Origin of the sequence: Cryobacterium sp. TMT1-2-2, from assembly GCF_004403505.1 — a bacterium.
GTDB classification, from domain to species: Bacteria; Actinomycetota; Actinomycetes; order Actinomycetales; family Microbacteriaceae; genus Cryobacterium; species Cryobacterium flavum.
Genome location: NZ_SOGS01000024.1, coordinates 57672 through 169247, shown reverse-complemented (window position 1 = coordinate 169247; position 111576 = coordinate 57672). Strand labels below are relative to the sequence as shown.

The following is a 111576-nucleotide window of genomic DNA, read 5'->3' as shown; positions in this document are numbered from 1 at the left end:
GCGGTAGTACTTGCCGCTCGCGCTGGCTGCGCGCACCGCATAGGTGGGGGTATCGAATTGAACGGGGTAGATCTGGTACTTGAAACCGCGCTCGTCGCCCATCGAGACGTTCAGGTCGAGATGCGGAATCTGCAGTCCGTCGACGATTCCCTGCGACAGGGTGACTTCCGCGCCCTGCTGGAGCAGCTCATCGTGCACCTCCTGCAAGGCGGGCAGTGCCACGCTCGAAACGAAACGTTCCGCCTGGCGCGGGCCGGGGTAACTCATCGCCCGGGTGAGGCGCTGACGCCAGTTGCGGGCGCGGGCCGGGTCGGTGCTGCGGCCCGACAGCAGGCTGGGCAGGCTGGCCCGAAAACTGTCGGTGAGCGATTGTTCTACCCGTAGTGCCTTGTAGAGCCCGAGCATGACGAGCAGCAGTACGGCCGAGAACGGCAGCCCCATGATGATCGTGGCATTCTGCAACGTCGGGATACCGCCGACCAGCAACATCGCCATGGTCAGCACGCCCGTGGTCACCGCCCAGAAGATGCGCAGCCACTTGGGCCCGTCAGACTCAGAGTCCTTGAGGTGTGAGGTGAAATTCGCCATGACGAGGGCGCCGGAGTCGGCGCTCGTGACGTAGAACAGCAGTCCGGTGAAGGTGGCGATCGCAGCGGTGGCCGGGGCGAACGGAAACTCGGCCAGCAGGGAATAAAATGCTCGCTCCGGGGAATTCATTGCGACCTCGCCGAAGCCGGCGTCGCCGCCGATCACGATTGCGAGAGCACTGTTCCCGAAGACTGCGATCCAGATGAGGATGAAAGCAAATGGCACGATCATGGTGCCGGCGACGAACTCGCGAATGGTACGGCCGCGGCTAATGCGGGCCAGGAACAGGCCGACGAACGGAGCCCAGGCGATCCACCAGGCCCAGAAGAACAGGGTCCACCAGTTCAGCCATTCGTCGGGACGGTCGTAGGCGAAGGTGTCGAGCGTCATCGCCGGGAAACGGCTGAGCGTGTCACCGATGTTGAGCACGATGGCGTCGAGGAGAAAGCTCGTGTTGCCGGCGATGAGCACGAACAGCATGAGCCCGACGCTGAGCAATACATTTAGTTCGGACAACCGTCGAATGCCCTTTTCGACCCCGGACACGACGGAAATCGTGGCCATCACCACGCTGAGAGCGATGAGCGAACCCTGCACCAGAAGGGTCTCCGGCGTTCCGAACATGAAGGTTAGGCCGTAGTTGAGCTGGGCGACGCCGATGCCGAGGCTCGTGGCGATGCCGAAGATAGTGCCGAGAATTGCGGCGATGTCGACCACGTCGCCGATCGGTCCGTGAATTCTCTTACCGAAGATGGGATACAACGCCGAACGGATGCTCAGCGGCAGGTTCTGCCGGTAGGCGAAGTAGCCGAGGGCCAGGCCCATGAGTGCGTAGAGCGCCCAGCCGGTGATGCCGTAGTGGAACAGCGTCCAGACCATGGCCTGGCGGGCGGCCTCAACCGAGCTGCCGTCGCCGGTGGGCGGAGCGAGATATTGGGTGACTGGCTCGGAGACCGAGAAGAACATCAGGTCGATTCCGATGCCGGCGGCGAACAACATGGCCGTCCAGGTGAACAGGCTGAACTGCGGACGCGAGTGGTCTGGTCCGAGGCGGGTCTTACCGACGCGGGACAGGGCGACGACGATCACGAACACGAGGACGACCGTGACGATGAGAAAGTAGTACCAGCCGAGGTTGACGGAAACCCAACCAACGACGGCGGCGATGACGTCACTGGCGTTGGTGGGGGCCAGGATCGCCCACAGCGCTATCGCGATGATGCCGGAGGCGGAACCGAAGAAGACTGTTTTATTGACCCGGGTCTTGTTCTCCGGGGGGCCGGCGGCGGGACTCTCCGGGGGAAGAGCGGGAGTGTGGGCAGAGAGAGTCATCTCATCCTTGGTGCTCGGTGTGATGTCTCGATGGCGCCAGTGCCCGATATGCGCACTGGCAATCCGAGTGGCCGCGGTGGCGGCGTGGTGCGCGTCTGTCAGTCTAGCAAGGCAAGATCCGCGTCTTTCCGGGCCTCTTCGGGGTTCAGGGTGTTATCCCGCGCGGGATATCACAGATTCCTGGTTGTGAGTTTCTACCGCCGAGGTGTGAGATTCACGCCGCTTTTCGCGAAAATTGGCCCAAGGCTCACACCTCGGTGCAGCGCACCTACCGTGCGAACAGTCGGGTGTTGGCCTGCTCGGTCTCGGCGTACTGCTGCCCGGCCACGCTCAGCGCCTGGTTGAGCACGGTCAGGCTTTCCTCCAGCTGCTGGTGCATGCCGCGCCACTCGGCGAATGCGCCCTGAAAGGCGGCGGAGGCCTGGCCGGTCCAGAACCCTTCGAGACTGGTCAGCTGAGCGTTGAGATCGCCCACATCGGCCTGCACTCGCGCGATGGTGCCGCGGGCGGTGCTCGCGGTGCTCTGCACCGCATCGCTGTCGACCTGAAAGCTCGTCATGGTGTGCCCTTCTCCTACATAACAGTGGTTGGTGACTGTGAGAGTAGAAGAGGAGCGGCAGCATCCGCTTGTCAGGCGCAGATCTGTGAGCGGATGTCGCCACCCGTACCCTGGGGAGGAGCCCCTACGGGATGACGGGCTGTGCGTGCTGCGGGGCGCTCGGCGTTCCGGCGAGGGGCAGCGAGACACGGAAGGTGGCGCCGCCGCCGGGAGTGTCGACGACGTCGACGGTGCCGTTGTGGCTCGCGACGATCGCGGCGACGATGGCGAGTCCGAGGCCGCTGCCGCCGGTTTCGCGAGCGCGAGACGAGTCGGCGCGCCAGAATCGCTGGAAGATCTTCTCCCGAATCTGCGGCGGAATTCCCTCGCCGTGGTCGATCACGGCGATGGAAGCTCGCTGGGCGTGCGGGTCGACCATCACCTCGAGCTCGATCGGGCTGTCCGAGGCGGTGAAGCGCATCGCATTGCCCATCAGGTTGGTGATGACTTGCCGAATCTTGTTCTCTTCGGCCATGACGATCGGCGGCAGTTGCGGCTCCACCGGCAGTACAGTCAGGTCAGCCTCGGGCAGAACGACGGTTCCTCGACGCGGTTTGCGGGTGCGCAGCCGGGCCAGGGTGGCGCCGGCGAAGGCGATGGCTCCGGTCGGCGTGCCGGTTCCGGACGGCCGGGTGATGGCGCCGGTGGTGACGCTCTCCGACGAGTCGTTTTCGAACGGCACAATTTCGCCGGAGTCGCCGTCAACGTGCCCGTCGAGCGGCCCGACAACAGCCGGGGGAGCGAGTACGGTAACCTGGCGGCCCGGGGAACTCGCCATGGCATCGAGGGCGGCGTCACGGGCCAGGGGAACGAGGTCGACCGGGGTCAGCGCGAGCGGCTTGGTCTCGTCGAGGCGAGCGAGTTCGAGCAGGTCCTCGACCAGGCCGCCCATGCGGATGGCCTCTTTCTCGATGCGTTCCATGGCCTGAGCAACATCTTCGGGGGTTTGCAGCGCGCCCATGCGGTACAGCTCGGCGTAACCGCGCACCGAGACGAGGGGGGTGCGCAGCTCGTGGCTGGCATCGCCGACGAAGCGGCGCATCTGGTCGATGGTGCGGGCTCGGTCTTTGAAGGCGCGGTCGATGCGGCTGAGCATGATGTTGAGCGAGCGGTTGAGGCGACCGACCTCGGTGTTTGGGGTGGCGCCGCCGAGCCGCTGGCTGAAGTCGCCGTCGGCGATGGCCGCGGCGGTCTGTTCCGCCTCACGCAACGGCACGAAGGTGGTCGTGACGAGCACCCGGGTGAGCATGGCACCAATCAACACGACCCCGGCGCCGAAACCCAGAAAGATCGTGAGATAGGTGGCCATGGTGTTCTCGGTCGGCCGCAGCGAAACGGCCATGACGAGGGTGCCGTAGGTGCCGGTGGGGCTGATCACCACGGGCACCATGATGGCGTGAAACTCGGTGTCGTGGGCAGCGTCCCAGAGTGTCTGAATCTGCCCGTCGAGCTGCGATACCCGCTTCAGGTCGAGCGGCATACCCACCACAGGCAGCTCAGCGTGGTCGCGTTCCTGCCAGGTGCGGGTGATCAGGGCGCCGTCCTGGTCATACAGGGCCACGAAGTAGTCCGACGCGACGCCCTTGGTGTCACCCTGCGAGAACACGCTCGACGAGTAGCCGCTGAGCGCGGTCTGCGTGTCGACCTGCAGCTGCGTGTCGACCTGGGTCACCACATACTGCTTGAGCATGGCCATGGTGCCGATGCCCGAAACGAGCAGGCCGAGCGTGAGCATCAGCACCGTGACACCGGTGATCTTGGAACGGAGGGAGATGCTGCTCCACCGCCTGGAGAGGGTTTCGTGCATAAGTGTGGATTTAGTCTACGAAAGCTCGCTGTGCCTAAGCCCCATGGATCATGCCTTGGCAGCCTTGAGCATGTAGCCGAAGCCACGCTTGGTCTGGATGAGCGGTTCGCTCGAGTGCACGTCGACCTTGCGGCGCAGGTAGGAGATGTAGCTCTCCACGATTCCGGCGTCACCGTTAAAGTCGTACTCCCAGACGTGGTCGAGGATCTGCGCCTTTGACAGCACCCGGTTGGGGTTCAGCATGAGGTAGCGCAGCAGCTTGAACTCGGTCGGGCTCAGCTCGATGGCCTCGGTGCCCACGAGAACCTCGTGGGTGTCCTGGTCCATGGTGAGCTCGCCGGCGCGGATCACGGCATCCTCGTCGGCGTGCATGGTGCGGCGCAGAATGGCCTTGATGCGCGCGACGATCTCGTCGAGGCTGAACGGCTTGGTCACGTAGTCATCGCCGCCGACCGTGAGGCCGGTGATCTTGTCCTCGGTGTCGTCTTTTGCCGTGAGGAAGAGGATCGGTGCGGTGTAGCCGGCCGAACGCAGGCGTTTGGTGACCCCGAAGCCGTTCATGTCGGGGAGCATGACGTCGAGAATGATGAGGTCGGGTTCCTCCTCGAGCACGGCGGAGATGGCCTGTGCACCATTGCCAACGGCGCGCACGGCGAAGCCGGCGAAACGGAGGCTGGTGGTGAGGAGATCGCGGATATTGGGTTCGTCATCGACGATAAGGATGCGGGGGCCGTCAGTCATGCCACCAGTATCTGCGCGTTAGCTGGAGCTTTGCTGAGAGTGGGCGGTACGTGGTGGGATCGGCGGGCGGTGATCCGTTGTGCGGCACGAATTACCGACATGATGGGAGGAACGATCGACGTGTTTCAACCTGAGGACCGATATGACCCGCACCAGAATCAGCTCGGCCCCGGCCTTGACGCTGCCACAACTGGATGCCCCGCGCCGGCTGATCGGCGGCCGCACCTTCGACTTCGATCGTGAGGTGGCCGTGATGGCCATCATCAATCGCACGCCGGACTCGTTCTATGACCAGGGCGCAACGTTCGCTCTCGACGCATCCGTTGTGGCGGCCCGTCAGGCTATTGCCGACGGGGCCGACTGGATCGATATCGGCGGTGCGAAGTTCGCGCCCGGGCCGGCCGTGCCGATCGAGCAGGAGATCGACCGGGTGGTTCCGGTGGTCGAGGCCCTGCGCGGTTCCGGGGTCGTCATCTCGGTCGACACCTTTCACCCCGCCGTGGCCGCCGCGAGCATCGCCGCCGGCGCGCACGTGATCAACGACACGACCGGGGTGCATGACCCCGCGATGGCCGATGTCGTTGCAAACAGCGATGCCACCCTGGTGATAACGCACAGCCTCGCGGCGCCGCGCATGCCGTACCCGGCGCCGCACTACGACGATGTCGTGGCCGAGGTGAGCGCGTTTCTGCTCGCCAGGGTCGACCGTGCGGTCGGGCGCGGGGTGCCGCCCGAACGCATCATCATCGACCCTGGCCATGACCTCAACAAGACCACCCGGCACTCGCTCGAACTGACCCGTCGGCTCGGTGAGATCGCCGGCCTCGGCCTGCCCACCCTGGTGGCCGTGTCGAACAAGGATTTCGTGGGGGAGAGCCTTGACCGTGAGCGCGGCGAACGGGTCGAGGGGTCGCTGGCCGCCATGACGGTCTGCATTCTGCAGGGCGCCCGCATCGTGCGCATGCACAACGTGCGGGCCGCCGTCGACGCCGTGCGCATGACCGAGGCCATCCTCGGGTTTCGCGAGCCTGCCTACGAGCGTCACAACGTCGCCTGATGGGTGCCGAAGTGCCCTCGCGGGCTGAGTCGTCGGTGCGGGCCGAACTACCTCCGAGCTCTGAGTCTTCCGTACGCGCCGAACTGCCGCCACGGGCCGAATTGATCAAGTGTTACCGGGTGGCTGACCGCTCGGTGCCGTGGGTGCGCGTGAATTTCATCGCGAGCCTCGATGGCGCCGCCACGGTTGACGGCCTCAGCGGTGGCCTGAATAACGCCGACGACAAGCTGGTCTTCGACACCCTGCGGCTGCTCACCGACGTTATTCTGGTCGGCGCCGGAACCGTGCGGGCCGAGGGCTATGGCGGCATTCTCCTGTCAGAGGATGACGCGGCCTGGCGCGTGCAGGCGGGTCTGGCCGCCCAGCCCCCCGTTGCGATTGTGTCGGGGCGGCTGGATCTTGAGCCGGGGCATCCGGTTTTCGTTGATGCGGCGACCCGGCCGATTGTGCTGACCCATGCGGCCGCACCGGCCGACCGCCGGGCCGCGCTCGCCGCCGTGGCCGACGTCGTCATCTGCGGCGACGAGGCGATCGACCCGCGCCGTCTGGTGGCGGAGCTCGCGGCGCGGGGCCTGCCGCAGATTCTGTGCGAGGGTGGTCCGCACCTGTTCGGTGACCTTCTCGCGGCGGACCGAGTCGACGAGCTCTGCCTGAGCCTCGCCCCGGTCCTCGTCGGAGGCTCCGCCGGGCGCATCGCGGTTGGGGAGGCCGCGGCGACCCGAGCCATGGAACTGCTGCACGTGCTGCGCGCCGGCGACATGCTCTTTTTGCGCTACCTGCGCCCCGCCGGCTGAGCGGGGGCGGCTGAGCGCGCGTGCTGATCGCGTGCTGGTGGGCGGCCTGCGCCGGGCCGCACTGGCTGGGCCCACCTTATAACCCTGGGCCCAGTTTATAAACTGGGCCTGTGGACGGGGCCTGGGCCCCGTCCACAGCCACCGGGGGACGCGGGTGTGTGCGGGGCTGGTGGCGGGTGAGCCGCTCGGCGAGAGGTGAGTTGGGGGCATCCGCTCGCCGAGACGTGAGTTTGGGGGCGGGTCGGCGCAGGAAACTCACGGGTCGGCGAGGTCGCTGGACAAAACTGCCCGCGGGTCAGACAGCGAGGGGGGCCGTGAGGCTCTGGGCGTCGAGGATCGTGTAGCTGTAGCCCTGTTCGGCCAGAAAACGCTGGCGATTCTGCGCAAAATCCTGGTCGACCGTGTCGCGGGCGACCAGCGTGTAGAAGTTCGCCGACAAGCCGGACACCTTGGGCCGCAGCAGCCGGCCGAGGCGCTGGGCTTCCTCCTGGCGGGAGCCGAACGAGCCCGACACCTGGATGGCCACGGTCGCTTCGGGGAGGTCGACCGAGAAATTCGCGACTTTCGAGACGACGAGCACCTTCACCTCGCCCACCCGGAACGCTTGGTACAGCCGCTCGCGTTCGTCGATCGGCGTGGCGCCGGTGAGCTGCGGGGCGTTCAAGACCTCGGCGAGTTCGTCGATCTGGTCGAGGTATTGGCCGATCACGAGGATGCGTTCGCCTTCGTGCTTCGCGATCAGCGCCTGTACCACGCCGAGCTTGGCCGGTGCGGTCGCGGCCAGGCGATAGCGCTCGTCGTCGGCGGCAGCGGCGTAGCTGAGCCGCTCGGACTGCGGCAGGTCGATGCGCACCTCGTAGCAGTTGGCCGGGGAGATGAAGCCCTGGGCCTCGATCTCTTTCCACGGGGCGTCGAAGCGCTTCGGGCCGATCAGGCTGAACACGTCGCCCTCCCGGCCGTCCTCCCGCACGAGCGTGGCGGTGAGGCCGAGGCGGCGGCGCGCCTGCAGCTCAGCGGTGAGCTTGAACACGGGCGCGGGCAGCAGGTGCACCTCGTCGTAGATCACGAGGCCCCAGTCCATCGCGTCGAGCAGTTCAAGGTGCGCGTACTCGCCCTTGCGCTTCGCGGTAAGAATTTGATAGGTCGCAATGGTGACCGGCTTGACCTCTTTCACCTGGCCGGAATACTCGCCGATCTCCTCTGCGGTCAGGGTGGTGCGCTTGAGTAACTCGTCCCGCCACTGGCGCGCGGAAACCGTGTTGGTCACCAAAATGAGCGTGTTCGTCTTCGCGGTCGCCATGGCTCCGGCGCCGACGAGGGTCTTGCCCGCGCCACAGGGCAGCACGACCACGCCGCTACCGCCGTCGAAGAAGCTCGCGACGGCCTTGTTCTGGTAGTCGCGCAGCGCCCAGCCGTCTTCCAACAGGGCGATGTCGTGCGGAGTTCCGGGCGTGTACCCGGCGAGGTCTTCGGCCGGCCAGCCGAGTTTGACCAGCTCCTGCTTGAGCTGTCCGCGTGCCCACGCCTCCACCAGGTATGTCTCCGGTGACGGATGCCCGATCAACAGTGGCGCGATTCGCTTGGCTCCGGCGATTTCGGTGAGCACGGCCTGGTCGCTGCTGTGCAGCACGAGGGCGCCCTCGGAATCGCGCTCGATGACGAGCCGGCCGTAACGCCCGACGGTCTCGGTGATGTCCACGCTGACCGTTTGCGGTATGGCGAATTTGGAATATTTCTCGAGCGTTGCGAGCATATCCGACGCATCGTGCCCGGCCGCACGGGCATTCCACAGGCCGAGCCGCGTGATGCGGTAGGTGTGGATGTGTTCGGGAGCGCGTTCCAGCTCGGCGAAAACGGCGAGGTCGTGACGAGCATCCTCGGCAAGAGGGTGGGCGACTTCGAGCAACACCGTGCGGTCACTTTGGACAATCAGGGGGCCATCAGACATAGCGCCCAATCCTACTCTCGTCAGTGCGCGGTCCTGTCCAGGGGCTGGTCATTGCGCACGCATTCATGACTCTCGTCAGTGCGCGGTCCTGTCCAGGGGCTGGTCATTGCGCTCTCACTCTCGTCCGGTCGTCGGTCGCGTCCAGCGGATGCCCGCGCGCAGGCCGGTCAGGGCGCCGGTGTGATGCTGAGGATGCTCTTGAGCGGTAGGGTGCGCTCGATATCGGCACGGCGGTCCCGGGCCCGAAAGCGTCCGTTGCTGACGCTGGCCGGTTCGAGCAGGTAGTCCACCACAGCGCCGCCGGGCATCGCAATGCTCACCAGGATGGTCTGCTTGGCCTTGATGGCGGTGTCGAGCTGGCGGGTGAGCCAGGCATCCGCTACCGAAATACCACTTTCGGCGCCGAGTCGTAGCTTCTCGACCAGGTTGCGGGCGGTATCAACCGTCGGCGTCAGCGTGACGTGGGCGATCTGGTGGCGGCGCAGGTGCACGATCTCACCGAGGTCGTCCTCGGCGGCGACCGGATAGCGCGCGTCACTGAGTGCCCAGAACACGGCGTCACCGGCGAAGCGGCTGAGCAAGTGTTCGCTGTCGCCGGCGCGCACGAGAGCGAGTGGCGCCAGAGTTTGGTCGACGGCGATCGTGCCGAGCAGCGCGGCATCCGCTGAGCAGACGTAGCTCAGAAAAACGGTCTCATCGCCGACCGGAGCGACCGGGGCGTTCGGTGCGCCGGTGAGACTTCCCACTCGCACCCGACCGTACCGCGAAGCCGACTCCTTGATGAGGTAATCGACCGGCTGCGGAATGCCGGTGAGCGAGATCGACGCGAGAAAAGCGAGCAGCGAGTCGGCGTTCTCGCCCGCGGCCAAGGCGCGATTGACGGATGCCGCGGTGATGCGATAGCTCGACGCCAGCTCGCGGCTCTCCACGTCGGCCATCCCGCGCAGGCGGGAGTCGATGGACGGTGCGAGCGGTCCGGGCGCGACGATCGAGAGGTCGTGCTGCAGATACACCGCGCCGACCTCGGTCGGGAGCGCGATCGCGATGGTGTCCACGGCCGCCTCGAGGTCGCCGCGCAGTACGCTCGCGCCGGCCGTGCTGGTGGTGTCGTGGGCGGTGATGCCGAGCAACTCGGCGTCGCGGGCGAACTCGGTGAGCTGTGCGAGCATCCACTCGCCGCCGGCCGGGTACAGCCAGGCGATGAACGTGGTGAGGCCGTCTCCCCAGAGCAGCCCGGCCTGACGCGGCAGGATATCGGCCACGATCGGCGGGAGCGCCGCCTGCCAGGCCGCGGCCAGAGCCGCCCAGCGCGCGGTCGTGCGTTCGAGCAGCCAGCCTTCGCCCGCCTCGGTCTCCATCCAATAACCGTCGGAGCGGGCGAGCAGGTCGGCCCGCGATGCCAGGGCCAGGATCGGGGCCACCAGATCGACGTCGACGGACATCACGGCGGACAGTCGCTTGGTGTCGGGCAGGCCTAGCCCGCCCCGGCTGAGCTGCCGGGCAGGCTCGCGGCTGAGCTCGTTGACCAGCTCCGCGATCGATGACACGACCGCGAAGGCGCGTTCGGCGGCCAGCTGGTCGATGAAGGCGACCTCGGTGTCGGGGACAGCGGTGAGGGATGCCGGGGGCAGAGCGACCGCGAGGTCGGCGGCACCCGGCAGGCCCTGGGCCGGCCAGCGCGCCAGGTGAGCCGACACGGCGTCGTAAGGAATGCAGCATCCGTCGGCGTGATCGGCGAGGAGCTGGGCGTGCAGGGTGTCGACCCGACTGGTTACCTCGGTCAGCGTGACCTCGGTCGACCCCAATTCCCGCAACCGGTTCGTCACCGCTTGGAGGGTGGGAACGGAATTGTTGCTCGTGAGCTGCCCGGCTACCGCCAGAACGGCGAGCGTCGAACGGTCGAGGTGGCTCAAGGCCAGTTGCACATTGCCCGGGTCAAGCAGGGCCTCGGCCAGATCGAAGAAGTCATGGATGCCGCTCGCAGAAATGCCGCGCACCCCGATAACGCGCCGCAGCTCGGCATCGGGCAGGACCCGAAGTCTCGATGCGAGGCCGAGCATTACTCGCGGTCTCGTCGAGCTTCGCGGCTGCGGCGAACTCCCACAGAGATCATGAGCGCGATGATGAGCACGAAGCCGAAGGGCAGTCCGTAGAGCGGAAGGATGAAGATTGGTGGCCAGATACCACGGCTGAATCCGTCATTGGCGCCGACGCCCATCGCCGTTGCGATGATCACCGCGACGAACGCCAGAATCGACAGCCCCACCACGCTCGCCACCATGTAAGCGAGAACGCGCTCAAGCCGGCTGACGGGGTGTGGAGTTTGATTGGTCACCTGCTAAGGATACGGGCACGCCGGTGCCACAACCGAATATGCTGGGTTCACACCCCGCGCACTTCTGTGCGCCCAAAACTCAGTGAGGTTCAGATGCCCACCGGCAAGGTCAAGTTTTACGACGAGGAGAAAGGCTTTGGCTTCATCACATCCGATGACGGTCAAGAAGTCTTTCTCCACGCTTCCGCCCTGCCCTCCGGCGTAACCGTCAAGGCCGGCGCGAAGCTCGAATTCGGCATCGCCGACGGCAAACGCGGCGCCCAGGCGCTCTCGGTACGAGTGATCGAGGCGCCGCCGAGCCTGAGCAAGTTCAACCGCAAGCCGGCCGACGATATGGCCATCATTGTGGAAGACCTCGTGAAGCTGCTCGACGGTATCGGCACCAACCTCAAGCGTGGACGCTACCCCGAGTCGAGCCACAGCAAGAAGATCGCGGCGATGCTGCGCAAGGTTGCCGAGGAACTGGATGCCTGAGCTGACAGACGCTGAGCCCACCGCGGTCGAGCCCACCGCGGTCGAGCCCACCGCGGCCGAGCTCACCGCGGCCGAGCCCACCCGGCCGACCGACGCCACCCTGCTGGCGGCCGTCGAGCTGGCCCGCGCGGCGCTGCTGGAGATCACGACCGACGACACCATCGGCGAGGTCATCGGCCACATCGACGAGGGCGACCTCGTGGTGTCGCTGCTGTTCGACTGCCTAATGACCGGCTACCCGGGCTGGCGCTGGACCGTCACCCTCGCGCGGGTCGACGAGAACTCCGAGCCGAAGGTGCTCGAAACCGAGCTCACACCCGGCGATGACTCGCTGCTCGCACCCGAGTGGGTGCCGTGGTCGGATCGCCTCGTCGACGACGGTGGCGACGACAGTGAAGCGGATGCTGACGACACCGACGACGACGAGTCAGACGATGACGATGACGATGACGATGACGATGACGACGAGTCGGATGACGATTTAGACGAGGACTCGGATGACGACGCAGAGTCGGGCGACGACGACGCGGATGACTCGCTCGACGCGCTTGACGGCATCGACTTCGACGAGGCGCTAGCGGCGGCGGAACTGCACCCAGGCGAGGCCGAAGAGGCCGAGGCCGACGCCGATCACAGTGCACCACAGCCACCAACCCGCGGTCGTCGCGCTCGCCGCCCCTAAGCCTGACGCTGCCGGCGCCGTGACCTCAACGATGAGGGCGGCGCCGACAGCGACCAGCCAGACGATGGTGCCGACGAACAGGGCTTTGCGGGCATCCGTTCGCGCGGGCAGCGGATCGGGCCGACGCTCGCTGTCTTTCAACCAGAGACGCATGACCCGATCCTTACGTTCGCTAGTTGCCGAGGTGTCCGACGACGTGCTCGATGGACGCCACGAGCTTCTTGACGTCCTCCGGGTCGATCGCCGTGAAAGTCGCGATGCGCAGCTGGTTGCGGCCGAGCTTGCGGTACGGCTCGGTGTCGACGATGCCGTTGGCGCGCAGCGTCTTACTGATGGCTGAGGCGTCGATGGCGTCGTCGAAGTCGATCGTGACGACAACCTGCGAGCGGTGCGTCGGTTCGGCCACGAACGGGGTCGCGTAGTCGACGCCGGCTGCCCAGTCATACAGAACGGATGACGATGCCTGCGTTCGCGCCGACGCCCACGTCAGTCCGCCGCTCTGGTTGATCCAGTCGATCTGGTTTTCCATCAGCAGCAGGGTGCTGAGGGCCGGCGTGTTCAGCGTCTGGTTCAGGCGCGAGTTGTCCACGGCGTTCTTGAGGCTGAGGAACTCGGGAATGTACCGGCCGCTCGCCGCAATGCGTTCGACGCGCTCGAGCGCGGCGGGGGAGAACAGGGCGATCCACAGGCCACCGTCGGAGGCGAGGTTCTTCTGCGGGGCGAAGTAGTAGACATCCGCTTGGCTCGCGTCGAAGTCGATGCCGGCCGCGGCGCTGGTGGCGTCGATGACGGTGAGGGCGCCGGCATCGCCGTCGACCCGGGTGACCGGGGCCATGACGCCGGTCGAGGTTTCGTTCTGGGGCCAGGCGTAGACGTCGATGCCGTCGCGCACCACGAAGTCGCTGCGTGAACCGGTGTCGGCTTTGATCACGTCGGGGGCTTCGAGCCAGGGGGCAGCGGCCGCCTTGGCGAACTTGCCGCCGAATTCGCCGAAGACCAGGTTCTGCGCGCGGGTTTCAATGAGGGAGAAGGCGGCGGCATCCCAGAATGCGGTCGAGCCGCCGTTGCCAAGCACAACTTCGTAGCCGTCGGGAATGCGAAACAGTTCGCCCAGGCCGGCGCGCACGCGACCGACGAGGTCTTTCACGGGGGCCTGGCGGTGCGATGTGCCGAGCACTCCGGTGCCGAATCCCAGCAGGTGGTCGAGCTGTTCACGCCGGATTTTCGATGGGCCGCAGCCGAATCGTCCGTCGAGGGGGAGCAGATCGGTGGGTATCAGTAGGTCGGCCATACGGCGATTCTAGTTGCCCAGCTGCGGGCGGGTAGGCTTGTGACGCTGTGCGGGCCCGGCCGGGGCCGCCAACGGAGCACCATTCACTTACCTATGAACGGTGCACGCACGAGCCGAATGAAAGGCTGCGGATGAGCGATCTGATCGACACCACCGAAATGTATCTCCGCACGATCCTCGACCTGGAGGAAGAGCAGATCGTGCCCCTGCGGGCGCGCATCTCCGAACGCCTCGGTCACTCCGGCCCGACCGTCTCGCAGACCGTCGCGCGCATGGAACGAGACGGCCTCGTCATCGTGTCCGGGGATCGACACCTGGAACTCACCCCGGCCGGCCGCAGCAAGGCGGTGCACGTGATGCGCAAGCATCGCCTGGCCGAACGGCTGCTCAGCGACGTGATCGGACTCGAGTGGGAGTTCGTGCACGACGAAGCCTGCCGCTGGGAACACGTGATGAGCGAGCAGGTCGAACGCAAGATTTTGGAGTTGCTCGGTCACCCGACCGAGTCCCCCTACGGAAACCCGATTCCGGGCCTCGACGAGTTCGGTGAGTCCGCGGCCGTTGCCTTCATGGCGGGGGTGACCAGCGTGCTGTCGGTGGTGGGGAGTTCGACCGTGCCGGTGACCGCGGTCATCCGTCGTCTCGGTGAACCCGTGCAGTTCGACCCGGAGTTGCTGCTGCAGCTCAAGCAGAGCGGTGTGATGCCCGGTGCGACCGGGGCGTTTTCGGCCGCTGGATCGTACGTTCTAGTACAGGTCGAGGGTTTTGGTGCTGGATTAGAGCTGCCCAACGAGGTCGCCGGGCACATTTTCGTGACCACGCCGATCGGCTACGTGCCAGTCGTACACTGACATCTCGCCGGGTTCGCTGCTTGATGAATCGAGCCAGTCGTCACGACCTGGACGGGCGTCCGTTACCAATCCGTTAGAAATGTACCGTTTCAGGGTGACAAATGGGCGAGCTTCTTGTAGCCTCAGGGATGTCCCACAGACCATGAAAGGTCGAAGGACTCTAGCCAAGACGCCTGCTTACCCCGTCTCTTGGTTCGGAACACACCCGCGATTAGCGAAGTGGACGGGACAACGACCTAGTGTTGTCGAGGCGCCGGAGGTTAAAACTTTGGCTGCATTAGGAACAAGAAGGTCCCGACGCGGGCTGAGCCGAACATCTGATTCCCTGGAAAAAGTGGAATCGTCGGCACACTCCCACCGAGCACTGCCGCGCGCGACCCCGAAGAAGCGCCGTGGCGGTTTCGCCAACATTGTCGTCATGACCCTCGCCACCGGACTCGTTGCCACCATGGCTCTCCCGGCGTATGCCTTCGCTCCCGGCTCGAAGGACGCCTCCTTCAAGGCCACCGAGTCCACGGAGATGTCCAAGGCTCAGGCGCAGGCTGTTGAAGTCGATGCGCAGGCCGCCACCGTGAGCGTGGCTCGCGAGGGTTTCACCGCCACCACTCCCGAAGAACTTGCTGCTGCCGTTGCCGCCGCCGCCGCGGAAACCCGCCGTGTCGAGGTTGCCGCGCAGATGACCTCCTACGCCGCAAGCTATTCGGGCCCGAGTGTTGCCGACTTCCTGGCCAACCCGACCTACCCGAATTTTGATCTCGCATCCGTTTTCAATGTTGCCTCGCAGTATCAGGGCACACCGTATGTTTACGGTGGCGCCACCCCGGCCGGCTTCGACTGCTCCGGCTTCATTATGTACGTCTACGCGCAGTTCGGCATCAGCCTGCCGCACTCCTCAGTGGGCCAGGGGGCGGCCGGTACCAAGATCTCGATCGAAGACGCCGTGCCCGGCGACCTCGTGATCATGGACGGCCACGACGGCTTCTACGCGGGCAACGGAAACATTCTGCACGCGCCGTACACCGGCCAGTCCGTGCGGATCCAGCCGATCTGGACCAGCGACTATTACATCGTGCGGATCGGCATCTAGTTCGGCTCCTCGCATGAACACTAGGTAACAGCTCACACAAATGGCGCACACAGGTTCACCTGTTGCACCATTTGTGGGTTAACCTAGTGCCCTGATGTAGTTTGTAGGGCCGTAAGGAGAGCCAATGCATGAGCGACGCACTATCCACACCATGGATGTGCGCGGTCGCGAGTGCTTTCGGCATAGTTGTCAGAGCGAGAAGAGCTGTGTGAGCAGCCAGAAGGCGTTGTCATTGTGACGGCGCCTTTTTTTGTACTCTTTTTCGCTTTGCCACGCTCCTGTTCTTTCCGCATCGGATGTAGTTCGAATGGCTGGAAGCCGTCCAGCCTCCTTCGAAAGGGAGCGCATGCGCACACTGGTACTCAATGCGGGCTATGAGCCCCTCGCCGTCGTCTCGTTCAAACGAGCGCTTATTCTGGTGATGAACCAAAAGGCTACGATCGTGCAGTCGGATCAGAACCACCCTGTTTTCGCGGCCTCGGGCTCGTGGGATCGCCCGAGCGTCATTCTGCTCACCCGGTACGTGCGCATCCCCATGTCACGCCTGGTGCCGGTGAGTCGCCGCGGGGTGTTGCGCCGCGACGAGCACCGTTGCTGCTACTGCGGCAAGTCGGCGGCCACAATCGACCACGTGCTGCCGCGGTCGCGCGGTGGCCGCGACACCTGGGACAACCTCGCGGCCTGCTGTCTGCGCTGCAACAACCTCAAGAGCGACCACACCCCGGCCGAGATGGGCTGGGAGCTGCGCTTCACCCCACGGATGCCGCAGGGCACGACCTGGATCGTGCGCGGAGTCGAGCGGCCCGAGCAGGAATGGGATGCCTACCTGGCGCCCGCCGCGTAGGCTTTTGGTCATGCGAATCAACATTACGAGCGTGTTCGTCGACGAACAGGTGAAGGCGCTGCGGTTCTACACCGAGGTGCTGGGCTTCGTGAAAAAGAACGACGTTCCGCTGGGTGGTGAGGACCGCTGGCTGACCGCTGGCTGACCGTGGTATCCCCGGAGAACCCTGAGGGTACCGAACTGTTGCTGGGGCCGAGCGGCCACCCGGCCGCGAAGCCGTTCAAGGACGCCCTGGTCGCCGACGGTCTTCCGTTCACCCAGTTCGCTGTCGATGACGTTCCGGCGGAGTATGAGCGACTGCGAGGCCTCGGCGTGCGCTTCACCCAGGAGCCCCCGGTCATAGGGCCGGTGACCACCGCGGTTCTCGACGACACGTGTGGCAACCGCATTCAGATTGTGCACATGGCCAGCTAGCTGACCCAAGCCTGCAGGCGTTCGTGTGCAGCGACCCGCCATCGAGCGGGCGGACCGGCGTGACCGGCTAAACTTGCCGAACCGCCTCTGTAGCTCAGTGGAAGAGCAATTCCGTCCTAAGGAAATGGCCGGGGGTTCGAATCCCTCCAGGGGCACCACTCTTGACGGCCCTGCATCCCTTGTAAACACTGGGCTGTAGGATTTTCGCCATTCTCAGGAATGGCCGTTTGCCCACATTTTGCCCACACTTCAAAAAAATTTCGGTGTGATATGGAGCAGCTGAAACGGCTCAATTCTGGCTTTTCAGCTGGGTGGGGCGACGCCGTACCCAGCCTTCTAGGGCCACTCCCCGCGGTGGGAAAACGACCCTGACGGGCGCGCATCGTCACGGCAGCGCGTCCGACCTGGTCTTCGCAGTATCCAACGCGACCGCTACGGCGTCAAGGTCATCGTCGAACAGGTCGGCATAGGTGTCGAGGGTAATCGCCGCTGAGGCGTGCCCCAATCCGGCTGCACGAACACACTTTCGTGCTCGCCGCGCCCCGGGAACAGCAACGAATACACCTCCGCATCGCTTCGATTCACGTGAGCGTCACGGTCGATGCCAGCTTTGTCGGCGGCGTCGAACACCGCCAGCACACTCTTGCGCGACATACCCTGCGACAAGGCGATCGCGCGCCCCGTCATGCCCTCAGCGCGGAGTCCCAGCACCCGCTTGGCTTGAATCCTTCGTACCATTATTGATTACTCCTTCTGCCGCGTGCCTATACACGCGGCAGAAGGAGCTAAACAGATGGCCCCGAACGGAAATATTCGGTGGCCCCGAAACGCGCTACTCGCCACATCACCCCGTGGCCCCGAACGTCAATAACACTGGCCCCCACGAGCGCAAATACTCATGGCCCCCTTAACAGTACTTAAACAGGAAGAACAGAACAGAAGCAGCACGCGCGCGCGAATTCTTGTGTGGATAACGTGCCGGCCGGCGGGTTGAGCAGCACCGCCTGCCTATTCGTTTGCCTAGTCACTGACGGCGAATAGGCTAACGACGGGGAAAGACTAGAAAAAGTTGAAGAAGAAGAGAAGACAAGAGCAAGAACAAAACCAAGAACTGAGAAGAAAAAGGGAGCAAGCAATCAGAGGCACAGACGCGAGACAACGAACGATGAAGAGCGCGAACGGTGAGTGAGCGAGCCGAGAATGTACCGAAAGCGGTGAGGTCAATCGAGATGGTTCAATCCACGCAAAATGCCGGTGCACCGAGTTCGCGATAACCATCCGAGCGATGCACCGTGACGTAGGTCGAAGCGGATGTCGGTGGTCGGCTGCAGAATCATGTCCATAAAGCTGCGTCAGAGCGAAAGGCAGAATTGTGGTGCAGATCACCGAGCGTGATGAGGCGATGGTGCAATGGCTCGACGTTGTCCGGTTGGCCGACGTGGAGGCGGTGCGCTGGGCGCTGGGCGCGTTCGTGGGAGCCGGCCAGCCGTTGAGCTTGTGGCGGGCGCAACTGTGGGTGGCGCGCATGACGGCCATCGGCTGGCTGGATCGGTCTCGGCGGGCCTATCGGGACGGATCCATTGTGTGCGCGACCCGCTTGGCGATCGGCAAGCCGCCGCCGAGTCTGTTTCGGCAGACCACCCGGCATGAGGTTGCCGTTGCGAGGGTGTCGGCGCGGTACCTGGCGCAGGGCTTCACGTGGCGGCGGGATCGCCAACCGGCGGGACACCGTGAGCATCAAGCTGACGGTGTTGCCACTCGCGACGGCATCGTCGAGCTGGTTGAGGTGGAGCTGACGCCGAAGTCGTGGCAGCGGTACCAGAGGATCGTGACCAACCACGGCTACCGTCTCGTGCACGAGGACGTCGACCGGGTGGCGTACTTCTGCACGGCCGACGCCCGTCGACCCGATGGAGCTGCCGCGTCTGGTGTCCGAGTCGCTGGGATGGGGACCGTGACCGACGCGGTCGACGGTTTCCTCGACGAGGTGGCTGCGGCCGTGCGCGAGCTACGCCGGCTCGTCGGCTAAGGCCCAGCGTCGGCGCAGCCTCAACGGCGGCTCCTGAGCTGGTTCATGACCCCAATGCCAGGGCCCACGGCGTCGGCCAGCCATTCCCTCTGTGCCCAAGTTCCCGACCAGCACTCACTCACCCGTTGGGACCCGCGGCCGAGTGTCAATGTGAATTTCGTAATAACGCTCAGTCCTGCCAGCATGTCGGTATGGCGACAGAGTCTATTCTCCCCGAGTTCAGCGACAGCCGGATTGGCGAGGTGGCCGAACGGCTCTCGGAAGCCGGCGTCGGCATCATCGTAGGAACGCTGGCGAACCCAGCCGGCATCTACCTGGCCAAGACCATCCCGGTTGATCGACTGGCGACGTTCGCTTCATCCGGTCTCGGCGCCCCGCCGGTGTGGAACATCTTCTGCATCGACGGCGGCATTGCATTCACACCCGACCTCGGCGTCGTCGGCGATATGAGACTGAGACTCGATCTCGACGCTCTCCGAATCCTCGATGGAGGTCTCGCTTGGGCTCCAACGGAGATCTTCGACCAGAACGGCGCACCACTCGCCATCGATCCGCGGGGGCGGCTTCGCCGCATCCAACACGACATCGAGGAAGCCGGGCTTGAGGCGCTCGTGGGGCACGAGATCGAGTTCACCATCACCGCCGCGGACGGGACCCCGCTCCCACGCGCGGGCTGGACACCGTACGGTCTCGGTCCGGTACTCGACCACGAGGCTTTCATCACCGAATTGCTCTCCGCCACCGCCGCCGCCGGTATCCCGCTCGAGCAACTACACGCCAAGTTCTTTGCCTCCACGGTCGAGTTCTCGCTGCCACCGGCCACACCACTTCAGGCGGCCGACGGGGTAGTGCTCGCCCGCCTGATCACCGGGAGGCTGGCGCGCAAACACAACCTGCGGGCATCTTTCTCGCCCTTCCCTATCAGCGGGGGCGGCGGGAATGCGGCGCACGTCCATTACTCGTTCAGCCGCAATGGGGAACCTCTCTTCTCCGGCGGCAACGGACCCCACGGCATGACCACCGATGGAGCGTCTTCCATCGCCGGGGTGATCGCCGCACTCCCCGGCATCCAGGGCGTTCTCGGCGGATCGATCCTCTCGGGGGCGCGGTTGCGGCCCCGACTCTTTTCGGGCGCATATGCCTGCTGGGGTCGGGAGAATCGCGGGGCGGCGGTTCGTTTCCTCGAAGCCACCCGCGGCAATCCATACGGCGCCAACGTCGAAGTCAAGATTGTCGATCCGTCGTCGAACCCCTACCTGACGACCGCGGTCATTCTCGGCGCCGCGCTCGAGGGCATCCGGTCATCGACGGCGCTTCCATCGGAGGTCACCACGAATCCGGCCGACCAGACCGAAGAGCAGCAACTCGCCTCGGCGACGGTGCTGCTTCCCTCCGCTCTGGGAGCAACGCTCGACGCACTCGCCGCCTCCGAAATCGCTGCCCACATTCTCGGACCTCAGATCGTCCAGGCCGTGCTTGCAGTTCGACGCTGGGAACTCGATCACTACGGGCCGGCCGACGCCGACCAACTGCCAGAGAAGTTCAGGTTCGCCTGGTCGATCTAAAATCACAGAGGGGGCGGAGGGTTCGGCTTCTTTAGCCGCGCTCGCCACATGGGAATGTCTGGAGGCGACAGTATGCTGGGGATTACATCAGCAAGCGCAGTGCCGCGCGAAGAGAGGTGCCTCATGATGAAGTCGTCGTTGACTGCGCTTGTGCGTCACGAGTTGGATCATGCCCGGCAGGTCAGCAGCGGCCGAAGTGCGAAGACCGTGTACGGAGGCAGCGAACGCACGCTCCGCCAGACTGTGATCGCCTTGCGTGCGGGCGCTAAGCTGGATGAGCATGAGAATCCCGGTGACGCGACCTTTTTCGTGCTGCACGGACGCGTCGTCCTCATCTCGGGGGAGAACTCCTGGAGTGGCTCACCGGGCGATCTGCTGATCGTGCCGGAGGGTCGACACGCACTCGAAGCAGTAGAAGACGCGGCGGTACTGTTCACGGTGGCAAAGACTCGGTGATGAGTTCCCCAAATCGATGACCCATAGGAGTTCGGGGGGCGCACGATCGAGAAAGGGGTGCCTCAGGCGGCAGCCTGCGGCGGTAGTACAGCAATCAAGGGGTGATCCTTGGCAAATATGCCCACCTTGGCGGCCCCGCCCGGGGAGCCGATGTCGTCGAAGAATTCGACGTTCACCTTATAGTAATCGGCCCATTGCTCCGGCACGTCATCCTCGTAGTAGATCGCCTCGACTGGACATACCGGTTCACAGGCACCGCAGTCGATGCACTCATCGGGGTGGATGTAGAGCATCCGTTCGCCCTCGTAAATACAGTCGACCGGGCATTCTTCGATGCAGGCCCGATCTTTCACATCGACGCAGGGAAGAGCTATAACGTACGTCACAGTGGCGGGGCTCCCTTCACGAAGAGATGACTTTGAGCCTACGACAACCGGGTCATCAAATCCAGATCACGCTGTCGGGCCCGCTGGGGACGGGCCTGCAAACGGCACGATTCAGTCTCGATCGCGGGCCGGGTTCGCGCTCCTCTCGTTCAGCCAGGCAATGAGTCCGCCCGCGAGCAGTATGTCGATCTGCCGCTGTGAGAAGTTCTGCCGGGCGGGGTAGTCCTCCTTGTGAGTCGCATTGTGCACGGTGATCCCGGTGCCGGCAGCCAGTTATGAGGGCCGCAGCTTCAGTGGCATGACCAACGGCTACGACAAGGGGTTGGCGCTCGTCGCGTTCGGCGCAGCCTTGCCCTAGGCCCTCGCGTTGCAGGCACTTTCAGGACGACCACTACAGCCCCGTCCAGATTGCTCAAACAATCCGCTATCGGCACCGCGAAGAGTCCCGCAGAAGGTTCCCCACGTGACACCCTATCTGGGCCCGAGTATGGTTCAAACGTGGAGTTTGTCGAGGCAGATGGCGTCCAGATCGCCTACGAGCGGGTCGGTGAGGGGCCCCCCTTAGTCTTCGTCCATGGCGCGGCTGAGGACAGTCGAATCTGGCAACCGCAGCTTGCCGGCCTGGCCGACGAATTCACTGTCGTGGCGTGGGACGAGCCAGGGGCTGGCCGGTCCTCCGACCTTCCGAAGGGCTTCGGTTTAGCAGGCTTTGCGGACGGGCTCGCAAGGCTGATCGAAACGCTTGAGCTCGGGCCCGCGCACGTCGCAGGCCGTTCCTGGGGCGGCACTGTGGCGCTTGAGCTCTACCGCCGCCATCCTGGGCTCGTCGCGACCCTGATCATGATCGACACCTACGCCGGCTGGAAGGGATCGCTGCCCGCAGACGAGATACGCGCGCGGGTCGCACACGCCCGCCAGATGCTCGCCTCGCCGCCGGAGGACTTCGACCCCACGCTTCCCGGACTCTTCGCTGGCGATCCGCCTGTGAAGTTTGTGCCTCTGCTCGCCGCCATCGCAGCCGACGTCCGCCCCGCCACCCTCAGGTACCAACTTGACATCATGGCCGAGACCGACTTGAGCGACCTGCTGCCTCACCTATCAGTCCCGGCGCTGCTGATCTGGGGACAATTTGATGCTCGCTCGCCGCTCAGCGTCGCCCGCCAGTTCGAGGAGGCGATCCCGAACACGACACTTGTCACGATCGAGGACGCAGGCCACATGAGCAGTCTCGAGCGGCCCGAACCGTTGAACAACGCCGTGCGTGAATTCTGTCGTGCCCACCCACCATCGCGTTTGGGGTAACGGGCGACCATCCCAGCGTCCTATCGGCCCGGACCGGCAGATCCGTGCGGCCAGCCCATACGAGCAGCCGCTGACACGATGCCTTGCCTGTGAGCCGTCCGCCAACGGGCAACCTGAACTGTCCCGCAAGACGTTCCCCTTGCGGGTTTGAATTCAGCGCTTATGCCAGCGCTGAGTTGACGGGTCCCAAGTGTCATCGTCGCCCACGGTGCCGGTGAGGGCGAGTTTGCGCCGCCAGGCTGACCATTTTGTTTGAGCGACCACTGGCCAGCCTGTCGTGGCGACCGAGATTGCGGTCAGCGGCACTTGGCGGAAATCGGCGACGCGCTGAGCCGCACCGCGTAGCTCACTCGCGCTGAAGTCGTGTGTCAGCGAGAAATTTCGCAGGCCGACGATGTCGCGCCATCGTGTGCTCGTCGTTCCACGGGTCAGCATTGTGACCGCCATTTCTGCAACAACCATCACCAGCGGATAGCCGAGCATCTCAAATTCGCCACCGAGGATGCGCGGGACAGCCATCGAGCGCGGGGCCGGCCAGATCGGGTCGCCAGTGCTGATGTCCAGATGGAACGACAGGGCGCTCGTGTAGATGTGTGCAAATATCTTGACTCGGAGCCCGGAGTAGTCATCGCCCTCGCGGATGGCGCGCACCTCGGTGCGTGCCGGGTCAATTGCCAGAGCATCGTCGACGAATACGGCCGCAACGGCCTCCACGACAGCGAGCAAATAAGCGGCATCCACTTGAAAGTTGACGGCTTGCATGTCGATGTCGCTCGTCGGAGGCGATACGCGGCCAGGAGCACGCCGCCCTTCAGCACGAAGTCATCCTTGTAGATTGTCTGAGCGAGTCTGCTCAGGAAAGCCTCCATGGCGTAGAGGGTGACCGTCTCCGAAACGGCCCGGCCCGAAACTCGGGCATATCGTGAGAGCGCGGCATAGAGTTGCGACGCCTGGCTCACGAAAGCAACTCCAGGGCGTGCCGCCATGGAAAGGTTCTCGATTGAGGTGGAGCGTGCCTTTCGCCCAAGTCAAACTACGCTTTCCCGGACGATCCTTTGGCCATAGCAAGATAGGTGCCCGTGCCGAACACAATTGCGATACTGAGCGCAATGGGGACCGGAAAATTCCCGTTCACCCAAAGCGCCGCAAAAAGGAAAAAAGCGACGACAAATAATGCAGAAGCGACCGGGATAAGGCGCCTAGCGATCTTGTTGCTCATGGCCCCATCCTATTGATGAGGCTTCAGCCGCGGGGACCTCCATCTGGCAGCAGACGGCTCTCGGCTCCGCTCCTTCACTCAACGACGGGTTGACATCCGGAAGTAATTGCGGCTCAGCCAACGAGCCCGCTCCAAGCGAGAACCGAGCATCCAGCCGGCACCGAACGCGAGCACTGCTAACCCAATCGTGAATACCCCGATCCCGAGCTGGTTGCGCGGTGACAGCAGGCCGCTCGGCGGGAAAAATGTCGTATCGCTGAGGGGCGCATGGGCGAACCAACCGAAGCTCGCTTGGCCGCTGGGTAATACAAGGAGCACAAGTCCGATGACGACGGCCATGGCGCCCAGAACGACCATCGATACACTCACCAGGCGCGCGAGGCCGGATCTGGAGCTTGCGCCTTGCCCAGCTTGTTCCTCACCCATGTGGCAATGCTAGAACTTTGCCGTGGGAGAGGTGCCCTGGCGTTCATGGAACGATGGTTGCATGGCAGCTGGCGTGCATCACATCGAGATTTGGGTCGTTGACTTGGACAGCGCCCGACATTCGTGGGGCTGGCTGCTGGTAGCTCTTGGTTGGTCCGTGGACCAGGTGTGGAGCACGGGCATCTCCTGGCGATGCGGCGAGGTGTACATCGTGGTCACGCGACCGCCTGCCATCTCTGGCCAGGAGCATGACCGGCGACTTCCTGGACTGAATCACATTGCCCTTCATGGAGGGACCACAGCTGATATTGACCGCATCGTTGGTCAGGCATCAGCCCACGGATGGAATGCGCTGTACGGCGATCGGTACCCCTACGCGGGAGGCCCCGACCACTACGCCGCGTATCTCGAAAATGAAGCCGGTTTCAAAGTTGAAGTCGTCGCGTCAACGCCGCGTAGCGGCTGAGACGTGCTGTACGGTTGGCCGTTTCTGCGGTGCGCTTGGGTCGGGCATCCGTTTGGAATATCGTGCCGAAATCGGGCAGGAGATTAAGGACTGCAGGGGCCTGTGGGGCACCGATCTCGGGGTCAGGAATCCACGGGGCGTTGCACCGTGATCGGTGACGTCTCCGGATCGGCAACGGCAGCGCTGGCGTCCTGCGCAACGTGATGCAGCTCGTCGTAGAGATGAACGGCCGACTCTTCTTTCAGGCGCTCCCACGTGGAGTTCGATACATGCTTCATGGTTTAGCGCTCCGTTCGTCCCCCGCGGGATCAACGCTTATTATCCTCGCCCGCCAACGGGAATTGAGCCGGGAGAAGACAATCAATGCGCCGGGAAGACACCCCGAACGGCCGCGAACATGGGCGTACGCCGCCTCCGGCTGGCCAGCCCAGAGTCCAACGCACAGCAATGCCAGCAGGGCAGCGGATGCGAAAACTCGTTTCATGAAAACTCCTCACGCAAATACTATTCCCGGGCTGAGCGGAGAGCGCCGCACAGTTCACCCGTCCGTTACCCGCGAGTTCTAGACTGATACTTTCGCGGCGTGCCGTACTGCCACGACCTGAACGAGGAGTCGTGTGAGCGAGCACCAGCACAGCCCAGCGGGCACCAGCGGGCACTCCCAGTCGGTGCTCGCTGCAGGCCACCGGGCCAAGCCGGCCCGCACCCTGGCCGACATTCTTGCGGTAACCGCAGCGCAGCATCCGGATGCTTTAGCACTGGAAGACGCGGCCGGCACGATCAGCTACCGCGGCCTGCTGCGGCGGGTGCAGGCCCAAGCCAACGCGCTGAGCCTGGCCGGCGTGCGACGCGGCGACACCGTGGGCATTCGCATCCCCTCGGGCACCCGTGACCTGTACGTGTCTATTCTGGCGACTGTGTTCGTGGGTGCCGCCTACGTTCCGGTCGATGCCGACGACCCCGAAGAACGCGCCCGGCTGGTCTTCGCCGAGGCACACGTGGTCGGCATCATCGGCGAGAGCAGTGTGTTCGCGCCGCGTGACGGCCTCGACCTGCAGTCCCTGCGCGCTCGCCGCGTCGAACCGCAGGAGGACCCCGCGCTGGTGTTTCCGACCGCGAATATTCCCTCGCCCGACGATGATGCCTGGGTCATCTTCACCTCCGGCTCGACCGGCGTGCCCAAGGGCGTCGCCGTCACCCATCGCTCGGCGGCCGCCTTCGTCGATGCCGAGGCCGGCTTGTTCCTGCGATCAGAACCGATCGGCCCCGCAGACCGGGTGCTCGCCGGACTCTCGGTGGCCTTTGACGCGAGCTGCGAAGAGATGTGGCTGGCCTGGCGAAACGGCGCCTGCCTCGTGCCGGCCCCGCGCTCCCTCGTGCGCAGCGGCGCCGACCTTGGCCCCTGGCTGATCACGCACGGCATCACCGTGGTGTCGACCGTGCCGACCCTCGCCGCCCTGTGGCCGGAAGAATCGCTCGAAGCCGTGCGCCTGCTCATCTTCGGCGGCGAAGCCTGCCCGCCCGAACTGGTCGCCCGCATCGCCACCCGCGGCCGCGAAGTCTGGAACACATACGGCCCGACTGAGGCCACCGTCGTCGCCTGCGGCGCCCTCGTCGACGGCGTTGGCGAGATGCGTATCGGCCTGCCGCTCGACGGCTGGGACCTCGCCGTCGTCGACGCGCGCGGCGAGCGGGTTTTAGAGGGTGAGATCGGCGAGCTCATTATCGGCGGCGTCGGCCTGGCCCGCTACCTCGACGCGGCCAAAGACGCCGAGAAATATGCGCCGCACCCGCAGCTCGGCTGGGCGCGCGCCTACCGTAGCGGCGACCTCGTGCGCTTCGACCGCGCCGGCCTGGTGTTCGCTGGGCGCGCCGACGACCAGGTGAAACTCGGCGGCCGACGCATTGAACTCGGCGAAGTGGATGCCGCCCTCAACGCCCTGGACGGGGTAGCCGGCGGCGCCGCCGTGGTGCAGATCACCCCGGCCGGCAATCACATCCTCGTCGGGTATATCGCGCTCACCAGCGCGAACGCTCCGTTCGACCGGAAGGCCGCTCTAACCCGGCTGCGCGAGGAACTGCCCGCCGCGCTCGTGCCACTGCTCGCCGTGGTCGACGCGCTGCCCACCCGCACCTCGGGCAAGGTTGACCGGGCGGCGCTGCCGTGGCCGCTGCCGGCCTCGGACGACGACGCGGCCGCGCTGTCACCGACGGCGGCGTGGCTGGCTGAAGCGTGGGCATCCATTTTGGGGGTGCCGGTGACCGGGCCCGACGACGACTTCTTCGCCCAGGGCGGCGGCTCACTCTCGGCAGCCCAGTTCGTGTCGGCCGTGCGCGCCCGCCACCCTGAAACCACCGTTGCCGACCTCTACGACCACCCGCGCATCGGCTCGCTCGCCGACGAACTCGATGCCCGCACCCCCGTCACACCCCAGGTGCTGCGGAACGTTTTGCCGACGCCGGCCCGCAGCCAGCTGGCCCAGACGGTGCTCGGCATTCCGCTGCACGTGTTGAGCGGCGCGCGCTGGCTGGTCTATCTGGCCATTGCCAACAACCTGCTGAGCCTGAACGGTGCCAGCTTTGCCCCGACGCTGTCGTGGTGGTGGGTGGCCCTCGGGTTTGCGCTGTTCGTCACCCCGCCTGGCAAGATGCTCATCGCCGTGATTGCCGCACGGCTGCTGCTGCACGACGTCATGCCGGGCAACTACCCGCGTGGCGGGTCGGTGCACCTGCGGCTCTGGCTGGCCGAGCAGATCGCGCTGCTCGTCGACGCCGCAAGCCTGGCCGGCGCGCCCTGGATCAGCTACTACGCCAGAGCACTTGGCGCCGAGATCGGCCCCGACGTCGATCTGCACTCGCTGCCGCCGGTGACCGGACTGATGACCATCGGTGCCCAGGCTTCGATCGAACCCGAAGTCGACCTGGCCGGGCATTGGATCGACGGTGACGTGCTGCGCATCGGCCACCTGCACGTCGGCGCAGATGCTCGCATCGGCTCCCGCAGTACCCTGCTCGGTGGCGCCCACGTAGGTAACGGCGCCGAGATCGACCCGGGCGCCGCCGTCTCGGCGCGGGTGCCGGCGGGGGAGCGCTGGGCCGGTTCCCCGTCGCGTCGGGTGGGCTCAGCTCGCCGCCCGTGGCCGGCCGAACGACCGCCGCGGGCCAGTCGCTGGCTCGGCGCCTTCGCGGCCGGGTCGGTCGCGATGACCGCGATCCCCACGGTCGCCCTCGTACTCGGCGCGCTCATCGTTGGTGCCGTCGTCGGTCACGCGGACAGTCTCGCCGTGGCCGTGTTGCGCGCCGCCCTGATCATGCCGGTCGCCGTCATCGCGGGCGGTCTCGTCTACGCGCTGCTCGTGGTCGGCTTCGTGCGCGTCCTCGGCGTGGGTCTGCGCGAGGGCTACTACCCGGTGCGCAGCCGCATCGGCTGGCAGGTCTGGATGACCGAACGCATCCTCGATGGCGCCCGCACCGTGCTGTTTCCGGTCTATGCGAGCCTGCTCACCCCCACCTGGCTGCGCCTGCTCGGCGCCAAAGTAGGAGCGGACGTCGAGGCATCGACCGTGCTGCTGCTGCCGTCGCTCACGACCATCGCGCCCGCCGCGTTTCTCGCCGACGACACCATGGTGGCCTGTTACGAACTCGGCGGCGGCTGGATGCACATCGGCCCGGCCAAGGTTGGCCGCCGGGCCTTTCTCGGCAACAGCGGCATGGCCGGTCCCGGCCGCACGGTACCGCGCAACGGACTCGTCGCGGTACTCTCCTCGACCCCGCGCAAGGCCAAGCGTGGGTCGAGCTGGCTCGGCAACCCGCCCTCGCGACTGCGTCGCAAGCAAACGGATGCCGACGACTCCCGCACCTTCCACCCTCCCGTGCGCCTGAAAGTAGCCCGATCGCTGTGGGAACTCCTGCGCATCGTGGCCGGCTTCACCAGCGCCTGGATCGCGTTGCTGGTGCTCACCCTGCTCGACCTGCTCTGGCTGCAGCTCGGCCTCGGCGCGGCGATCGCGCTGTCCGGTGTGGTCATGCTCGCCGCCGGCGCCGTGGCAGCCGGGGTGACAACGGTGGTCAAGTGGACGCTGGTAGGGCGGATCGACGCGTCGGAGCATCCGCTCTGGTCATCGTTCATCTGGCGCAACGAGGTGTCGGACAGTTTCGTCGAGATGGTCGCCCGCCCGTGGTTTGCAGAGAAGGCCTCCGGCACGCCGGCGCTCGCCGTGTGGCTGCGCACGCTGGGGGCTTCGGTGGGGCGCGGCGTCTGGTGTGAGACGTACTGGTTGCCCGAGGCAGACCTGGTGCGGCTGGGCGACGGCAGCACCGTCAACCGCGGCTGTGTCGTGCAGACGCACCTCTTTCACGATCGCATCATGCAGCTTGACGCGGTGGAACTCGCCGACGGATCGACGCTCGGGCCGAACGGCGTCATTCTCCCGGCCGCGTCGATTTCAGCTGGGGCGACCGTGGGGCCCGGCTCGCTCGTGATGCGCGGCGAACGGGTACCCACCGGGTCGCTCTGGTCTGGCAACCCGATCACGCCGTGGCATCAGCCGCCGTGGCAACGGTGAACGTGGAATAGTGGACCGATGGCCCCTGTGCAGACGACCTACGGCTCGGCCAGCGCTGGCGACCCCTATATTCCCACCGGCGGCAACGGCGGTTACGTTGCCGAACACTACGATCTGAACTTGTCCTACCGGGTGGCTACCAACCGGCTGAACGCGACCGCGATCATCACCGCGCGCGCCCTCATACCCCTCGACCGGTTCAGCCTTGACTTCGCCGGGCTAAGCATGGAGAAGGTCACGGTCAACGGCGAGCGGCCGACCAAAGTGACGCACAGCGCCCGCAAACTCGTGATCAGCCTTGCCACTCGGGTTGAGGCCGGGGCGGTGTTCGAGGTGACGGTGCGCTATCGCGGGGCGCCGCATCCGGTTCGCAGCGCCTGGGGCGACGTCGGCTGGGAAGAACTCGACGACGGCGTGCTGGTCTCCGGGCAGCCGTGCGGGGCCGCATCCTGGTTTCCCTGCAACGATCATCCGAGTAACAAAGCCACCTATCGCATCGAGATCGCCTGCGAATCCGGCTACACCGTGGTGTCGAACGGGGTGTTGTCGGCCAGGTCGAGCCGGTCGGGCCGCACCAGCTGGACCTTCGACGTGCGCGAGCCGATGGCGACCTACCTCGCCACGGTGCTGATCGGCCGCTACCGTCGCCGCGACCTCGCCGCAGCTCCGGTCGCGCACAGTCTGTTCTTTCCGGCCCAGCTTGCGACCCGGGTCGGCACCGACTTCGCTCGCCTCACCGAGATGATCGCGTTCTTCGCCGACCGGTTCGGCCCGTACCCGTTCGCGTCATACTCGGTCGTGGTGACCGACGACGAGCTGGAGATTCCCCTCGAGGCGCACGGCCTGGCCGTGTTCGGCAGCAACCATGTCGACGGGGAGCACGGCAGCGACCGCCTGATCGCCCACGAGCTGGCACACCAGTGGTACGGCAACAGCCTCACCGTGGCCCGCTGGCAGGACATCTGGCTGCAGGAGGGTTTCGCCTGCTACGCCGAATGGCTGTGGGAGGAACAGCGCGGCGGTCGCACCGCCGACTCCCTTGCCGTGCTGCACCGCGGCAAGGTGGCGGCCCTGCCGCACGACATCGTCGTCGGCGATCCCGGCCCGCACGCCATGTTCGATGACCGCGTGTACAAACGCGGCGCGCTCGCCCTCCACGCGATTCGCAAATCGCTCGGTGACGAGGCCTTCTTCGCCGCCCTGCGCGCCTACACCGCGGCCCGGCGGCACGGTCAGGTCTCCACCGAGGACTTCGTGGAGTTCTTCTCCGAACACACCGGCAGCCGGGCGATCGGCGGGTTTGTGGCCCGCTGGGTGCAGCAGAGCGCGCTGCCGAGCCTCTAGCCGAGCTTCGTGGGCGTGGGCGTGGTTGCCCTGCGCGGGAATTTGAGGTTGGCCGCCTCGACGGCGCCGAGGTGCTGACGTGCGCCAGCGCGGTCAGCTGCGGGGTTTGCTGCGCGGGTGCTGCGCCGGTGCGCGGGAGTTCGAGTGAGGTGCTGGCCCCCGCAGCGTGGGCTACGCGGGTGTTGCGCCGATTCGCGGGAGTTCGGGCTTGGCCACAACTCCAGCGCGACGCGACGGGCTGGACCTGCGCCAGTGCGCGGGAGTTCCGCCTCCCGCGCACTGGCGCAACTCCCGCGGCGGCGTGAAAGGGACGGCTGTAAGCGGAAAGAGTGAGTTTTAGAGCATCGAAAGGCTCGGGGCTCTCGGACCGAGCAAGGCCAGGGTGCCCACCAGCCCGGGGCCCGCGTGGAAGCCCACGACGTGCACCCGGCTCAGATCGAGCGTGGCGGTCGGCCAGCTCAGCAGAGCGGAGCCCCCGGCGCGAGCGGACGCTTCCCGTTCAACGGATGCCCCACCCGGGCCCAACGCCACGGTCACCTCGCGCGGGTCCACCGTCAGCCCCTCGCCGGAGAGCTTGAGCAGAGCCTCCTTGGTGGTCCAGAGCGCGGCGCGCGCCCGATCGCGCTCGTCGACCGGCAGCTCCGCTAGGGCGGTGCGCTCGTCGGCGTTGAACGCGACGTCGTCGAATCCGGCCCGGGCGACCGAGGCCACGCTCTCCAGGTCGACCCCGATCGGTCCGACCTGCGACACGGCAACGACAACGGTGCGACCGGCGCGGCTCAGGCTCACGTGCACCCCGCCCGGTGTCAGCACGCGAGGCCGCCCATGCGCGCCGCCGCAGCGTTCGCAGCGTTGTTCGATGGTGACGGCCGTCAGGTCAACGGCGCAGACCCGGGCGACAGCGGCGGCGAGTAGTAGCCGGTCGGTCTGGGGAAGCGGCGCGCGCGGTTGTAACAAGAGGGAAACATCCGTTTGCGGCACGATCTAACCGTACCCGCCGGCAAAACTGCACCGGCGTTACCGCGCAGCTACGCCGAGTGGCACACTGGTAGATCGGAGAAGGAGAGCCAATGGCGCTGGTGGACAACGCGGTCTACGTGGACGGGCACCGGGTTGCCACGCCGCCGAGCCTCGACGAGACCTTCGAAGTGATGAAAGAGAAGAAGGGCTTCGCCTGGATCGGGCTGTACCGGCCGAGCGAGGAGGAAGTGCGGGCCGTCGCGACCGAGTTCAGCCTGCACCACCTGGCCGTGGAGGACGCCCTCAAGGGGCACCAGCGGTCGAAGATTGAACGGTACGCAGACATCCTGTTCATTGTGTTGCGCCCGGCCCGCTACATGGACGACGAAGAGCGCGTCGAATTCGGTGAGCTGCACGTGTTCGTCGGCCCCGATTTCGTGGTGACCATTCGCCACGCCGAATCGCCCGACCTCGCCCTGGTGCGGGAGCGGATGGAGAGCACCCCGCACCTGCTCGCCCTCGGCCCGGAGGCCGTGCTGTACGCCATTCTCGACCAGGTCGTCGACGAATACGGGCCGGTCGTGGCCGGGCTGGAGAACGACATCGACGAGATCGAAGACCAGCTGTTCGACGGCGACCCGGAGGTCAGCCGGCGCATCTACGCACTGTCCCGCGAGGTGATCGAGTTTCAGCGGGCCACCCAGCCGCTCGTAAGCATGTTCGAGGCGATGCAGCGGGGCTTCGACAAGTACAACGTGGACCTCGAACTGCACCGGCACCTGCGTGACGTGCTCGACCACACTCTGCGCATCGTGGAGCGCGGCGACGCGTTTCGGCAACTGCTGCAGAACGCCCTGACCGTGCACAGCACCCTGGTGGGCCAACGCCAGAACGACGAGATGCGGCACCTGTCGGAGACGAGCCTCGCGCAGAGCGAAGAGGTGAAGAAGATCTCCAGCTGGGCGGCTATCCTGTTCGCCCCAACCTTGGTCGGCACCATCTACGGCATGAACTTCGACAACATGCCCGAGCTGCACTGGCCGCTCGGCTATCCCTTTGCGATCGCTCTGATGCTCGCCATGGGGTTCACCCTGTACATCGTGTTCAAACGGCGAGGCTGGCTGTGAACGGTCAGATTGGGGCACAAACACGCGAAACCCCGGCCGCCTCAGGGCAAACCGGTGATTTGCCAATTAGGGTATCCCTGTGTGGCACCTCGATAGAAAACAAGACGACGACGACGTGCTTTCCAAGTACCTGGACGTCGTTCCCGTCGACCCTCAAAACGTGACGAGTCCACACAACCTCAGTCTGGGCGATCCGGCGTTCACCGCCGGTAACATCGCCGAGCCGGTCTGGCAGCGCTGGCGCGACGAACTCGCCGCGCTCGGCGGTCGCTCCCCGCTGCTGCACTTCACCGATGAAGCCCGCACCCGCATCGAGCTAAGCGCCACGCATCCCGGCGGTCTGCCGCAGTTCATCATCGGCAAGACCACCCTGCTGTCCAACCTCATTCGCGATGAACTGGCTCTGCGTAACGCCCGCCTGGCCGCGAACGAGATCACCCAGAAGGGCATCGAACTGCGCTCCATGCGCGGCCTCGAATCGGTCAACCTCGCCATCGGCCTCGCCGAATGGCGCTATCAGGATGTGGACTACAGCGCCCCGGTGCTGCTGCGCCCCCTCGCCATTCGCCGCTACGGCCGCGACTACGAACTCAAGCTCAAGGGCCAGCCCTTTCTCAACCCGGAACTCGCCCGCGCCCTGAAGGACCAGTTTCAGATCGTGCTCGACGCCGACGCTTTTGTGGCGCTCGCCGTGACCAATGGCGCGTTCAAACCGCAACCGGTCATCGACCGTCTGCGCGGGTTGACCTCGCACCTGCCCTGGTTCAACGTCGTGCCGCGCCTGGTGGTCTCAAGCTTCGCCGACGTGGGGCGGGCGCTGGCCGCCGACGCGTCGAACCTTGATCATCCGCTGCTCGACGCCGTGGCCGGTAACAAGACCGCCCGCCGCAACATCGAGACCGCCTACAACCCGGTGGTTCCGATCGGACAGGATGCCCGCCCGCCGGCCACCGACACGCTGCTCGGCGACGCCGACTCCGAGCAGGAGAACGTTGTCGCGCAGATCGCGGCCGGCAACTCCCTCGTCGTGAAAACCTTGCCCGGTACCGGCGGCACTCAGACCATCGTCAACGCGATCGGCTCGCTCGTGGCCCAGCACAAGCGGGTGCTCGTGGTGAGCGCCCGCCGTTCGAGCCTCGACGGCATCCACGGCCGCCTCGTGCAGGTGGGCCTGCCCGGCATCGCCGTGACCCCGCGCACCCTGCGCCGCGACCTGATCCAATCGATCACCCGCAATGAGAAGGCCGCCCAGCCGCGCGTCGGCGACGTCGACGACGCCCTCGTGCGCCTCCGCAAGGTGCTGCTCGACTACCGGTCGGCGCTCACCCGCCGCGACTCGGCCCTCGGAGTTTCCGTGCTCGACGCGCTCGGTGAACTGGCCCGCCTGGCCCAGCTGCCCGAGCCGCCGTCGACCACCGCCCGCCTCGACCGCCAGGCCCTCGAACTGCTCGCCCACTCCCGGTCAGCCGCTGCCAACACCCTGATCAAGGCCGCCGTGCTCGGCGAGTTCCGCTACGGTCCCGGCGACTCGCCCTGGTACGGTGCCTCGTTCACCTCCACAGCGGATGCCTCCAACAGCCACCAGCTCGCCAAACGCATCAACCAGATCGAACTGCCGCGGCTGCTGGAACGGGCCAACGGCCTCATTGGGCAGACCCGGCTGCGCCCGTTCGAGACCATCACCGAGCTCGGCATCTACCTGCGCCTGCTGCTGGACATTCGCGAAACGCTCGACAAGTTTCAGCCCGGGGTTTACGACCGGTCGCTCACCGAGCTGATCGCCGCCACCTCGTCGCGCCGCGAATCGTCGGAGATGAGCTCGGCCAGCCGCAGAAGGCTGCGTAAGCTCGCCGAGGAATACCAGCGCCCCGGTGTGCGGGTCAACGACATGAATGAGAGCCTGCGCCGCATCCAGAGCCAGCGCACGCTCTGGCAGCGCTATGCGGCCGCCGGTGTCACGCCCGAGGTGCCGGTCGGCATCAACGATGTGCACGTCGCTTTTCAGCGAGTCTCCGAAGACCTCGGTCTGCTCGATGTGCCGCTCGGCACGAGTGGCACGACGCGCGCTCTCGCCGGGCGCCAGATCAACGAGCTCGTGTCGATGATTTCCGGCCTCGCCGCCGAGAGCGAGGTGCTCGCGAACCTGCACGAGCGCACCGCACTGCTGGCAACGCTGCGCGAGCACAACCTCGACCCGCTGATGACCGATTTGTCCCAGCGACATGTCTCGGAGGAGAACGTCGCCGCCGAGCTTGAGCTGGCCTGGTGGCAGTCCGTGCTCGAGATCATGCTCGCGAGCGACCGGGCGTTGCTCGGCGCCAACACTGCGGTACTCGACCGCCTCGAGGCCGATTTCAAACTCGTCGACGAGGCGCACGCATCCGCTACCGGCAAGCTTTTGGCCTGGCTGCTCGCCGAAACGTGGAAGATCGGCGTCGTCGACTTTCCCGAGGAAGCCGACCAGCTGCGCCGCCTGCTGCGCGCCGACCGCGCCACCCCGGCCCGGCTGAACGAGGTTGCCCCGCACCTCGGCCGCGTACTCGCCCCGGTCTGGCTGGCCTCGCCGTATGAGATCGCCGGGATCAGCGACCAGATCACCTTCGACACCGTGCTGCTCGTCGACGCCGGCGCCACAACCCTCGCCGAAAACGTCGGCGCGATTCGCCGCGGCCGCCAGATCGTGGCGTTCGGTGACCCGGTCACCCAGACCCCGTCGGCCTTCGAGACCGGTATCGCCGGCTCAGGGGAGACGGCCGCGCCCGAGGTCTCAGTGGACGCCCTGCACGCCGACTCCGCCCTGGCCCGCCTTGGCGAACTGCTGCCGACCCTCACCCTCACCCGCAGCTACCGGGCCGGCGGCGAAGACCTCGCCGAACTCGTCAACCACCGTTTCTACGGCGGACGCATCGACTCCCTGCCCTGGGCCGGAAGCTTTCTCGGCCACGGCAGCCTCACCATCAACTATGTGGCCGGCGGCCGCGGCATGCCCGACGCCGACAGCGGTGCCATCGAGAGCGTCGACGCCGAGGTTGTCAAGGTCGTCGACCTCGTGCTCGACCACGCGTCAAAGCGCCCGCGCGAATCACTCATGGTGATCACCGCGAGCACCCGGCACGCCGTGCGCGTGCAGCAGGCCGTGCTCGCCGCGTTCGCCAAGCGCACCGACCTCTCGGACTTCATTTTGAAGGACCGCAGCGAACCGTTCACCGTGCTCACCCTCGAGCAGGCCGTGGCGCAAAGCCGCGACCGGGTGATCTTCTCGATCGGCTACGGCCGCACCCCACACGGGCGCCTGCTGTCGAACTTCGGTTCGCTCGGCGAACCCGGCGGCGAACGCCTGCTCGCGATCGGCATGACCCGCGCCCGCCGCGCGCTCGACATCGTCTCCTGCTTCCGCCCGGCCGACATCGACGAGGACCGCCAGCGCCACGGCATCCTCGCCCTGTCCCAGGTGCTCAGCGAAACCGAAGCGCGGCGCGATGAGGTGCAGGTGCCCGACGCGAGCGAGGCAATGCTGGTCGACCTTGGCGGCCGCCTCGAAAAGCTCGGCCTCACCGTGCGCCTCGGCCACCGCGGCAAGCTCGCCCTCGCCGCGTCCTACGGAACCCGCGCGATCGTCGTCGAAACGGATGCCGTCGTCGGCCGGGCAAGCCTGCGCGAGTCCCTGCGACTGCGCCCCGAAGTGCTGCGCCGCCTCGGCTGGCACTACCTGCGCGTGCACAGCTTCGAGCTGTTCAGTAACCCTGACGCCGTCGCCGCGCGCGTCGCCGCGATCGCCGGTGTGCCCAAAACGGATGCCGCTCCCTTTTCGACCGGCGACCCGATCGCTCCGAAGCGGCCCGGCGCGTGAATGCTTCTGACGGTGTGCCGCCCCTCGGAACGGCTCGTCAGCCGATCGTGAAGGCCGTCGGCAAGGCTCGGCGCGCCAAGCTGCTGCCGGCACCGGACACCGACCCCAACCCGCACCCGCCGGTTCTGCGCGAAGAGGGCGGCGTCGCGCACACCGGAAGTGCGCCCAGCGCCAACGAGGCTCAACTGCGGCAGGATCGCCCGCCGCACTGGTAGTTAGTGCTTGGGGCCCTGGTCAGCGGCGGCGTTCTTGGCCAGCAGATCACGGATCTCGGTGAGCAGGTCGAGCTCGGTCGTGGGGTCGGCGACGACCTCGGAGGGAACCCCGGCGGCGCGGCGTCGGTCCTGGGCCTCCTTGAGCTTGTTCAAGGGCAGCACGATCAGAAAATAAACGACCGCGGCGATCAGTAGAAAGTTGATCAGGGCACCGATGACGGCGCCGAACAGAATTTTGTCGCCACCGGGAAGAGTCAATGGGAGCGCTTTAGCGAGCGAGTCCGCCTTGAAGATCGACGCGATGAGCGGGTTGAAGATGCTCGTAACGATGGCGGTGACCAGCGCGGTGAACGCCGTGCCGATGACGACCGCGACGGCGAGGTCGATGACGTTGCCGCGCATGATGAATTCTTTGAAACCGTTGATCACGGGGTGCTCCAATCGAATGACTTGGGAGACCGTCTTTGTCAGCGCCATCTACCTAAGACGCCTTCGCGGCCGAAACGGAGGAGGACGGTGTCGACGACTTGGCGGGCGTGCTGTCGGGCTTCTTCTCGGATTTCTTCTCGGCCGGCTTACTCGCCGACGAGTCGGACGTGTCGGCAGACTTCTCGGCCGGCTTGCGATCGAGGTTGGGATTGGACCGCTTCGAGTCCGACTTGGAGTCGTTGCTGTAGAAACCGGAGCCGCTGAAGGTCACGCCGATCGAGGAGAACACCTTGCGCAATTTTCCCTGGCAGGTCGGGCACACCGTGAGCGAGTGGTCCGTGAAGGCCTGCTGGATATCGAAGGCGGTGTCGCACTCGGTGCAACGGTAAGAGTAGGTAGGCACTGCATCTCCAGCTGGTTGAGCCGACAGGCAAACGCCTGCCAGTACTAAGGTTATGCGCGCCCAAGGGCCCGCACGTTCAGAATGCGGGTCTTGAGCGATGAAAAGGGTCAGAAAGCGATGATTCGGGTCGGCGTTACGAGGCCGTTGACCGGCTGATCGTGCACCTCGCGAGGAACTTCCTGCAGATATTCGCTGTCGAACACCACGGCGTAGACCGGCGGGCACTTCTCCATCGATCCGAGGGTCTTGTCGAAGTAGCCGCGACCCCAGCCCATGCGCAGTCCGTCCTCACCGACGGCCGCCGCCGGAACGATGATGAGATCGACATCGTTGATGGCGATCGGGCCGAGCAGGGTTCCGACGGCTTCTGGCACCCCCGAAATGCCGGTGAATTCTTCCTCACCGTCGCCGACGGTCCAATCGAGCAGACCGTCTTCACGTGAAATCGGAAACAAAATCCGGATGCCCTCTGCCGTGGCCCAGTTGAGAAAAGGTCGAGTATCTGGCTCGTTGCGAGCCGATAAATAACAGGAGATCGACCGCGCCGACAGGTCGAGCACGAGGCTTTGCAGGTTTTCGGTGAAGCCGGCCGTGGCGGCCTCGCGTTCCGAGGAGGTCATGTTCTGGCGGCGTTCGCGCAATTCCGCTCTCAGCGCACGCTTGTAATGACCTGTGTCGGAGTCCATATAAGGCATCCTACTTGCCACTAACCTAGTGCCCATGGGTACCCCGATAACTAAAGCCGTCATTCCCGCAGCTGGACTCGGAACACGCTTCCTCCCAGCGACCAAGGCCATGCCGAAGGAGATGTTGCCGGTCGTTGACAAGCCGGCGATTCAATATGTCGTCGAAGAAGCCGTCGCGGCCGGCCTCAGCGACGTACTGATGGTTACCGGTCGCAACAAGAATGCCCTGGAAAACCACTTCGACCGCATGACCGAACTTGAGGCCATGCTCGAACGCAAGGGCGACCAGACCCGGCTCGCCAAGGTGCGCGAATCCAACGAACTCGCCGACATCCACTATGTGCGTCAGGGCGACCCGCGCGGACTCGGCCACGCCGTGCTGCGCTCGCGCATGCACGTGGGCAACGAGCCCTTCGCGGTGCTGCTCGGTGACGACATCATCGACGCCCGCGACCCGCTGCTGACCCGCATGCTCGAGGAACAGGTCAAGCGCGGTGCCAGCATCGTGGCTCTGCTCGAGGTGGACCCCTCGCAGATTCATATGTATGGCGCGGCCGCGGTCGAGGCCACCGACGATCCCGACGTCGTGCGCATCACCGGCCTGGTCGAAAAGCCGAGCGCCGCCGATGCCCCCTCGAACCTCGCCATCATCGGTCGCTACGTGCTGCGCCCCGAAGTCTTCGATATTCTGGAACACACGGCGCCCGGCAAGGGCAACGAGATTCAGCTCACCGACGCCCTGCAGGAGATGGCCGTCAACCCCGAGTCGACCGGCGGCGTATATGGCCTGATCTTTCGCGGTCGGCGCTATGACACCGGCGATCGGCTCGATTACATCAAGGCCATTGTGCAACTCGCCGTCGATCGTGAAGATCTCGGTGCCGACCTGAAACCGTGGCTGCGCGAATTCGTCGCCACGCTCGACTAAATCATCACCCAGCTTCCATTCCAAAACAGACAGGCGAACCGTGCCGATCGCAATTCCGACCCTTCGTGAGGGCACCGTCACCCTGCGCCCCATCCGCTTGCGCGATGCGCGCACCCTCGAGGGCGAATTGCTGGCCAACCGGTCGTGGCTGCGCAAGTGGGAGGCGACCAATCCGTACGCGCCGATGTCCTTCGACACGCGGGCGAGTATCCGTAGTCTGTTGACGCACTCACGGTCGGGCCACGGTCTGCCGTTCATCGTGGAGCAGAACGGTGAACTGGCCGGCCAGCTCAACGTCTCGTCGATCACCTGGGGATCGCTGTCGTCGGCGACGATCGGATACTGGGTGAGCGAGAAATTCGCTGGCCAGTCGGTTACTCCCACGGCCGTGGCCCTCGCCACCGATTACTGCTTCTACCAGCTCGGCCTGCATCGCATGGAAATCTGCATCCGCCCCGAGAACAAGGCCAGCCTGCGCGTCGTCGAGAAACTCGGCTTTCGGTACGAGGGACTGCGCCGCCGCTATATCCACATCAACGGCGACTGGCGCGATCACTTTTGCTTCGGTCTGGTCGCCGAAGAACTCGGCCAGGGCGTCATGCGCCGCTGGCAGGATGGCATGGTGCCAGCGGATGCCGCGAGCGTCACCACGGCAGATCTCGAGTCGGCCGCGCATCCGGTGCGTGTCATCACCCGATGACGGTGAAGAATTTCCCTGTTCGGGGGCAGGATCAGTGCATTAAGTTAGGTGACACACCGAGAGTAATCCTCGGCGGATGCGCCCGCGCCTCTTACCGTTGTCAACATGAGTAGTGAGGCATTGGGCGGCGGGGTCATGGTGGCGGTGGCTGCCGTGCTCTGGGTTGCCTATCTGATGCCCACCTGGTCGCGGCGCAAGCAGTATCAGGCGACCGAACGAAATGCGGTGCGATTGCAGCAGACACTGCGTATTCTGGCGGAAACAGCCGAGGTTCCTCAGCAAGTGCGGCTTGAGGCGACGGCTCGCACCGTGGCTGAGCAGCAGCGGGTTCTGGCCCGGGTCGAGCAGTCCGAACGGGTTGAAGCGCAGGCGGTAGCGGATGCTGCTCGCGATGTTCGCCGCGCCGCCGCCGCTGTGGCCGCCGCAGCCACACCGCGCCTGCCGGAGTCGCCGGTGAAGAAACTCCGCCGGCTTCGACGCTTTCGCGGCTCGGTGTCGACGATTCTGCTGGCCGGCCTCGTGCTGGCTGGATCCGGAATCGCGCCCGCTCTGTCGGGTTCGTTCACCGCGCTGGTCAGCGGCGGAGTCGTCATGGTCGCCGCGTTCGGCGTCCTGGGCCGCCTGGCCACGGTCGCCCGCTCTGCCCGCATCGTGCGGCTGGAAGCCCCGGTTGAGCTGCCAGTGCTGATCGGCCAGACCTTTGAACCCGTTCTGCTCGAAGAGACTCCGGTCGCCGCAGCCACCTGGACGCCCCAGCCGCTGCCACGCGCGCTGCACCTGTCGCGCGGATCCATCGCGCAGACGGCGATGGCATCCGTTGAAGCGGCCAATCAGCTGCGCAAGGCTGCCGCCGAGGCGGAGGTGGCCCGCCGCGCCGCCGCGCTCGCCGAGGAAGCCAACCGGGCGGTCACGCCCTTGGTGCGCCCCGAGTCTGCCGCGGTGCCGAGTCGATTCGCGTCGATGGGCATCGTCGGTGAGCCGGAGCCGGGCATGACCGACCTCGACGCCGTACTGCGACGCCGTCGCGCGGTTTAGTTCGCCGCACTCGGGCGCCAGGCGCGGTCTCGAAATCGTGCCTCACGCTCGAAAGCGGTGAAACTGTCGCCCAGCCCGTGATATTCTTCAAAGGCAGCTTGGGGCTTTGGCGCAGTTGGTAGCGCGTCTCGTTCGCAATGAGAAGGTCAGGAGTTCGAATCTCCTAAGCTCCACCACACTGTAAGAAAAGTCCCGGCCGCGGTCGGGACTTTTCTCGTTCCCCGACCAGATTGCTGCCCGCTGCGGGTGGAGGGCCGGGCGAATGGGGCAGATTCCGTCGTCTCGCGTCGTTGGCTAGGTGAGTGGGGGCCGCTGCAGGGTCTGGGTGATGCGGCTGGCCTCGTCGAGCAGCAGCTGGCCGAGCACCTTCTGCCGTTCGGGCTTGAACCGTGGCTCGATTCCGGTGAGTGAGAGCGCCCAGCCTGGTCGTCCGCTGCGGTCGAAGATCGCTGCGCCCATGCCCCAGCTGCCCTCCAGAATGAGTCCGGGGTTGACCGCGTAACCGGTGACCCGGGTGCGTTCCAGATTGGCGCGGATGCTCGCGGGTGAATGCTGGGCGCCCCAGCGAGCCGCGATGGTCTCGGTTTCGCCGAGACCAGTGTCGGCGAGGAGGGCATCCACTTCGGCGTCGGGCAGGTAGGCCAGAATCGCCATTCCAGCGGATGCGACCCCCAACGGAAAGCGCACCCCCTCGTGCAGCACGAAGGAGCGTATGGGGAAGCTGCCCTCCTCGCGGAGCAGGCAGACGGTTTCGGCGCCGCGCCGGATGGAGAGGAACGCGCTTTCGCCGGTCTCCTCGGCGAGGCGAACGAGACTCGGTCGGGCGAGCTCTTCAATCGGGTAGCGGGCGGCGGCGACCGTTCCCATGACGAAGACCTCTGGTCCGTAGTGCCAGGTGTGCCGCGCGGCGTCATGGTCGAGCAGCCCCTCGGCGGCGAGCGAGGTGAGCAGTCGGTGCACCGTGGGCCGGGTCAGGCCGGAGTCCCGCACGATCTCGGCCAGGGGAGTGCCCGAAGGGTTTCGTCCGACCAGGCGCAACAATAGGGCAATTCGCGCCACGACCTGAGCGCCCTGCACGGGCTGGGCCAGCGGTGGCTGCCGGGCCGGGCGTGGTGGCTGCGTTGTGTGGGCCTTCCGAGGCTCGCGGGCGGGCCACTGACCGGTCATCTCGACTCCTTTGTCCATAATGTGGATGAATAGCAGCTTACTGTTCACGGGGTGGATTCTCATGAAACTAGCAATTGACAGGGCCTGTTGCGCCTGAATACCATGACGTTACGTGCCGATGTCCACAAGATGGACACCGCAGGATCATCACTCAACGAGGAGACAGCATGTCTAAGGTTCAGGCCAGCGCGAGCGAGGCGCTGCAGGATGTACTGCGCGACGGGATGGTGCTCGCGGTCGGCGGATTCGGCCTCAGCGGAATTCCGGCCGATCTCATCGACGCGGTGCGGGCATCCGGTGTGAAAGATCTCACCGTCGTGTCGAACAACATGGGCGTTGACGGCAAGGGGCTGGGCGTGCTGCTCGAAGCCGGCCAGGTTCGCAAGGTCATCGCCTCGTATGTGGGTGAGAACAAGCTGTTCGCCGAGCAGTTTTTGGCCGGCGTACTCGAGGTGGAGTTCAGCCCTCAGGGCACCCTCGCTGAGCGGCTGCGGGCCGGCGGCGCGGGCATTCCCGCGTTCTATACCAAGACCGGCGTGGGCACGCTTATCGCCGAGGGCAAGCCGCTCGCCGACTTCGACGGCGAAACCTACCTGCAGGAACGCGGCATCGTCGCCGACGTCGCGCTGGTCAAGGCCTGGCGCGCCGACACCCTCGGCAACCTCGAGTACCGCTTCACTGCCCGCAACTTCAACCCGGTCGTCGCGACCGCGGGGCTCGTCACCATCGCCGAGGCGGAGCTGATCGTCGAGCCGGGCGACATCGACCCGAACCACGTGATCACCCCCGGGGTGTACGTGCAGCGCCTGATCCAGGCCTCGGCGCGGGTCAAAGACATCGAACAGCGCACCGTGCGCAGCCGGCCCGTGCTGGCATCCGCTTAGGGAGAATGACCATGGCTTGGACCAGAGACGAAATGGCCGCGATCGCGGCGCAGGAACTGAGCGACGGCGACTACGTGAACCTCGGGATCGGCATTCCGACGCTCGTGGCCAACAACCTGCCCGAGGGAATCCACGTGACCCTGCAGAGCGAGAATGGCCTACTCGGCATGGGGCCGTTCCCCTTCGAGGGCGAGGAAGATGCCGACCTGATCAACGCCGGCAAGCAGACCGTCACGGTGCTGCCCGGGGCGTCGATCTTCGACTCGGCGACGTCGTTCGGCATGATCCGCGGCGGCCACGTGAAGGTCGCCATTCTCGGCGCCATGCAGGTCTCCGGGCTTGGCGACCTCGCCAACTGGACCATCCCGGGCAAGATGGTCAAGGGGATGGGCGGCGCAATGGATCTCGTGGCCGGCACCCCGCGGGTGGTCGTGCTCACCGAGCACGTCGCCAAAGACGGCACGCCGAAGATTGTCACCGAGTGCACCCTGCCGCTGACCGGCGTGCGCGTCGTGGACCGTATCATCAGCGACACCGCCGTCTTTGACGTCACGCCGACCGGCCTCGTGTTGCGGCAGCGCGCCCCGGGCGTGAGCTTGCAGGACATCGAGGACACTACCGAGGCCGCGTTTACGGTTGAGGAGCTGGCTCCGGTCTAGTCGCCAAAGCTGAAGGCCCCGCTCAGGTTCTGGGCGGGGCCTTCAGATATTCAGGATTCCGGTTCGTCAGTGTCCTGTTCGCGCGACCCGTCTGGGTTCAGGCGGATGCTGCGCGGCCGGGCCGCGCGCATCCGCTCTTCGTTCCAATCGTCAGTCTCGGGGTCGAGTTTTTGGCGGGTCACGTCGGCTGCGTCGCTCGGATCAAGCGGATGCTGCGACATAGGTATTCTCGATGACCGAGCCCCAGTACGGGCCGAACATGGTGTTGGCGATGTTGTTGTAGCCAAAGCTGTTGACTGAGTTTTGCAGGCCGCTGGAGCCGTTGCCGATCATCCACGGGCCGCCAGAGGAGCCGCCGGTCATGTCGCACGGGATTCCCTGTGACTGGCTCTGGCCGTAGGGGTCGGCGCTGGCGGTGCCGTAGCAGGACTGCAGGGTCTCGCCGGTGAAGGGCGGGGCCGCCGGGTAACCGTAGGCGGTGTAGGTGAGGCCGCGGCTCTGGTTGAACGTGACGCCCGAGGCTCCGACGCTGTCGCTCAGCGAGGTTCCGGTGGGCGAGGCGACGATGGCGAAGCCGGTGTCATAGCTGATGTCGCCGTTATTGCTCCACTGGGTGGGAGCGTAGAGCTCGGTGGCATTCCACTGGCCGAACGGTGCCGAGCCGTTCTCGTAGGCTGGCACGAAGATGAGGCGTGAGGCGAAGTTGCCGGGACCTTCATTGACGCAGTGCCCGGCAGTGACGACGGTGTTCTCGTTCGCGGCCGAGATGGAGTTGCCGGAACAAACGTAGTCGGTGCCGCCGAGGGTGAAGAAGATCTTGCCGATGTGCGAGATGGGAGAGACCTGGGTGGCCGTGGGCGACTGGTCGGGGTCGGCCTGCTGCGGGGCCACGAGCGAGGTGGCTCCGGCTGCGACGGCGCCGATCATGCCGGCCGCGACGTTGTCCTGCACCAGTACTTCGCCGGGGATGGCGGACTGCATGCGCTCGGCGGTCCAGTAGTCGCCGCCCTGTTGAGTCTGCGGAACGACCCAACGGTCGACATCCGCAGACGTTGACGTGGTCGTAGTCAGTGAACCCGGCGCGATGGCGGCTGAGGCTGCGCCGGCCGACAGAAAACCGCCGGTACCGACTAACGTGCCGATCAGGAGCGCCGAGAGGGCGCCGGTCTTAACTTTGCTTCGCATCATGTGCTTCACTCCAGTTATCGATCGCATCCCGCGGACTGTATTGCCGCAGGTATTAATACAATATTGAGGAGTAGACTCCTTGTCTACCCTTTATGGGTCACACCCATTAGGGGGGTCGATGATCTGGGTCGGCATGTGTTCGCGTGCTCGGGTATCGGTGGCAGCGGCCATACTGAGTGCATGTCGGACGGGCTACGATTTTGACCCCGATCAAACATTGTCGACGTCTACGTGGGGTACCTGCGCGGGCAAGCCGTGCTTCAGTGTGGCGCCCGCAGCTAAGCCGGGCGCAAGCGCACCGTGAGAACTCGTTTAGATTTGAAGCGATTGCGCGAGGGGGCTCGACAGAAGTTGCCGCCAAAGTCTTGTGGGATTGTTCAACAATTCGGTAGGCTCTGGAAAACGCTGATCGGGCATCCGCTCTGAAATGGCGAGCAATACCCCCGGTGATCACGGGTTTATTTGGCGTACCCGGATACCCGGGTACGCGGGCGCTACTGGGAGAAATATGCTCGTACTGATTGGTGTGTTGCTCGTCATCGTGGGGTTTGCCATTCGCATGAACCCCCTGGTCGTGGTCACGGTCTCGGGGATCGTCACGGCTCTGCTCGGCGGGCTGACGCCGCTGGAGATTCTGGATGCCTTCGGAACGGGCTTTGCCAGCAGTCGCTCGGTGACCGTTTTCGTGATCGTGCTCCCGGTTATTGGACTGATCGAACGCTTCGGCCTGCAACAGCAGGCCAAACGACTGATTTCCCGGCTGTCGCGGCTGACCACGGGCCGGGTGCTGATCGGCTACCTCGTTATTCGCCAGGCTACGGCGGCGCTCGGGCTGAACAGTGTCGGCGGCCACGCGCAGACCGTGCGTCCGCTCATCTTTCCGATGGCGGAGGGCGCGGCCCTGCGGCGCTACGGCACGGTTCCCGACCCGATCAAGGAGAAGATCAAGGCGCATTCGGCCGCGACCGACAACGTCGGCGTGTTCTTTGGCGAAGATATCTTCGTGGCCGTCGGCTCGATTCTGCTGATCACCACCTTCGTCGATGCCACCTATGGTCTGCAGCTCGACCCCCTGCACGTTGCCGTCTGGGCGATCCCGACCGCCATCGCCGCCCTGCTCGTGCATGGATTCCGGCTGCTTCGACTCGACAAACAGCTCGACCGCGAGGTGCGCGCCATTGAGGCCGCCGACAACGTCGAGATCATCAACGCAGGAGGCACGGCATGATTGGCGTTGAAGCGGTTTACTGGTTTGTCGGCGCGCTCTTTCTGGCCTGGGCGCTGCTCATCGCCGGCGATGCGGGCCACCCTCGCCGCTGGGGAAGCTCAGCCTTCTGGGGCCTCCTGGGCCTCTGCTTCTTCTACGGCACCTGGGTGCAGAGCGAACAGGCTCCCGGCTGGATTCTCGGTATCGCCGTCATCGTCATGGTCGTGCTCGCGAGCACCGGCCGGCTCAAAGACGGCCGGGCACGCACGACCACTGCTGAGGAACGCGATGTCTCCTCTCGCCGATTCGGCAACAAACTGTTCATCCCGGCACTGACCCTGCCGGTCGTCACGGTGCTCATCGTGCTGCTGGCCCCCTACATCTCCATCAACGGACAGCTGCTGATCAGCCCGGTCAACACGACCCTGGTCGCTCTCGGAATCGGTTCGCTCGCGGGCGTGATCGTCGGCCTGTTCATTCTGCGGCCGCGCCAGCTCTTCACCCCCATTCTCGAAGGGCGTCGGATTCTGGAGTCGATCGGCTGGGCGGCACTGTTGCCGCAAATGTTGTCGACCCTGGGCATCCTCTTCACCAAGGCCGGCGTGGGCGTGGCCGTGGGCACCCTCGCGACCGTCGTTCTGCCGGACGGCTCGCTGATCGCCGCCGTGCTCGTCTACTGCGTTGGCATGTTCCTGTTCACCGTGCTGATGGGCAACGCCTTCGCGGCATTCCCGATCATGACCGCCGCCATCGGCTGGCCGGTACTCGTGCAGATCTTTGACGGCAACCCGGCCGCCGTCTTTGCCATCGGCATGCTCTCCGGATTCTGCGGCACCCTGGTCACCCCCATGGCCGCCAACTTCAACCTGGTTCCCTCAGCCCTGCTGGAGATGAAGGATAAGTACGGGGTGATCAAGGCGCAGGTCGGTACCGGCGTGCCCATGCTCGGCGTCAACGTTGCCCTGATGTACTTTCTCGCGTTCTAAACCGCACAACGAAGTGGAGCACCATGCCCGACGCATCAACCGTTCTCGACGCACCCGCACTGCTGGCTGGGCTGGCACCGACCTACGCCGATGTCGTTCTCGACAATCTGGCCAGGCCCTACCCGCACTCGGCGCACCACACCACGCATGCAGCGGATGATCGACCAACGCCCGAGCAGATCCACCCGTCGTTCTACACCTCGTTCGACTGGCATTCCTGCGTGCACATGCACGCCCTGGGCGTGATGCTGCTCGAGCACGGTCTGGACAGTGAGCGGGAGGCTGCCCTCCGTCAAGCGATCGGCGCCAACCTCACGGTGGAGAAGCTGCGCGTCGAGGGCGCGTACCTGCTCGCCAACCCCAGCTGGGAACGCCCATACGGCTGGGCCTGGCTGGTGCGGCTCGCGGCCACCTGCGCGGCGTCGACCGACGCCGAGATTCGCGGGTGGGCATCCGCTCTCGATCCGATCGTCGACACTGTGGCCGAACTGTTCGTGGCCTGGGCGGGCAAGGCCGAATGGCCGGTGCGTCACGGTCTGCACACCAATACGGCGTTCGGGCTTGGCTTGATGCTCGACGCTTTTCGAGCCCTCGGCCGCGCCGACGCTGCTGCGGCCTGTGAAACCGCGACCCTCGCCTGGTTCGAAGCGGATGCCGACTGGCCCGGCGACTGGGAAATGAGCGGCCAGGACTTTCTTTCCGCCGGTCTGAGCGAGGCAGACCTGCTGCGCCGGGTGCTGGCGCCCGAGCAATTCGACGCCTGGTTCGTGTCCTTTCTGCCCAGCTTGACGGCCGATTCACGCATCGTGCGCCCGTTTCGGGTCACCGATGAAACCGACGGCTACCTCGTGCACCTGCACGGGCTGAACCTCTCCCGCGCCGGGCAGGTGGCACGCATTCTGCGTGCGCTGGGTCGGGCGCCGGAGTCGGCACCAGCAGTGGCAGCCCTGACCGCGGCCAGGGAACCGCTGCTGCGGGCCGGACTCGAGGCCGTCGTCGCGCAGGAGTTCATGTCCTCGCACTGGCTGGCGACCTTCGCCTGGGATGCGCTGTTGTCGGCATCCGCCCTCGTGAAGCCGACCGATACGGCAGCATAGAACCTATGGCAACGATCGATCTGAACAGCGACGTCGGAGAATCTTTCGGCAACTGGACCTTCGGCGACGATGCCGCCATCATCGCTTCGGTCACGAGCGTCAACGTGGCCGGCGGATTCCACGCCGGCGACCCGACGACTATTCGTGCGACCTGCGCTGCCGCCGCCGCTGCTGGCGTGACGGTGGGCGCGCACCCCGGCTATCGCGACCTGGCCGGTTTCGGCCGCCGGTTCATCGAGATGGATGCGGCCGAGCTCAGCAACGACGTGATCTACCAGATCGGCGCGGTGCAGGCCCTCGCCCGCGCAGCCGGCACGCGGGTGCAGTACGTGAAACCGCACGGCGCCCTGTACAACACGATCGCTCGTCACCCGGTGCAGGCCCGTGCCGTGGTCGACGCCGTGCTCGCCGTCGACCCTAGCCTGCCGCTCATGGTGCTGCCGAACAGTGAGATAGAACGAGTCGCCCAGGCCGCGGGCCTCCGCACCGTAGCCGAAGCCTTCGCCGATCGTGCTTATAACCCCGACGGCAGCCTGGTGTCACGCACGCTGCCGGGCGCGGTGCTGCACTCGGTCGACGCGGTGACGGCGCAGGTTGTGCGCCTCGCCCTCGAGGGCACCGTCGTCGCCGTCGATGGTTCGGTCATCGCGGTGCCGGCAGCGAGCATCTGCCTGCACGGCGACACCCCCGACGCCGTGCGGCTCGCCGCAGCGGTGCGTTCCGCCCTGTCGGCCGCCGGCGTGTCCATCGCCAGTTTCGTCTAGCGGATGCCGACCCCCATTCGATCCATCCGGGCCGTGGGTGAGCGGGCGGTGCTCGTGCAGCTCGGCACGCTCACCGAGGTCCTCGGATTGTATGAGGCGCTGCGCGAGCATCCGCTGCCCGGGCAGGTCGATGTCGTCGCGGCCGCTGAAACCGTGCTCGTGACGGCCGACTCGGCGACAGCGGCCCGCAGCTTTGCTGCCCGGCTGCGCGCGATAAAACCGCGCACGATTCAGGCCGGGAACGACGGGCTCGTGACCATCGACGTGATTTATGACGGGGACGACCTCGCCGAGGTTGGCGAGCTCACCGGCCTGGGCCAGGGCGGCGTGATCGCGGCGCACACCGGTCAGCTGTGGACCGCCGCGTTCGGCGGCTTCGCCCCCGGCTTCGCGTACCTCGTCGGCGACGACCGCCTGCGCGTCTCCCGGCGCGCCACCCCGCGGAAGGCCGTGCCGGCCGGCGCGGTGGCGCTCGCCGACGGCTATTCGGCCGTGTATCCTCGGGTCAGTCCCGGCGGCTGGCAGCTGATCGGCCGCACCGACGCCGCCCTGTGGAACCTCGACCGCGACCAGCCGGCCCTCGTGCAACCCGGCAACCGGGTGCAGTTTCGTGCCGTGCGTGAGTTCCTGCGCGTCGCACCGACGGCCTCGACGGCCTCGACGGCCTCGATGGCGGAGGCACAACGCCCCGGGGACCTCGTCGTCGTGCAGCCCGGCCTGCAAACCACCGTGCAGGATCTCGGCCGCCCCGGCCTCGCCCACCTCGGTGTGGCCGGCGCCGGCGCCCTCGATCGTGGCGCCCTGCGCCGCGCCAACCGGCTGGTTGGCAACCCCGGCTCGGCCGCCGTGCTCGAAAACGCCCTCGGCGGCCTCGTGCTCGAAGCCCGTACGGAGCAGGTACTCGCGGTGGCGGGGGCATCCATTCTGATCACGATCAGCAAAACGGGTGCCGAACCCCGCGTCGTGCCGACCGATGCCCCGTTCGCGCTGCACACCGGCGAGCGGCTGAGCCTGGGCGCGCCGCTCTGGGGCGTGCGCAGCTATGTCGCCGTGCGCGGCGGCCTCGACGAATCGCTCGTGCTCGGCAGCCGTTCGACCGACTCGATGTCGGGCATCGGCCCGGCACCGCTCGTTGCCGGTCGGGCGTTGCGTGTGCTGCCGGCCCCGCCCACGAGCGTGGTCGGTGCCGCCGAGCCCGCGGTCGACCCGCCCGCCGCGGTGACCGTGCTGCGCTATGTTCCCGGCCCGCGCGCCGACTGGTTCAGCGCCAGCACCCTCGCCGACTTCGACCGCATCGACTGGGCCGTCACCGCCCAGTCGAACCGCATCGGCCTGCGCCTCGACGGACCGGCCCTTGTACGTGCCCACGGCGGCGAACTGCCGAGTGAGGGCACCGTGTCCGGAGCCATCCAGCTGCCGGCCTCCGGTGTTCCGGTGTTATTCCTCGCCGACCACCCCGTCACCGGCGGCTACCCGGTGCTCGGCGTGGTGCTGCACGCCGACCTGGACCGGGCGGCGCAGCTCGGCACGGGCGCGCGCATCCGCTTCACTCCAATTCCTTCAAACGAGAGCTGAACCGTGCAGAAAGTACTCATCGCCAACCGTGGCGAAATCGCCGTGCGCATCATTCGCGGCTGCTCAGATGCCGGGCTCACCTCCGTCGCTGTCTACGCGGATGTCGACGCCGACGCCCTGCACGTGGGTATGGCCAACGAGGCCTACGCGCTGGGCGGTGACAGCCCAGCTGACACCTATCTCAATGTGCCGAAACTGTTGGCCATCGCCCGGCGGGCCGGTGCCGACGCCGTGCACCCGGGCTACGGCTTTCTCTCCGAGAACGCCGACTTCGCCCAGGCCGTGCAGGACGCCGGGCTGATCTGGATCGGGCCGAGCCCGGCGAGCATCCGGTTGCTGGGAAACAAGGTGTCGGCGCGCGAAATCGCCGTGCGAGTCGGCGCTCCGCTCGTGGCCGGCTCGAACGGCACGCTCGAGACCGCTGTGGAGGTGCGTGCCTTCGCCGAGGAACACGGCCTTCCGGTCGCAATCAAGGCGGCGTTCGGCGGCGGCGGCCGCGGAATGAAGGTGGTCTGGGAGCTGGACGCGATCGAGGAGGCGTTCGACTCCGCCGTGCGCGAGAGCATGGCCGCGTTTGGTCGCGGCGAATGCTACGTTGAGCGCTTTCTGAACCGGCCCCGGCACGTCGAAGCGCAGATTCTGGCCGACGGGCACGGCGGGGTGATCGTCGTCGGCACCCGCGACTGCTCGCTGCAGCGCCGCAACCAGAAATTGGTCGAGGAGGCGCCGGCACCGTTTCTCACCGCTGACCAGCGGGATCTTATTTACACCTCGGCGAAGGCCATCTGCCGTGAGGCCGGATATGCCGGCGCCGGCACCGTGGAGTATTTGCTGGCCGAGGACGGCAGCATCTCCTTTCTCGAGGTGAACACGCGCCTGCAGGTGGAGCACCCGATCACCGAAGAGACCTCCGGTGTTGACATCGTGCTTGCCCAGCTGGCCATCGCCGCCGGCGGAGAGCTGCCGGTTGCCGAAGACCCGGTGCCGCGCGGCCACTCCTTCGAATTCCGCATCAACGCCGAGGACCCGGGCCGCGGCTTTCTGCCCGCGCCGGGCACCGTAACCACGTTCACCGTACCGACGGGGCCGGGAATCCGGGTGGATGCGGGCATCCGCTCTAATGATTCGGTGGCGCCGCAATTCGATTCGCTGCTCGCCAAGCTCATCGTGACCGGCGCCGACCGGCCGCAGGCCCTGCGCCGGGCCCGCCGGGCGCTCGCCGAGTTCGAGATCGCCGGGCTGCCGACCGTGCTGCCCTTTCACCGCGCCGTCGTCGACCTGCCGGCGTTCACCGGGCCTGACCGGCTCGGCGTGTACACGAGCTGGATCGAGACCGAATTCGCCGAGCAGCTCGTGGCCGACCCCTCGCTGGTTACTGCATCCCCGGCCGGCGGCCGCCGCACGATCACGATCGAGCTCGACGGGCGTCGGGTGGCGCTCGGGCTGCCAGAGAGCCTGCTGGGCGGCCTCGTGCACGGCGCTCCCGCTGTCGCGGCGCCGGTGATCGACGAATTCGACCCGGCCGAGCTCCACTCCGGCATGGTCGGCACCGTGGTCAAATGGCTGGTCGAGGAGGGCTCCACGGTGGCCGCGGGCGATCCTCTTCTGGTGCTCGAAGCCATGAAGATGGAATCGACCGTCGTGGCGCACCGCTCGGGAACGCTGGGCGGTGTGCTCGTGGCCGCGGGAGACAACGTTGCCCTGAACGAGGCCATCGCTCGCATCGATACCTGAGCGGCCCAATCGCTACTCTGGGGGAATGACTCTCGACCAGATCTTTGCCGACCTGCGTGGTCAGGGCGCGAAGGTGCGCCACGCCGAGACCGGCAGCTGGGCCGCGGAGGTGCTGCGCGGGCGCATCGCCGCCGGGCAGTTGGTTCCCGGTACGAAGCTGTCGGAGGAGCGGCTCTGCGATCTCCTCGGCGTCTCCCGGAACACCCTTCGGGAGGCCTTTGCGACGCTCGCCATCGAGCACATGGTGGCGCGCATCCCGAACCGGGGTGTGTTCGTGGCACGACCGACCACCGATGACATCCGTGAGATCTACCGGGTGCGGCGCTTTCTGGAACCGGCGGCGCTGTTATGGTCGGCCAGCCCCACAACGGATGCCCTGCACGCCGCGATCGAGCGCGCCCGCCTGGCCCGGTCACGGGGCTCTGTGGCCGATATGGCCGGCGCCAACCAAGACTTTCATGCCGGCGTCGTGGCGCTGGCCGGCAGCGAGAGATTGAGCCGGCAGATGGCTCAGGTGCTCGCGGAGATGCGGCTGGTATTTCATTCCATGGTCGCTGACCCGCTGTTCCACGCGCCCTATGTTGACGAGAACGCGGGAATCCTCGAGCGTTTCGAGGCGGGTGCGCGCACCGAGGCCGCCGCGCTCATGGTCGAGTACCTCGAGCGGGCCGAGCGGCAGCTGCTGGAGGCGCGCGCGCGCGCGCGCGCGTAGGGCCGGGCGGGGCATCCGCTCTGGGGTGGTCGGGGTTTCGGTGCCGGGCGCAGGATCAAACGTACGCCAGGCAAGCCAACGTGCGCCCAGCGCCGACGCTCGCCCGGACGGCCGCGACCCGACGGTGCTCAGAGCGCGCGCATCCGGTTATTGCGCGGGTTGTGCTCGACCTCGGCAAGGCCGAGGGCTTCGAGCAACGGCGGAACGTACATGCCGAAACGACCGCGAAACCCGTTCTTCAGGCCGTACCAGCCTCCGACCGGGTTGCTCTCCGCGCAACCCCAGGCCTCGACGGTGTCGGGCTTGGCCTCCTTCTTCTCGTCGGCGGCGCCCAGCTCGACCCAATCACCGTTCTCTGTGAGCATGGCGTGCAGGTCCTCAATGCAGCTCAGTCGATAGGAGAGCGTCGTGGACCCGACCTTGCAGATCAGTGATGGAGGGTCGGCAGCCTCATCGCGATACATGAGGTATTCCGACGACCAGGGCGGAGTGCGCAGCACCCACGGGTCGTCCTTGCTGCCGGTTCCGATGCTCGTGTCGGTCATGACTGTCTCCTCGTTATCGTGCAGTTGGGTCAGTGGATTCATGCCCATCTTGGCCCAGTGCACCCGAAATTGACACGATACAGGCCGGCACGCATTGCCGGCCTGAGTGCATGGGCAAAAGTGTCTGCCATTTCTCTGGCGGATAACTCCTGCAATTTCTGGAACCCGTCGACGGCTTCCGCGTGATTCTGCGGAACAGTTCTGACAAGCGCACAAATTGCAGGAGTTATGCCGCGCAGGAGGTCAGAGCGGATGCCCGAGTTAGCGAGTACTTCAGGCCGTCGGCTCGAAGGCGATGCGGCGCAGCAGGGAGGGCAACTGTTCGCGTTCGGCGGGGTTGAGGTCATGCAGGGAGCGGTCCTCGGCGGTCTGGATGACGGCGCGGGCCTGCCGACAGAGCAGCCGGCCGGGCTGCGTGGCCACGATCACATTGGACCGGCGATCCCGTGGGTCCTGGTCGCGGGTGACCGCACCACGGTTTTCCAAGTGATCGACCAGGGCCACGATCTGGCTCGGGTCGAGGCTGAGAAAACCCGCGAGCTCGCGCCGGGACGGGTTTTGCCCGCTGCAGGCCAGCGACGGCACCGAATAGGAGCGCACGCGCAGATCCAGCTCGGCGAGCACGGTATCCGCCCTGCCGGAACCAACCGAGCGTGCCCGCGCGGTCATGAATCCGATTTCGTTGGCCAGATCGGTGTCCCGCAACCGGTCCGGTTCGCGTAGGCGGTCGGTGGTCAGATCGACGGTGTCTGTACTCGACGAGATCGACGAACTGTACCGCGAACGCAAGACGGCCGCGGTGGTGCTCGCCGTCGACCCTTCCCGCAACCTGAACCAACGGCCGAACAGCAGCGAGGAGACTGCGATCGGCGCAGCCCGCAACAATGACATGCTGATTGCCTTCGGCTCGGTCGACCCCACTCGGGGAGCGGGTGCCATCACCCAAGCCCTGCGCTTGGCCGGTGATTTCGGCGTGCGCGGCTTCAAATTCCACCCCACGGTGCAGACCTTCAACCCGAGCGACGAGCAGTTCTACCCGCTCTGGGCTGCGTTGCAGGATCTCGGCCTGCCGGCCCTGTTCTACGGCGACTACGGAGCGCCGAATCCCCCGGTACGGTTGGCAGCGCAGCTTCTGCGCGGAACCCGACGCTGAGAGGCAGTCATGACTGATTCTGGTCCCGATTGCTTCATTCAATCGGTGGAAACGGCGGTCTCGCCCCGGCCGAACACGACCACCTCGGGGAGACGCTCGGTAAGTTGCTCCACGACTGAATCCACGGAAAGAGTGGATGCCCGGAGCCGGGCATCCACTCTTCGGGTGGCGGTTACGTCACGTTGGGGTGCGTTGCACAATGAACTGCACGGTGACCGTCTTCAACCTCGCGGGCACGACCCGTCACTCAGAACGGGAAGGCCCCCGGAACGCGGCGCATCGTAATCCAACGCGTCTCCGTGAACGCTTCGATGTTCGCCTCGGCACCGCCCTGACGCGATCCGGTACCGGACGCACCAACGCCGCCAAAGGGGGCATTCGCTTCGTCGTTCACGGTCTGGTCGTTGATGTGGACGATGCCTGACGGAATGCGCTGCGCCAACTCGAGCCCGCGCATGGCATCCGACGTCACGATCCCGAGTGACAGACCGTAGTCGCTCGCGCTCGCCAGTTGCACGGCCTCGTCGTCCGTGCTGAACTTGACGACGGATGCGACCGGGCCGAAAACCTCCTCGCAGTAGGCCGGGCCGTCCAACGGTGAATTCGCCAGCACGGTCGGGCGGTAGAACAGTCCGTCGTAACTGCCGCCGGCCTTCAACTCCGCGCCCGCCTCGACGGAGTCCAGGACCAATCGGTGAATCCGGTCGCGCTGGTTCTCATCGATGATCGGGCCGAGATGCACGTGGTCCGTTGCCGGGTTGCCGACCGCCATCGACTCAGCCTTCGCCGCAAGCTTCTCAACATACTGGTCGAAGATGCTTTCATGCACGACGTGGCGTCCGATCGACATGCAGATCTGCCCCTGGTGCAGGAAGGAACCCCACGCCGCGAGGTTGACGGCCTTGTCGACATCGGCGTCCTCAAGCACGATGAAGGCCGAGTTGCCACCGAGTTCGAGGTGAGCGCGCTTGAGGTGCTTGCCGGCGAGTTCGCCAACCTTCCGGCCGGCCCTGGTCGAGCCGGTGAAGGCGATAACGCGGATGTTTGGGTCGGTGACCATGGCCTCGCCGACGTCGGCGCCTCCAGTGACCAACTGCAAGACCCCGGCTGGCAGCCCAGCCTCCTCGAAGACGCGCACCATCATCACACCGCCTGTCACCGCGGTGCGAGGGTCCGGCTTGAGCACCACCGCATTGCCGAGCGCGAGAGCGGGCGCGACCGCTCGGATTCCGAGGATGATCGGCACGTTGAACGGTGAAACCACACCGACAACACCCGCCGGAACCCGCTGGGCGATAGAGATTCTGGGTTCTTCGCTCGAGAGGAGCTGGCCGAGCGGATGCGACGGCAGCGAGGCCGCCTCATAGCATTCTTGGATTCCGACATGCAGCGCGAACCCTGCAAAGTCCGGCACGCTGCCGGCTTCTCTGACGTTCCAGTCCATGATCTCGTCGGCATGTTTTTCCATGAGTGCTGCCGCCTTGCGCAGCACTCCGGCGCGCACGGAGGGCGGGGTAGCTGCCCATGTCTTTTGCGCGATTGCTGCGCCAGCGGCAGCCACGGCCACGTCCGCTGGCGTCGCAATTCCTATGCGGCCCAACTCTTGCCCGGTCGACGGTTCGATGACCGGGAGCTCGCCGCCAGCTCCAATCTTCCACTCGCCATTGACGTAGATCTTTCCTGCCCAGGTTGCCGGATCGAGGAACAGGCCGGTTTTCGTTTCGTTAGTCGTGAGAGTCATTGTCTCTTCTTCCTCGTCGCATTGAGATTACTTTCATGTGCGTCCGGATCCAGACCTGCCTTGCGACAGCGTCGTTGGACGATTCGCGCCGGGCGCTCGCTTCGGTCAGACCGATTCAGGGCAAGAACAGGACATCCGGCGTGACAATCACTTCCAAGACCAGAGCTTCCTGACGGCCCGCAAGAGACGGCGCGATACGGTCCAGGACCGACACTAGGTCGGAGTAACCGTCTATTTTCAGGGCCTCCACGCCCAACCCAGCGGCAATAGCGGAAACCGACACCCGACCGAAGGACGGCCACGGGGCAGCGCCGCCGCGTTGATCGGCCAGACGGTTCATCACGGCGTAGCCGCCGTTATTCAGGACGATGAAGACGACCCCGACTCCGAGATTCGCGGCTGTCCATAGCGATTGGATTGAATACATCGACGAACCATCGCCGATGATGCCGATGACGGGGCGGTCCGGCTGGGCCATCTTCAGCCCGATGGCCGCTGGCATGGCAAACCCGAGCCCACCCATCGCAGCGGACAAGAACCCGAACGGTCGACGGGCCGGAATAAGAGCCTCCAGAGCCGGACGGGAGGACGGGGATTCCTCGACAACGGTCGTCTCTATCGGAAGACGCTCTGCGAGCAGCTGAAAAACGTGTGCTGCTCGCAGAGGCTCGTCGGCGGTCGGTGGATCTAGCTGGTAGCTCTGGGCATGACGCTTCACGTGGTCGGACTTTTGCACCGCGGGAAGGGGGCTGCGAACTCCGACTTGGGTGCTGATGAACGAGCACAGGGCGGCAGGGTCTCCGATGATGGACAGCTCAGCGGGGGACCGATTCGCCTCCGAGGCATCCGCGGTCAGGACGAAGACCCGCATGCCGTTTGGCACAAGAGAACCGGGCTTGTATGGATATTGGCGTAGGGCGGCGGTGCCAACAACGAGGAGAACGTCGTGGCCGTTGAGAGCTTCCCGCACGCGGGGGCGGTCGGCGGGGAGGCTGCCGCGGAATAGAGGGTGATCCTGCGGGAAGCCAGCCCGGGAACCGAAGGCTTCCTGCCAAACCGGGGCATGCAGACTTTCTGCGAGCTGCACCAGAGCGGCCCATCCTGCTTCGTTGTCGTTTCCCGACCCGGCGATGATTGCGGGTGCGGCCGCGCCGCGCAGCGCGGTTACGACGTTCTCGAGTTCCGTCGGGATCCCGCGCGGAGCCGAAATACTGTGGCTCGCGGCGGCTGTTGCGGTCGGATCTGCTGGCTCATCCCAGTCGTCCATCGGAACGATCACGATGACCGGCCCGCGTTCCTGGCGGGCGAGGTGTATCGCCCGTCGAATGGCCGACGGTACATCGGCGGCGATGACCGGCGAGATTACTTCCAGCGGATAATCTCCCGCGAGCCCGGCGAGTCGGCCGGCGAGGAAGGGCTCGAGTGCGAGGTGTCGTCGGTCCTGCTGACCGACGACGACGACCATTGGCGCGCGGTTAACCCGCGCCGTTGCGATCGCCCCGACTGCATTCCCGAATCCCGCCGTGGTGTGCAGGAGCACGAAGGCTGGCGAGCCGCTACCGAGCGCGTGGCCGGCGGCGATGCCGACCACCGACCCCTCGTGAAGCGCGAGAACAAATTGGATGTCTTCCGGCAGATCAACTAGGAAGGGGATCTCCGTGGACCCGGGGTTCGAGAAGATAGTAGTGAGGCCTTCGGCGCGCATGAGGTCGAAACACGCGTCCCGCACGGTGGCGGTGGCAGCACTCATGACTTGTGGCCCTTCTTCGTTACCGCGATCGGCCCTGAAAGGGGACCGCTCTTCGCCAGCTGGATCTGCTCGTAGACGTGCCCGCGCAACTCGTTGAAGCGTGCGCTCGACCGGGTGGTAAGTTGGTCGCGATCTACCGGAAGGTCGATCGTCAGATCTTCCTGCACGACCGTTGGGGAGTTTGACAGCACGAGCACCCGTTCGCCCAGGTAGACCGATTCGTCGATATCGTGCGTGATGAAGATGATCGTCACGCCGAGCTTCTGCCAGATGTGGCGAACTAGGTCCTCCAGATCGGCCCTGGTCTGCGCGTCCACGGCGGCGAAAGGCTCATCCATCAGCAAGACCTCTGGCCTGTACGCCACTGCTCGCGCGATCGCGACACGTTGCTGCATTCCGCCGGACAACTGCCAGGGATAGCTGTCTGGCACGTGGGAGAGCTCGACGGCGGCGAGGGCATCATCCACGAGTTTCTTGCGTTCGGCGCGTGGTATTCGCTGGTTCTTCAGCGGCAATTCGATGTTGGCGCGTACGCTCATCCACGGCAGAAGGCTGCGACCGTACTCCTGAAAGACGACGGCCATGGAATGAGGCGGGCCGACGACATTTGTACCGCGTAGTTCGATCGATCCCGATGTCGGGGTAAGTAGTCCGGCGATGCACTTCAGCAGAGTCGTCTTGCCCGCGCCGGACGGTCCGACCACGCAGACAAGCTGACCTGGCGCGATGTCAAACGTGAGGTCGCGCACCGCTTCGATTTCGCCGCCTGGGACCGGATAGACCTTTCGCAGGGCCTTGACCGACAGCATTGGCGGCTCGGATGAGAATTCTCCCGGGATGCGCTCGCCGTCATTGAGTACTTTAACTGCCATGCTGAACCTCTTTCAGGCCGGTGTACCAACTCAGCAACCGGTTTTCGATCGACTTGGAAATCACGGACAGTGCAAGGCCCATGAGGCCGAGAACGACGATCCCACTCCACATTTCTGGGATAGCGAACGCACGTTGGAAAAGCACGATGGTGAAGCCCAGTCCGGAGGATGACCCGAACATTTCAGAAATGACCATCAGGATCAGTGCGATGGACGTGCTCTGTCGTACCCCGGTCATGATCTGGGGGCTGGCCCCAGGCAATACCAGATAACGCAACCGGGCAAAACCGGTCATCGAGTACGTCCGAAAGGTGTCGCCGAGCACGGGGTCGACGGCCCGCACCCCCTCAATAGTGTTGAGCAGCACGGGCCAGATGGCGCCGGAAATGATCACAATGATCTTCATCTGGTCGTTGATCCCGACCAGCAGCATGAGCAGTGGAACGAGTACTGGCGGAGGAATCGCTCGGAAGAATTCCAGCAGTGGCTCGGTGAGGCTGCGGAGCCAGCGCACTGAGCCGATTAGCACGCCGAAGATCACACCCAGCAGGATTGTCAACCCGAGTCCGACCAGCAGGCGGAGGACGCTGGGAACGAAGTCCGTCCAGAACCTCTCTCCGGCCCAGACCGCCCAGAATGTCTGCATGAGCTTGAGGGGCTTTGGCACGAAGAAGTTGGTCGACCCGAGCGTTAGCGTCCACCACAGTGCAACAAGAAGCACGGGCAGGCCGACAAAATAAAGGGTACGTTTAGTCGATCTCATACTGCTACCTCTCCGCGGACCGACGTGTGCCAGGAAAGAACGCGTTTTTCAACCAGGCGCACCCCGGCATTGATGAGAACGCCGATGAGGCCGGTCGCGACAATGAGTGCGTACATTTCGGCAACCGCGCCTCCTGACTGGGTCAAGGCAATCTGTTGGCCGAGGCCGGGGCTGCCGATGACCAACTCGGCTGTAATAGCCAGTATGAGCGCGACCGCGGACGCCAAGCGGATCCCCGTCATGAGGTAAGGCAGCGTCGTCGGCCAGACGACGTATCGGATCCGAGCCATCCGCCCCAGGCCGTAGCTGCGGGCCGTGTTGTCAGCAACCGGATCGACGTCGGCCACCCCGGAAAGCACCTGAAGCAGTACCTGCCAAAACGATGCATAGACGATCAGCAGCAGTGATGATTCGATCTTCAGCCCGAAAAGAAGAACCGCCAGCGGAATCAAGGCGACGGAGGGGATCGGCCGGAGGAATTCGATCGTAGATCTCGTGGCGCGGCGAAGAAATAGGCTGGAACCGATGAAAAGGCCGAGCACGATGGCAGTGATGATCGCAATGGCGAGGCCCAGAGCCCAGGCGGTCATAGTCTCGGCGACATCACTCCAGAAACCGGGCTGAACCAAATAGGCGAAGAATTTCGCCATGACCAGGCTTGCGGGTGGCAGGTATCGCTCATTTACCAGGCCGAGCCGCGGAATTGCCTCCCACGCGACAAGGAACAGCAGGATGCCCGTGACCCCTAGCGCGGGGCCGTTCAGGTGTTTCATTGACATTCTGCTGTTCCTCATCGTTTCGCAGTGCGTTCTTATGCCGAGGTGATGGTGAGCTACGGCAGCATCACGCTGAGATCGGGCTTCGCCGAGAGAGTGCCGAACTTGACGGCTGCTTCGCCAAGCTTCGTCGCTGCGTCGCCGTTGAAGTCAACCCGGAACTCTGGCAGGACCATATCCGTGAGCTGGTCGGCCGTCATTTTCGTGTACGTGGTCACTATCTGGCGCACCTCGTCGGGGTGGACCTGGGCGTATTCGAGGGACTTGTTCATCGCGGTCTGGAACTTCGTGACGAGGTCCGGATTGTTGCTGATGGTGTCGCCATTGGCGAAGTAGCCGGCGATATCAAGGTTGGTGTCGAACGCTGAGAAGTTGTACGAAATGATTCGGGCCCCATTGGCGACGGCCGAGTTGAGGAAGGGAGCGAGAATCCATGCCGCATCGACCTGGCTGTTCTCAACCGCTGCCTCGGCATCGGGAAAGCCGACCTCGACGAACTGGATCGTGGAGGAATCTCCGCCGTCGTCCTCAACGATCTGACGAATCGTCGTGTCGCCAATGTTCTGCAGATTGTTGACGGAGACTGTCTTCCCTGCGAGGTCCGCGGCCGACGTGATCGGGGAGTCGCCACGAACGATGACTGCACCGAAGTCGGGCGTGCCGGCCGTCGAGTTGCCGTTCGCGACATATCGGAGGTCAAGGCCCTTGTCTCTGGCGACCATGACAGAGACCAAGTTGCCGAACGCGAACTCATAGTCGCCCGAGATCACTCCCGGTACCGCGGCAGCGCCTCCTGTCGTGACCTGGACGGTGAGGTCGAGACCTTCATCGGAGAAAAAGCCCTTTTCCTTGCCGAGCCAAATCGGCGCCGTGTCGACAATGGGGATGACGCCCACGGTGATTGGGGTGAGCGCGTCGGTTTCGGCTGGTGCCGTGGTACTGGCGCCGGCCGAGCAGGCGCTGAGGGCGATGACGGATGCCGCGGCAAGTCCGATCAATAGCGATTTCTTCATTTTCACTCCATTGTGTGGTGATACGGGTCGTGCTGCTGTGGGTGCCCGGGGCACTGCGAGCTACGGTCGTGAAGACTGATCAGCTCTGATTGGAGACTAGCCATGCGTTTCAATGCAAAAACATGCGCTTCCATTCAGTGGAAGTTCTTGGCACATCGCGGTAGCGTGGCGAGTAATGAGCGGAAAACCGGTACAAAAGCGTACGAGCGGCGACGCCGCTGCCGTCGACGACCGTTCCGTCGCGGCCAGGCTGTTCGCCATTCTGGACGCCTTCGCGGCTCCCGCCGGTGCAACCTCGCTTACTCTCACGCTGACGGCCATCGCCCAGCGGGCGGGCCTGCCGCTCTCGACCACGCACCGGCTGGTTGCGGAGTGGGTGAGTTGGGGTGGCCTGGCCAGGCACGAAAACGGCCAGTATTCCCTCGGCATGAAGCTGTGGGAGCTCGGGGTGCAGACGCCGACTGCCCGTAACCTGCGCACCATAGCGCTGCCCTACCTCGAGGACCTCTATGAGACGACGCGTGAGCATGTGCACCTCGCCATTCTCGACGGACGTGACGCCCTGTACCTCGAGAAACTCTCTGGCCACCACGCGGTTCGACTGATTTCGCGGGTTGGCGCGCGCCTGCCGCTGCACTCGACCGGGGTGGGGCTCGTACTCCTGGCCTACGCACCCACCGACGTCGTGCAGCAATACCTCGCCACGAGCCTGCAGCGCTTTCTGCCACGTACCGTCACCGAACCGGAAGCCGTACGCAAACGGCTGGCCGAAATTCGATTGAAGGGCATCGCTCGCATGTCGGAGGAGATGACGGCCGGCTCGAGCTCGTTGGCCGCCCCAATTCGCGACCGCACCGGCCAGGTCGTGGCTGCCGTGTCGATCGTGACCCGCACGACCGACACTGTCGACTCGGAGCACGAACGCGCGGTGCGCCTGGCCGCTCAGGGGGTCAGTCGGGCCCTCGGCTATCGGCGGGCCCAGCAATGATGGATTGTCAACACTTTCACTGAGTGGAATAATTACACCGCGGGCCTGAGCAGCACACCACACTGTTCAGATCACCCCTGTCATTGTCGCTAGGAGAACCCGTGCCCCACGAAACAACCCGCGTCGCCATCATCGGCGCCGGTCCAGCCGGACTTCTCCTGAGCTGGGCCCTGCGTGATGCCGGCATCGACTCGATCGTCGTCGAAAACCGCTCGCAGGACTACGTGCAGGGGCGCATCCGCGCCGGCGTGCTGGAACAGGGCTCGGTCGAGACCCTGACCCGCCTCGGGCTGGGTGACCGCCTCGCATCCGAGGGCCTGCAGCACGACGGAATCTACTTGCAGTACGCCGGCGAGCGCCACAATGTGAACTTCAACGAGCTGATCGGCCGCACGGTCACCGTCTACGGCCAGCAGCAGGTCGTGAAAGACCTCGTCACAGCCCACGAGCAGGCCGGATCGACGATCTACTACGAAGCCTCCGATGTGGCCGTCGACTCGCTCACCACGAAGAACCCGAGCGTGACCTTCGTACACGATGGCGAAGCGCACACCATCGACGCCGACTTCGTCGTGGGTGCCGACGGATTTCACGGCATCTGCCGCGCGTCGATCCCTGCCGAAGAAATCACCCTGTTCGACCGCAGCTACCCCTACGCCTGGCTTGGCATTCTCGCTGACGTGGCACCGTCCTCGGACGAACTCGTCTACGCGCTGCACGAAGATGGTTTCGCGATGCTCTCGATGCGCTCGCCGGTCGTCTCCCGGCTGTACCTGCAGGTCGATCCGGCCGACGATATCAAGAACTGGTCGGACGACCGCATCTGGGAAGCTCTGCAGACCCGGCTCGGCACGCCCGGCTGGACCCTGAATCAAGGCCCGATCACCGACAAATCGATCACCCCGATGCGCAGCTTCGTGGCGTCGCGCCTGGCCTACGGCAACCTCTTCTTAGTCGGTGACGCCGGCCACATCGTGCCGCCGACCGGCGCAAAGGGCCTCAACTCAGCCATCTCCGACGTCACCCAGCTCGCCGCGGCGCTCACCGCCTTCTACGCGAACGACGAAACGCTGCTCGGTCGGTACAGCGAGACCGCGCTGGCCCGGCAGTGGCGGGTGCAGCAGTTCTCCCGCTACATGACCGAGATGCTGCACACCAGCCCCGGCGATCTGCAAACCGGCGCGTTCGACTACCGCAGCCAGCTCGGCCAGCTCGACTACGTCACCCACTCACCGCTCGCCCAGCGCATGCTCGCCGAGCAGTACACCGGCCTCCTGCTCTAATCGATATCGAGGACGCCATGACCCAGAAAACACCCGGCACCGGCCCGGCCAGTCAGAACGAGATCACCGCCGAGATCGAGAGAATCGAAGCGGATGCCGCCGCCCGCGTCGCGGCCGGCGGCTCACCCGAGCTGCAGCCGCGCCGCGACTACGCCCCGTATCGCAGCTCCCTGCTGCGCCACCCCACCCACGAGCTCGTGCGCGTCGACCCGGAAGAGGTCGAACGGGTCTCACCCGCCTTCGGCCACACCGACGTGAACGTGCTGGAGAGCGACCTCACCATCCAGCACGCCGGCGAACCGATCGGCGAACGCATAACAGTGAGCGGCCGCGTGCTCGACGGCGAGGGCCGCCCGGTGCGACACCAGCTGATCGAACTGTGGCAGGCCAACGCCGGCGGACGCTACGTGCACAAACGCGACCAGCACCCAGCGCCGCTCGACCCCAACTTCACCGGAGTCGGCCGCGCCATCACCGGAGACAGCGGCGAATACTCGTTCACCACCATCAAGCCCGGGCCCTACCCGTGGAAGAACCACCTGAATGCGTGGCGACCTGCCCACATCCACTTTTCACTATTCGGCACCGCGTTCACGCAGCGCCTGATCACGCAAATGTACTTTCCCGGCGACCCGCTGTTCGCCCTCGACCCGATCTACCAGTCGATAGCGGATGCCGACGCTCGCGCCCGCCTGGTCGGGCAGTACGACCACAGCCTGAGCGTGCCCGAATTCTCGCTCGGCTACAACTGGGACATCGTGCTGACCGGCCCGAAGTCCACCTGGATGGAAAGCGAAGACGCCGATGAATAAGTTCCAAACACCGTCGCAGACCGTCGGCCCGTTCTACGGCTACGCCCTGCCCTATGTCGGTGGGCCGGAACTGGTTCCCGGGTACCATCCCCGCGCCATCCGCTTTCACGGAACCGTCACCGACGGCGCCGGCGAGCCGATCCTCGACGCCCTGCTCGAGATCTGGCAGGCCGACGAGAACGGCACGCTCGTGCGAGAGCTGGGCAGTCTCGACCGCGACGGCTTCACCTTCACCGGGTTCGGCCGCTGCGCGACCACGATCGCCGGGCACTACACCTTCACGACGCTCAAACCGGGGGCGGCAGGCAAGGCAGCGCCGTATATTCTGGTGACGGTCTTCGCTCGCGGAGTCACCCACCACCTGTTCACCAGGGCCTACTTTGCCGAGGATGCCGCGCTGCACGCGACGGATGCCGTGCTCAGCAGCCTGCCTGCTGACCGCCGGAACACACTCATCTGTGTCTCAGAGGGAATCGTCGGGGGCGCCGAGTCGTACCGTTTCGATATTCGCGTGCAGGGCGAGAACGAGACCGTCTTTTTGGACTTTGATGCCTAACTTCACGTTCGATGCCGGACTGCTCAACCCGCTGAGCCACGGCACCCGCGAGTCTGAGCTCACGAGCGACCAGGCCTGGCTGCAGGCCATGGTCGACGCCGAGCTCGCCCTCACCCGCGCGCTCGTCGACGCCGAGCTGGCCCCCGAGTGGATGCTCGCTGTCTGCGACGCGCTCGCCGACGCCAGCCAGTTCGACCTCGGCGCGATCGCCGTCGAGGCCCGGGGCGGCGGTAACCCGGTGATTCCGTTCGTGAAACACCTCGGCCGCGCCGCCGAACGGGTGCGTGCCGGGGCGTCGGACCACCTTCACGTTGGCGCGACCAGCCAGGATATTCTCGACACCGCCGCGATGATCGTGGCCCGCAAGGTCATCTGCGAGCTCATCCACCAGCTCGATTCCTTCGGCGCCGACCTCGCCGCCCTCGCCGACGAACACCGCGGCACCGTGATGAGTGGCCGCACCCTCGGCCAGCAGGCCTCGCCGACGAGCTTCGGCTTCGTCGCGGCCGGCTGGCTCGACGCCGTGCTGCTGATCGTCACCCGTCTCGAAGGCATTCGTGACTCCCTGCCGGTGCAACTCGGCGGAGCCGTCGGCAACCTCTCCGTGCTCACCGAAATCGCCCGCGCCCGGCGCAGTGAAACACCAGCCTCGGAGGTTCTCGACACTGTGCTGGAGCGGTTCGCTGACCATGTCGGCCTGGTCGTGCCGCGCCTCAGCTGGCACACCAACCGGGTCGTCATCTCCGAACTGGCGTCCGTGCTGGCCGCCGCGACCGGGGTCGCCGGCACCTTTGCTCTCGACGTGTCGGTGCTCTCCCGTACCGAAATCGCCGAGGTGAGCGAACGCCTCGCCCCCGGCCAGGGAGGCTCCAGCGCTATGCCGCACAAGCGCAACCCCGTCTCAGCCGTGCTGATCACTGCGGCGGCGCTGCAGACGCCGGGTCTCGCATCCACTCTGTATGGAAGCATGCTCGCTGAAGACCAGCGCCCGAGCGGGGCCTGGCATGCCGAATGGCAGTCGCTGCGGGTGCTCGAACGGCTCACGATTTCGGCGGTGACCGGTGCCGCGTCGCTCGTCGCTCGCCTCGATGTGGACCCCGATCGCATGCGCGCCAACCTCGACCTGACCGACGGACTTGTGTTCAGTGAGCGAGTCACCACGATTCTGGCCGAAACCGTCGGCAAGACCACGGCGTTCGCGCTAGTCGAACGCGCGTCCCAGGAGGCGTTCGCTACCAACCGGCCGCTGCAGGTCGTCCTCGCGAGCATCCTCATCACCGAGGGTTGTTCCGACGAACTGCGCGCGCAGATCTGGGCGGCCTTCGACTATGAGGGCCAGCCCGGCCAATCGGCGGGCGGCATCGACCGCGTCGTGCACGCCTTTCGCCAGCGTGCGGATGCCGCCGAGCAGCGCGCCCGGGCGGCCACCTCTACCGATATGGTCGAAGGAGACTCCGCGAAGGTGGGCGCCCCCGCTCGCTCGAACAATGCTCGCTCCAACAATGCTCGATCCAACAATGACGTGAGGACCGCATGACCCAGCCCGTCATTCTCTGCACCATCGAGCCGGCGCGAAACGGAGACGCCAACGCGCCACTGATCGTGCTCGGCCCCTCGCTCGGCACCACCACGGACCTCTGGGCCACCGTCGTGCCGGCGCTGGCCGCCACCCACCGGGTGCTGTGTTTCAACCTGCCCGGGCACGGGTTCAGCCCGAAGGCGTCGGCCGCATTCACCCTTGAGGAGGTCGCCGACGCCGTCGCCCTGCTGGTCGACTCGATTGACGTCGACACGTTTCACTACGCCGGAATCTCCCTCGGCGGCGCCATCGGCCTCGCCCTCGCCGTGAACCACCCAGGCCGCCTCGTGAGCCTCGCCGTGTTCTGTTCCGGCGCAAAAATAGGCTCGTTCGAGGCCTGGACCGAACGAGCCGCCGGGGTACGGGCGAGCGGCACCCCCTCGCTCATCGCCGGCAGCGCCTCCCGCTGGTTCGCCACCGACTTTCTCGGCCGCGACCCCAAGGCCGGCGCGCACGCCCTCAACCAGCTGCTCGACATCGACGACGAGTCCTACGCACTCGCCTGCGAGGCGCTCGCCGTTTTCGACCAAACGGATGCCCTCAGCGGCATTCGCACGCCCGTTCTGTGCGTCTCGGGCGAGTTCGACGAGGTCACACCGACCGCGCAGCTCAAGGAGCTGGCTGCCCGCATCCCGGGCGCTACGTCGGCCGTGATCGCCGGGGCCGCGCACCTGCCGTCGCTCGAGCGCCCGGCCGAGGTCGGCGTGCTGTTGGCGGAGTGGGTGGCGGGAGTATCGGCTACGCCGGGCCCGGCCGGTGCTGGTCATGCCTCGGGTACCGGTTCTGGTGGAGGCGTCGGTTCTGGTGCCGACGTCGGTTCCGCGGCGCCGCGACCCACCACCGCGGCCGAGCCGCTGCCGGGAGGCCGCACCGCAGCATCCGCTTATGACGACGGTATGGTCGTGCGCCGCGCGGTGCTCGGCAACAAGCACGTCGATGCGGCAACCGCGGCGATCACCCCCGAAACCGCCGTGTTCCAGGACTTCATCACCCGCTACGCCTGGGGCGAAGTCTGGACCAGGCCGGGCCTCGACCGCCGCACCCGCAGCTTTCTGACCATCGCCGCGCTCGTCACCGGCGGGCACGAGGGCGAGCTCGCGATGCACGTTCGGGCCGCCCTGACCAACGGGCTGACCCGCGCCGAAATTAGCGAGGCGATTCTGCACACCGCAATCTATGCGGGCGTACCGGCCGCCAACGCCGCATTCGCCGTGGCCCGCGAGACCTTCGCCGGGCTCGATGCGGCTGCTGATACCTGCACCGACGACACCACTATTCGGCCCAGCTAAGGACCTCGAACCATGGACAAAACCTATCCCTCCGCTGCGGCTGCCGTCGCTGACATTCCCGATGGTGCGTCGCTCGCCGTCGGCGGGTTCGGCCTGGTCGGTGTGCCGATCGTGCTCATTCGTGCGCTGCTCGCGCTCGGCAGTACCAACCTGCACGTCGCGTCGAACAACTGCGGCGTCGATGGGTGGGGGCTCGGCGAGCTGCTCCGCGAGGGCCGGATCAGCCGGGTTATCGCTTCGTACATCGGTGAGAACAAGGACTTCGCCCGCCGCTACCTCGGTGGTGAACTCGAGGTTGAGCTCACCCCGCAGGGCACTCTGGCCGAGCGGTTGCGCGCTGGCGGCACCGGAATTCCGGCGTTCTACACGGCGAGTGGCGTGGGCACCATGGTCGCCGACGGCGGACTGCCGTGGCGCTACGGCCCCGGCGGCGAGGTGACAGTGTCCTCGCCGCCGAAGGAGACGCGGCTGTTCTCGTCGCTCGGCAGCGAGAAGGAATACGTGCTCGAAGAGGCCATCGTCACCGATTACGCCCTCGTGCGTGCAGCCAAGGGCGACCGGCACGGCAACCTCGTGTTCGAGAAATCGGCCCGCAACTTCAACCCGGTGGCCGGCATGGCCGGCCGCATCACCATCGCCGAGGTCGACGAACTGGTCGAACCCGGTCAGATCGACCCCGACGAGGTGCACCTCGCCGGCATCTACGTGAACCGCATCGTGCAGCTCGGCGCGGTGGATGCTGCTGATCTGCCGATTGAGAAGACGACGACGCGGCCGCGGCCGGTTTCGTCGGAAGGAACGAACTGATGGCTCTCACGCGTAACGAAATGGCTGCCCGCGCCGCCCAAGAGCTCGCCCCGGACTCATATGTCAATTTGGGTATAGGCCTCCCGACGCTGATTCCGAACTTTCTCCCCGACGGCGTGCACGTCGTGCTGCACTCCGAGAACGGTGTGCTCGGCGTGGGCCCGTACCCGTGGGAGGGCGAGGCCGACCCTAAGCTCATCAATGCCGGCAAAGAGACCGTCACGGTCAACCCGGGAGCGGCGTACTTCGACTCGGCGCAGAGCTTCGGCATGATCCGCGGCGGGCTGATCGATGTGGCCGTGCTCGGCGCCATGCAGGTGAGCGTGGTCGGCGATATCGCCAACTGGGCGGTGCCCGGCAAGATGATCAAGGGAATGGGCGGCGCGATGGACCTCGTGCACGGCGCCGACACCGTCATCGTCGTCATGGAACACACGACCAGGACCGGCGAGTTCAAGATCAAGACGGTCTGCGACCTGCCTCTGACCGGCAAGGCCGTCGTCACGCGCATCATCACCGATCTCGCCGTGATCGACGTCACCCCTGACGGACTCGTGCTGCGCGAGGTCGCGCCCGGCGTCACCGTCGCCGAGGTACAGGCCGCCACCGAGGCCACCCTGCTCGTGCCGACCCCGCCGACCACCATCACGACCCTGATCGGCGCTGCCGAATGAGCGAGCTGCGCCAGGTCGTCATCTGCGAACCGCTCCGCACGCCGATCGGCCGGTTCGGCGGCGCGTTCAAGACCGTCGCCCCGGCCGACCTCGCCGCGGCGGTCATCGTCGCGCTGCTGGAACGCACCGGACTCGACGGGGCCGTTGTCGATGACGTCATCTTCGGCCAGGCCTATCCCTCGGCCGAGGCCGCGCCCGTTGCCCGGGTCGCCGCCCTCAACGCTGGCCTGCCCGTCACCGTCGGCGGCGTGCAGGTCGACCGTCGCTGCGGCAGCGGCCTGCAGGCCATCCTCGACGCCGCGATGCAGGTGCAAACCGGCGTCAGCGATCTCCTGATCGCCGGCGGCGTCGACGTCATGAGCCAGGCCCCGCTCTACACGGTCGATTCCCGCTGGGGCCTGGCCGGAACCGCCGGCGTGCTGCTGCGCGACGCCCTCGGCCGTGGCCGCGAGACCGCCGGTGGGCGCAACTATCCGGTGCCCGGCGGCATGCTTGAAACCGCCGAGAACCTGCGCCGCGACTACAGCATCGACCGCGTCGAACAAGACCAGCTCGCTGTGGAATCCCAGCGCCGCGCCCTCGCCGCCGTCGCCGACGGCCGCTTCGTCGACGAGATCGTGCCGGTCACCGTACCCGGTCGAAAGGGCCCCGTCGTCGTCTCCGTCGACGAAACTCCGCGCGACACCACCCTCGACGCCCTCGCAGGCCTCACCCCGATCATGGGCAAAACGGATGCCGCAGCCACCGTCACCGCCGGCAACGCCAGCGGTCAGAACGACGCCGCTGCCGCGTGCATCGTGACCACCCCGGAGCGGGCGGCTGAACTCGGGCTGACCCCCATCGTGCGGCTCGCGTCGTGGGCACGCGCCGGCGTCGACCCCTCCCGCATGGGCCTCGGCCCGGTACCCGCCACGAAGCTCGCGCTCGAGCGCGCCGGCCTCACTCTCGCCGACATGGACCTGATCGAACTCAACGAGGCCTTTGCCGCCCAGGTGCTCGCCGTCAGCCGGGAGTGGAATTTCACCCCGGAAGACTGGGCCCGCACCAACGTCAATGGCTCGGGCATCTCGCTCGGTCACCCGGTCGGCGCGACCGGCGCCCGTATCCTCGCCACCGCGAGCCGCCACCTGCAGCGCACCGAGGGTCGCTACCTGCTCGAAACCATGTGCATCGGCGGTGGGCAGGGCCTGGCGGCCATCTTCGAGCGCGTGTAGCAGCATCCGCTTCGCCGAGGTGTGAGTTTGAGCCCGAAATTTGCTCAAAATGACCCCAGACTCACACCTCGGCGAGCGGATGGCTACCAGCGGGCGCCGCGTGCGGCCAGCGCAGCGCGCACTCGGCGTAGAAGTTCCTGCCCGCCGTACGTGAGGTCATCATCGGTAATGCGAACCATGCGCCAGCCCTGGTCTTCGACCCGCTCGCGTCGCGTGATGTCCTTACGGAATTGCTTCGGGTCCGTGCGGTGACCGTCGCCTTCATACTCGACGCAGACCCGAAATCGCGGCCAGGCCAGGTCGACGCGGGCCACAAAGTAGCCGTCGGAGTCCCGAATGACAAAATTGACATCGGGTTCTGGAATGCCGTCATCCACGATGAACAGGCGCGTCTTGGTCTCCTGGGGTGAATCGACCGCGGCGCGTGCGAGACTCGCGGCTTCCCGCAGGGCGCGGCATCCGCGTCGTCCGGTGAGTTCGGCCGCGACAACTTTCAGCTCCTCGGGCGTGTGGATGGGATTTCGACCCCGGCAGAGAAAGTCCGAAGCGGCGACGAGTTCGACTCGCGTGAGCGTCGGGGCGACATCGATCCAGGTGTGCAGGAGCGACGTCACCCGAAGGCCCTCGACCCGGTCAGTGACGAGCACCTCCCGCTTGTGCCCGACGATCCCCACCATCTGCGGAGCCCGGGTATTCTGCGGCACGCTGACGTGCAGGCGTCGGTCTGTTTCGAGCCGATAGGGCAGCCACATTCCCTGGATTACGGCAGCCGTTGCGTGGCTGAAGACGTGAGTCGCGGGCATCCGTTGTGAGTAGGCCGTGGCCAATTCGAGAACGGATGCCGATTGCGCGTGATCAGCACGCAGACGTCGATAGGGCAGGGCAGCACGATCATGTGGAGTGGACATAGAGGAATAGTGCATTGAATCGGGATCGCGCATATTCGTTATGCACAGGCAGCCTCTGATTCGCCGCCGAGGTGTGAGTTTGCGCCCATGCTCGGCCAAATTCGGGGTAAGACTCACACCTCGGCGAACGGATGCTTCAGACTGCGCCGACATCGAGGTTGATGTAGCCCAGATACCCCGTTGCGGTCATCATCGAAGCCGACCTGGGCCCCGCGCAGATAGGTGCCGTCGTCGCCGGGCGTGGCCTCGGAATCGCCCTCGGTGTAGCTGCCGTCGGTCGTGGCACCAGACCCGCCAGAACCAGAGCCAGGTCGCTGCGAATGGAATCCACGTCGAAGTAATACGGCCCGGCCGTGCGCGACTCGGTCTCGGTGCCGCAGGATGACCCGACCGCGTCGAGCTTGGCCACGATATCGCCGGCCGCGCTCGTCGACGGGATCAGTGTTGCCGTGCGGCATCCGTCTTGGGGATCTCCGGGCCCGCAAAACGCTACTGGAACGCGGAGATGCCGGTGATGGCGCGGCCGACCACGAGGGTGTTGATTTCGTAGCTACCCTCGTAGGTGTACAGCGCTTCGGCGTCGGCGAAGACGCGGGCCATGCCGAAATCGGTGGAGATTCCATTGCCGCCGAACACAGAACGGCCGAGCGCCACGGACTCCCGCATGCGGGCGCTGGAGGAAGCCTTGGCCAGCGCGGCGTGCTCGGGCCGCAGCGTGCCGGCCTGCTGCAGCTGGGCGATGCGTACCATCGTGCCGAGCGACGTCGTCGCGTTCTCGAGGATGCGTACGAGCTTCTCCTGCACGAGCTGGAACGAGGCGATCGGCTTGCCGAACTGCTGGCGCTCGAGGGCGTAGCGCAGAGCATGGTCGTAGGCGGCGAATTGCAGCCCGACGGTCTGCCAGCCGACCCACACGCGGGAGTTGGTGAGCAGCCGGTTGGTGTCGCGAAAGCTCGAGGCTCCCGGAAGGCGGTCGCGTTCGGCGACCACGACATTGTCGAGGGTGATCGTGGCGTTCTGCACGATGCGCAGGGCGATCTTGTTTTCGATGGCCTCGGCCTTGTAGCCGGGCAGGGTGGCGTCGACGATGAAGCCCTTGATCTGGTCGTCGGCGGTGTCGCGCGCCCAGACCAGCACGTTGGCGGCGAAGGTTCCGCTGCCGATCCAGCGCTTGACGCCGTTCAGGGTCCAGTTGGAGCCGCTGCGCGTGGCGGTCGTCTCCATATTGCGCGAAACGTCAGAGCCGTGCTCGGGCTCGGTGAGGGCGAAGGCTCCGATCTTGCGCAGGGAGACGGCGTCGTCCAGGTAGCGTTCGCGCTGGTCGTCGGTGCCGAGCTGGGCAATGGCCGCCGCGAACAGTCCGCTGTGCACGCCGACGAAGGTGGAGATGGAGGCATCTACCCGGGAGAGCTCGAGGGTCATGAACCCGTGCAGCAAGAAATTGTTGCCGCGGGCGCACAGCTCAACCAGGTTGAGGGAGGTGAGCACGGGAATGATCTCGAACGGGAAAGTCGCGTTGTTCCAGTGCTCGGCCACGACCGGGCGGATCTCGCGTTCGAACACAGCACGGGCCTGGGCTACGAGCTGCTGTTCCTCGGGGGAAAGCAGGTCCTGGTAGGAGAAGAAGTCGGCGGTGGGGCCGGTGAAGAAAGCGGGGCTGGCAGCATCCGTTTCGGGGTAGGCCGTTGCGTCGTCTATGCCGCTGGTGGCGTCGATGTCGGTGCTGGCAATGACAATGCTCATGGCTGGTCCTCTCTGACCTGGTACACCTGAATTGTGCGCCAATGAGCCCAATTGCGCAATCTCTCGCCTGAAGACCGTGCATAATGCAAAAGACTTGGGGGAGGAGGCCCGCCAGATTGCCCTCTCTGCGCGAGCGCCCAATTGTAAGCCTCCGAGGCGGGCGCCAGGAGGTGATCGCCGAGGTGCGTCATCGACCCGTGAGTTTCGTGCGCCGAGGTGTGAGTTTGAGTGCGAATTTTGCTCAAAATCGCCTCAGACTCACACCTCAGCGAGCGGATGGCTACCGCGCGCGACCCGCTAGCGCGTCGCGGAGGTGTTCATAGTCAGAACGTCGGTGCCGTCCAGGTCGTGCAGGCCCAGCGTCACGTTCACGACACCGAGGGTGCCGAGCGACGAAACGTGGGTGCCGCCACAGGGGATTCGCACGCTCGTGCCCGGCAGCTCGCAGACCCAGTAGCGGCGATCGGTCAAAAGGTCGCCGTCGCGGTCGATGCGCACCGCGGCTTCCGTTGATGTCCAGTCCAGGAGGGTCGCGTTGATGGCTGCTTCGAGCTGGGGCAGCGCCTCGGCGAACCCGTCCACGGAGAAACCCTTCTTGCGCAGCGACTTGCCGAGCCGGTAGGTGTCGACCGAGGCGTTCGGCCCGATCAGCGACTCGTCGATGGCGAGGCCGTCGAAGTCGGGATGGCCCAGGGCGTCGGGGCGCACCTCCTTTTTCCAACGGTCGGCGAGGGCGTCGTTGAGGGCGAGCGAGGCGAGGTGGCAGCTCGTGTGCCCGGCGCTCGTACTGTCGCGCAGGCCCTCGTCGACCTCGACGGTGACGGTGTCGCCGGCCGACAGCCCGTCCGTCTCGACCACGTGCACGACGACGAAGGCCCAGCCGGGCGTTCCCTTGCCCACCGGAATGTCCTCGCCGATATACAGCGCTGACCCGTCGGTGGCGCCCACGATGCAGTCTTCGACCGGCCAGAAGGCGGCGCCGTGGTGCAGCAGGGCGAGGTCGGGGCCCTGGTCGGGCCAGCCCGCATCGACCGGATGCACGGGTGTCACGTCGAGCAGAACCGCAAACCCGCCGCCCGGCAGCAGCTCGGAGTGCAGAACGGTCGCCTGGGCGTCGACCGCGCCACCCGGGTAGAGCACACGGGTGTCTTCGGTGGGCAGGGTCATGGCTGGTCCTTTCACTGTGGCAGACGGCGCGTCATCCGAGCGGATGCTGCGGCGCAAGCGGGTACATCAACCCAGCGGATTGAAGTGGTGCGAGAAAAAAAGAGGTGCCGCCACGATCGTGGCGGCACCTCGTGCGCTGGTTGGAACCTAGCTCTTGCGGGCCCGAGAAGCGGTTTCTTCAGACTTCGCCTTCTTGTCGGCCCTCTTTTCCTTGAGGGACTTGTCGGCAACCTTCTTGGTTGCATCCTTTTTCGGTGATTTGTCAGCCATTGTGTACTCCTTCGCGCCGAGCCGTGGGGCCCCGTCACCTTGAGAATACGCGGGTTTAGCGCAAACGGCATCTTGCGGCACGGCTCAGCCGGCCAACCCGCCGGCAGCCCTGTGCACGACTGCCGGTGTGTCGTATGCTGTCGCTCTACCGAACCGTTTCTCGTCGAAAGGTCACCCTCATGAGCCATAGCGCCACCTACCGTGCAGTTCTCTTTGGACCGAACCCGATCGCCGCCGGAACCGAAGTGGAGCTGGAATATATCGACGGTGCCTACCAAGACGTCGTGGTGCTCGAGTCGGTCGAAGATACGGAAACGATCACCCGCACCTACAAGCGCGGTCGGGAGACCGAGGAACCCATCCCGTACCGGTTCGTCGAAGAAGACGTCGCCGAAGACGACGGAGAGGCCGACGTTCCTAACTGACGTGAGTGGCGGCATCCGCTTTCACAGCGGATGCCGCCACTCGTCCGAAAGTTAGATGCGCTTGGTGGCGTCCCTGCCGAGCCGAACCGGCAGGGCCATGAGCGGTCCGACGAAGCGGCGCTGCAGGCGACGAGCCGGACCCCAGACGATCTGCACAACGTACTGCGACAGAAGAGCGCCCGCCGCAAGTGCCATGGCAATGCCCGCCGCGGTGAGCAGCGAGAGCAGCCCATTGATATCGCCCTCCGAGAGCTTCAGCAGTCCGCGAAACAGGGTGAGCCCGGGAACGAGTGGTACCAGGGCCGTCACCATGATCACGAGCGGGGGAGTGCGCACCATGCGCGCGGCGACCGCGGCGAGCAGGCCGACGCCGAGGGCGCTCGCCGCTGACCCCCAGACCAGGCCAAATCCGCCGGCCATCGCGGCCACGAACAAAAACTCAGCGAGGGCGCCGAGCACACAAACCACCCAGATCGCCCGCCACGGCACCTGAACGGCGAGCGCAAACCCGATAACGATCACCACGGCAGCCACCAGCAGCACCGGCAGAACGGCCAGGGTCACGATCGGGTTTGAATCGATCTCGAGAACCAGGCCGAACCGCGCCAAAAAAAGCGCCGAACCGGACACCCCGGTGACCAGGCCGGCCGTGATCAGCAGCGCCTCGACCAACCGGGCGGTGCCGGTGAGGTAGAACCCCGACAGTGTGTCGTGCACGGCGCCGAAGGTGGTGACGCCGGCCAGGAGCATGATGATGGTGGCGACGACCACGAGCGAGGGGCTCGCGGTGGGGTCGATCACCCCCACGATCGCGGCGACGATCGGGCCGACCGCACCGCCGACCACGGTCTGGTAGAACAGCGGAACCTGCCGGTGGTCGAGCACCGAAGTGATCCAATCGATGATCCAGGTGGCGATGAACGCGGCGATGATCACCGTCGGCCCACCGCCGATCAGCACGGCAGCGCCCGCACCGACCAGGCTCCAGCCGATGCGGCGCCACTGTTTGGGCACCTGCGGCTTCGAGCTGACGATGGTCGCCAGAATCTTGCGCGCCTCGGCCACCTCGATCGGCTTCTCGATGATGTCCGCGATCAGCTCCGAGGTGGCGGTGAGCTTGGAGTAGTCGAGGGTGCGGTATTTCACGTTGCGGCTGCGGGTGATCGACTCGTGCGTTGCCGGGTCTTCCTGCGTGAGCGTGATGATGGTGTGCGTGATGTTCGCGTCGGTGCCCTTGAGCCCGTAGGCACGGGTGAGCGCGATCATCGCGGCGGTCGCGTCTTCGGCACCGGCTCCGGCGGTGAAGATAACTTCCGCGAGTCGCATGGTGAGGTCGAGAACGGCCCGGGTATAGCCGGAGTGGTCGAGGGTGATGGCGGTGGTCTTGCTGAAGGTCATGAGGTGCGCAGATCAATCGGGCCGAGAACGGATGCTGCGGCGGTGGCGTGCGCGGAATCCGCGTCGGAGGGGTGGAAGAAACCGGCGAGCACGTCGCGGTAGAGCCGGGAGAGTTCGGAGGTCGTGTTGTAGGCCTGGCCGCCGGCGACTTGCACGGCGGTGTCCACGACGAACTTGGCGTTCTCTGTGGCCCGGTATTTGAGCCCGGACAGCTGCGCGAACCAGGCCGGTCCGACCGTGAACGAAAGCTCGTCGACCGCGCGGGCGAGGGCGTCGATTTGCGGGTAGATGCCGTCCATCGCGATGACGAGGTCGCCGACCCGCCATCGGGCCACCGGATCCTGCGCATGCGTGCGCCCGTCGTTCTTCAGCGAGGTGCGCCGGTGCGCTCCCGCGACGGCGAGCTCCAGCGCGCGCCGGCCGATTCCGGTGTAGACCGCGGAGAGCAGGATCTCGAAGTTGGCGAAGATTCCGGTCACGAGCGGGTCGCCGTTCGGGCCGACCGGCAGCCGCCGCACGACCCGGTCCGGGCGGGCCAGAGCGCCGTCGAGCACGGTGCTCTGGCTCTGGCTGGCGCGCATGCCGAGGGTGTTCCAGTCATCTTTGGAGCGGATGCCGGCATCCGCTTTCTCGAGAAACGCCCAGACGATCGCGGGGTCTGACGGGTCGGTCGAGTCGAGTCCGAGGGTGCCGAGCCGGGTCCAGGCGGGGGACAGCGACGTGAAAACCTTGGTGCCGGTGAACCGGTAGCCGCCTTCTGGCGTAGGGCGGGCGTCCGTTTGGGAGCCGAACAGAACCAGGTCGTTGCCGGGTTCGCTCACGCCGAAGCCGAAGATTTCGCCTCGGCCGGCCTCGTCGAGCAGAAAGTCGAGCGAGCGGTCGCCCTGGGCGTGCAGGCTGCGGGCGACGCCGGTCCAGACCAGGTGCATGTTCACGGCGAGGGCGGTGGCCGGGGCGTGCGCGGCCAATCGGGTCTGCTCGCGCATGGTCTGCTGCAGGGTGAGTCCGAGTCCGCCGAACTCTGTCGGCACCAGGGCGCGCAGGTAGCCGGCGGCGACGAGCGCTTCGAGGTCTTCGGTGAAGAACGCGTTGGCCTGGTCATACCCGGCAGCCCGCGCGCGGACGCCCGCCAGCAGCTCGGCGGACAGCAGCGGTTCGTCGCTCGAGGGTACAAAAACGGGCGCCGCGGGCAGGGCTATAGCAGGGAGAAACTCGGTCACACAGACAAGCCTATGCAGCCTTGCGGCGCCGCGCGAACATGCGCACGATCAGAAGCACAATTGTCCCCACAATCGCCAGCAGAACCAGCCAGGGCAAGGCAACTCCGAGGCCGACCAACAGGCCGCCGAGGGCGGTCACGAGGGCGGTCCAGCCGACGATGATTCCGCTCCAGAAGGTGTCGGGACCGCTCGCGGCGACGGTGCCCTCCGCGACCAGTTCGAGCTGCACGGTGGAGTAGTCGATCTGGTCGGCGAGGTAGTCGCGCTGGGACTGCAGGCTTTCCAGCTCGCCCTGCCGGCTCGACAGGGCACTTTCGATGCTGATCAGGTCGGCCGTGGTGGTGGCCGACGCCATCAGCGCCAGCAGCCGGTCGACCGAGGTGGTCAGCGCGGTGATGCGGGCGTCGAGGTCCTGGCTCTGCTGGGTCACGTCCTGCGTGGTGAGCGTGACGAAGTTGAGGGTGCCGAGCTTTTTCAGCTCGGCCAGGGTGCGGTCGAGTTCGTCGGACGGAATGCGCAGGGTCAGGTTGGCGCTGGCCGGCTGCACGTCGGTGGCCGGGTTTTCGCTGCGGCTGTCGACCCGGCCGCCGGCCTGTTCCGTGATCGCGACGGCCGATTCGCTCGCTTTCACCGGGTCGGTGGCGGTGATCGAGAGGGATCCGGTGGTGATGACATCGCGGCTGGAGGTGTTCACGTCGCCGGTGGTGCCGGTGACGGAGGCCTTATCGCCCGCGGCAGGAGCTACGCCGCCGGAGACACTTTCCGACGAATTTCCCGAATCGCGGTTCACCGAGCTGCCGCTGTTCGTCGTGCATCCCGCCAGCAAGACGGCGGTCAGAAGAACCGCGATCACACCCCAAGTTAGTCTCATGTCTCACTGTATTGGCGCGCCGACGCCCGGGACTGGAGGCAGTCTGGGAGTCGGATCACAATTGGGACTCGATGTCTGTCCCCCGAAGTAAGGTCGTGGGGTCGGCGGTTCAGCCCGACTCGCAACGACCAGGAGGACAACATGGGATTCATTGACGATGCCAAGGATGCACTCGACGCCACCGGCAAGAAGATCGGCCGGGCTGTGGATGATGCCAAGGACCGCATCGAAGACAAGGCCGATGAGGTCAAAGCCGACGCCAAGGTGAAAAAGGCTGAGGGCGACGTGAAGCACGCCGAGGCCGAGCGGGGCGTCACCGAGGCCAAGAATGACTTCAAAGCCACGCTGCGCGACGATAATTAGGTATGACCTGGTGGGCGGAGCGGATGCGCAGAGCGCGTCGGCCCCGCCCGCCGCTCTTGCACGTCGCAACGGATGCCGGCAGCGGCCCGGTCGTCATTCTCGTGCACGGCATCGCGTCGTCGTCGGTCACCTTCTACGAGGTGATCCCGATGCTGACGCCGAATCACCGGGTGATCGCCGTCGACATTCTGGGCTTCGGCCAGTCGCCCGCGCCGGACGGGTGTGAGTACCGGCTGGAGGATCATGTCGGGGCCTTGGCCGCGACCATCCGCTCGCTGAAGCTGAAGGAACCATTCGTTCTGGTCGGGCATTCGCTTGGCAGCCTGATCAGTACCCGGTATGCGGCCATGGAACGGCACGGTCGATTCCGGGCAGCGTGGCGCCGGCTGGCCGCCCGCGGACCGGTCTCCCGCCTGCTGCTGGTGGGACCGCCGGTGTATCTGTCGCCGAGTGATATCGGCGATCCGCGGGTGCGGGCCCGGGTGAGCGCCTACCTGCGTGCCTACGATTTTCTGCGCGCCAACAAGGAGTTCACACTCGCCAACGCCGCGATCATGTCGCGCCTGCTGCCCAAGGGCATCTTCGAGCTGACCGAGAAAACCTGGACGCCGTTCATCAAATCGATGGAGCACTGCATCGAATCGCAGACCGTGGTGAGCGACATCGCGAGCCTCACTGTGCCGGTCGATGTGATCTACGGGGCGTTCGACGCGTTCATCGCGCAGGGCAGCATGACCGTGATCGAGCGGATGCGCCACGTCACCATGCACCGCGTGGAGGCCAACGACCACATCATTCGGAAGCGCCTTGCCCGGGTGCTGGTGAAGGTGATCGACGGCTAGACGGCCGGGAAAGTAACTCCGGTGAGCTCCTCGGAGAGCGACCAGAGGCGGCGGGCATCGGCTTCGTCGAGGGAACGCGGAGGCAGCTTGGCGGGGGCCGGAGCGCCGGTGAGTTCGCCGAATCCGCCGGGGCCGTAGTAGCCGCCGCCGGCCGCGGCCGGGCTCGTCGCCGCGTACAGCGCCGGCAGGATGCCCTGGTCGATCTGCTGCCACATCCAGCCGATGCGGTGGCTGGCTTCGTTCACGGCGAGGAAGACCTTCGCCGACGCGCCGTTGTGCGTGGGGCCGGTGATCTGCAGGTTCGTGACGGTCGCGCCGGGGTGCGCGGCGACGCTGCGCACGCCCCAGCCGCCGATAATGCTGCGCCGGTTGAGTTCCCGGGCGAACATGAGCGTGGCCAGTTTGGAGAGAGCGTAGGCGCGGTGCGGGCGGTAGCGCAGGCTCTGCAGGTCGGTGAAATCGAGGCGGCCGGTGCGGGCGATCAGGCTTGAGAGGCTCACGACCCGGCTCGTTCCGGCGGCGCGCAACAGCGGAAGCAGGTGGGCGGTGAGCGCGAAGTGGCCAAGGTGGTTGGTGCCGAACTGCAGCTCGAACCCGTCTTCGGTCTCGTCGCGCACGGGCGGCATCATGAGGCCGGCGTTGTTGAGCAGGATGTCGATCGGGCGGCCCTCCTTAGTGAGTTCCTCGCCGAATCCGGCGACGCTCGACAGCGACGCGAGATCCAGATGACGGATGCTGAGGGTCGCGCCGGGGTTCTGCTCATTCAGGAGCTTGACCGCCGCGGCGCCCTTCTCCTCGTTGCGCACGGCCAGGATGACATCGGCGCCGGCCCGGGCGAGGCGGCCGGTGAGTCCGAAGCCGAGTCCGCTGTTGGCGCCGGTGACGACGGCGAGCTTGCCGCGCAGGTCGGGAACCTGAATGTCGGGGAGGGTCTTGGTGCTGGTCTTCGTCATGAGGCTCCCGTTGTCGTGGTGCTCTATTGAACCCGTTCGGGCGGGGGAAGTCACGCGGCTGCCGGTGTGCCGGGCACATTCACGGGTGCGCAATGGCCGGTCTGCGACTGCTCCGCGGCTGCTCCGCGGCTGCGATTTCGCTCCGAGACAATGCCCCAAGGCCCGGGCCCCGTCCGTCTTGCCGGCGCCCTGCAGGCCGGAGCGCTCAGCCCTGCGGCGGGTCGCCGATGCGTTCGAGGGCGTCGACGATGAGCGCCCAAAACTTCTCGTGGTCCAGGTCGACGGCCACCTGCGTGGTGCAATCCGATGGGGCCGGCGCGCGAAAGTCCGCTACGGTCATGCCGAGGGTGAGGGTGCCGGCCAGTTCCACGTCGAGCGGAGCCTTCCGCACGGTGATCACACTCGGATCGATCACGTAGGCGACCGCGCACGGGTCGTGCACCGGCGGATAGTCGAAACCCTGGGCATCCTTGTAGGTCTCGGCGAAGAAGGCCAGCAGATCGCCGACGAACCGGGCCGGCGCCGTGCCGACGGCCGCGATGCGGGCAACGATATCGGGGGTGGCGAGAGCCTGGTGGGTCAGATCGAGCCCGATCATGGTCAACGGCCACTTCTCGTTGAAGACGATGTGGGCGGCTTCGGGATCGATGACGATGTTGAACTCGGCCGTGGCCGACCAGTTGCCCACGTGGTAACCGCCGCCCATCAGCACGACCTGTTTGACCCGCTCGACGATGCGCGGCTCCTTGCGGGCGGCGAGGGCGATGTTGGTCAGCGCGCCGGTCGGCACGAGGGTGATCTCACCCGGCTCGTGCGCCATGATCGTGTCGATGATGAGGTCGACGGCGTGCCGGCCGTCGAGCTCGAGCGTGGGTTCGGGCAGCACCGGGCCGTCGAGGCCGGACTCGCCGTGAATCGACGGCGCCGTCTCAATCTGCCGAACCAGCGGGCGCGGGCATCCGGCGGCGAACGGAACCCCGGTGATGCCGGCCACGCGGGCCACCGAGAGAGCGTTTCGGGTGACCTTGGCGAGGGTCTGGTTGCCCATCACGGTGGTCACGGCGACGAGGTCGATGTTCGGATTGCCGTGCGCGAGCAGCAACGCGATGGCGTCGTCGTGGCCGGGGTCGCAGTCGAGAATGATTTTGGTGGGCACAGCTCAGGGTACGTGGTCGTGCGCTTTCCGGGCCCGGTGCAGTGTGCAAGACGCAGCGAGGACGGGCGACCAAAGCGACGGGAGGCGCGGCATCCGCTCACCGTATTTCTCATGGTCCGTCCAGAGCGCCTCCGATAAGCTGGGCGCGCGGTTGTAGTTCACATCCGCCCCCGTACCGAGGAGCTTGTTCGTATGACTTTGATCGAGGAATTCCTCATGCCCGGCGGCGGCACGAGCATCAACACCCTGCCCAAGGTCTCCCTGCACGACCACCTCGACGGCGGCCTGCGCCCGCAGTCCATCATCGAGCTGGCCGACTCCATCGGATTCGTGCTTCCCACAACGGATGCTGACGCCCTGGGCGAATGGTTCTCCGACCAGTCCAACGCCGGCTCGCTCGTGGAATACCTGAAGACCTTCGACGTCACGACGGCCGTAATGCAGACCCGCGAGGGCCTCAGCCGCGTCGCCCGCGAATTCGTTGAGGACCTCGCCGACGACGGAGTCATCTACGGCGAGATCCGCTGGGCTCCCGAGCAGCACCTGGCCCGCGGACTCACCCTCAACGAGGTCGTCGAAGCCGTGCAGGACGGTATCGAAGCAGGCATCGAGAACGTCGAGCAGTCCGGCCGCAGCATCCGCATCGGCCAGCTCATCACCGCCATGCGCCACGCGAACCGCGGCCTCGAGATCGCCGAACTCGCCGTGCGCTACCGGTTCGACGGCGTAGTCGGGTTCGACATTGCCGGTGCCGAAGCCGGCTTCCCGGCCGGAAACCACCGGGCAGCCTTCGACCTGCTGGCCCGCGAATTCATGCCGGTCACCGTGCACGCCGGCGAGGCCGACGGACTCGACAGCATCCGCGGCGCACTGTTCGACGGCCGCGCCCTCCGCCTCGGCCACGGCGTGCGCCTGGCCGAAGACGTCACGATTGAACGTCAGGACGACGACAACACCTTCGTCACCCTCGGCCCGGTGGCCCAGTGGGTGCGCGACCGCGAGATCACGCTCGAACTGAGCCCCTCCTCGAACCTGCAGACCGGAGCGGTCGCCGCCTGGGGCGAGGAACTGTTCGACCACCCGTTCGACCTGCTCTACCAGCTCGGCTTCAAGGTCACCGTCAACACCGACAACCGTCTGATGAGCGACACGACCCTCACCCAGGAGCTCGCCCTGCTCTCGGATGCCTTCGGTTACGACCTCGGCGACCTCGAGACCTTCCAGCTCAACGCGGCCCACGCCGCCTTCCTGCCGCTGGAAGACCGCGAAGAGCTCGTCGAAGCCATCGAAGCCGGCTTCGGCGACGCCTGAGACCGGCCGCCCGAGCCGGCACCTCCACGACCCGGCTCACCCGCACCACCCGTTTACCCGAAAGAAATCATGCCTCTCCCGCACCTCCCGCTAAACGCCATCACCATCGGCGCGCACGCTGACGACTGGCCGGCCGCCATCACGGCGGCCGGTGACGCCCTCGTGCGTTCCGGCGCCGCGACATCCGCTTATACCGAGCGCATGATCGCGGTGATTCGCGAATTCGGCGCGTATATCGTGATCGCGCCGGGCCTGGCGCTCGCGCATGCCCGTCCCGGAGCGGATGTTCTCACCGACGGACTGTGCGTCGTCACCCTGGCCGAGCCGGTCGCCTTCGGGCACCCGCACAACGACCCGGTCAGCGTGATCGTCGGCCTGGCCGTGACCGGCGCCGACGACCACCTACAGTTCGTCGCCGAACTCGCCAACGTGTTCAACGACCCGAAGGTGATTTCGGCGCTGGCCGGCGCGACCACCGCCGAGTTCGTGCAGAGCGTGTTCGGTCGATCATGAAGATCGTCGTGATGTGCGGAATCGGCCTGGGCACTTCGGCCATCCTCAAGGTCAACGCCGAGCGCGCCCTCGAACGCCTCGACATCGACGCGCATGTGCAGGCCACGGATGTCGCCGGTGTGCGCGCCGCCGCCGCCGACGCCCAGGTCATCCTGACCTCGTCGGAACTCGTCGACGCGATCGGCAAGACCAACGCCGACGTCATCGTCATCAACAACTACTTCGACGTCGACGAACTCGTCGCCAAGCTAGAGGTCGCCCTGGGCTCCTAGCCCCCGCTTTGTGCCTACGCGGGTAGCGTTCGGTGCCCGCCTTGCAGATGGTGTCCGCGGTGTGGTCGGGGTCCGGGTAGCGTCCGGTGCCCGCGTTTTCGGACGGGGCCCGGGCCCCGTCCACGGGCCCAGTTTATAAGCTGGGCCCTGGGCTATAAGGTGGGCCCGGCGACCACATGCCCCGTCACTACCGCTTTCCGGGCCCGGTCCCGGAAACTGGGACCACGATAGACTTGGGTTCTGTTTCCGGTTCCCTGCACCTGGGCCCGGTTCCCGAAGGTGGGCCCGGCACCCGCGTGCTGCCGCCCACTCAGTGAGCGCCGCACAATGGATGCCAGCCAGCGCGAGCGGGCCGCGCCGCGGCATCCGCTCGCCGAACCGTGAGTTTCAGCCGGTTGCAGTCGCCGAACCGTGAGTCTTGACGCCCAGCCGACTTTCACTTTCCGCAGGACGATGACCACGACGCCATCGACGAGGTCGCGGCCCGCTCCTCGCGGCGCATCGGCTGGGTCGCGTCGTACTTCGACTACGTGTACTTCTCGCTGTCCAACTCCATGGCGTTTAGCCCGACCGACACGATGCCGCTCTCGCTGCGCCCAGCCGCACCACCTACGCGATCAGCGCTCGCATGCCCCGATCGAGCTCATCGAGCGCCGCCTGCGCCGCAGCGCGCCGCTCGACCAGCGTGCCGACCGTGCTGCGGGTGTCGATGTACACCTTGAGTTTCGGTTCGGTTCCGCTCGGGCGCACCATGACGCGCGACCCGTCCGTCAAACGGATGCGCAACACGTCACTCGGGGGAAGGTCGCCCAACCCCCAGCGAAAGTCGTCGATCTCGTCGACCCGAATGCGCCCGACGTGGGTCGGCGGGGACTCCCGCAGACGCGTCATCACGAGCGCGATCGTGGACAGTTCGGACACCCGCACCGAGATCTGACCCGACGCGAAGTGTCCGAACTTCTCGCTGAACAGCTCGAGGTAGCCGGCGAGAGTGGTCCCCTCCGACTTGAGGTCGCTCACCAGCGAGAGCAGTGCGACCGCGGCGGAGATGCCGTCCTTGTCGCGCACGGTCTCCGGGTTGACCAGGTAACCGAGCGCCTCTTCGAACCCGTAGACCAGGTTAGGCACCCGCGATACCCACTTGAATCCGGTGAGGGTTTCTACGAAACGCAGGCCGTAGGTATCCGCTACCGCGTGCAGGGCGGGAGACGACACGATGGAACACGCGAGTGCGCCGGTCTCCTCAGTGATAACAGCGTCAGGGTCAGAACCAGCCAGCGCAGCGGCCCGCCAGCCGAGAATTGCGCCAACCTCGTTGCCGCTCAGCCGGCGGTAGCCGCTCGCGCTGGACAGATCGGGGATGGCCACGGCGAGGCGGTCCGCATCCGGATCGTTGGCGATGATCAGCTCGGCGCTCACCTCGCGGGCGGTCTCGTAGGCGAGATTCATGGCGCCGGGCTCTTCCGGGTTCGGAAATGCGACGGTCGGAAAGGCGGCGTCCGGGGCTATCTGCGCATCGACCAGGGTCGGCAGGTCGAAGCCGGCCTTGACGAGCACGCGGCGGGTGGTATCCCAGCCGACCCCGTGCATAGCGGTGTACACCGCGTTCACCTGCGCGCGCGGCGTGTGCGCGATGCCGGCTGTCGCCGCGATGTAGGCGAGCACGACGTCTTCCTCGGCCGTCTCATACGCCCCGCGCGGAAGCTTCAAGACGTGCTCGTCGGCGGCGACGCGCAGAATCTCGTCCGAGATCGCCTTGTCATCGGGGGAGACGATCTGCGCACCGTTGTTCGCGCCGCCCAGATACACCTTGTAGCCATTGTCATTGGGCGGGTTGTGCGACGCGGTCACCATCACACCGCAGCTCGCGTCGAAGTGCCGCACCGCGAACGCGAGAACGGGCGTCGGCAGCAGACGCGGCAAGAGGATGGCGCGCACCCCCGCGCCCGCCATCAGCGCCGCCGTGTCGGTCGCGAAGACGTGCGAGTTCTTGCGTCCGTCGTAGCCGATGACCACCGATGGCGTCACGCCGGGCGCTGCGTGCCGGCGCAGGTAGGTGGCGAGGCCGGCCGCGGCCTGCGAGACGAGCACGCGGTTCATGCGGTTCGGTCCGGCGGAAATTTCGCCGCGGAGCCCGGCCGTGCCAAAGGCAAGGCGGGTGTCAAAGCGCGAGTGTAGGTTCGACAGGGCCACCGTGTCGCCATCGTCGACGGCATTGATGAGAGCGCGCAGCTGCGCCTGCGTCTCCGGATCGGGATCCTGATTCAGCCAGGACCTGGCCGCCTGCAGCAGCGTCGCTGTACGGTCGCTCGGAGTCTCCGGTGTCTCGTGCGCGACCGGAGCCGTTGCGAGGTCGTCGACATCGTCGTTTGCCGTGCCATCGGGGCTCATCGTCTGGATGGCAACGGTCGGTTCTGAGCCGGCATCGTCGCTGTCGTGCACGATGGTCTGAATGGCGACGGTGGGCTCGGATCCGGCATCGTCGCCGTCCTGCACGATCGGCAGGGCGCGGGTCGGGGTGTGCACTTCGTCGGCCGCGTCGGCATCGGTGACGTGCGGCGCGGCATCCGCTGGCGGGCCGGAATGGCGACCGCCGCTGCGCGAAACCGTCGGGGCGTCGTTTTCGGAATCGGCACGCTCGCTGCCGGTCACAGCGCGGCCACGATCCGGGCGAGGAGCGCGCTGATCACGGGTTCGGCCAGCGCGCCGGCCTCGATCACTTCGCCGTGACTGAGCGGGGTCTTCTGAATGCCGGCGGCGAGGTTGGTGATGAGCGAGAGCCCGAGAACCTCCATGCCGGCCTGCCGGGCCGCGATGGCCTCGAGCGCGGTCGACATGCCCACGATGTGGCCACCGATGGCCTTGGCCATCTGTACCTCGGCGGGCGTCTCGTAGTGCGGCCCGCGAAACTGGCAGTACACGCCCTCGTCGAGGGTTGGGTCGATGCCGCGCGCGAGATCGCGCAGTCGCTTCGAATACAGGTCGGTCAGGTCGACGAAGTTCGCGCCCTCGATCGGGGAATCGGCAGTCAGGTTGATGTGGTCGCTGATCAGTACCGGGGTTCCGGGCTTCCACGATTCACGGATGCCGCCGGCCCCGTTGGTCAAAATCATCGTTGTCGCACCGGTCGCCGCCGCCGTGCGCACACTGTGCACAACCCGGCGCACGCCGTGGCCCTCGTAGTAGTGCGTGCGGGCGCCGATCACGAGCGCGCGCTTGCCTCCGGGAAGCAGGATTGAGCGCAACGTGCCGGCGTGGCCGACCAGCGCTGGAGCGCTGAACCCGGTGATATCTGCGGCGGCCACGGTGTGCGTGGTCTCGCCGATCAGGTCGGCGGCCTTGGCCCAGCCGCTGCCGAGGGTGAGAGCGATGTCGTGCCGGGGCACTCCCGTGATGCCGGCGATCTCCGCAGCGGCCGAACGTGCTGCCTCAAACGGATCTGTTTCGGGCAGGTCTAACGGGTTGATCTCGTTCGTGAACATTTCACTACTCTAGAACCCCCACCTTGAGCACGGAGATTCTGCGCGAATTCTGCTCATCGGCGCGCCGAACGGCCGTCGAAACGGTCATTCGGCGTGTTTTCGCCCTTTTCGAGGGACAAACCGGGCTCCGCGGGCGGCGAAGCGGTTTTGTGGGGGCTCGGCGCCTTGAGAGAATGGAGTACATGGCCTATGAGTTCGAACGCAAGCAGCGCATCGCAGTACTGGGCGGTGGGCCCGGCGGATACGAAGCGGCCATCGCCGGAGCACAACAGGGTGCTGACGTCACCCTCATTGAAAGCGTCGGTGTCGGCGGTTCCGCCGTGATAACGGATGTCGTCCCCTCCAAATCCCTCATCGCCACGGCCGAGGCCTCGAACTCGATCGGCGAGGCCACCGACCTCGGCGTGCAGTTCTTCGTGCGCGGAGAAACCGGCAAGCCCCTGCGCCCGGAAGTGGCCATCAACCTGGCCGCCGTCAACAAGCGCCTGCTCGCCCTCGCCCGCCAGCAGTCCGAAGATATGAAGGCCACGCTCATTCGCGCCGGCGTGCGCTACGTACAGGGCCACGGACGCCTGGACGGCACCACCGGAATCATCGTCGCGACCTCCGGCGACTCGACCGCCACCGACTTCGACCGCATCGACGCCGACACCCTCGTGGTCTCGGTCGGGGCGAGCCCCCGCGTGCTGTCCTCCGCACTTCCCGACGGGGAGCGCATCCTCACCTGGACCCAGCTCTACAACCTCAAGGCCATCCCCGAGCACCTGATCGTGGTCGGATCGGGCGTCACCGGCGCCGAGTTCGCCTCCGCCTATCGTGCCCTCGGCGCCAAGGTCACCCTCATCTCCAGCCGCGACCAGGTTCTGCCCGGTGAAGACGCCGACGCCGCCAACGTCATCGAAAACGTCTTCAAGCGCAACGGCATGACGGTGCTGTCCAAGTCGCGGGCCTCCTCGGTGGAACGCACCAAGACCGGTGTCATCGCCACCCTCGAAGACGGACGCACGGTCGAGGGCAGCCACTGCCTCATCGCCGTCGGCTCCATTCCGAACACCGCTAACATCGGGCTCGAGCAGGCCGGCGTGCAGATCACCGACTCCGGTCACATCCAGGTCAACCGCGTCGCCCGAACCTCGATTCCGAACATCTACGCGGCCGGGGACTGCACGACCGAGATTCCGCTGGCATCCGTTGCGTCGATGATGGGCCGCACCGCCGTCTTCCACGCCATGGGGGACACCGTCAACCCGATCGAGATTCGCAACGTGGCCGCCAACATCTTCACGCAGCCCGAGATCGCGACCGTCGGCTACACCCAGAAGCAGATTGAAGACGGACTCGCCCAGGGCGAGATCTACAAGTTGCCCCTGTCGCAAAACCCGCGCGCCAAAATGATGGGAATCAAGGACGGCTTCGTCAAGCTCTTCGCCCGCACCGGCAGCGGCACGGTCATCGGCGGCGTCATCGTTGCCCCCAAGGCCAGCGAGCTCATCTTCCCGCTCGCCCTCGCCGTCGAGCACCGCCTCACCGTCGACGAGGTTGCGCGAACCTTCCCCGTCTACCCCTCCCTGACCGGCTCCATAACGGATGCTGCGCGAGCGATGCACGTAGTCCTCTAGTTCCTCAATCCCCGCGCCTGCTCGAAAACGAGGCGCGAGGGCTGAAGGCTAGGCGGCGTCGGAGACAGTCAGCAGCACCGAGCCGGAAGAGACCGTCTCGCCGACGACGGCGGCGACGTTGCCCACGGTGCCGTCGCGGTGCGCGACGAGGGGCTGCTCCATCTTCATGGCTTCGAGCACGAGCAGCAGGTCGCCCTTGACGACCAGGTCGCCCTCGGCGACGAGGAGCTTCACGATGGTCGCCTGCATCGGCGCCTTGATGGCGTCTCCGGTGGCGGTGTCGACGGAGTGCAGGCCGCTACGACGCTTCGGTGCTGGTCCCACCGAACGGGCGCTCGCGCCGCCGGGAAGCAGACGGGTGGGCAACGTCACCTCGATGCGGCGTCCCCCCACCTCCACGACGATACTGTGGCGCTTCTGCTCGCCCGGGGCGTCTTCCATGCTGCCGCTCCACGGTTCGATGTCGTTCTCGAACTCGGTCTCGATCCAACGGGTGAAGACCGTGAAGGGCTTGCCGTCGGTCGGCGCGAAGGCCGGGTCGCGCACGACCTTGCGGTGAAAGGGCAGCACGGTGGGCAGGCCGGCCACCTCGAACTCGTCGAGGGCACGGCGCGAACGCTCGAGCGCTTGTTCACGGGTTGCGCCGGTGACGACGAGCTTGGCGATGAGCGAGTCGAACGATCCGCTAATTACATCGCCCGACTGCACGCCGGTGTCGACACGCACGCCGGGGCCGCCGGCGGGCTTGAAGACGTGTACCGGGCCGGGGGCAGGCAGAAAGCCGCGGCCGGCATCCTCTCCGTTGATGCGAAATTCAAAGGAGTGAGCGGATGCGACCGGGTCGCCGTAGGTCAGTTCGCCGCCCTCGGCGAGGCGGAACTGCTCACGTACCAGGTCGATGCCGGTGACCTCTTCGGAGACGGTGTGCTCGACCTGCAGGCGGGTGTTGACCTCGAGGAACGAGACGGTGCCGTCCTGGCCGATCAGAAACTCGCAGGTTCCGGCGCCGAGGTAGCCGACCTCTTTCAGAATTGCCTTGGACGCGCGGTACATCTCGGTCGTTTGCGCTTCGGTGAGAAACGGTGCCGGCGCCTCTTCGACGAGCTTCTGGTGCCGGCGCTGCAACGAGCAGTCGCGGGTCGACACGACGACGACGTTGCCGTGCATGTCGGCGAGGCACTGGGTTTCGACGTGGCGGGGGGAGTCGAGATACTTCTCGACGAAGCATTCGCCGCGACCGAAGGCTGTAATGGCCTCCCGAGTGGCGGAGTCGAACATTTCGGCAACCTCGTCGCGGGTGCGGGCCACCTTGAGGCCGCGGCCGCCGCCACCGAAGGCAGCCTTGATCGCGACGGGCAGGCCGTGCACGTCGACGAAGGCGAGCACCTCGGCGGCATCGCTGCACGGGTTCAGGGTGCCGGGCGCCATCGGTGCATTGACCTTTTCGGCGATCTTACGGGCCGAGACCTTGTCGCCGAGCTGCTCGATGGCCTCGGGCGACGGCCCGATCCAAATGAGGCCAGCGCCGATCACGGCGCGGGCGAAGTCGGCGTTCTCGGCCAGAAAGCCGTAGCCGGGGTGCACGGCGTCAGCGCCGCTCCGGCGGGCGATCGACAGAATCTTGTCGATGACCAGGTAAGTTTCGGCGCCGGTGGTGCCGTCGAGACCGTACGCCTCGTCGGCGAGACGGGCGTGCAGAGCGTCGCGATCCTGGTCGGCGTAGACGGCGACAGAGAGAATTCCACTGTCTTTCGCGGCACGGATGACCCGAACGGCGATCTCGCCTCGGTTGGCGATGAGGACCTTCGTTATGAGTGACACAATCACTTAGCCTATTGCCCGCCGCCGCATCCCTTTTGGTTCTGTCCCACAAAAAGACCCGGCAGATTCTTGCGGATGCCTACAACTACAGTGCTCCGGGGCGATTCCACAGGGTCGGCCACTCGTGTCCGAGGGCGCGCACCAGCCGCCGCAGCGTCGGTAGCGACAGCCCCACCACGGTCGACGGATCCCCGACGATGCTCGTAATAAAGGGAGCACCGAGACTGTCGATCGTGAAGGCCCCCGCCACGAACAATGGCTCCCCGGTGGCGATATAGGCGTCGAGCTCGGCGTCGTCGAGGTCGTCGGCGAAGGTCACCTCGGCCACCGCGACCGCGCCGATCGCCCGCCCGGGCCGGCCATCAGCGACCTCGATCAGCCAGTGCCCGGAATACAGCGTGCCGGTGCGGCCGCGCTGGCGCTCCCACCGCTCGCGGGCAGCATCCGCTGTGTGTGGCTTGCCGTAGATGACGCCGTCGAGCACGAAGACCGAGTCGCCGCCGAGCAGCAGGCCGGTGCGCGGTTCGTCCAGCCGAGCGGATGCCGCTGCCTCCGCTTTCGCGCGCGCCAGCAGCTCCACGAGTACTCGCGGCTCGAGCGCCGAGCCCACAGCGGCTTCAGTCTCGGCGACGAGCCGAGCCTCGTCCACCTCGGGGTTGATCAGCACCGGTTCGATGCCGGCCGCGCGCAGCAGGGCCAGGCGAGCCGGAGAGGTGGAAGCCAGATAGAGGCGCATGGTGATCCTTTTCAAACGGGGCGTAAGCATCCATTTAAGCAGGCGGCAACCCGCAGCCCGGCAAGCGGTGTGGGATCATCGTTAGATGAGCAACACGAGTCACCAGCCCCAGGCCTCCGAGCCGACATTGTCAGCCAGTGTCGGCGACGAGCTTGAACTGAACATCACCAACGTCGCCCACGGCGGAATCTTCATCGCCCGTCACGAGGGCCGCGTCATCTTCGTCAGCGACACCCTGCCCGGCGAACGGGTGCGGGCCCGTCTCACCGAGGCCAACCACAAGAGTTTCTGGCGGGCCGAAACCGTCGCCGTCATCGACGCTGTCCCCGAACGGCAGCCGCATATCTGGAGTGCGGCATCCATTGACCGCGCCCCCGAAAATCGGGCCGGCGGCGCCGAGTTCGGCCACATCGAACTCGGCTTCCAGCGCGAACTCAAACGCCAGGTACTCGCCGACGCCCTGCAGCGCATGGCCGGACTCGCCACCGACGTCGTGGTCGAGCCGGTCGCGGTCAGCGTCAAGGCCAGCCCCGGCGACGCGATGGACGGCACCGGATGGCGCACCCGGGTCAGCCTGCACGTGGCCGCCGACGGAACCATCGGCCCGTACGCCGCCCGCAGCCACCGGGTGATTCCGGTCGACGACCTGCCGCTCGCCGAACACGAGCTCGAACTGCGCGCCCCGCTCGACACCCTGTTTCACAACGCGGCTCAAGTGGACCTGGTCGCGCCGAGCAAGGGCGACGTGCAGGTGCTGGTCTCGGCCAAGGACAGCAACGGCAAGCCCAAGCGGGTGCCGCACGGTCTCATTCACGAGGTCGTCGCCGACCGTGAATTCGAGCTGGACCGCTCCGGATTCTGGCAGGTACACTCCATGGCCGCCGATACGCTGTTCCACGCGGTGCAGAACATTATCGATCCGTCGTCGTTCGACCCGCGCGCCTCCAACCTCGACCTCTATGGTGGTGTCGGACTGCTCGCCGCGGCCGTCGGCGATAAATTCGGCCCGACGACCCGCATCACCTCGGTCGAAAGCGACCCCGAAGCTGTCGCGTTCGCCGCCCGCAACCTCAAGGAATGGGCCGGTGCCACCGCCGAGGCCGACCGCGTCGACCGCTTTCTGCAGCGCCTCTTGCGCGAAGCGGATGCCGCCGAACGCGCCCGTCTCGCCGCCGCCACGGTGGTGCTCGACCCGCCACGCTCCGGAGCGGGCAAGGCCGTCGTTGACCAGCTCGTCGCCATTGCACCGCAACAAATCGTCTACGTGGCCTGCGACCCGGTGGCTCTGGCCCGTGACGTGGCCCTGTTTGCGAAGCAGGGTTACCAGCTGAAGTCCCTGCGCGCCTTCGACCTGTTCCCCAACACCCACCACGTCGAAGCCGTCGCGCTGCTCTGCAAATAGCTATCGTTGTACCCAAACAACCCGAAGGCAGCCCTACGTGAGCAACACAGCAGCAGATCCCGCACCAACCACCCCCACCGACGCGCCCGTTCGCGTCGGTATTGTCGACGACCACGAGTCGGTACGACTGGGCTTACAAGCCGCCTGCGAGAACGCCGGCTACGAAGTTTTGTTCGCGGCAGCAACCGCGCAGGCGCTCGTCGCCGGCCTGGCCGGCCGCAAGTGCGACGTGATCGTGCTCGATCTTTCGCTCGGTGACGGGTCGCTCGTCACCGACAACGTGCACCTCGTGCAAACCACCGGCTCCGCCGTGCTCGTGCACAGCATCGCCGACCGGGTCGCCTCGGTGCGGGAAGCCCTCGCTGCCGGCGCGGCCGGAGTCATCCCCAAGTCGTCGCCGACCACCACGGTCATGGCGGCCGTCGCATCCGTTGCCCGCGGCGACGTGCTCAACAACCTCGAGTGGGCCACCGCCATCGACGCCGACCGGGACTTCGCCAAGGCGCAGCTCGGCCGCCGCGAACGCGACGTGCTGCACCTCTACGCTTCGGGCCTGCCGCTGAAGATGGTGGCCATGCAGTTGGGGATCGCGCACTCCACCGCCCGCGAATACCTCGATCGCATTCGCGTGAAGTACGTCGAGGTCGGTCGCCCTGCGCCGACCAAGGTCGACCTGCTGCGCCGCGCCGTCGAAGACGGAATCCTGCCCGGGCTCGACGCCACCGAAGCTGACCGCGGTGTCTAAACGGGCCGCCCGCCAGGGCGACCGCAACCGCCAGGGCACCCTGGCCTCCACGGCAACGCAGCCATTCACGGCCGTCGGTGACGACGCATTCGAGACCGACGGCAGCCTGTTTGGCCGCGCCCGGCAGCCGCGCAACCCGATCAGCCAGGCCCAGATCGAAATCGTGCTGTCGCGATCGGTGGCCGCCGTCGCGGTGATCTTTGCCCTGCAGTCCGTGCCACTTATGCTCGAGCAACTGGAGAGCCGCAAAGCCGCGGCGGGCGTGCCGATTGCGATCCTTCTGGCGCTGACGATTGTGATCTTCGTCGTTGCGACGCTGATCCGGCAGGGCATCCGAACGGCCGCGGCCGCAGTGGCCGCTGTCTACCTCGCCGCACTTTTCGTGTGGCCCATGCTCATGATCGATCCCACGGCTGTACTCGAGAACAAGCCCTGGCTGTGGTATCTCTGCAGCGTTGCTACCTCGTGCGCGGCCATCGCCCTGCCGTTGTTCTGGGCCGTCGCCTACACCGTGATCACCCCGGTCGCCTTCGGACTCGTGCGGGTGCTGCCGTCCGGCGGTGAGGCCGAGACCCTGCTTGCCGTGCTTGACACGTTCTATGCCATGTTGCTCGGCGGCACCGTGCTCATCATCATCTACGTTCTGCGCGAGGCCACGGCCAAGGTCGATTCCGCCCAGTCCAATGCGCTCGCGAAGTACTCCGTGGCGGTGCGCCATCACGCCACCGAGGTGGAACGGGTCGAGGTTGATTCCATCGTGCACGACAGTGTGCTCGCGACCCTGCTCTCTGCGGCGGGCGTGCGCAATGCCAGGGGCGCGGAACTGGCCGCCGCCATGGCTCGCAGCGCCATCATCCGCTTGCAGGAAGCCAACGGAGAGCGCAATCTCGACGATGCGTCCGTCGCCGTCAGTAAGTTGGTCGCGCGCATCCGCACCGCCGCGACCGCGACGGGCGTGTTCACCGTGACCGAGCTCTGCGTGGATGGCCTCAGCATTCCGGAGAATGCCGCCGAAGCCCTCTATTCGGCCAGCGTGCAGGCCATGGTCAACAGCGTGCAGCACGCGGGTCCCGCACAATCGCGCAGCGTCACGGTGGGCGGTAACGACCAGAGCGGATGCACCATCGAGATCAGCGACACCGGCCGCGGCTTCGACGTGTCCGCCGTCGCTAGCGCCCGCCTGGGCTTGCGGGTGTCGATTCATGACCGGATTGCCGCAGTCGGCGGTGTTGCCGTGCTGCGCACGAGCCTCGGCCAGGGCACGACCATCACCATCACCTGGCCGCGGCCCGATGAGGCGGGCGAGCCGATCGCCGTCCAGTCAGCCGAGGCGAAGGGCGCGCTGTCCGGGCGCGACGCGGGTGGACAATGATGACCGGCGTCGTCGTTGTCTCCCGTGCCCTGACCCTCATCGTGGCGGCCTTCTTCTCTGGCTACCACGTGTTGCTCGGCGTATATTCGCTCGACACACCGCATTCGGCAGCGCCGATTTTCGCTGCCATGGGCCTGTATCTCGTGGCGACGGTTGCGAGCCTCTGGCCCTCCAGCCCGATGCGCATGTCGCTGCCGCTGGCCCTGTTCAATGTGGGCGTCTCGGTGGCGATTCCGCTGATCGTGGGCAGCCAGCTCGACGGGTCCTCCGGCAGGCTGGGGTACGCCACCTGGTACGTCGCCGCGGTCGGCACCTTGATGACGATCACCGCCACCCGCAAGCGCCCGCAGCTGGCCCTGCTGGGCGTCGGCGCGCTCGTCGTGCACAGCGTCATCTGGGCCGGCGTCGGCGAGCTGGGGCACATGGGCGTCATTGGCAGCGTGGTCTGGGTTGTCGCTGCCGGGCTGCTCTCTCGAGCCCTCGTGAAGGCCAGCCGGGATGCGCGCCAGTATGCGCGGGCCGAGCGTGAGGCGAGCGGATGGCATGCCGCCCAGGAGGCTCACCTCTACGAGCGCCAGGTTCGGCTGACCCAGACCATGCGCCTGGCCATGCCCATGCTGCGCCGCATCAGCGAGAGCGACGGCGATCTGAGCGAGGCCGACCGCCAGGAGTGCCGGCTGCTCGAAGCGGCAATTCGGGACGAAATCCGCGGGCGGCGTCTGCTGAACCACGCCGTGCGCGAGCAGGTCATGGCCGCCCGGCGGCGGGGTGCGAGCGTCACCCTGCTCGATGAAGGCGGGATCGACGACCTCAACGGATCTGAGCTCGAGATCGTGCTCAACGCCCTCGCGACGGCCATCGGCCGCACGAACGCGGATAAGATCATCGCCCGCACGTCGGCCGACAGCGCGACCATCGCGGTGACCGTGGTGGGCCTGAACAGCCCCGACCCGGCCGTGAGCGCCCTCGGACCGGACTTATCCGGCGAAGAAGAAGTCGACCTGTGGATGGAGATCCCTCGGCGGGCAGCGACTGCCGTGGTCTGACGGGGGCGTGACTGGCCGCGTGCCGGCCGGCGATCTGTGCCGCGTGCCGGGGTGCTTGACGGGCGGCGAAGTAGGCGGCGTGACGGACCATCCGCTGGTGGGAACGCGAAAGGGGATCAGCCGAAGCTGATCCCCTAACGACTATTCGAGAAAGGACGCCAACCCGAATGGCATCCGTTCTCGCCCCCAACACATTCGCTCGCTTACCCTAGTCAGCGAATGATTGGTGGTGAAACTCCAGGAGCGTCACCGAGCACCTTTAGTCTGTACTATCCCCGCTGCCCGCACAGTCGGCATTTAGGAGGACAGACCGACCGGTAGTTGCGCCCCCGCATTTCGGGACGGGGCCCAGTTTATAACCTGGGCCCCGTCCGCAGTAGACACGGGCGAGAGGCGGGGGGAGTCAGCCGGTGAAGCCGCGCCAGCGACCGGCGCCGGGGTACACGGGCTTCCGAATGGCACGCTGGTTCTGCTGCCAGGCGCTCTGGCCCAGTTCCGGCGCGGCCCGACGCTCGTCGGACTCTTCCTGCAACAGGCCACGGATGACGGCGCTCACCGCCGACACCTCGACATCACTCACACGCGTGGTCACGAAAACCAGCTCTGACGGGTCGAACTCTGACGGCTTCGAAGATGGCATTAGAGCGGAATATTCCCGTGCTTCTTGGCAGGCAGGGTGGCCCGCTTGGTGCGCAGCGCGCGCAGCGCCTTGATGACCGATACCCGGGTTGCGGCCGGCTCAATGATGCCGTCGAGTTCCCCGCGCTCAGCGGCCAGAAACGGGCTCGCCACGTTGTAGGTGTACTCGTTGGCCAGGCGGGTGCGCACGGCGGCGACGTCTTCGCCGGCCTGCTCGGCCGCCTTGATCTCGGCGCGATAGAGAATGTTCACGGCACCCTGGCCGCCCATGACGGCGATCTCCGCGGTCGGCCAGGCCAGGTTGGTGTCGGCTCCAAGCTGCTTGGAACCCATCACGATGTACGCGCCGCCGTAGGCCTTGCGCAGGATGACGGTGACCAGCGGCACGGTGGCCTCCGCGTAGGCGTAGAGCAGTTTCGCCCCGCGACGGATGATGCCGGTCCATTCCTGGTCGGTACCGGGCAGAAAGCCGGGCACGTCCACGAGGGTGAGAATCGGGATGGAGAATGCGTCGCAGAACCGCACAAAGCGGGAGGCCTTCTCGCCGGCCTCGATGTTCAGCGTGCCGGCCATGGCGTTGGGCTGGTTGGCTACGATGCCGATCGAGCGGCCCTCGACCCGGGCGAACCCCACGACAATGTTCGGTGCATACAGCGGCTGCGTCTCGAGAAAGTCGCCGTTGTCGACGATGTGCTCGATGACCGTCTTCACGTCGTAGGGCTGGTTGGGCGAATCGGGGATGATCGTGTTGAGGCGACGGTCGGCATCCGTTGTTTCGAGCTCCACCTCGCTGTCGAACACGGGTAGCTCGGCCAGGTTGTTGTCGGGCAGGTAGCTGAGCAGGGTGCGGGCGAAGTCGAGCGCGTCGGGCTCGTCGCTGGCGAGGTAGTGCGAGACGCCGGAGATCTTGTTGTGGGTGAGGGCGCCGCCGAGCTCTTCCATGCCCACGTCTTCGCCGGTGACGGTCTTGATCACGTCGGGGCCGGTGACGAACATCTGGCTGGTCTTGTCGACCATGATCACGAAGTCGGTCAGCGCGGGGGAGTAGACCGCGCCACCGGCGGCCGGGCCGCAGATGATCGAGATCTGCGGAATGACACCGGATGCCGCCGTGTTGCGACGAAAGATCTCGCCGTACTTGCCGAGGGCGACGACGCCCTCCTGGATGCGCGCTCCGCCGGAGTCGAGAATGCCGATGATGGGCACCCCGGTCTTCAGGGCGAGGTCCATCACCTTGATGATCTTCTCGCCGGCTACCTCGCCGAGCGAGCCGCCGAAGATGGTGAAGTCCTGGGAGTACACGGCCACCTGGCGGCCGTGGATGGTGCCGGTTCCGGTGACGACGGCGTCGCCGTACGGCCGCTTCTTCTCCATGCCGAAGGCCACGGTGCGGTGCCGCACGAACTCGTCGAGTTCCACGAAGGACCCCTGGTCGAGCAGCAGGTCGACGCGCTCGCGGGCGGTCATCTTGCCCTTGGCGTGCTGCTTCGAGGTGGCGGTCGCCCCGCTGGCGGTCACGGCTTCGTGATAGCGCAGCTTGAGGTCGGCGAGTTTTCCCGCCGTCGTATACAGGTCCGGTGCCGCAGCGGGCGTCTTATCAGTCACCGTTTCACTCTACCGGCACCCCCCGGGCGCTTTCCGTTGACGATATTCCACAACTTTGCAGCGCAACACTGGTCGTTTCCCCCTCTGGCCACGCATTTCAGCCCGCATCGTGGCTCAATCGGCGACCTCTACCGCCCGCCCCGTTCATAACTGCGGAGATCCTGGCCGAAATGGCAAGGAATAACACATTTGGGGTCAGATTCGGCAGAATTACCGCAGTTACGTTTGAAGGAGAGAGTAGCCATGGAGTTTTCGCTCAGCCGCACCGAGGTCACCCGGTTCGAGTACCGGTCCGAGGCCGCCTCCACCAACGATGTGCTCAAAGAACTGGCCACAACGGATGCCGCCGCCTGGCCCGATTTCTCGGCCCTCGTCACCGACAACCAGACTCAGGGGCGTGGCCGGCTCGGTCGCGTCTGGCTGGCCCCGACCGGCAAAGCCCTGGCCATCTCGGTGCTGATCCGACCCCAGTTACCGCCGGCGACGCTCGGCTGGTTCCCGCTCCTCGCCGGCGCCGCCATGACCCGTGCCGTCAAAAACGTGGTGGAAAAAAGCATGAAGCCCGTCGAAGGCGTCAAAGAGGCCGAGGATCCCCGCCACGACGTGACCCTGAAATGGCCCAATGACGTGCTCATCGACGGCTACAAGGTGTGCGGAATCCTCTGCGAACTGCTGCCCGACGCCAGCGGCATCATCATCGGCGCCGGCCTCAACCTCTCGCTCGACGAGCACGACCTGCCCACCCTCACCTCCACCTCGCTGCTGCTGGTCACCCGCACCACGCCCGACCCCGACGCGGTACTCGCCGCCTACCTGCACGAGCTCGCTACGCTGTACCGGGCCTTCCTGAAGGCCAACGGCGACGCCCAACACAGCGGACTGCATCAGCAAGTCGAAGAACTGTGCGGCACACTCGGCAGCGCAGTACGAGTGGAACTGCCCGGCGGCACCGACCTGGTCGGCACCGCCACCGGCATCGACGCCGAGGGAAGGCTGCGCGTCGTCAACCAGGTCGATGGCGAAGAACGGTCTGTCGCCGCCGGCGATGTCACCCACCTGAGGTATTAATAGAAGTAATGAAAGCCAAGAAGACAGAGCCCAACGAGACCGAACCCTCCGGCTACGCCCGCGAGAGCCGGCCCGAGAAGGTCGTTGCCCGCCTGCGCCCGCACGCCCGGGTGCTGGCCTGGCCCACACTGCTCTTGTTCGCCCTGGCCGGTGGCACCGGCTACTTCTTCGGCAACCTGCCCGAGCCGTGGCAGAACGCCACCCTGCTCGCCGGTGCCATCCTGCTGGCGCTGCTCGGCTGGCTGCTGCCGCTCGCCGCCTGGCTCACCAAGCGCTACACGATCACCACCCGCCGCATCATCTTTCGCCACGGATTCTTCGTGCGCACCCGGCAAGAGCTGCTGCACAGCCGCGGCTACGACGTGAGTGTGCGGCAGAACTGGCTGCAGGCCGGGTTCCATTCGGGCACGGTGCTCATAAATTCGGGGCTGGAGCATCCGCTTGTGTTGAAAGACTTGCCCAACGTCGACCTCGTGCAGAGCACGCTGCACGACCTCATGGAGCAGGCGAGCACGGTCATGGGTTCCCGCCGGCAGGAGCAGTCGGCGCTCTCCGAAGAGTCAGCGTTCTGGGGTCGCCGCTAGCCGAATAGCCCCGGTGCGGGTACTGACCACGGCGATACCAACGGATACCGGCGCCCCGCTCCGACTCGGCGCGAACACCCAGTAGCGGTACAGCGCGAAACGAAACACCGCGCCGAGAATGAGGCCAACGACGTTGCCCGAGATGTTGTCGGCGAGAACGCTGGTGTAGCCGAGCACGTAGTGGCTAAACCAGAGGCAGCCGATGCCGATGCCCATGCCCACGAGGCTCACCGCGAGAAACTCCAGGCCCTCGCGAGCCGTGTGGTCCTGCCGGTTTTTGCTGAAGGTCCAGTAGCGGTTGCCGAGCCAGTTCACCAGAATGGCGAGCACGGTCGAGATGACCTTGGCGTAGATGGGGCCGGCGTGTACGTCGGCGGAATCCAGCACGGTGGTGCGCAGCAGGTTGAACACCGTGAAGTCCACCACGAAGCCCAGCGCACCGACGGCGCCGAACTTGAGGCCCTGACTCAGAAAGCTGAGCAGGCGCTGCTTCAGGGTGATCGACATGCGTCCGTCCGACGTTCGGTAAAGTGGCACTAGGAAAGCATTGAAGTCTCGCAGTCTACGGCGTGTTGAAATTGCCTGGCTGGGTATTCCCGTTCGTTTAGCTGAACGCTTGCATAGAAAATGGTGAACAGATGGCTTTGACCGTCGGTGTGATTGGCGCAGGCCAGCTGGCCCGCATGATGATCCCCGCGGCCGTGAACCTCGGCATCGAGCTCAAGGTTCTCGCTGAAGCCGATGGCATGTCCGCCGAGCTCGCCGCGGTCCGCGTGGGCGACTACCGCGACCTGGTCACCGTGCTCGCCTTCGCCAAGACCGTCGACGTGATCACCTTCGATCACGAACATGTGCCGCAGGAGATTCTGCGCGAACTCGTGCGCGAGGGCGTCAGGGTGCACCCCGGCCCCGATGCCCTGCTCTACGCGCAGGACAAGCTGCTCATGCGCGAGAAACTCGCCGAACTGGGCCTGCCCGTGCCGGACTGGGCCCGCATCACTGATGCGGCCGGCCTCGCCGACTTTTTGCAGGACCACGGCGGCCGCGCCGTCGTGAAGACCGCCCGCGGCGGCTACGACGGCAAGGGCGTGCGCGTCGTCAGTCACGAACACGACGTTGACGACTGGTTTCAGGCGCTCGCAGAGGACGGCAACGGCGGCGCTCTGCTGGTCGAAGAGCTCGTGCACTTCAGCCGCGAGCTCGCCCAGGTGGTCGCCCGCCGCCCCAGCGGCGAGATCGCCGTCTGGCCGGTCGTGGAGACCGTGCAGAAAGAAGGTGTCTGCGCCGAGGTCATCGCGCCGGCCCCCCAGTCCATGGGGCGTCTCGCCGACGTCGCCACCGACATCGCCGTTGCCGTCGCCGAGGGCATCGGCGTCACCGGGGTGCTCGCCGTCGAGCTGTTCCAGACCACGGATGAGCGCCTCCTCATCAACGAGCTGGCGATGCGCCCGCACAATAGTGGTCACTGGTCGATCGAGGGTTCGACCACGAGCCAGTTCGAGCAGCACCTCCGCGCTGTGCTTGACCTGCCGCTCGGAGCGACCGGCGCCCGGGACCCGTGGACGGTGATGGTGAACATCTTCGGCGGACCCGCGTCAGGGTCGCTGGGTGATCGTTATGGGAGCGCTCTCGCGGAGCATCCGCTCGTGAAAGTGCACAACTACGGCAAGTCATCGAGGCCCGGCCGCAAGGTGGGCCACGTGACGGCGGGCGGCGACGATCTCGATGAAGTTGCCTATCAGGCGCGCGCCACTGCACAAATCTTTCAGGACTGAGCCATAGGATCATCTGCGTGCCAGATAACACCGAGACATCCACTGTGCCTACTGACGGCAGCAAGCCTATCGTCGGCCTGGTCATGGGCAGCGACTCCGACTTCACCGTCATGAGCGCTGCGGCGCAAACCCTGAAGGACTTCGGGGTCGCGCACGAGGTGCAGGTTGTCTCGGCACACCGCACCCCAGAACGGATGCTCGACTACGGCCGCACCGCGCAGGCCCGCGGCCTCAAGGTGATCATCGCCGGAGCCGGGGGAGCCGCGCACCTGCCCGGCATGCTCGCCGCCATGACCACGCTGCCCGTGGTGGGCGTGCCCGTTCCTCTCGGGCTGCTCGACGGCCTCGACTCGCTGCTGTCGATCGTGCAGATGCCGGCTGGCGTTCCGGTCGCGACAGTGTCGATCGGCGGAGCGAAGAACGCCGCGCTGATCGCGATCAAGATTTTGGCCACGAGCGACGACGCGCTGCGCCTGAAGCTCGAAGACTATTCCGTACAGCTCGCAGATCTGGTTGAGCAGAAGAACCGGGACCTCCAAGAGCGATTATGAGTAGTGTTTCCGACCCGATCCGGCACCCGAATTCCGGCTCCGCACGCATCATGACAACGCGTGCGTGGTGGCTTGTCGTACTCAATTTCGTTCTGCCCGGTTCGGCGCAGGTGCTCGCCGGCAACCGTCGGCTCGGTCGGTTCGGCCTCGGCGCCACCCTCACCCTGGTGGCCGTGGCGATCATCGCCGGCACCGTCTATCTGTTCTGGCCCGAAGTGCTGCTCACCGTGTTCACGAGCACCATCGGCCTCTGGGTCGCCGCCGCAGTGCTCGCGTTCTACGCGGTCACCTGGCTCGTGCTCACCGTCAACACCCTCAGCCTGATCAACCTGGTGAAGGCCGCGCCCGGTGCCCGCCCGCTCATCGCGGCGTTCTCCGCCGCCCTTATGGTCGTGGTCTGCGGCACCGCCGGCTACGGTGCCTTCGTCGCCACTTCGGCCAGCGGGTTTCTCTCCTCCGTCTTCGTTGCCGGCCCGAGTCAACCGCCGGTCGAAGGCCGTTACAACATTCTGCTGCTCGGCGGCGATGCCGGTGCCGACCGTGAGGGCCTCCGCCCCGACAGCATCTCCGTGGTCAGCATCGACGCCACGACCGGCCAGGCCACGACCATCAGCCTGCCGCGCAACCTCGAGAACGCGCCGTTCTCGGCCGGATCCTCCCTCGGCGCCCTCTACCCCGAGGGCTACGGCTCGATCGACGGATGCGACGTCTCGGCCTGCATGCTCAACTCCATCTTCACCGAGGCCGAGTTGAAACGTCCGGAATACTACCCCAACGCCACGGCCGAGGGCAGCTCCCCGGGCATTCAGGCCACGCTCGAGGCCGCACAGGGCATCACCGGACTCACCATCCAATACTTCGTGCTCATTGACATGCAGGGCTTCTCCGACCTCATCGATGCCCTCGGCGGCGTCGACATCACGGTTTCTGAGCGGCTTCCCATCGGCGGCGACGAGCAACTCAAAGAGGTCGAGGGCTGGATCGAGGTCGGCCCCCAACACATGGACGGCACGACCGCCACATGGTACGCCCGGTCCCGCCACACGACCAGCGACTACGACCGAATGGGGCGCCAGACACAGCTGCAAGAAGCACTGCTCGCCCAGTTCAACCCGGCAAATGTGCTGACCAAATTTCAGGGCGTTGCCACAGCAGGCACTGAGGTAATCAAAACGGATGTCCCGCAGGGCATGCTCGGCTACTTCGTGAACCTCGCCAGCAAGACCAAGGAGCTGCCGGTCATCTCGGTGCCCCTGATTCCCGAGAACGGCGTCGACCCCGAAAACCCCGACTACGCGGCCATCAAGGCCATGATCGCCACGGCGCTGGCCCCCGCGCCCACCGCCACGCCCGCCCCGTAGCCCTTCGTTACCAACCGCGTTCGCGCGCAAGTGTGAAGATCGATTTTGACACCGTCGTCGCGAATCCCTGTTCCTCCGAGCCACCACTGACGCTCCCGGCGGCATCCGCGAATGCGCCGGCAACATTGCCGCGTATGTAGCGAACACGCTCTTCAGCGTAATCTGCAGGGATCTGCAGTTTCGCGGCCACCGCGAGAAAGTCCTGGAGCCCGATGGCGTCCATGCGATACTCGTCGCCGACCTTCATCGCCGAGCGAAGCGCACCAGTCGCCGGATACGGCGCGTGCGTCCCGAGGTCATAAAGCGGGGCGAGCACAGCGCGGTCGCCACGCAAGAGAATCGAGATGTTCTTTGCATGCGCGTCGGTGCAAGCGGCCGATACGTTGAACACGAGGGAATCAAAGAACCGCTTCTGGCTTGCCTCCCGATCGTTTAAGGGCAATCGGCCGAGCAATTGAGCGATGGTGCCAACGCCCGGGCCGCCGTCCTGCTGATACTTGAGGTCTGGTGGAACGCTCAGAGCCTGGCAGAGGTCTTCCTGATGTAGCCGTGCCCATCGTCCGTCGAATTGTCGTCGGTCGTATCGGCGGGAGACAAAGACGCGATCGTCCTGCTCCGTCGTCGTGAGCTCGTGGTCGGAGACGTTGAGCCCCAGAAGGCGGGCCGCGCGCATCGTCACATACTCGTTCACGTCATGATTGGAGTACGGCGCGATGGCCGGTTTCAGAATGTGCGTGGTCGGCGTGGAATCGTTGGGCACGCCCCACCCTCCATCATCGAATCGGAATAGGGCAACCTTGGGCTGCGCGCCAGGCAAACTCCACCGCGCGTCGTCGCCGCGCTGTCCCCAGGTATCGGAGTGCTGAACGATGTCTTTGATGAGGCTACTGAATTCATCATCGGAAAGTCGTTCGACATCTCCCTGTCGAGTGGCGGCATCGGTCGAGGTCTCATCGGGCGGCAGGATCTGTACGGCTCCCGCGGCATCCCGGCCGACGTGGGCCAGCAGCCCGAAAGCGTTTCGAGCGGATGTTTGATACGTTGCAGCTAGTTCAGCAAGCTTGGTCGGGCTGTCGGTCAAAAGGCCCTGCAGGAAGGCCGTGACGACCTGCGATGGGTGCTCGCGCCTTGCCAGCGGCATGGAAAGCGATAGGGGCGTCGACCGACTATCCAACCGGTATCGTTCGTCGTAGGCAAAGGTGGTTTTGCCCTGTTTGGTTTGGGCGAGCGTGCCGACGCGCTCGCCGTCGAGGTAGACGTAGAGTTCGGAGTTCACCGGTCATCGCCCCAGATCGGCAAAGACATCGTCAAGCACATTGTGCGGGTCCGGGGCTCGATCGCTGACATCCAGGGCGAGCTGCAGCACCTGAAGCACGTCGAAAACACGAAAGAGCGACACGCCCACCTTCGCGGATTCGAAGTTGACGAGCCATTCACGAGAGACTTTTGCGCGGTCGGCTACTTGCTGTTGGGTAAGTCCCAAGGCCTCGCGTTTCGCGCGCGCCAGCGCACCAAGATCCTGTGCGGAACGTGTATACATTTCAGCCTCCACGGTGGTGGATCGTCCACAGCTCCCATTATGGATGATCATCCACAATCCGGCAAGTGCATGATCGTGCACATGCTCCCCAGAACAGCAACCCACATCGCGAAGCGGCCACATACGAGTGGGTTACCCGCCGGCGAGCGGCGGCGGCCCCTTTGTTCACTCACCACTGCGGCGAAACGAGAACTTCTTGTGCCTGAAGAAGCTCAACAACGTGGTGACCACGAGAATCACCAGTTGGGCGAGCAGCGGCGGCACCCCGGCGACCTCAACCAGCAGCGGCAACGCCACCGCATGGATGCCGATCGCCACCAGATACACGCTCACGAAGCGAACAAAGTCCCGCAGCACGTGGCCACGCACCACAAACACGAATCGTCGGTACAGCACGAAGGCCAGGGAAATGCCAACCACTTACGAGAGAGCGAGGCTCAGCAGATAGCCGAGGTAGACATCCGTGAAGACCCAGACGGTGAATGCCGAGAAGACCAAGTACCCGACGAGCGTGTTTGTCGCGCCGACCGCGAGAAACCGCACACGCTGGTCCTGTAGAAAACTCCCCATGGCCTACAGATCCGCGTGCAGCTGCCACACGCGCTCGGCCGAGTCCCGCCAGCTGAACGCCCGCGAGCGGTCCTGACCGAAGATGCTCATGCGGCCCCGCAGCACGCTGTCGCCGAGCACCCGGTTCACCGCGTCGACGAGACGTGCGGGATAGTCCTTGGAATTGGAACGCTCGACCGCTACACCGGCGTCGCCGGCCGCTTCCAGCAGCGCGGGGGCGTCGGAGTGCACGACCGGTGTACCGAGGTGGAACGCCTCAATGATCGGTAGGGCGAAGCCTTCTTCCAGGCTCGGATACACGAAGACGCTGGCCCGGGCAATAACAATGGCCAGGTCGGAGTCGCTCAAACCCGACAGAGCGCGCACGCGACCCGGCTCCAGCCCGGCTTCATCGGCGACCGAGGCCAGGTCGAGCTCGCCCCAGGTGTCCGGGCCGAGCACGATCAACGGCAGGTCCGGCGCGCCCGGCAGACCCATCGCTGTGATCAGCGCAGTGACCGCCTTGCGCGGATCGAGTGACCCGGAGGTCAGAATGTATTGCGACGGGAGCCCCAGGCCTTGCAGCCGCTCCTCCACGAGCGGAATAGCGGGGAGTACGAGCCCACGTCCGACGGCGCCGCCGATCACGCGCACCCGGTCGCCGAGGTCCATGATCTCGGTCAGCTGTCGGGCCACGGCGTGGCTCGGCACCACGATCGCGTCGGCGTGCTTGCGGGCACGCTTGAGCATGCCCTTGGTCCAGGCCACGGTCGTCGGCGTCAGAGACGACGGATGCGTCCACGCCAGCACGTCGTGCAGGGTCACCGCAATCTGAGTGCCGTCGTCGGCACGGTTGTGGTGGCGCAGCGGCGCGAGCAGGCCCGGCGCGTGAATCAGGCCGGTGCCCGATGCCGCGGTCACGCCGAGCGCCCACGCCGTGGCCAGCTCGCGGCGGGCCAGCGTGGTCTTGTGCAGATTAGCCAGGCCCGGCAGGGCAGCCTCAATGAGTTCATACTGTGCGGGTGGTGACGACGAGACGATGCCCTCTACGTCGCACTCGGCCGGCGCGGTGGCAATCAGCGCGCGCGTGAGTTCCTCGGTGTAAAGCCCGACGCCGCCCGGAACCGGGGCGACCATCTGGTCGACGACTACCCGCAGAGTGATCATGCTGCCTCCAAGACCCCTGCGCCGACGGCGGCGTCGCGAGGCAATGTTTGAACGGAAAATCGTGGGGTGAGGTGGGGCTGGACTGAAACTCTCAAGTATTCAACGAATATGCGCATGGGCTACAGGTCCGCATGCAATTGCCAGACCCGCTCGGCGGAGTCCCGCCAGCTAAACGCTCGGGCCCGGTCCAGGCCGCGCAGCCGAAGAGTGGCATTCAGGGACGCGTCGCCTAATACTCGCGTGATGGCCGCAGCCAGTCGTTCCGGATACCCAGCAGCGTCGTTCAGCGCCACAACGTGCCCTGCATCCCCAGCAACCTCGACGAGGGCGGGAGCATCGCTGTGCACCACAGGGGTGCCGAAACTCATGGCCTCCAGCAGTGGGAGTCCGAATCCCTCGGCTTGGCTCGGGTACACGAACACCGTTGCTCGCGACAAAATGAGCGCAAGGTCGCTGTCGCTGACGAAGCCCAGCGCACGAACGCGACCCTCCGCAAGCCCGGCCTCGTCGGCAACTGCGGCGACGTCCAATTCGCCCCAGCCTTGTGGCCCGACGATCAGCAAAGGCAGGTCTGGCGCGCCGGGCAGGCCCAGCCCGCTAATGAGAGGAGTTAACCCTTTGCGCGGTTCAAGTGTGCCGACGGTCAGAATGAACTCTTTCGGCAGTTCTAGCTCGGCAACGCGTGCATCCGCGTTCGTAGGCAAACGCAGTTCGCTGCTGACTGCCCCGCCGATCACACGAACGCGGTCGCCGAAGTCCATGATCTCTGAAAGGGCACCCGCCACAGCGTGTGTGGGCACGATGATCGCGTCGGCATGCTTTCGGGCCCGTTTGGCCATCGCTTTATGCCAGGTCACACCGTGGGGCGTCAAAGTCTCGGGGTGCGTCCACGGCACGACGTCGTGAATGGTCACGGCGACCTGATTTTGATTCGTGGAGCGATCGTGCCGCTTCAATGGCGCCAACAAACTCGTTGCATGCACCATGCCCCCGCCGGGCAGTGAGGTCAACCCTAATTGCCAAGCCGCAGCGAGCTCGCGTCGGGGGAGAGTCGTCGTGTAGAGGGTGGCCAGGCCAGGCAGCCGCTCCATAACCGATGCGTATTTCGCGGGGGTTGACGCACACACCACACCTTCCACGTCGCAGCCGACGGGTGATGTGAGTATCAGCTGACGAGTGAGGTCCTCGGTGTATCGGCCGATTCCGCCCGGAACTGGCGAAATCATCTGGTCCACAATCACTCGAAGGGTTGTCATCGTTACTTAACTCTCGCGTGGAATTTCGAGCGTACGAAACGCAAGGGTCGCGTCAGTCGCCACGACATCGTTCCAAGCGCCGTCGTACTGAACGTCTCGTGGGCTTCCACTATCGCAGCGCTCCGGCAGCCACGGCGGCTTCGAGCGCCTGTCGCCAATCGCGCATCGGTTCGATACCTGCTTTCGTCCAGGCGTCGTGGCCGAGCACCGAATAGGCCGGTCGGGGTGCTGGCAGCACAAAGGCCGAGCTGTCGGTCGGCAGCACGCGTTCAGGGTCGAGTCCGGCGAGGGCGAACACGTCGCGGGCTTGGTCGAACTTCGAGGCGACACCGGAGTTCGTACCGTGGTAGATGCCGGCGGGCGCGGCCGAGTCGAGCAGCAGCACGATCTGCGAGGCGAGGTCCATCGTCCAGGTGGGCTGGCCGATCTGGTCGGTAACGACGTTTAAGGTGTCGCGCGTGCCAGCAGCCTTGAGCATGGTCTTGGCGAAGTTCGGTCCGTTCTCGCCGTACAACCACGCGGTGCGCACGATGTAGCTGCGCGAGCCGTTCTCCACCTGCACGAAATCCTCGCCGGCGGCCTTGGTGCGGCCATACGCCGAGATGGGGCTGTGCGGCGTGTTCTCTGCGTAGGGCGTGGTGGCGCTGCCGTCGAAAACATAGTCCGTTGAAATCTGCACGAGCTTCGCGTGCCGAGCGGATGCCGCGACGGCCAGATTGTAAGGTCCCACCGCGTTCACGGCGTAGGCCTCGTCCTCGTGTGTTTCGGCGTCGTCGACCTTGGTATACGCAGCACAGTTGATGATGACGTCGTGCCCGGCAACGGCGGCCTTCACCGCGTCGAGGTTCGTTACGTCGAGGTCGCTGCGGCCGAGAGCCGTCACTTCACGTCCGGCTAGAGCAGTCTGCAGGTCACGGCCCAGCATGCCGGTCGCCCCGGTGATGAGGTAACGGGTCATGTCAGTTCAGCGCCGCCCGGGCCTTGAGCGGTTCCCACCACTGGCGATTGTCGCGGTACCACTGCACCACGTCGGCGAGGCCCTGTTCGAACGGAACCTGCGGGGCATAGCCCAGTTCGGCTTGAATCTTGGAGATGTCCACCGAGTAGCGCAGGTCGTGCCCGAGACGGTCGGCGACGCGGTCCACATAGGACCAGTCCTTGCCGGTCGAGTCGAGAAGCAGCTGGGTGAGCTCCTTGTTGGTCAGCTCGGTGCCGCCGCCGATGTTGTAGATCTCGCCGGCGCGGCCGCCGACGAGCACCATCGCGATGGCGCGGGTGTGGTCGTCTACGTGCAGCCAGTCGCGAATGTTGTTGCCCTCGCCGTAGAGGGGAACGTGCAGGTCGTCGATCAGGTTGCTGACGAAGAGCGGAATGACCTTCTCGGGAAAGTGGTACGGGCCGTAGTTGTTCGAGCAGCGCGTGATCGACACGTTGAGGCCGTGCGTGCGGTGATAGCTGCGGGCGAGCAGGTCGCTGCCGGCCTTCGACGCTGAATAGGGGGAGTTGGGCTCGAGCGCCCGCTCCTCGTTCCAGGAGCCTTCGGCGATCGAGCCGTAGACCTCGTCGGTGGAAACGTGCACGAACCGGGCCAGCTTGTGGCGCAGCGCTGCGTCGAGCAGCTGCTGGGTGCCGAGCACGTTGGTCTCGACAAAGATGGTCGAGTCCATCACCGAACGGTCAACGTGCGACTCAGCGGCGAAGTGCACCACCGCGTCGAGCCCGGGAAACAGGGTGTCGAGCAGTTTGCCATCGCGGATGTCTCCGTGCACAAAGCTGTATCGCCGTGAATCGGCGATGGGGGCGAGGTTTTCGAGGTTGCCCGAGTAAGTCAATGCGTCGAGCACGACAACCTCGGCGCCCTCAAGGCCCGGGTACTTGTCTTCAATCGTGCGTCGCACAAAGTTGGAGCCGATAAAACCGGCGCCGCCGGTGACGAGGATCTTCATATAGGAGTAACCGTTCCGTTCGTAGACATGGCCTTGTGATTGTATCGGACAGCGATTGGTAGACTCCGAACGTGCAAATTCGCGAGCTCTCGATCCCCGGTTCCTACGAAGTCACCCCAAGGCAGTTTGGTGATGATCGGGGTGTGTTCCTCGAATGGTACCGATTCGATCATTTAGGCGAGGCGATTGGGCACCCGCTCAAACTCGCCCAGGCCAATACTTCAGTGTCGAAGCGAGGGGTGGTACGAGGTATCCACTTTGCCGACATACCGCCGGGACAAGCCAAGCATGTCACTGTGACCCGCGGCGCGGTGCTGGATTTCATCGTAGACCTGCGCGTGGGCTCGCCGGCCTTCGGCACCTGGGATTCGGTTCGCCTTGATGAGCAGGATCGTCGTGCTGTCTACATCCCTGAGGGTGTTGGCCACGCTTTTGTAGCGCTTACCGACGACGCCACGGTCAGTTATCTGGTGACCAGCGTGTTTGATGCCGGCCGCGAGCATGGGATCAACCCGCTCGATCCTGAAATTGGACTCGTTTTTCCGGCCGAATTGGGAAATCCACTCGTGTCGGAAAAGGACGAGCTGGCGCCCAGCCTCGGGGAGGCCCTGGAATCGGGACTTCTTCCAACGTGGGAGGCTTCACAGGCCTTCTACGCCTCTCTCAACACGGAAAGAAACTAAACACATGCGCGGCATTATTTTGGCAGGGGGGTCGGGCACTCGTTTGTGGCCCATCACCAAGGGGATCTCCAAGCAGCTCATGCCCATTTATGACAAGCCGATGATTTACTATCCGCTATCAACGCTGATGATGGCGGGTATCAACGAGATTCTGATCATTACAACACCGGAATATAACAGTCAGTTTCGTGCCCTGCTGGGCGACGGATCACAGCTTGGCGTTAGCATCAGCTACGCTGTGCAGGACTCGCCGGATGGTCTGGCTCAGGCGTTCATCATCGGTGAAGAATTCATCGGCGACGACAGCGTCGCCCTGGTACTCGGCGACAATATTTTTCATGGATCCAAACTCGGCACTGCGCTGCGTCAAAATGAGGCCACTGTCGGGGCCACGATTTTCGCGTATCACGTGTCAAATCCGACTTCCTATGGAGTCGTCGAATTCGACGACGACTTTCGGGCAGTGTCCATCGAAGAAAAGCCGGAGATCCCGCG

Annotated in this window: 114 protein-coding genes and 2 tRNA genes (2 of these 116 running past the window's edge); 61 read left to right on the top strand and 55 right to left on the bottom strand. The window is 65.8% G+C overall.

The features are described 5' to 3' along the window. The 4 genes from betT to E3T35_RS14710 all read right to left on the bottom strand — a co-directional run. Nucleotides 1-1920 carry the 5' portion of a choline BCCT transporter BetT gene (betT, locus tag E3T35_RS14725; RefSeq protein WP_134343808.1) on the bottom strand. The gene continues 213 nt to the left of window position 1, outside the view, so the window shows 1920 of its 2133 coding nt (coding positions 1-1920); the start codon lies at nucleotides 1918-1920; its stop codon lies off the left edge, out of view. A 268-nt stretch (nucleotides 1921-2188) separates the two neighbouring features. Further along, entirely contained in the window at nucleotides 2189-2479 is a 291-nt protein-coding gene (locus E3T35_RS14720) for a WXG100 family type VII secretion target (RefSeq protein ID WP_105035001.1), read from the bottom strand. Nucleotides 2480-2603: 124 nt separating this feature from the next. Then, nucleotides 2604-4325 carry a HAMP domain-containing sensor histidine kinase gene (locus E3T35_RS14715; RefSeq protein WP_134379821.1) on the bottom strand — a complete coding sequence of 574 codons (1722 nt, stop codon included), beginning with the start codon at nucleotides 4323-4325 and terminating at the stop codon, nucleotides 2604-2606. 48 nt (nucleotides 4326-4373) lie between these two features. After that, on the bottom strand, nucleotides 4374-5066 hold the full coding sequence (locus tag E3T35_RS14710) for a response regulator transcription factor (RefSeq protein ID WP_092112483.1): 693 nt from the start codon (nucleotides 5064-5066) through the stop codon (nucleotides 4374-4376). 142 nt (nucleotides 5067-5208) lie between these two features. Between E3T35_RS14710 and folP the strand changes: the two genes are divergently transcribed. Then, complete coding sequence (gene folP, locus E3T35_RS14705) at nucleotides 5209-6123, top strand: dihydropteroate synthase (RefSeq protein WP_134379819.1); 915 nt, start codon at nucleotides 5209-5211, stop codon at nucleotides 6121-6123. Nucleotides 6124-6242: 119 nt separating this feature from the next. After that, entirely contained in the window at nucleotides 6243-6917 is a 675-nt protein-coding gene (locus E3T35_RS14700) for a pyrimidine reductase family protein (protein ID WP_241987584.1), read from the top strand. Between the two features lie 295 nt (nucleotides 6918-7212). On the opposite strand, the gene E3T35_RS14695 is transcribed toward E3T35_RS14700, so the two are convergent. From E3T35_RS14695 to E3T35_RS14685, 3 genes are all read right to left on the bottom strand, one after another. Continuing rightward, nucleotides 7213-8865: a DNA repair helicase XPB gene (locus E3T35_RS14695; RefSeq protein ID WP_134379815.1), complete on the bottom strand. Its 1653-nt coding sequence runs from the start codon at nucleotides 8863-8865 to the stop codon at nucleotides 7213-7215. Between the two features lie 167 nt (nucleotides 8866-9032). Continuing rightward, complete coding sequence (locus E3T35_RS14690) at nucleotides 9033-10925, bottom strand: helicase-associated domain-containing protein (protein ID WP_134379813.1); 1893 nt, start codon at nucleotides 10923-10925, stop codon at nucleotides 9033-9035. Then, nucleotides 10925-11200 carry a hypothetical protein gene (locus E3T35_RS14685; protein WP_241987583.1) on the bottom strand — a complete coding sequence of 92 codons (276 nt, stop codon included), beginning with the start codon at nucleotides 11198-11200 and terminating at the stop codon, nucleotides 10925-10927. Before E3T35_RS14685 ends, E3T35_RS14690 begins: the two co-directional genes overlap by 1 nt. A gap of 93 nt (nucleotides 11201-11293) precedes the next feature. Here E3T35_RS14685 and E3T35_RS14680 point away from each other — a divergent pair, with 93 nt between their 5' ends. Further along, complete coding sequence (locus E3T35_RS14680) at nucleotides 11294-11674, top strand: cold-shock protein (RefSeq protein WP_092112494.1); 381 nt, start codon at nucleotides 11294-11296, stop codon at nucleotides 11672-11674. After that, nucleotides 11667-12356, top strand: a complete 690-nt coding sequence (locus E3T35_RS14675; RefSeq protein ID WP_134379811.1) for a DUF3027 domain-containing protein — start codon at nucleotides 11667-11669, stop codon at nucleotides 12354-12356. The genes E3T35_RS14680 and E3T35_RS14675 overlap by 8 nt, the downstream gene beginning before the upstream one ends. Here the strand turns inward: E3T35_RS14675 and E3T35_RS14670 are convergent. Together E3T35_RS14670 and serC are read right to left on the bottom strand one after the other, a co-directional pair. Further along, a complete protein-coding gene (locus E3T35_RS14670) occupies nucleotides 12249-12509 on the bottom strand; it encodes a DUF2530 domain-containing protein (protein WP_134379809.1) in 261 nt (86 codons plus the stop codon). The genes E3T35_RS14675 and E3T35_RS14670 overlap by 108 nt on opposite strands. Nucleotides 12510-12528: 19 nt before the next feature. Then, nucleotides 12529-13647 carry a phosphoserine transaminase gene (gene serC, locus E3T35_RS14665; protein WP_104089154.1) on the bottom strand — a complete coding sequence of 373 codons (1119 nt, stop codon included), beginning with the start codon at nucleotides 13645-13647 and terminating at the stop codon, nucleotides 12529-12531. Nucleotides 13648-13778: 131 nt separating this feature from the next. Here serC and E3T35_RS14660 point away from each other — a divergent pair, with 131 nt between their 5' ends. The 6 genes from E3T35_RS14660 (at nucleotide 13779) to E3T35_RS14640 (ending at nucleotide 17001) form a co-directional block, all read left to right on the top strand. Continuing rightward, on the top strand, nucleotides 13779-14498 hold the full coding sequence (locus tag E3T35_RS14660; protein ID WP_134379807.1) for a metal-dependent transcriptional regulator: 720 nt from the start codon (nucleotides 13779-13781) through the stop codon (nucleotides 14496-14498). A gap of 334 nt (nucleotides 14499-14832) precedes the next feature. Beyond that, on the top strand, nucleotides 14833-15585 hold the full coding sequence (locus E3T35_RS14655) for a C40 family peptidase (protein WP_241988872.1): 753 nt from the start codon (nucleotides 14833-14835) through the stop codon (nucleotides 15583-15585). Nucleotides 15586-15931: 346 nt separating this feature from the next. Further along, entirely contained in the window at nucleotides 15932-16429 is a 498-nt protein-coding gene (locus E3T35_RS14650; RefSeq protein ID WP_092112504.1) for an HNH endonuclease, read from the top strand. 10 nt (nucleotides 16430-16439) lie between these two features. After that, nucleotides 16440-16574 carry a VOC family protein gene (locus tag E3T35_RS20275; protein WP_370449341.1) on the top strand — a complete coding sequence of 45 codons (135 nt, stop codon included), beginning with the start codon at nucleotides 16440-16442 and terminating at the stop codon, nucleotides 16572-16574. A gap of 2 nt (nucleotides 16575-16576) precedes the next feature. Beyond that, the gene (locus E3T35_RS14645; protein WP_370449340.1) at nucleotides 16577-16843 is read left to right on the top strand and encodes a VOC family protein; all 267 of its coding nucleotides are present in this window, start codon (nucleotides 16577-16579) and stop codon (nucleotides 16841-16843) included. An 83-nt stretch (nucleotides 16844-16926) separates the two neighbouring features. Then, a tRNA-Arg gene (locus tag E3T35_RS14640) sits at nucleotides 16927-17001 on the top strand. A gap of 274 nt (nucleotides 17002-17275) precedes the next feature. Here the strand turns inward: E3T35_RS14640 and E3T35_RS20270 are convergent. Further along, a complete protein-coding gene (locus tag E3T35_RS20270; protein ID WP_174777105.1) occupies nucleotides 17276-17581 on the bottom strand; it encodes a hypothetical protein in 306 nt (101 codons plus the stop codon). A 634-nt stretch (nucleotides 17582-18215) separates the two neighbouring features. Here E3T35_RS20270 and E3T35_RS14625 point away from each other — a divergent pair. The 3 genes from E3T35_RS14625 (at nucleotide 18216) to E3T35_RS14615 (ending at nucleotide 20893) form a co-directional block, all read left to right on the top strand. After that, nucleotides 18216-18872, top strand: a complete 657-nt coding sequence (locus E3T35_RS14625; RefSeq protein ID WP_134379803.1) for a hypothetical protein — start codon at nucleotides 18216-18218, stop codon at nucleotides 18870-18872. Between the two features lie 191 nt (nucleotides 18873-19063). Further along, the gene (locus E3T35_RS14620) at nucleotides 19064-20437 is read left to right on the top strand and encodes a glutamine synthetase (protein WP_134379801.1); all 1374 of its coding nucleotides are present in this window, start codon (nucleotides 19064-19066) and stop codon (nucleotides 20435-20437) included. A 123-nt stretch (nucleotides 20438-20560) separates the two neighbouring features. Continuing rightward, nucleotides 20561-20893: a cupin domain-containing protein gene (locus E3T35_RS14615; RefSeq protein WP_134343794.1), complete on the top strand. Its 333-nt coding sequence runs from the start codon at nucleotides 20561-20563 to the stop codon at nucleotides 20891-20893. 62 nt (nucleotides 20894-20955) lie between these two features. On the opposite strand, the gene fdxA is transcribed toward E3T35_RS14615, so the two are convergent. Next, nucleotides 20956-21279: a ferredoxin gene (fdxA, locus tag E3T35_RS14610; RefSeq protein ID WP_134379799.1), complete on the bottom strand. Its 324-nt coding sequence runs from the start codon at nucleotides 21277-21279 to the stop codon at nucleotides 20956-20958. A gap of 498 nt (nucleotides 21280-21777) precedes the next feature. On the opposite strand from fdxA, the gene E3T35_RS14605 reads away from it, so the two are divergent. Beyond that, entirely contained in the window at nucleotides 21778-22581 is an 804-nt protein-coding gene (locus tag E3T35_RS14605; RefSeq protein ID WP_134343792.1) for an alpha/beta fold hydrolase, read from the top strand. Between the two features lie 153 nt (nucleotides 22582-22734). Here E3T35_RS14605 and E3T35_RS14600 read toward each other — a convergent pair whose 3' ends face one another. From E3T35_RS14600 to E3T35_RS14590, 3 genes are all read right to left on the bottom strand, one after another. Further along, complete coding sequence (locus E3T35_RS14600; RefSeq protein ID WP_255578026.1) at nucleotides 22735-23349, bottom strand: nucleotidyl transferase AbiEii/AbiGii toxin family protein; 615 nt, start codon at nucleotides 23347-23349, stop codon at nucleotides 22735-22737. Between the two features lie 265 nt (nucleotides 23350-23614). Then, on the bottom strand, nucleotides 23615-23800 hold the full coding sequence (locus tag E3T35_RS14595) for a hypothetical protein (RefSeq protein WP_134379795.1): 186 nt from the start codon (nucleotides 23798-23800) through the stop codon (nucleotides 23615-23617). Nucleotides 23801-23878: 78 nt separating this feature from the next. Continuing rightward, nucleotides 23879-24226 (bottom strand): hypothetical protein, encoded by a 348-nt coding sequence (locus tag E3T35_RS14590; protein WP_134379793.1) that lies wholly within the window; start codon nucleotides 24224-24226, stop codon nucleotides 23879-23881. 61 nt (nucleotides 24227-24287) lie between these two features. Between E3T35_RS14590 and E3T35_RS14585 the strand changes: the two genes are divergently transcribed. Continuing rightward, entirely contained in the window at nucleotides 24288-24692 is a 405-nt protein-coding gene (locus tag E3T35_RS14585; protein ID WP_134379791.1) for a VOC family protein, read from the top strand. A gap of 122 nt (nucleotides 24693-24814) precedes the next feature. Here E3T35_RS14585 and E3T35_RS19395 read toward each other — a convergent pair whose 3' ends face one another. Further along, entirely contained in the window at nucleotides 24815-24970 is a 156-nt protein-coding gene (locus E3T35_RS19395; RefSeq protein WP_158252850.1) for a hypothetical protein, read from the bottom strand. A 339-nt stretch (nucleotides 24971-25309) separates the two neighbouring features. Here E3T35_RS19395 and E3T35_RS14580 point away from each other — a divergent pair, with 339 nt between their 5' ends. Both E3T35_RS14580 and E3T35_RS14575 read left to right on the top strand, forming a co-directional pair. Next, complete coding sequence (locus E3T35_RS14580; protein WP_134379789.1) at nucleotides 25310-29257, top strand: Pls/PosA family non-ribosomal peptide synthetase; 3948 nt, start codon at nucleotides 25310-25312, stop codon at nucleotides 29255-29257. A gap of 18 nt (nucleotides 29258-29275) precedes the next feature. Then, nucleotides 29276-30601 (top strand): M1 family metallopeptidase, encoded by a 1326-nt coding sequence (locus E3T35_RS14575; protein WP_134379787.1) that lies wholly within the window; start codon nucleotides 29276-29278, stop codon nucleotides 30599-30601. A 336-nt stretch (nucleotides 30602-30937) separates the two neighbouring features. Here the strand turns inward: E3T35_RS14575 and E3T35_RS14570 are convergent, their stop codons facing one another. Next, a complete protein-coding gene (locus tag E3T35_RS14570; protein WP_166789980.1) occupies nucleotides 30938-31582 on the bottom strand; it encodes a 4'-phosphopantetheinyl transferase superfamily protein in 645 nt (214 codons plus the stop codon). Nucleotides 31583-31671: 89 nt separating this feature from the next. Between E3T35_RS14570 and E3T35_RS14565 the strand changes: the two genes are divergently transcribed. The 3 genes from E3T35_RS14565 (at nucleotide 31672) to E3T35_RS14555 (ending at nucleotide 36753) form a co-directional block, all read left to right on the top strand. After that, nucleotides 31672-32688 carry a magnesium and cobalt transport protein CorA gene (locus E3T35_RS14565; RefSeq protein ID WP_134343786.1) on the top strand — a complete coding sequence of 339 codons (1017 nt, stop codon included), beginning with the start codon at nucleotides 31672-31674 and terminating at the stop codon, nucleotides 32686-32688. Nucleotides 32689-32767: 79 nt separating this feature from the next. Further along, nucleotides 32768-36538, top strand: a complete 3771-nt coding sequence (locus tag E3T35_RS14560; protein ID WP_134379783.1) for an ATP-binding protein — start codon at nucleotides 32768-32770, stop codon at nucleotides 36536-36538. Further along, nucleotides 36535-36753, top strand: a complete 219-nt coding sequence (locus tag E3T35_RS14555; RefSeq protein WP_134343784.1) for a hypothetical protein — start codon at nucleotides 36535-36537, stop codon at nucleotides 36751-36753. The genes E3T35_RS14560 and E3T35_RS14555 overlap by 4 nt, the downstream gene beginning before the upstream one ends. On the opposite strand, the gene mscL is transcribed toward E3T35_RS14555, so the two are convergent. The 3 genes from mscL to E3T35_RS14540 form a co-directional block, all read right to left on the bottom strand. After that, on the bottom strand, nucleotides 36754-37230 hold the full coding sequence (gene mscL / locus E3T35_RS14550) for a large conductance mechanosensitive channel protein MscL (RefSeq protein ID WP_241988871.1): 477 nt from the start codon (nucleotides 37228-37230) through the stop codon (nucleotides 36754-36756). A 4-nt stretch (nucleotides 37231-37234) separates the two neighbouring features. After that, nucleotides 37235-37585: an FmdB family zinc ribbon protein gene (locus E3T35_RS14545; protein WP_134343783.1), complete on the bottom strand. Its 351-nt coding sequence runs from the start codon at nucleotides 37583-37585 to the stop codon at nucleotides 37235-37237. A gap of 107 nt (nucleotides 37586-37692) precedes the next feature. Beyond that, on the bottom strand, nucleotides 37693-38271 hold the full coding sequence (locus E3T35_RS14540; protein WP_092341571.1) for a 5-formyltetrahydrofolate cyclo-ligase: 579 nt from the start codon (nucleotides 38269-38271) through the stop codon (nucleotides 37693-37695). Between the two features lie 34 nt (nucleotides 38272-38305). On the opposite strand from E3T35_RS14540, the gene galU reads away from it, so the two are divergent. From galU to E3T35_RS14520, 4 genes are all read left to right on the top strand, one after another. Next, on the top strand, nucleotides 38306-39199 hold the full coding sequence (galU, locus tag E3T35_RS14535; RefSeq protein ID WP_134379781.1) for a UTP--glucose-1-phosphate uridylyltransferase GalU: 894 nt from the start codon (nucleotides 38306-38308) through the stop codon (nucleotides 39197-39199). Nucleotides 39200-39239: 40 nt separating this feature from the next. Next, entirely contained in the window at nucleotides 39240-39899 is a 660-nt protein-coding gene (locus E3T35_RS14530; RefSeq protein WP_134379779.1) for a GNAT family N-acetyltransferase, read from the top strand. A gap of 105 nt (nucleotides 39900-40004) precedes the next feature. Further along, nucleotides 40005-40934, top strand: a complete 930-nt coding sequence (locus tag E3T35_RS14525) for a hypothetical protein (RefSeq protein ID WP_134379777.1) — start codon at nucleotides 40005-40007, stop codon at nucleotides 40932-40934. Nucleotides 40935-41034: 100 nt separating this feature from the next. Further along, nucleotides 41035-41110: transfer RNA gene (locus E3T35_RS14520), tRNA-Ala, on the top strand. 118 nt (nucleotides 41111-41228) lie between these two features. Here the strand turns inward: E3T35_RS14520 and E3T35_RS14515 are convergent. Beyond that, nucleotides 41229-42101, bottom strand: coding sequence for an IclR family transcriptional regulator (locus E3T35_RS14515; protein WP_134379775.1), 873 nt, complete (start codon nucleotides 42099-42101; stop codon nucleotides 41229-41231). Nucleotides 42102-42268: 167 nt separating this feature from the next. Between E3T35_RS14515 and E3T35_RS14510 the strand changes: the two genes are divergently transcribed. Together E3T35_RS14510 and E3T35_RS14505 are read left to right on the top strand one after the other, a co-directional pair. Further along, nucleotides 42269-42985, top strand: coding sequence for a CoA transferase subunit A (locus tag E3T35_RS14510; RefSeq protein WP_092341575.1), 717 nt, complete (start codon nucleotides 42269-42271; stop codon nucleotides 42983-42985). Nucleotides 42986-42996: 11 nt separating this feature from the next. Further along, nucleotides 42997-43644: a CoA transferase subunit B gene (locus E3T35_RS14505; protein ID WP_092341630.1), complete on the top strand. Its 648-nt coding sequence runs from the start codon at nucleotides 42997-42999 to the stop codon at nucleotides 43642-43644. Nucleotides 43645-43694: 50 nt separating this feature from the next. Here E3T35_RS14505 and E3T35_RS19390 read toward each other — a convergent pair whose 3' ends face one another. Continuing rightward, on the bottom strand, nucleotides 43695-43865 hold the full coding sequence (locus E3T35_RS19390) for a hypothetical protein (protein WP_166789979.1): 171 nt from the start codon (nucleotides 43863-43865) through the stop codon (nucleotides 43695-43697). Beyond that, on the bottom strand, nucleotides 43846-44832 hold the full coding sequence (locus E3T35_RS14500) for a serine protease (protein WP_233197442.1): 987 nt from the start codon (nucleotides 44830-44832) through the stop codon (nucleotides 43846-43848). The genes E3T35_RS19390 and E3T35_RS14500 overlap by 20 nt, the downstream gene beginning before the upstream one ends. Nucleotides 44833-45340: 508 nt before the next feature. Between E3T35_RS14500 and E3T35_RS14495 the strand changes: the two genes are divergently transcribed. From E3T35_RS14495 to E3T35_RS14465, 7 genes are read left to right on the top strand one after another with little or no spacing between them, the layout of a single operon-like run. Continuing rightward, complete coding sequence (locus tag E3T35_RS14495; RefSeq protein WP_104130387.1) at nucleotides 45341-46060, top strand: DUF969 domain-containing protein; 720 nt, start codon at nucleotides 45341-45343, stop codon at nucleotides 46058-46060. Then, the gene (locus E3T35_RS14490; protein ID WP_104088584.1) at nucleotides 46057-47025 is read left to right on the top strand and encodes a DUF979 domain-containing protein; all 969 of its coding nucleotides are present in this window, start codon (nucleotides 46057-46059) and stop codon (nucleotides 47023-47025) included. Before E3T35_RS14495 ends, E3T35_RS14490 begins: the two co-directional genes overlap by 4 nt. A gap of 23 nt (nucleotides 47026-47048) precedes the next feature. Beyond that, nucleotides 47049-48122, top strand: a complete 1074-nt coding sequence (locus E3T35_RS14485; RefSeq protein ID WP_134379773.1) for a DUF2891 family protein — start codon at nucleotides 47049-47051, stop codon at nucleotides 48120-48122. A gap of 5 nt (nucleotides 48123-48127) precedes the next feature. Further along, on the top strand, nucleotides 48128-48886 hold the full coding sequence (locus E3T35_RS14480) for a LamB/YcsF family protein (RefSeq protein WP_134379771.1): 759 nt from the start codon (nucleotides 48128-48130) through the stop codon (nucleotides 48884-48886). A 3-nt stretch (nucleotides 48887-48889) separates the two neighbouring features. Beyond that, nucleotides 48890-50461 carry an urea amidolyase family protein gene (locus E3T35_RS14475; protein WP_134379769.1) on the top strand — a complete coding sequence of 524 codons (1572 nt, stop codon included), beginning with the start codon at nucleotides 48890-48892 and terminating at the stop codon, nucleotides 50459-50461. A gap of 3 nt (nucleotides 50462-50464) precedes the next feature. Continuing rightward, nucleotides 50465-52195, top strand: a complete 1731-nt coding sequence (locus E3T35_RS14470) for a biotin carboxylase N-terminal domain-containing protein (RefSeq protein WP_134379767.1) — start codon at nucleotides 50465-50467, stop codon at nucleotides 52193-52195. Between the two features lie 25 nt (nucleotides 52196-52220). Beyond that, nucleotides 52221-52907, top strand: a complete 687-nt coding sequence (locus tag E3T35_RS14465) for a GntR family transcriptional regulator (protein WP_134379765.1) — start codon at nucleotides 52221-52223, stop codon at nucleotides 52905-52907. A gap of 128 nt (nucleotides 52908-53035) precedes the next feature. Here the strand turns inward: E3T35_RS14465 and E3T35_RS14460 are convergent, their stop codons facing one another. Further along, nucleotides 53036-53452 (bottom strand): DUF6855 family protein, encoded by a 417-nt coding sequence (locus tag E3T35_RS14460; RefSeq protein ID WP_174777104.1) that lies wholly within the window; start codon nucleotides 53450-53452, stop codon nucleotides 53036-53038. Between the two features lie 273 nt (nucleotides 53453-53725). Further along, nucleotides 53726-54121: a MarR family transcriptional regulator gene (locus E3T35_RS14455; protein ID WP_134343832.1), complete on the bottom strand. Its 396-nt coding sequence runs from the start codon at nucleotides 54119-54121 to the stop codon at nucleotides 53726-53728. Nucleotides 54122-54182: 61 nt separating this feature from the next. Here E3T35_RS14455 and E3T35_RS14450 point away from each other — a divergent pair, with 61 nt between their 5' ends. Further along, on the top strand, nucleotides 54183-54605 hold the full coding sequence (locus tag E3T35_RS14450) for an amidohydrolase family protein (RefSeq protein ID WP_241987578.1): 423 nt from the start codon (nucleotides 54183-54185) through the stop codon (nucleotides 54603-54605). 247 nt (nucleotides 54606-54852) lie between these two features. Here the strand turns inward: E3T35_RS14450 and E3T35_RS14445 are convergent, their stop codons facing one another. The 6 genes from E3T35_RS14445 to E3T35_RS14420 form a co-directional block, all read right to left on the bottom strand. Then, on the bottom strand, nucleotides 54853-56346 hold the full coding sequence (locus E3T35_RS14445; RefSeq protein WP_134379761.1) for a benzaldehyde dehydrogenase: 1494 nt from the start codon (nucleotides 56344-56346) through the stop codon (nucleotides 54853-54855). 115 nt (nucleotides 56347-56461) lie between these two features. Then, nucleotides 56462-58096 carry a thiamine pyrophosphate-dependent enzyme gene (locus E3T35_RS14440; RefSeq protein WP_134379759.1) on the bottom strand — a complete coding sequence of 545 codons (1635 nt, stop codon included), beginning with the start codon at nucleotides 58094-58096 and terminating at the stop codon, nucleotides 56462-56464. Further along, nucleotides 58093-58905: an ABC transporter ATP-binding protein gene (locus E3T35_RS14435; protein WP_134343831.1), complete on the bottom strand. Its 813-nt coding sequence runs from the start codon at nucleotides 58903-58905 to the stop codon at nucleotides 58093-58095. Before E3T35_RS14435 ends, E3T35_RS14440 begins: the two co-directional genes overlap by 4 nt. 52 nt (nucleotides 58906-58957) lie before the next feature. Continuing rightward, the gene (locus E3T35_RS14430; protein ID WP_134343771.1) at nucleotides 58958-59731 is read right to left on the bottom strand and encodes an ABC transporter permease; all 774 of its coding nucleotides are present in this window, start codon (nucleotides 59729-59731) and stop codon (nucleotides 58958-58960) included. Continuing rightward, nucleotides 59728-60504: an ABC transporter permease gene (locus tag E3T35_RS14425; protein WP_134379757.1), complete on the bottom strand. Its 777-nt coding sequence runs from the start codon at nucleotides 60502-60504 to the stop codon at nucleotides 59728-59730. The genes E3T35_RS14430 and E3T35_RS14425 overlap by 4 nt, the downstream gene beginning before the upstream one ends. Nucleotides 60505-60563: 59 nt before the next feature. Next, on the bottom strand, nucleotides 60564-61520 hold the full coding sequence (locus tag E3T35_RS14420) for an ABC transporter substrate-binding protein (protein ID WP_134379755.1): 957 nt from the start codon (nucleotides 61518-61520) through the stop codon (nucleotides 60564-60566). Nucleotides 61521-61695: 175 nt separating this feature from the next. Here E3T35_RS14420 and E3T35_RS14415 point away from each other — a divergent pair, with 175 nt between their 5' ends. The 9 genes from E3T35_RS14415 to E3T35_RS14375 all read left to right on the top strand — a co-directional run bounded on the left by E3T35_RS14415 (nucleotide 61696) and on the right by E3T35_RS14375 (nucleotide 70722). Next, nucleotides 61696-62508, top strand: a complete 813-nt coding sequence (locus E3T35_RS14415) for an IclR family transcriptional regulator (RefSeq protein ID WP_134379753.1) — start codon at nucleotides 61696-61698, stop codon at nucleotides 62506-62508. Between the two features lie 101 nt (nucleotides 62509-62609). After that, nucleotides 62610-63791, top strand: coding sequence for a 4-hydroxybenzoate 3-monooxygenase (locus E3T35_RS14410; RefSeq protein ID WP_134379751.1), 1182 nt, complete (start codon nucleotides 62610-62612; stop codon nucleotides 63789-63791). A 17-nt stretch (nucleotides 63792-63808) separates the two neighbouring features. After that, on the top strand, nucleotides 63809-64603 hold the full coding sequence (pcaH, locus tag E3T35_RS14405) for a protocatechuate 3,4-dioxygenase subunit beta (RefSeq protein WP_134343766.1): 795 nt from the start codon (nucleotides 63809-63811) through the stop codon (nucleotides 64601-64603). Further along, a complete protein-coding gene (gene pcaG / locus E3T35_RS14400) occupies nucleotides 64596-65159 on the top strand; it encodes a protocatechuate 3,4-dioxygenase subunit alpha (protein ID WP_134379749.1) in 564 nt (187 codons plus the stop codon). The genes pcaH and pcaG overlap by 8 nt, the downstream gene beginning before the upstream one ends. After that, entirely contained in the window at nucleotides 65152-66696 is a 1545-nt protein-coding gene (locus E3T35_RS14395) for a lyase family protein (RefSeq protein ID WP_134379747.1), read from the top strand. Before pcaG ends, E3T35_RS14395 begins: the two co-directional genes overlap by 8 nt. Then, on the top strand, nucleotides 66693-68027 hold the full coding sequence (locus E3T35_RS20265) for an alpha/beta fold hydrolase (RefSeq protein WP_134379745.1): 1335 nt from the start codon (nucleotides 66693-66695) through the stop codon (nucleotides 68025-68027). Before E3T35_RS14395 ends, E3T35_RS20265 begins: the two co-directional genes overlap by 4 nt. Before the next feature lie 12 nt (nucleotides 68028-68039). Then, nucleotides 68040-68834: a CoA transferase subunit A gene (locus E3T35_RS14385; protein WP_134379743.1), complete on the top strand. Its 795-nt coding sequence runs from the start codon at nucleotides 68040-68042 to the stop codon at nucleotides 68832-68834. Continuing rightward, a complete protein-coding gene (locus E3T35_RS14380) occupies nucleotides 68834-69508 on the top strand; it encodes a 3-oxoacid CoA-transferase subunit B (protein WP_134343761.1) in 675 nt (224 codons plus the stop codon). Before E3T35_RS14385 ends, E3T35_RS14380 begins: the two co-directional genes overlap by 1 nt. Continuing rightward, the gene (locus E3T35_RS14375) at nucleotides 69505-70722 is read left to right on the top strand and encodes an acetyl-CoA C-acetyltransferase (RefSeq protein WP_174777103.1); all 1218 of its coding nucleotides are present in this window, start codon (nucleotides 69505-69507) and stop codon (nucleotides 70720-70722) included. Before E3T35_RS14380 ends, E3T35_RS14375 begins: the two co-directional genes overlap by 4 nt. Before the next feature lie 83 nt (nucleotides 70723-70805). Here E3T35_RS14375 and E3T35_RS14370 read toward each other — a convergent pair whose 3' ends face one another. The 5 genes from E3T35_RS14370 to E3T35_RS20060 form a co-directional block, all read right to left on the bottom strand. Then, nucleotides 70806-71630: a hypothetical protein gene (locus E3T35_RS14370; RefSeq protein WP_134379741.1), complete on the bottom strand. Its 825-nt coding sequence runs from the start codon at nucleotides 71628-71630 to the stop codon at nucleotides 70806-70808. A gap of 136 nt (nucleotides 71631-71766) precedes the next feature. Beyond that, nucleotides 71767-72039 (bottom strand): hypothetical protein, encoded by a 273-nt coding sequence (locus E3T35_RS19490; protein WP_174777102.1) that lies wholly within the window; start codon nucleotides 72037-72039, stop codon nucleotides 71767-71769. An 80-nt stretch (nucleotides 72040-72119) separates the two neighbouring features. After that, complete coding sequence (locus tag E3T35_RS14360; protein ID WP_134379739.1) at nucleotides 72120-73373, bottom strand: acyl-CoA dehydrogenase family protein; 1254 nt, start codon at nucleotides 73371-73373, stop codon at nucleotides 72120-72122. A 297-nt stretch (nucleotides 73374-73670) separates the two neighbouring features. Beyond that, a complete protein-coding gene (locus tag E3T35_RS14355; RefSeq protein WP_134379737.1) occupies nucleotides 73671-74540 on the bottom strand; it encodes a metal-dependent hydrolase in 870 nt (289 codons plus the stop codon). A gap of 147 nt (nucleotides 74541-74687) precedes the next feature. Then, entirely contained in the window at nucleotides 74688-74810 is a 123-nt protein-coding gene (locus E3T35_RS20060; protein ID WP_255408738.1) for a hypothetical protein, read from the bottom strand. Between the two features lie 179 nt (nucleotides 74811-74989). On the opposite strand from E3T35_RS20060, the gene E3T35_RS14350 reads away from it, so the two are divergent. Then, a complete protein-coding gene (locus E3T35_RS14350) occupies nucleotides 74990-75235 on the top strand; it encodes a hypothetical protein (protein ID WP_134379735.1) in 246 nt (81 codons plus the stop codon). 51 nt (nucleotides 75236-75286) lie between these two features. On the opposite strand, the gene E3T35_RS14345 is transcribed toward E3T35_RS14350, so the two are convergent. The 3 genes from E3T35_RS14345 to E3T35_RS14335 are packed head-to-tail and all read right to left on the bottom strand — an operon-like array spanning nucleotide 75287 to nucleotide 78724. Next, on the bottom strand, nucleotides 75287-76633 hold the full coding sequence (locus tag E3T35_RS14345; RefSeq protein WP_134343756.1) for a threonine/serine exporter ThrE family protein: 1347 nt from the start codon (nucleotides 76631-76633) through the stop codon (nucleotides 75287-75289). Continuing rightward, the gene (locus tag E3T35_RS14340; RefSeq protein ID WP_174777106.1) at nucleotides 76630-77826 is read right to left on the bottom strand and encodes an acyl-CoA dehydrogenase family protein; all 1197 of its coding nucleotides are present in this window, start codon (nucleotides 77824-77826) and stop codon (nucleotides 76630-76632) included. The genes E3T35_RS14345 and E3T35_RS14340 overlap by 4 nt, the downstream gene beginning before the upstream one ends. A gap of 37 nt (nucleotides 77827-77863) precedes the next feature. Beyond that, nucleotides 77864-78724, bottom strand: a complete 861-nt coding sequence (locus tag E3T35_RS14335) for a DUF4349 domain-containing protein (protein WP_134379733.1) — start codon at nucleotides 78722-78724, stop codon at nucleotides 77864-77866. Nucleotides 78725-78865: 141 nt separating this feature from the next. On the opposite strand from E3T35_RS14335, the gene E3T35_RS14330 reads away from it, so the two are divergent. Both E3T35_RS14330 and E3T35_RS14325 read left to right on the top strand, forming a co-directional pair. Then, a complete protein-coding gene (locus E3T35_RS14330) occupies nucleotides 78866-79087 on the top strand; it encodes a hypothetical protein (protein ID WP_134343754.1) in 222 nt (73 codons plus the stop codon). A 2-nt stretch (nucleotides 79088-79089) separates the two neighbouring features. Then, a complete protein-coding gene (locus E3T35_RS14325; protein ID WP_134343753.1) occupies nucleotides 79090-79929 on the top strand; it encodes an alpha/beta fold hydrolase in 840 nt (279 codons plus the stop codon). On the opposite strand, the gene E3T35_RS14320 is transcribed toward E3T35_RS14325, so the two are convergent. After that, nucleotides 79926-80882 carry an SDR family oxidoreductase gene (locus tag E3T35_RS14320; protein ID WP_134379731.1) on the bottom strand — a complete coding sequence of 319 codons (957 nt, stop codon included), beginning with the start codon at nucleotides 80880-80882 and terminating at the stop codon, nucleotides 79926-79928. The genes E3T35_RS14325 and E3T35_RS14320 overlap by 4 nt on opposite strands. Before the next feature lie 205 nt (nucleotides 80883-81087). Next, nucleotides 81088-82038 carry a nucleoside hydrolase gene (locus E3T35_RS14315; protein WP_134379729.1) on the bottom strand — a complete coding sequence of 317 codons (951 nt, stop codon included), beginning with the start codon at nucleotides 82036-82038 and terminating at the stop codon, nucleotides 81088-81090. Between the two features lie 192 nt (nucleotides 82039-82230). On the opposite strand from E3T35_RS14315, the gene E3T35_RS14310 reads away from it, so the two are divergent. The 3 genes from E3T35_RS14310 (at nucleotide 82231) to E3T35_RS14300 (ending at nucleotide 84134) form a co-directional block, all read left to right on the top strand. Next, nucleotides 82231-83349, top strand: a complete 1119-nt coding sequence (locus E3T35_RS14310) for an adenosine deaminase (RefSeq protein ID WP_092341600.1) — start codon at nucleotides 82231-82233, stop codon at nucleotides 83347-83349. A 69-nt stretch (nucleotides 83350-83418) separates the two neighbouring features. Then, nucleotides 83419-83862: a PTS sugar transporter subunit IIA gene (locus E3T35_RS14305; protein ID WP_092341601.1), complete on the top strand. Its 444-nt coding sequence runs from the start codon at nucleotides 83419-83421 to the stop codon at nucleotides 83860-83862. Beyond that, entirely contained in the window at nucleotides 83859-84134 is a 276-nt protein-coding gene (locus E3T35_RS14300) for a PTS sugar transporter subunit IIB (RefSeq protein WP_134379727.1), read from the top strand. The genes E3T35_RS14305 and E3T35_RS14300 overlap by 4 nt, the downstream gene beginning before the upstream one ends. A 609-nt stretch (nucleotides 84135-84743) precedes the next feature. Here the strand turns inward: E3T35_RS14300 and E3T35_RS14295 are convergent. After that, nucleotides 84744-86786: a phospho-sugar mutase gene (locus E3T35_RS14295; protein WP_241988870.1), complete on the bottom strand. Its 2043-nt coding sequence runs from the start codon at nucleotides 86784-86786 to the stop codon at nucleotides 84744-84746. Continuing rightward, nucleotides 86783-87616: a purine-nucleoside phosphorylase gene (locus tag E3T35_RS14290; RefSeq protein ID WP_134343748.1), complete on the bottom strand. Its 834-nt coding sequence runs from the start codon at nucleotides 87614-87616 to the stop codon at nucleotides 86783-86785. The genes E3T35_RS14295 and E3T35_RS14290 overlap by 4 nt, the downstream gene beginning before the upstream one ends. 182 nt (nucleotides 87617-87798) lie before the next feature. Between E3T35_RS14290 and E3T35_RS14285 the strand changes: the two genes are divergently transcribed. Beyond that, a complete protein-coding gene (locus E3T35_RS14285; RefSeq protein ID WP_092341605.1) occupies nucleotides 87799-89235 on the top strand; it encodes an NAD(P)H-quinone dehydrogenase in 1437 nt (478 codons plus the stop codon). A 48-nt stretch (nucleotides 89236-89283) separates the two neighbouring features. On the opposite strand, the gene E3T35_RS14280 is transcribed toward E3T35_RS14285, so the two are convergent. Together E3T35_RS14280 and E3T35_RS14275 are read right to left on the bottom strand one after the other, a co-directional pair. Continuing rightward, complete coding sequence (locus E3T35_RS14280) at nucleotides 89284-91056, bottom strand: biotin carboxylase N-terminal domain-containing protein (RefSeq protein ID WP_134343747.1); 1773 nt, start codon at nucleotides 91054-91056, stop codon at nucleotides 89284-89286. Nucleotides 91057-91141: 85 nt separating this feature from the next. After that, the gene (locus tag E3T35_RS14275; RefSeq protein ID WP_174777101.1) at nucleotides 91142-91792 is read right to left on the bottom strand and encodes a nucleoside triphosphate pyrophosphatase; all 651 of its coding nucleotides are present in this window, start codon (nucleotides 91790-91792) and stop codon (nucleotides 91142-91144) included. 85 nt (nucleotides 91793-91877) lie between these two features. Between E3T35_RS14275 and E3T35_RS14270 the strand changes: the two genes are divergently transcribed. Genes E3T35_RS14270 through E3T35_RS14255 form a run of 4 tightly spaced genes read left to right on the top strand, consistent with a single transcriptional unit; the run spans nucleotide 91878 to nucleotide 96357 of the window. Continuing rightward, nucleotides 91878-93194 carry a class I SAM-dependent RNA methyltransferase gene (locus E3T35_RS14270; RefSeq protein WP_134379725.1) on the top strand — a complete coding sequence of 439 codons (1317 nt, stop codon included), beginning with the start codon at nucleotides 91878-91880 and terminating at the stop codon, nucleotides 93192-93194. Between the two features lie 37 nt (nucleotides 93195-93231). After that, nucleotides 93232-93939: a response regulator transcription factor gene (locus E3T35_RS14265; protein WP_104130374.1), complete on the top strand. Its 708-nt coding sequence runs from the start codon at nucleotides 93232-93234 to the stop codon at nucleotides 93937-93939. Continuing rightward, entirely contained in the window at nucleotides 93932-95311 is a 1380-nt protein-coding gene (locus E3T35_RS14260; protein WP_134379723.1) for a sensor histidine kinase, read from the top strand. Before E3T35_RS14265 ends, E3T35_RS14260 begins: the two co-directional genes overlap by 8 nt. Continuing rightward, nucleotides 95308-96357 (top strand): hypothetical protein, encoded by a 1050-nt coding sequence (locus tag E3T35_RS14255; RefSeq protein WP_241988869.1) that lies wholly within the window; start codon nucleotides 95308-95310, stop codon nucleotides 96355-96357. The genes E3T35_RS14260 and E3T35_RS14255 overlap by 4 nt, the downstream gene beginning before the upstream one ends. A gap of 403 nt (nucleotides 96358-96760) precedes the next feature. Here the strand turns inward: E3T35_RS14255 and E3T35_RS14250 are convergent, their stop codons facing one another. Continuing rightward, on the bottom strand, nucleotides 96761-96997 hold the full coding sequence (locus E3T35_RS14250; protein WP_104088549.1) for an acyl-CoA carboxylase epsilon subunit: 237 nt from the start codon (nucleotides 96995-96997) through the stop codon (nucleotides 96761-96763). Continuing rightward, the gene (locus E3T35_RS14245; RefSeq protein WP_134379721.1) at nucleotides 96997-98601 is read right to left on the bottom strand and encodes an acyl-CoA carboxylase subunit beta; all 1605 of its coding nucleotides are present in this window, start codon (nucleotides 98599-98601) and stop codon (nucleotides 96997-96999) included. The genes E3T35_RS14250 and E3T35_RS14245 overlap by 1 nt, the downstream gene beginning before the upstream one ends. A 243-nt stretch (nucleotides 98602-98844) precedes the next feature. Between E3T35_RS14245 and E3T35_RS14240 the strand changes: the two genes are divergently transcribed. Then, a complete protein-coding gene (locus tag E3T35_RS14240; RefSeq protein WP_134379719.1) occupies nucleotides 98845-99669 on the top strand; it encodes a biotin--[acetyl-CoA-carboxylase] ligase in 825 nt (274 codons plus the stop codon). Nucleotides 99670-99677: 8 nt separating this feature from the next. Next, nucleotides 99678-100253: a PH domain-containing protein gene (locus E3T35_RS14235; RefSeq protein ID WP_134379717.1), complete on the top strand. Its 576-nt coding sequence runs from the start codon at nucleotides 99678-99680 to the stop codon at nucleotides 100251-100253. Here the strand turns inward: E3T35_RS14235 and E3T35_RS14230 are convergent. Next, complete coding sequence (locus tag E3T35_RS14230) at nucleotides 100230-100760, bottom strand: GtrA family protein (protein ID WP_134379715.1); 531 nt, start codon at nucleotides 100758-100760, stop codon at nucleotides 100230-100232. The two genes, E3T35_RS14235 and E3T35_RS14230, sit on opposite strands and share 24 nt — an antisense overlap. 131 nt (nucleotides 100761-100891) lie before the next feature. Here E3T35_RS14230 and E3T35_RS14225 point away from each other — a divergent pair, with 131 nt between their 5' ends. From E3T35_RS14225 to E3T35_RS14215, 3 genes are all read left to right on the top strand, one after another. Next, nucleotides 100892-102028: a 5-(carboxyamino)imidazole ribonucleotide synthase gene (locus E3T35_RS14225; RefSeq protein WP_134379713.1), complete on the top strand. Its 1137-nt coding sequence runs from the start codon at nucleotides 100892-100894 to the stop codon at nucleotides 102026-102028. Nucleotides 102029-102111: 83 nt separating this feature from the next. Continuing rightward, complete coding sequence (purE, locus tag E3T35_RS14220) at nucleotides 102112-102579, top strand: 5-(carboxyamino)imidazole ribonucleotide mutase (protein ID WP_134379888.1); 468 nt, start codon at nucleotides 102112-102114, stop codon at nucleotides 102577-102579. Further along, nucleotides 102576-103940, top strand: coding sequence for an LCP family protein (locus E3T35_RS14215; protein ID WP_241988868.1), 1365 nt, complete (start codon nucleotides 102576-102578; stop codon nucleotides 103938-103940). Before purE ends, E3T35_RS14215 begins: the two co-directional genes overlap by 4 nt. A 7-nt stretch (nucleotides 103941-103947) precedes the next feature. Here the strand turns inward: E3T35_RS14215 and E3T35_RS14210 are convergent, their stop codons facing one another. From E3T35_RS14210 to rfbB, 8 genes are all read right to left on the bottom strand, one after another. Further along, nucleotides 103948-105216 (bottom strand): type II toxin-antitoxin system HipA family toxin, encoded by a 1269-nt coding sequence (locus E3T35_RS14210; protein WP_134343739.1) that lies wholly within the window; start codon nucleotides 105214-105216, stop codon nucleotides 103948-103950. 3 nt (nucleotides 105217-105219) lie between these two features. Further along, the gene (locus tag E3T35_RS14205) at nucleotides 105220-105480 is read right to left on the bottom strand and encodes a helix-turn-helix domain-containing protein (protein ID WP_158252847.1); all 261 of its coding nucleotides are present in this window, start codon (nucleotides 105478-105480) and stop codon (nucleotides 105220-105222) included. Nucleotides 105481-105645: 165 nt separating this feature from the next. Continuing rightward, nucleotides 105646-105900, bottom strand: coding sequence for a GtrA family protein (locus E3T35_RS19895; RefSeq protein WP_255574769.1), 255 nt, complete (start codon nucleotides 105898-105900; stop codon nucleotides 105646-105648). Continuing rightward, nucleotides 105901-106050, bottom strand: coding sequence for a hypothetical protein (locus E3T35_RS19890; RefSeq protein ID WP_241987574.1), 150 nt, complete (start codon nucleotides 106048-106050; stop codon nucleotides 105901-105903). A gap of 3 nt (nucleotides 106051-106053) precedes the next feature. Beyond that, the gene (locus tag E3T35_RS14195; protein ID WP_134343737.1) at nucleotides 106054-107196 is read right to left on the bottom strand and encodes a glycosyltransferase family 1 protein; all 1143 of its coding nucleotides are present in this window, start codon (nucleotides 107194-107196) and stop codon (nucleotides 106054-106056) included. A gap of 119 nt (nucleotides 107197-107315) precedes the next feature. Next, the gene (locus E3T35_RS14190; RefSeq protein ID WP_241988877.1) at nucleotides 107316-108422 is read right to left on the bottom strand and encodes a glycosyltransferase family 1 protein; all 1107 of its coding nucleotides are present in this window, start codon (nucleotides 108420-108422) and stop codon (nucleotides 107316-107318) included. A 139-nt stretch (nucleotides 108423-108561) separates the two neighbouring features. Further along, nucleotides 108562-109410: a dTDP-4-dehydrorhamnose reductase gene (rfbD, locus tag E3T35_RS14185; RefSeq protein ID WP_134343735.1), complete on the bottom strand. Its 849-nt coding sequence runs from the start codon at nucleotides 109408-109410 to the stop codon at nucleotides 108562-108564. A gap of 1 nt (nucleotide 109411) precedes the next feature. Continuing rightward, nucleotides 109412-110398, bottom strand: a complete 987-nt coding sequence (gene rfbB / locus E3T35_RS14180) for a dTDP-glucose 4,6-dehydratase (protein WP_134379711.1) — start codon at nucleotides 110396-110398, stop codon at nucleotides 109412-109414. Between the two features lie 71 nt (nucleotides 110399-110469). Here rfbB and E3T35_RS14175 point away from each other — a divergent pair, with 71 nt between their 5' ends. Beyond that, a complete protein-coding gene (locus E3T35_RS14175) occupies nucleotides 110470-111081 on the top strand; it encodes a dTDP-4-dehydrorhamnose 3,5-epimerase family protein (protein WP_134343733.1) in 612 nt (203 codons plus the stop codon). 4 nt (nucleotides 111082-111085) lie between these two features. Next, on the top strand, nucleotides 111086-111576 hold the 5' portion of the coding sequence (gene rfbA, locus E3T35_RS14170; RefSeq protein ID WP_134343732.1) for a glucose-1-phosphate thymidylyltransferase RfbA. It continues 370 nt past the right edge of the window; 491 of the gene's 861 nt are visible here — the first part of the coding sequence; it begins with the start codon at nucleotides 111086-111088; the stop codon falls past the right edge of the window.

What these genes read in the sequence shown, in the direction of transcription:
- E3T35_RS14465 (WP_134379765.1), top strand. Translation starts at nt 52,221, where the DNA reads ATGACTCTCGACCAGATCTTTGCCGACCTGCGTGGTCAGGGCGCGAAG.
- E3T35_RS14215 (WP_241988868.1), top strand. Translation starts at nt 102,576, where the DNA reads ATGAGTAGTGTTTCCGACCCGATCCGGCACCCGAATTCCGGCTCCGCA.
- E3T35_RS19390 (WP_166789979.1), bottom strand. Translation starts at nt 43,865, where the DNA reads ATGTCGCAGCATCCGCTTGATCCGAGCGACGCAGCCGACGTGACCCGC.
- E3T35_RS14420 (WP_134379755.1), bottom strand. Translation starts at nt 61,520, where the DNA reads ATGAAGAAATCGCTATTGATCGGACTTGCCGCGGCATCCGTCATCGCC.
- E3T35_RS20265 (WP_134379745.1), top strand. Translation starts at nt 66,693, where the DNA reads ATGACCCAGCCCGTCATTCTCTGCACCATCGAGCCGGCGCGAAACGGA.
- E3T35_RS14305 (WP_092341601.1), top strand. Translation starts at nt 83,419, where the DNA reads ATGCCTCTCCCGCACCTCCCGCTAAACGCCATCACCATCGGCGCGCAC.
- E3T35_RS14595 (WP_134379795.1), bottom strand. Translation starts at nt 23,800, where the DNA reads ATGAGCAACAAGATCGCTAGGCGCCTTATCCCGGTCGCTTCTGCATTA.
- E3T35_RS14710 (WP_092112483.1), bottom strand. Translation starts at nt 5,066, where the DNA reads ATGACTGACGGCCCCCGCATCCTTATCGTCGATGACGAACCCAATATC.
- E3T35_RS14325 (WP_134343753.1), top strand. Translation starts at nt 79,090, where the DNA reads ATGACCTGGTGGGCGGAGCGGATGCGCAGAGCGCGTCGGCCCCGCCCG.
- E3T35_RS14285 (WP_092341605.1), top strand. Translation starts at nt 87,799, where the DNA reads ATGGCCTATGAGTTCGAACGCAAGCAGCGCATCGCAGTACTGGGCGGT.
- E3T35_RS14525 (WP_134379777.1), top strand. Translation starts at nt 40,005, where the DNA reads ATGAGTAGTGAGGCATTGGGCGGCGGGGTCATGGTGGCGGTGGCTGCC.
- E3T35_RS14460 (WP_174777104.1), bottom strand. Translation starts at nt 53,452, where the DNA reads ATGACCGACACGAGCATCGGAACCGGCAGCAAGGACGACCCGTGGGTG.
- rfbD (WP_134343735.1), bottom strand. Translation starts at nt 109,410, where the DNA reads ATGACCCGTTACCTCATCACCGGGGCGACCGGCATGCTGGGCCGTGAC.
- E3T35_RS14330 (WP_134343754.1), top strand. Translation starts at nt 78,866, where the DNA reads ATGGGATTCATTGACGATGCCAAGGATGCACTCGACGCCACCGGCAAG.
- E3T35_RS14225 (WP_134379713.1), top strand. Translation starts at nt 100,892, where the DNA reads ATGGCTTTGACCGTCGGTGTGATTGGCGCAGGCCAGCTGGCCCGCATG.
- E3T35_RS19890 (WP_241987574.1), bottom strand. Translation starts at nt 106,050, where the DNA reads ATGGGGAGTTTTCTACAGGACCAGCGTGTGCGGTTTCTCGCGGTCGGC.
- E3T35_RS14240 (WP_134379719.1), top strand. Translation starts at nt 98,845, where the DNA reads ATGGAGTTTTCGCTCAGCCGCACCGAGGTCACCCGGTTCGAGTACCGG.
- pcaG (WP_134379749.1), top strand. Translation starts at nt 64,596, where the DNA reads ATGAATAAGTTCCAAACACCGTCGCAGACCGTCGGCCCGTTCTACGGC.
- E3T35_RS14575 (WP_134379787.1), top strand. Translation starts at nt 29,276, where the DNA reads ATGGCCCCTGTGCAGACGACCTACGGCTCGGCCAGCGCTGGCGACCCC.
- E3T35_RS14435 (WP_134343831.1), bottom strand. Translation starts at nt 58,905, where the DNA reads ATGCTGTCGGTCAAGGCCCTGCGAAAGGTCTATCCGGTCCCAGGCGGC.
- E3T35_RS19395 (WP_158252850.1), bottom strand. Translation starts at nt 24,970, where the DNA reads ATGAAGCATGTATCGAACTCCACGTGGGAGCGCCTGAAAGAAGAGTCG.
- E3T35_RS14355 (WP_134379737.1), bottom strand. Translation starts at nt 74,540, where the DNA reads ATGACCCTGCCCACCGAAGACACCCGTGTGCTCTACCCGGGTGGCGCG.
- E3T35_RS20270 (WP_174777105.1), bottom strand. Translation starts at nt 17,581, where the DNA reads ATGGTACGAAGGATTCAAGCCAAGCGGGTGCTGGGACTCCGCGCTGAG.
- E3T35_RS14440 (WP_134379759.1), bottom strand. Translation starts at nt 58,096, where the DNA reads ATGAGTGCTGCCACCGCCACCGTGCGGGACGCGTGTTTCGACCTCATG.
- E3T35_RS14660 (WP_134379807.1), top strand. Translation starts at nt 13,779, where the DNA reads ATGAGCGATCTGATCGACACCACCGAAATGTATCTCCGCACGATCCTC.
- E3T35_RS14720 (WP_105035001.1), bottom strand. Translation starts at nt 2,479, where the DNA reads ATGACGAGCTTTCAGGTCGACAGCGATGCGGTGCAGAGCACCGCGAGC.
- E3T35_RS14430 (WP_134343771.1), bottom strand. Translation starts at nt 59,731, where the DNA reads ATGAGATCGACTAAACGTACCCTTTATTTTGTCGGCCTGCCCGTGCTT.
- E3T35_RS14495 (WP_104130387.1), top strand. Translation starts at nt 45,341, where the DNA reads ATGCTCGTACTGATTGGTGTGTTGCTCGTCATCGTGGGGTTTGCCATT.
- E3T35_RS14590 (WP_134379793.1), bottom strand. Translation starts at nt 24,226, where the DNA reads ATGGGTGAGGAACAAGCTGGGCAAGGCGCAAGCTCCAGATCCGGCCTC.
- E3T35_RS14680 (WP_092112494.1), top strand. Translation starts at nt 11,294, where the DNA reads ATGCCCACCGGCAAGGTCAAGTTTTACGACGAGGAGAAAGGCTTTGGC.
- E3T35_RS14350 (WP_134379735.1), top strand. Translation starts at nt 74,990, where the DNA reads ATGAGCCATAGCGCCACCTACCGTGCAGTTCTCTTTGGACCGAACCCG.
- E3T35_RS14650 (WP_092112504.1), top strand. Translation starts at nt 15,932, where the DNA reads ATGCGCACACTGGTACTCAATGCGGGCTATGAGCCCCTCGCCGTCGTC.
- E3T35_RS14300 (WP_134379727.1), top strand. Translation starts at nt 83,859, where the DNA reads ATGAAGATCGTCGTGATGTGCGGAATCGGCCTGGGCACTTCGGCCATC.
- E3T35_RS14510 (WP_092341575.1), top strand. Translation starts at nt 42,269, where the DNA reads ATGTCTAAGGTTCAGGCCAGCGCGAGCGAGGCGCTGCAGGATGTACTG.
- E3T35_RS14195 (WP_134343737.1), bottom strand. Translation starts at nt 107,196, where the DNA reads ATGATCACTCTGCGGGTAGTCGTCGACCAGATGGTCGCCCCGGTTCCG.
- E3T35_RS14335 (WP_134379733.1), bottom strand. Translation starts at nt 78,724, where the DNA reads ATGAGACTAACTTGGGGTGTGATCGCGGTTCTTCTGACCGCCGTCTTG.
- purE (WP_134379888.1), top strand. Translation starts at nt 102,112, where the DNA reads ATGGGCAGCGACTCCGACTTCACCGTCATGAGCGCTGCGGCGCAAACC.
- E3T35_RS14565 (WP_134343786.1), top strand. Translation starts at nt 31,672, where the DNA reads ATGGCGCTGGTGGACAACGCGGTCTACGTGGACGGGCACCGGGTTGCC.
- E3T35_RS14275 (WP_174777101.1), bottom strand. Translation starts at nt 91,792, where the DNA reads ATGCGCCTCTATCTGGCTTCCACCTCTCCGGCTCGCCTGGCCCTGCTG.
- E3T35_RS14190 (WP_241988877.1), bottom strand. Translation starts at nt 108,422, where the DNA reads ATGATTTCGCCAGTTCCGGGCGGAATCGGCCGATACACCGAGGACCTC.
- E3T35_RS14235 (WP_134379717.1), top strand. Translation starts at nt 99,678, where the DNA reads ATGAAAGCCAAGAAGACAGAGCCCAACGAGACCGAACCCTCCGGCTAC.
- E3T35_RS14490 (WP_104088584.1), top strand. Translation starts at nt 46,057, where the DNA reads ATGATTGGCGTTGAAGCGGTTTACTGGTTTGTCGGCGCGCTCTTTCTG.
- E3T35_RS14310 (WP_092341600.1), top strand. Translation starts at nt 82,231, where the DNA reads ATGACTTTGATCGAGGAATTCCTCATGCCCGGCGGCGGCACGAGCATC.
- E3T35_RS14425 (WP_134379757.1), bottom strand. Translation starts at nt 60,504, where the DNA reads ATGAAACACCTGAACGGCCCCGCGCTAGGGGTCACGGGCATCCTGCTG.
- E3T35_RS14695 (WP_134379815.1), bottom strand. Translation starts at nt 8,865, where the DNA reads ATGTCTGATGGCCCCCTGATTGTCCAAAGTGACCGCACGGTGTTGCTC.
- E3T35_RS14690 (WP_134379813.1), bottom strand. Translation starts at nt 10,925, where the DNA reads ATGCTCGGCCTCGCATCGAGACTTCGGGTCCTGCCCGATGCCGAGCTG.
- E3T35_RS14360 (WP_134379739.1), bottom strand. Translation starts at nt 73,373, where the DNA reads ATGAGCATTGTCATTGCCAGCACCGACATCGACGCCACCAGCGGCATA.
- E3T35_RS14505 (WP_092341630.1), top strand. Translation starts at nt 42,997, where the DNA reads ATGGCTTGGACCAGAGACGAAATGGCCGCGATCGCGGCGCAGGAACTG.
- E3T35_RS14615 (WP_134343794.1), top strand. Translation starts at nt 20,561, where the DNA reads ATGATGAAGTCGTCGTTGACTGCGCTTGTGCGTCACGAGTTGGATCAT.
- E3T35_RS14370 (WP_134379741.1), bottom strand. Translation starts at nt 71,630, where the DNA reads ATGTCCACTCCACATGATCGTGCTGCCCTGCCCTATCGACGTCTGCGT.
- E3T35_RS14540 (WP_092341571.1), bottom strand. Translation starts at nt 38,271, where the DNA reads ATGGACTCCGACACAGGTCATTACAAGCGTGCGCTGAGAGCGGAATTG.
- pcaH (WP_134343766.1), top strand. Translation starts at nt 63,809, where the DNA reads ATGACCCAGAAAACACCCGGCACCGGCCCGGCCAGTCAGAACGAGATC.
- galU (WP_134379781.1), top strand. Translation starts at nt 38,306, where the DNA reads ATGGGTACCCCGATAACTAAAGCCGTCATTCCCGCAGCTGGACTCGGA.
- mscL (WP_241988871.1), bottom strand. Translation starts at nt 37,230, where the DNA reads ATGGCGCTGACAAAGACGGTCTCCCAAGTCATTCGATTGGAGCACCCC.
- E3T35_RS14345 (WP_134343756.1), bottom strand. Translation starts at nt 76,633, where the DNA reads ATGACCTTCAGCAAGACCACCGCCATCACCCTCGACCACTCCGGCTAT.
- E3T35_RS14230 (WP_134379715.1), bottom strand. Translation starts at nt 100,760, where the DNA reads ATGTCGATCACCCTGAAGCAGCGCCTGCTCAGCTTTCTGAGTCAGGGC.
- E3T35_RS14250 (WP_104088549.1), bottom strand. Translation starts at nt 96,997, where the DNA reads ATGCCATCTTCGAAGCCGTCAGAGTTCGACCCGTCAGAGCTGGTTTTC.
- E3T35_RS14290 (WP_134343748.1), bottom strand. Translation starts at nt 87,616, where the DNA reads ATGTTCACGAACGAGATCAACCCGTTAGACCTGCCCGAAACAGATCCG.
- E3T35_RS14475 (WP_134379769.1), top strand. Translation starts at nt 48,890, where the DNA reads ATGCCGACCCCCATTCGATCCATCCGGGCCGTGGGTGAGCGGGCGGTG.
- E3T35_RS14445 (WP_134379761.1), bottom strand. Translation starts at nt 56,346, where the DNA reads ATGACTCTCACGACTAACGAAACGAAAACCGGCCTGTTCCTCGATCCG.
- E3T35_RS14670 (WP_134379809.1), bottom strand. Translation starts at nt 12,509, where the DNA reads ATGCGTCTCTGGTTGAAAGACAGCGAGCGTCGGCCCGATCCGCTGCCC.
- E3T35_RS20275 (WP_370449341.1), top strand. Translation starts at nt 16,440, where the DNA reads ATGCGAATCAACATTACGAGCGTGTTCGTCGACGAACAGGTGAAGGCG.
- rfbB (WP_134379711.1), bottom strand. Translation starts at nt 110,398, where the DNA reads ATGAAGATCCTCGTCACCGGCGGCGCCGGTTTTATCGGCTCCAACTTT.
- E3T35_RS14485 (WP_134379773.1), top strand. Translation starts at nt 47,049, where the DNA reads ATGCCCGACGCATCAACCGTTCTCGACGCACCCGCACTGCTGGCTGGG.
- E3T35_RS14270 (WP_134379725.1), top strand. Translation starts at nt 91,878, where the DNA reads ATGAGCAACACGAGTCACCAGCCCCAGGCCTCCGAGCCGACATTGTCA.
- E3T35_RS14515 (WP_134379775.1), bottom strand. Translation starts at nt 42,101, where the DNA reads ATGACCGGTCAGTGGCCCGCCCGCGAGCCTCGGAAGGCCCACACAACG.
- E3T35_RS14255 (WP_241988869.1), top strand. Translation starts at nt 95,308, where the DNA reads ATGATGACCGGCGTCGTCGTTGTCTCCCGTGCCCTGACCCTCATCGTG.
- E3T35_RS14455 (WP_134343832.1), bottom strand. Translation starts at nt 54,121, where the DNA reads ATGACCGCGCGGGCACGCTCGGTTGGTTCCGGCAGGGCGGATACCGTG.
- E3T35_RS14380 (WP_134343761.1), top strand. Translation starts at nt 68,834, where the DNA reads ATGGCTCTCACGCGTAACGAAATGGCTGCCCGCGCCGCCCAAGAGCTC.
- E3T35_RS14205 (WP_158252847.1), bottom strand. Translation starts at nt 105,480, where the DNA reads ATGTATACACGTTCCGCACAGGATCTTGGTGCGCTGGCGCGCGCGAAA.
- serC (WP_104089154.1), bottom strand. Translation starts at nt 13,647, where the DNA reads ATGGCCGACCTACTGATACCCACCGATCTGCTCCCCCTCGACGGACGA.
- E3T35_RS14480 (WP_134379771.1), top strand. Translation starts at nt 48,128, where the DNA reads ATGGCAACGATCGATCTGAACAGCGACGTCGGAGAATCTTTCGGCAAC.
- E3T35_RS14385 (WP_134379743.1), top strand. Translation starts at nt 68,040, where the DNA reads ATGGACAAAACCTATCCCTCCGCTGCGGCTGCCGTCGCTGACATTCCC.
- E3T35_RS14395 (WP_134379747.1), top strand. Translation starts at nt 65,152, where the DNA reads ATGCCTAACTTCACGTTCGATGCCGGACTGCTCAACCCGCTGAGCCAC.
- E3T35_RS14715 (WP_134379821.1), bottom strand. Translation starts at nt 4,325, where the DNA reads ATGCACGAAACCCTCTCCAGGCGGTGGAGCAGCATCTCCCTCCGTTCC.
- E3T35_RS14320 (WP_134379731.1), bottom strand. Translation starts at nt 80,882, where the DNA reads ATGACGAAGACCAGCACCAAGACCCTCCCCGACATTCAGGTTCCCGAC.
- E3T35_RS14375 (WP_174777103.1), top strand. Translation starts at nt 69,505, where the DNA reads ATGAGCGAGCTGCGCCAGGTCGTCATCTGCGAACCGCTCCGCACGCCG.
- E3T35_RS14500 (WP_233197442.1), bottom strand. Translation starts at nt 44,832, where the DNA reads ATGATGCGAAGCAAAGTTAAGACCGGCGCCCTCTCGGCGCTCCTGATC.
- E3T35_RS20060 (WP_255408738.1), bottom strand. Translation starts at nt 74,810, where the DNA reads ATGGCTGACAAATCACCGAAAAAGGATGCAACCAAGAAGGTTGCCGAC.
- folP (WP_134379819.1), top strand. Translation starts at nt 5,209, where the DNA reads ATGACCCGCACCAGAATCAGCTCGGCCCCGGCCTTGACGCTGCCACAA.
- E3T35_RS14620 (WP_134379801.1), top strand. Translation starts at nt 19,064, where the DNA reads ATGGCGACAGAGTCTATTCTCCCCGAGTTCAGCGACAGCCGGATTGGC.
- E3T35_RS14585 (WP_134379791.1), top strand. Translation starts at nt 24,288, where the DNA reads ATGGCAGCTGGCGTGCATCACATCGAGATTTGGGTCGTTGACTTGGAC.
- E3T35_RS14675 (WP_134379811.1), top strand. Translation starts at nt 11,667, where the DNA reads ATGCCTGAGCTGACAGACGCTGAGCCCACCGCGGTCGAGCCCACCGCG.
- E3T35_RS14415 (WP_134379753.1), top strand. Translation starts at nt 61,696, where the DNA reads ATGAGCGGAAAACCGGTACAAAAGCGTACGAGCGGCGACGCCGCTGCC.